We start from the raw sequence: 105,661 nt of genomic DNA, 5'->3' as shown, positions 1-105,661 counted from the left end.
AGCAACTGCTTCCATGGAACTGGACACCGCCGACCATCGACGCTCAAGCGGCGTGACCAGCGGCCTTCACCGTATGCTTACAACTTAACCGTCGTAAACGCTAATGGAGTTCTAATGGTCGAGGCCACGAGCTGATCGTGGAAGCTATCAAAATCGAAGTCGTAAGCATTCACGGGGCAGACGATGGATTCATGGGGTCTCGCAGCCGAAATCGCGTCAGGCGCGTCGATTGAGCGTGCAATAGTCCCACAAATAGGCGTTATGCTTGGAAAGCCGCTTATCAAGCACTTAGCTCATCTGCATGAGGTGCGGCCGTTCGACACCCTTGGAGGAAGTCCCATCCGCCCATCAAGGTTGCGCCACATTTTGGATGAGGGACGGTCGATAATCGTCGCGTCCTTGGCCGCATACTCCGCGGTGCTGAGGTGCGACCATCATGGACTGGCAGCGCGGCTGCCTCCGGATCGAAGGACAGCTCGACTAAACCCCCGAGACGGTATTTTCGCTGTAAAGAAGGGCGAGCGTCTCGCGAAATCCCAAGGCCTTAGTGCTTGTCCCGTCATTGTGCGAGAAACCGCATATGTACATCGTCAAGCGACTGCGATTTCGTAAGGATCGCCGAAATCCGAAGCACACGTCGCGCGGTTTGCCGAGCTTTTCGGCCGATAGTGGCAGCCGTTCACGTCAGCGCGGTCGGCCCCTCAATGTGATATTTCTTCGCCTCGGCCAACAGTCGGTTGGCCGAGCCGGCGGCCAAAGGAATTCCGGTCTCGATCCGTGCGTCTGCGATGGCAAAGCCACGCTCTCCAGGAAGCAGAACGTCATCGACACCCTCGGCCGGAGGAAGTGCCTTGATCGCATCTGCCAACCGCTCCACTTCGTCTATGCCGAACTAAATCCGACGAGATAGCCTCAATCTCATCTCTGACGGGGTTCATTTTTTCTGTCAGTCGGGCGCGTGCTTGCTGTTTATTGGTCGTTTGCCAAAATCCGAGGAAAGCGACTCCAGACTGCCGAAACGCACCGACCATCTTTCAAGTATAGGAAAAACAACCAGCTCGGCGCTGGTGGACAGCGATGATTTGGCGGCACGCTCCCTCCGCTTGATAGCACCTGAAACTACCCGCCTTGTGTCAGCACCCCAGCGAAAATTGTAGTGGGCTCCATCAGGATCGTGCGCCTGGCTCCACTAGCTAGCCATCGGGCGGCACGCAGCGAGACATGAAACTTATTCGGGGGAGCAATTAATCTCTGTGCTGTCTTGGGTTGGGACATTGCGAGTGCGAGCGCTGAAATTGGTCGGCATCCACCAGTTCGGCTCGTTGCCAAGCAACATCTGGAAAAAGCCAGCCGCGTATTCCGTATCGTTACTCGCATTCTCGCGGAAAGACCACCAGCTACGAAGATCATCAACCATCTCGCTGACATGGACGTCGATGTGAAACTCCTGGTCCATCGTCGCTGCGTATACCGTCAAACAAAACGTCGTTGCGACATATCCTTCAGGCCAAAACGCAGCTGCCGATGTCGGATCGACGCCGGCGGGGGCACATGCTGCCCTAATCGGCATGTCCGCTACGAGTTCGCGCAATACAAGAGAGGGTGCGAATCGAAAAAAGTCGTGTCGCTCGACCTTATCCTTTGGCTTCTGCCGATCGATGCTGTCCAGCCAACGAACGAATGCTCCAGCCAGCTTGATCTCGTCAACGCAAAAATCGCACTCCATCGCTTTGCCGCAAAAGTCGGCATGCGACCGAAAAGCTTCCTTGAACCAGCGTAGCTGCCTGACGGCCACTCTGAGCGGCTTGTTGGTTCCCGGAAGGTTGCGGATTGAGCGCGATAGATCAAACATGGTTGGCGCACCGTTCAAGAAGCGCGGCCAGCGCTGAGGTATCTTTCTTATGATATAAATCTAAGACCTTTTCTTGAAGAGCCAGCGCAAGCTCGGTTGCAGCGGGAATCATTGCCTCACGGTCGGGTTCATCTGGATCCGCCAGCATTGAGAGTAACCCTGCAAAAACTGCGACGACATTCGCTCCGGAACGCGTGACGGGGGATTGTTCGTCCAACTGGTCAATCGCTATCGACCCATCATCGGCCAGGTACAGTGTCAATTGGGCTGCCAGTTCGAAGACATCTTGAGAACGTGCAAGTTGCGCAAAGGCTCGACGGCCGGCACTTTGATTGGCCAGCGCTCTTTTGGCACCGATGCGACTCAATACGAGCTTCATCGTCTCATAATAGGTGACTGAAAACTCTTGCTCCGGCCTCGGAGAAGCAATGATCGCGCGCAGGCTTGTGGGGATTTTCGTCCTTTCGCCCAAGACGGAATGCGCAACATTGCAGACAAAATGATCAAGGTTGCGAGCCACAATCTCAACCTCGTTGAGAGCGGAAAGAGCTAGGCCAGATGCGGGCGCCGGGAGCCGACGGGGCGCAGTCGCTCGTACCGAGTCTCGCCCCTTTCGGAGGTTATAGCGCAATGCCCTCAACGCGTCTTTAAGCTGCGTTGTCTGTGGAGCGAATTCCTGCGACATCCCGACTGACCTCCTTGTCTCATTGCGCGTGTTCTAGGTCCGAGACATCATAACCCAACCCGCGCCTCGATGTCCTCTTTATAAATGTCCGAGTGGCATCATAATCTCGCACGCCAGCCTGGCTTCCCAGACCCGTCGCATTCAATGCGGACGACGCTTGGCCGAGTTCGACTGCATCTCGAGGCGACAGTCCCTTTATCAAACCGCTCGCGAATCCGCCGTTAAAGCAATCACCACATCCGCATGTGCACTTCACATCGACCTTGAACGCCGGCGAGTGGAACTCCAGGCCGGACTGGTCATGGTAATAGGCGCCCTCTGCTCCCAGGGTCAGAATGACGCATTTCGCGCCTCTGCCAAGAAGAAAATCCGCCAGCTCCTTGTTGTGGGTCATCCCAGAGAGCGCCCGGGCTTCCTCTTCAGAGGGAAGAAAGTAGTCCGTGTAGGGCAAAAGAGCTTCGACCTTAGGGAGATCGTCTGACGTTGAAGCGAAGACGTCGAGCGTTGTTGTCACACCGCGGCGACGCGCTTCAGCCATGAGTTCGGCCGTACGACCACAGTCATCCATCCGGTTCATCAGGCCGACTCCCCCCACATGCAGGATTTTGGTGTCGAGGACTCGATCTATTTCCGAATCTGATACGAAGAACGCATCGGTCGCACCGCGCTTGTGGAGTGCCGGTCGCTGACCGTTCGGCCGAGTCGTCACGATGGAGCAGGATGTTGTGTAGCCCTCGTAGCGCCGCATCATCGTCGTGTCTACGCCGAAAGACTGAAGCTTCATACGGACCCAGTCGCCCATGTCATCATAGCCCACTCCGCCGACCGCTTGTACCCGAAGCCCGTACTTGGCAGCTACAATCGCAGCGGATCCGGCCGCTCCGGATACGGCAAGCGTAAAGTCTTCCACGAAAAGCGTTTGCCCCTCTGGAGGGATTTCCGTGACAGGTCGGCAAAGAGCATCGAAAGTGTAAAAGCCGACGCAACTGAAATCAAAGGCCGCCGACATCATTGAACTCCGATCCTGTCGCCGTCACTGTCGAAGTAGTAGAGCCGGCTAGAATCGAACCCGATCGATATGGTGGAATCTATTTTTGCCCGGAAATCCCGGCCGGCTTTGATTTCAAAGGTCCTCTCTGGGGTGCGGACGGACAGGTAGGTGATGTCCCCGGTCGGCTCGACACCGTAAACGACGCCTTGGAGATTTTCGCCACCAACCACGCAATCCTCCGGCCGGAAACCGAGGGTAACTTGGCCGGACAGCTTAGCCGGGCAAGCGACCTTCACGCCGGGAGCCGAAAAAGCTCCACCTTGCGCCAATCCCGACACCAAGTTCATAGGGGGCGATCCGATGAACCCGGCTACGAACGTATTTGCCGGGTTCGAATAGATTTCATCGGGGGTGCCGATCTGCTGAATTACGCCCTTGTTCATGATGACGATCCGATCAGCAAGCGTCATTGCCTCGATCTGGTCGTGGGTCACGTACACCGTGGTCACCTTCAGGTCGCGCTGCATGTGCTTGATCTGGACACGCATGCTGGCACGAAGCTTTGCATCGAGGTTGGAAAGCGGCTCGTCCATGAGGAAGACTTGCGGCTGGCGAACAATAGCACGCGCGAGCGCAGCGCGCTGTCTCTGACCACCCGAAAGCGCGCCAGGCTTGCGTTCGAGAAACGGTCCGAGCTCAACCATATCCGCGGCCCGACGAACGAGGCCGTCATGCTTGTCCTTTGGAATGCGCCTCATTCTCAAGGGAAACCGAATGTTCTCATAGACCGACATGTTCGGGTACAGAGCATAGCCCTGGAAGACCATGGCAACGTCTCGATCTCGAGCATCGACTTCGTTCATAACGTTGCCGTCTATGCGAATCTCCCCCCCAGTAGGTTGTTCCAGACCGGCAATCATGCGCATGGTTGTTGTTTTGCCGCAGCCGGATGGCCCCAAGAGGACGAGAAACTCCTCGTCAGCGATATCGAGACTCACGTCTTTGACACCAAAGAAGGAGCCAAAGCTCTTCACGACATTCTTAAGTTCAATAGAGGCCATGGAATTATCCTTTCACAGCGCCCATCGTGAGGCCGCGCGAGAGATGCTTCTGGATCAAGATAACGAGGATCAAGATCGGAGCGAATGCGAGGAACGAGACGAGTGCAATTGCGTTGTAGATCACCCCGTCGGAGCCGCCTGTGAAGTTGGCGAGCGCAACGGACATCGTGTAGGCCTTTGAGGTCGATGCGATGAGGAGGGTGAAGAGAAATTCGTTGATTGCGAAGATTGAGGCGATCACCGCAGCCGTTATGATACCGGGAAGGCACGCCGGGATCATTATTTCCCAAAGAATGGTCAAATCTCCCGCGCCGTCGGTACGGGCAGCGTCTTCCAGTTCTTTTGGAATATCGAGCATGTAGCTGCGAATGATCCAAGTGACGAGGCTGAGGTTGATCGCCGCGTAAATGAGCATCAGAGCCCAAACGGAATCTAGCAAACCCATATTCTTGAACAGAAAGAAGATTGGCACCGCAACGATGGCCGGCGCCATCATCCGCGTCGACAGGATGTAAAAGCCAATGTCCTCTCGCCCGCGGAACTCATAACGAGCCAAGGCGAAGGCTGCCGGAATCGCCAAAATCAAATCAATCACGACCGAACCTGCGACCGCAACGACTGAGTTTCTAAGATAGGACGCTATCGGCCAGTCGCTGACGAGCAGGCGCCAGGCGTCCAAGCTCCAGGTGGGCCAGTAGATCGGCCTCGGCACAATGATTTCCGTTCTTGGCCTGAAGCCGATTGTCAGGAACCAAACAATGGGAACGAGACAAACGAGCGCCCATGCGACAAGGATGACGTAGCGAAGGAGGAGGCTCTCACCGCCGCTTTTTCGAATACTGGCCATGTCATGATTTCCCGGATTTGAATGCGCGCTTCACGACGGTTTGTGCGATTACGATCGTGAAGATCAGCATCAGCACCGATGCCGCGGACGCGTATCCGAAATTGAACATCCTGAAGCCCTGACGATAGATGAAGAAGCTCATCGTCTCCGTCGCACCGCCTGGTGTGCCTTGGGTCATGATGTATACGTTCGTGAACATTGTTGTGATGTCGATGCCGCGCAGCGTTACGGCAACCACGATGATAGGCTTCATCATCGGCAGTGAGATGTTCCAGAAAATGCTGCTCCAGCTTGCCCCGTCCAAGCGGGCCGCTTCCTCAATCTCCTCGTCCTGCCCCTGAAGGCCGCCGACAAAGATGATGAAAAGAAAGGGCGTCCACTGCCATACGTCCGCGACGATCAGTGTCAGTCTGGCGAGCCAGATGGACGCAAGCCAGTCGACATTGTTAGAGACCACTCCGATCGACATGAGGATATCGGAGATTACGCGGCCGTCATTGAACGCCAGCTTCCAGATGAATGCCACTGCCGAGGGCATGAACAGCATCGGCATCAGGAAAATGATCCGCCAGCCGCGGACAAACGGGTCGCGGTAACAGAAGAAGGCCACAGCCATCGCGATCACGGACTGCAGGGCGAGGGATATGCCGCCGATGATAGCGGTGTTCCCCAGAGCGGCCCAGAATTCGCGGTCTTGGATTATTCGCGTGTAGTTGCCGAGCCCGACCCAAGACCAGTTTACGAACTTGACTACAAAGAGGCTTTGGTACATCGCGAATAGGCCTGGATACAGGGTAATCGCGAGCAGGTAGGCTACAGCAGGTCCAACTAAGAGATACGGGAAGGCCTTCCTCGCCGTAGCCGAACGGGGACGAGGTCTAGCGGTTATCTTGATGGGGGAGGCGGCAAACGCCGCCTCCGTTTCAAGTTCTTGAGCGGAATGTGTCATCATCTTAGAATGGCAATGCCTTGCCTTTACCTACATAAAGCCCTGGCTCCGCATCCGCGTAAGCGATCGGGCCGTTTCCACCGGAAAAGCCATTCTTCTCCAGGATACTCTTCCAGGCCTTTTCCCCGTTCTCCAGGGCTTCCTTAGCTGAAATCTGACCGGTGACCGCCCGATTGATTTCATTCCCGAGTGCCTGCTCCATTTCGAACATCCCAGGAATGCGGGGTGCGCACCATGCGTGCTCCAGGCTGTCCGCCCAGACCTTCATGGGTTGGCTTACAGCCCGAAGACGTTCGTTTCCGAGGACGGAACGGTAGCCTGGAGCAACGCCATTCGCATTGGCTTCGTTCATCGCCATGATAGACGAAGTCGTGAGGAACGCGAGCATAAGGAACGCGCCCTCGGGATTTTGCGACGTGGCCGCAACACAGGAGGTCGAACCGGCAATGTTCGGCGGGGCGAATACACCGCCCGAAATCCGCGGCTCGTAGATCGTAACGAAGTCATCGACGATCTTCGACTGATCAGGCCGCATGGCTTGCGTGCCGCTGTCCTGCCAGCTGATGTTTGTTGCAACCTGGCCACCAAGCCAGGCGGCACGGTTTTCACCCCAGCCTGCACCGGAAACGCCTTCGATGGCATTTTTCTGAAGAGCCATGATGATATCCATAGCTTTCATTCCGGCATCGCTTGTGAGTTGCGGATTCCATTGGCTATCAAACAGGGAAAGACCGGCTTGTGCCGCGATATGCTCCCATGTGTAAGTTGCCCAGAAACCACGGGCCGCCATTAAGCCCACGCCGGCCACGCCACCACCGAGCTTGTTTGCTTCGGCAGTGATGCGAATGAGTTCGTCGTAGCTCGGTACCGATTGAGCTCGATCAATGGGTCCGCCAAGTATCTTCTCAATGATCGACTTTCGCAGGTGCACCATCTGAACGTCGCAGTCGAACGGAATGCCGACAAGCTTGCCGCCGACGTAGCCGTAGTTCAGACGGTAGGTGTCATAGAAGTCGTCGAGTGGTAGTTTCCATTTCTCTGCGTATTCGCTGAGATCGGCGAGAAATCCTGGCCCCGCAAAGTCTCCAAGCCAGGGCGAGAAGAACTGCAGAGCATCGAAGGAGGCGTTGCCGGAAATGAACTCCGAAACCGCCTTATCGTAGAAGCTATCGTCCGGGATGGGAACCAGTTCGACCGTGATGCCCGACAGCTGTTCAAAGGGCTTAAGCCCCTCGGCCGCAGACTCCTGGTCGGCAGCGCCTACAGCAAACCTGACTGTCTTTCCGCTCTGCTCCGAGCGAACTTTTTCCCAGTCTACCGTACGAATCCAGTCCTTCGCCGGATCCCACAGTGGATCATCAGACATTTTGTAGAGCTTGCGGTAGTCCTCGCGGACATAGTCTTTCACGGAAATCTTGTCCAAAACGGATTGAACATCTGGAAGACCCGATTGCGCAAACGCGGGCAGCCTGAGGGCCGTGGCGGCGCCTGCAGCAAGCCCGAAAGCTGCGGAATGCCTCAGGAATCCGCGGCGGGATACGCCCGAACTTAAAACTGTCATGTTGTACTCCTCCCAATCTGAATAAATCAGCTGAATGCCAATGGAGGCAAGTAGGTCTGGCGCGGCCTCCACTCCGCTCCGGTAGCTCTCGTTCGTTTTCAGAGGCGAACAATTGCTATTACAAAATACAATGTGTTCATGATAGGCGCCTGTCAACCATTTTTTTGGCAGTTCGTTTGCGCGAAATGCGAACATAGTCAATTTTCAAAACATATTTGTGCGCTGCAGCGATTGTTTAGGGAGCAATCGAACCGATCTATCCACTGGGTGATAAATCTTGTACAGGACAGGAAATTCAAAACTCGGCGACGCCGCGGTCGTTTGCGGAAGATCGGTGAACCCCTCACGGCGTTATCCGCCCTAATTTCGAAACATCCGGAAGGAAGCTAAATGCAGACCACGCCTCCAGTTGTCATGGTTCAGACTGAGTCTGAAAGGCTGCGGGCGCGAGTGGCGTGGCTTTATCACATAGAGAATTACACGCAGAACGACATTGCTGCTCACCTGGGCATAAATCGCGTCATGGTCGTAAGGCTTCTTGCGGAAGCACGCCGCCGTAACGAGGTCCGTGTTACTATATCTTCGGCGCTTTCCGAAATGATCGCTCTTGAAAGGGAGCTAGAGGTAACCTTCGGGATAAAACAAGCAATTGTCGCACCCTTCGCAGATGCTGAAGGTGATCCGACCAAGGTGATTGCAGCAGCAGCGGGAGCGCTAATCACAGGAATAATGCATTCCGGCATGATCGTCGGTGTGGGTTGGGGGCGCACCCTCTACAACACATTGCCATTTATTGCCGGGGCCGCACTTGATGACTTCCGCGTCGTGTCGCTGCTCGGCGGCATTTCTGCCGCCCGTCGCTTTAATCCCGCAGAGTTCGCTTGGCAGTTCGCAGAGCTGTTTAAGGGAGAGGGCTTCCTTGTCACGGCGCCCGCTGTCGTCGACAGCCCGGAGACAAAACATGCGTTGCTGGAGAGATGCGGCCTTGCCGCTATCTTTGAGATGGCAGATAAGCTGGACGTCGCACTTCTCTCAGTCGGGGGCATCTCTGCGCTAACCACAAGCTATCGCACCGGATATCTGAGTGAAGCGGATCGGCGCTCATTGATAGACGCCGGCGCGGTTGGAGATATTCTTTACAACTTCATTGACAAGGACGGGAATGTCATTGACCACGAAGTCAACGCTCGGGTTATCTCGGTCAATCTCGACCGTCTGAGGCGCACGCCCGAACGCATCCTGATCTCGGGCGGGCCGGAAAAGCTGGAGGCGCTTCGGGCGTCTCTTGTTACGATCAAGCCGACCACTTTTGTGACCGACGAACAGACCGCGACCGCGCTGCTCAATTCAACAGCTGAACGCCCTTAGCGAGCGTAGACGCCAATAATTAACGGCGCGAGGCGCGAGCCGCTTCGGTAGCTGTAGTTCCGCGTGCAATCAAAGTTTGTCCGAGTGTTCATCGTGGAGATAAAAGTTCTCTCCACGCACCAAAACCCACGAAATTTCGCCTAATGCAGCAGCGATAAAGAACATACGTGTTGACGAAATAACAAATGTACACTACCAATCATCCCGAGTGAATTTGGGAGGAATGGAATGCCCATCAACGTTGCGCCAACCGGGCTCGCACGCGATCTGCTGCGTCGAGAGACCGACGGAAAACCTATTCGTATTGGCCTTATTGGCAGCGGGGAGATGGGGACCGACATCGTCACCCGCGTCGCACACATGACTGGAATCACGATCGGGGCAATCTGCGATCTCAACCTCGCCCGCGCCCGCGAAGCCGTCGATATCGCTTACCAGGCTGATGGCCATCATCGTGAAGCCGCAACCGCGGATCAGCTCAACTCTGTGATTGAGGACGGGAAGATTGCCGTCACGGCCGATTCCGCCAATATCCTGAATAGCGGACTGATCGATGTCGTGATCGATGCCACTGGTGTCCCCGCCGTGGGCGCGGAAATCGGTCTGGCGGCCATGGAGCATGGCAAGCACCTCGTGATGATGAACGTGGAAGCGGACGTCACGATTGGTGCATATCTCAAAAGCGAGGCCGAGCGGCTCGGAGTTACTTACTCCCTGGGTGCCGGAGACGAGCCATCATCTTGTATCGAATTGATCGAGTTTGTTTCAGCGATGGGACATCCAATCGTTGCGGCAGGCAAAGGCAAAAATAACCCCTTGAACATCGACGCGGTCCCCGACCAGTACGCCGAGGAAGCGGCTCGCCGAAACATGAACGTCCGCATGCTTGTCGAATTCGTGGACGGCTCGAAAACGATGGTGGAAATGGCCGCCATTGCAAACGCCACGGGTCTTGTGCCGGATAAACCTGGCATGCACGGGCCGGCGGCCACGCTTGACCAGTTGTCAACGGTACTCGTGCCTGAAAAGGACGGCGGCGTGCTGACGAAGGTCGGGGTCGTCGACTATTCGATTGGAAAGGGTGTTGCCCCTGGTGTGTTCGTTGTTGCCGACATGTCCCATCCGCGAATCTCGGAGCGCATGGAAGATCTGAAGATGGGGAAGGGGCCGTATTTCACCTTCCACCGGCCGTATCATCTGACCTCATTGGAAGTGCCGCTCACCTGCGCCCGTGTCGTTCTTTACGGAAAGCCGGACATGGTCCCTCTGTCTACGCCTGTCGCCGAGGTGTGTGCAGTGGCCAAGAAGGATCTTCAGCCCGGCGAAAAGCTCGATGCAATCGGCGAGTACTGCTATCGCGCATGGATCATGACTGCGCCTGAAGCTCGAAGTGCCTCTGCTATTCCGTGCGGCATGCTGCAAGGAGGCAAGGTCACCGCGCCGATCAAGAAGGGCGAACTGATTACTTACCGCAATGCATCGGTGGCGGAAGGCTCTCGTCTTGCAGCCTTGCGCGCAAAGCAAGACGCTCTGGTTTACGGCAGGGAGGCATAAATGGCGAATTCAGCAAGAGCGATGAAGAGTGCCGAGACCAGCAATCTTCCCTTCATCTACAGACAATATACGCGCGAGCAGTTGCTGGACGCTCTTCGGAAGATGCACCTCATCCGCCAGTTCGAGGAAGGCGCTGAGGAAAGCTACACGCGTGGTCTCATCCACGGAACGATGCATCTGTCGATTGGCCAGGAAGCAAGCGCCATGGGCGTTTGCCTCCCGCTGACGCAACAGGATCAGATCACCTCGACCCATCGTGGCCACGGGCACTGCATTGCCAAGGGCGCTGACGTCAAACGCATGTTTGCAGAATTCTTCGGTAAAACGACTGGCTATTGCGCCGGCCGCGGCGGTTCCATGCATATTGCAGACGTCACGACCGGCAATCTCGGCGCAAACGGAATCGTCGGGGGCGGCTTGCCTATCGCCGTTGGTGCCGCGCTGACATCCAAGCGGCTCAAGACCGGAAAAGTCGTCGTCTGCTTCTTTGGTGACGGCGCAAACAACGAAGGTGCCTTCCACGAAGCCTTGAACATGGCTTCCGTTTGGAAGCTGCCCGTAATCTTTGTTTGCGAGAATAACGGCTACGGCATGTCGACCTCGACCGCGCGCTCGACGGCAGTTGCCAATATCGCCGACCGCGCCAGTGCCTACAGCATGCCGGGGGTAATCGTTGACGGCAACGTGCTCTCCGAGGTGGCGGAAGCCACGCACAACGCCGTCGAACGTGCGAAGGGCGGAGAAGGACCATCGCTCATCGAGTGCAAGACCTATCGTTACCGCGGTCACTCCAAAAGCGACCGAAACCGCTACCGCACCAAAGACGAAATCGACGACTGGATGAGCAATCGGGATCCTATCGTCCGGTTCGAAGCGCAACTGAAGGAATTCGGTTTTGCCAATGACGCAGAGCTCGATGGAATCCGGCAGTCGGTTCGCGATGAGATCGCAGCAGGTATCGAATTCGCAAAAGCAAGTCCCGCGCCTGACGTGTCTGAGTTGTCTGAGAATGTTTATACGGAGCAGGCATAAATGGACATGAGTGTTCGAGAACTCAGCTACTCCCAGGCTATCCAGGAAGCCATGGCAATTGCGATGGAAGCGGACGAGCGTGTCATTCTGATGGGCGAAGACATCGGCGTTTATGGTGGCGCGTTTCAGGTAACCGGCGATCTCATCGACAGGTTCGGCCCGGATCGCGTGATGGACACCCCCATTTCCGAGCTTGGCGGCGCAGGCGTCGCGGTTGGTGCCGCGATGACCGGACTGAGACCGATTTTCGAGTTTCAGTTCTCTGATTTCGCGGCGCTGGCGATGGAGCAAATTGTCAATCAGGCAGCCAAAATACGCTACATGCTCGGCGGAGAAGTGTCAGTGCCGGTTGTTATGCGGTTTCCAGCCGGCTCTGGCACAGGGGCGGCCGCCCAACATAGCCAGAGCCTGGAGGCGTGGTTGGGACATGTGCCGGGCTTGAAGGTTATCCAGCCTGCGACACCATACGATGTCAAAGGGATGCTGCTTGCCGCTGTCGCCGATCCAGACCCGGTCATGATCTTTGAGCACAAGCTTCTGTACAAAATGAAGGGTCCAGTTCCTGAAGGTCATTATACGGTCCCTCTCGACAAGGCGGAAATTCGTCGACACGGCAAGGATCTGAGCATCGTCGCGACGTCGATCATGGTCCATAAGTCACTCGATGCAGCCGAACGGCTCGCCGCCGAAGGCATTGATGTCGAAGTGATCGATCTTCGTTCGGTGCGGCCGATCGACAGGGCGACCGTGATTGCAAGTGTGAAGAAGACGACGAGGCTCCTCTGCGTCTATGAGGGCGTCAAGACGCTTGGTGTCGGTGCAGAAATAAGTGCGATGATCGCCGAAAGCGACGCGTTCGACTATCTGGATGCACCGATTGTCCGGCTTGGGGGCTCCGAAACGCCTATTCCGTATAATCCGGAGCTTGAGAAGGCTGCCGTTCCGCAAGTCCCAGACATTATCGATGCAGCGCGGGATCTTGTGAGGGGAGCGCGATAGTATGGCAACAGAAATCATCCTTCCGAAGGTCGACATGGATATGGCGACCGGCAAGATCTCGAAGTGGTATTTCAAGGAAGGTGACCGCGTCGGGAAGGGCGACGTCCTGTTCGAGATCGAAACCGACAAGGCGGCAATGGAAATAGACTCCCCCGCAACAGGCATTCTTCGAAACGTCACTGGCGAAGAAGGCATTGATATCGCGGTGGGGTCAGCAGTCGCTTGGGTTTACGAGGAGGGCGAGGAATATCAGGCCGCCCCTGAGCTGTCTCCTCCCACCGCTTCTGGGACGGTGGAGGCTTCCGACGCGACCACCGCCAATCCGGTCGCACAAAACCATAATGTGTCAGCTGATGCCGGAAGCGCAATCAGGGCTACGCCTTTGGCAAGGCGTCTGGCTCGAGAAGGCGGCATCGATTTGGGTTCCGTGGCCGGGACCGGCCCATATGGAAGGATCGTCAGCGCTGATGTTTCGAAGGCTCGCGTTGCTGAGGCGACGGTTGCTCTGCCAGCGCCTACCGGTGCTGAAAATATTGGCCAACAAGGTTCTTCTGACGGCTCTCTGAAGCTGTTCCCCGAAGGCACGTTCGATCTGCAACCTCATACACCCATGCGAAGGACGATCGCCCGGCGATTGCTGGAAGCAAAGACAACTATTCCGCATTTTTATCTCTCGGTTGATTGCCATATCGATGCCTTGCTCAAGTTGCGAACCGAGCTGAACGAGTCGGCGCCAGTGGCGGATGGCACGCCGAAATATAAGTTGTCGGTTAATGACATGGTCATCAAGGCCTATGCGCTGGCCCTCGGATCAACGCCCGACGCGAACGTGTCTTGGACGGAAGAGAACCTCTTGCGCCACCATTCCGTTGACGTAGGAGTTGCCGTCTCCGTGGCAGGCGGACTGATCACGCCGATCATCCGGCATGCGGAATCCAAGACGCTTTCAACGATCTCCAATGAGATGAAGGATCTGGCTGCACGCGCCAGATCAGGGAAATTGAAGCCGGTCGAGTATCAGGGTGGCACAGGAGCGATATCGAACCTCGGGATGTTCGGGGTCAAGGAATTCGCAGCAATCATCAATCCTCCCCATTCAACAATCCTGGCTGTCGGCTCTGGGGAGAAAAGGCCCGTCGTCAACGCTCATGGCGATTTATCGAGCGCGACCGTAATGACTGTGACGTTGTCAACCGATCATCGTGCGGTGGATGGCGCTCTTGGCGCAGAGCTGATTGGAAAATTCCGAACGCTCATCGAAAACCCGATGAGCATGCTGATCTAGTTTCCTCCCAGCCTCGGGGGATCTTGCTACGACACGAACACGTCGTGACGGATCCCCCAATCTTTTCAAGGAAAACAGATGTCCTACGACGTCATCATCATCGGCTCGGGTCCCGGCGGCTATGTCGCCGCCATCCGTGCCAGCCAGCTCGGCCTCAAGACCGCGATCGTCGAACGCGAGCATATGGGCGGCATCTGCTTGAACTGGGGCTGCATACCCACAAAGGCGCTGCTGCGCTCGGCCGAGGTGCTCGACCACGCCAATCACTTCAAGGATTTCGGCCTCGTTCTCGTGGGCACGGTCAAGCCGGATGCCAAGGCCGTCGTCGGCCGCTCGCGCGCCGTCTCCGCCCGACTGAATGCCGGCGTCGGCTTCCTGATGAAGAAGAACAAGATCGACATCATCTGGGGCGAAGCGAAGATCACCAAGCCCGGCGAGATCGTTGTCGGCAAGTCGTCGAAGCCCGTTGTCGAACCGCAGCATCCGCTGCCGAAGAACGTCAAGAGCGGCGAAGGCACCTATACCGCCAAGCATATCATCATCGCCACCGGCGCCCGTCCGCGCGCGCTGCCTGGCATCGAGCCGGATGGCAAGCTGATCTGGACCTATTTCGAGGCGCTGAAGCCGGATGTTTTGCCGAAGTCGCTGATCGTCATGGGCTCGGGCGCGATCGGCATCGAATTCGCCAGCTTCTACCGCTCGATGGGCGTCGACGTGACCGTCGTCGAAGTCATGCCGACCATCATGCCGGTCGAGGATGCCGAAATAACCGCAATCGCCCGCAAGCAGCTTGAAAAGCGCGGCCTCAAGATCTTCACCAGCGCCAAGGTCACGAAGGTCGAGAAGGGCGCCGGCAGCGTCACCGCCCATGTCGAGACGGCTGATGGCAAGGTGCAGCAGATCACTGCCGACCGGCTGATTTCGGCCGTCGGCGTTCAGGGCAATATCGAGAATCTCGGCCTCGAGGCGCTCGGCGTCAAGACGGACCGCGGCTGCGTCGTCATCGACGGCTACGGCAAGACCAATGTCGCCGGCATCTATGCGATCGGCGATGTCGCCGGCCCACCGATGCTGGCGCACAAGGCAGAGCATGAGGGCGTCGTCTGCGTCGAAAAGATCGCCGGCCTGCCGAACGTCCATCCCACAGACAAGGGCAAGGTCCCGGGCTGCACCTATTGCAATCCGCAGGTCGCCTCTGTCGGCATCACCGAAGCGAAAGCCAAAGAGCTGGGCCGCGACATCCGCGTCGGCCGCTTCTCCTTCGCCGCGAACGGCAAGGCGATCGCGCTCGGCGAAGACCAGGGCATGGTGAAGGTGATCTTCGACAAGAAGACCGGTGAACTGCTCGGCGCCCACATGGTCGGCGCCGAAGTCACCGAGCTCATTCAGGGCTTCGTCGTGGCGATGAACCTCGAGACGACCGAGGAAGAGCTGATGCACACGATCTTCCCGCATCCGACCGTGTCCGAAACGATGAAGGAAGCGGTGCTCGATGCTTACGGCCGTGTGCTGAACGCTTGAGTTGCCGGACGAGAGTTAGCTTCACCTCGTGACGAAATGTACAGGCGGCGTTTGCGAATACCCCGGGGAAAGAGAATTCAGATGGCAAGGATAACCCTCAGGCAGTTGCTGGATCACGCGGCGGAGGAGGGATACGGCGTTCCCGTCTTCAATATCAACAACATGGAACAGGCGCTCGCCATCATGGAAGCCGCGGATGCGGCCCGCGCGCCTGTCATCATGCAGGCATCGCGTGGTGCGCGCGCCTATGCCCATGACATCATGCTCAAGCACATGATGGACGCGGTCGTCGAAATCTACCCGCATATCCCGGTTTGCGTCCATCTCGACCACGGCAACGATCCGGCCAGCTGCATGACGGCTATCCAGGCGGGCTTTACCTCCGTGATGATGGATGGCTCGCTGAAAGCGGATGCGAAGACACCCGCCGACTGGGACTACAATGTCGGCGTGACCAAAAGAGTGACCGAGATGGCGCATCTCGGCGGCATTTCCGTCGAAGGCGAGCTCGGTGTGCTTGGCTCTCTGGAGACGGGCATGGGAGAGGCCGAAGACGGGCACGGCGCCGAAGGCAAACTGTCTCATGACCAGCTGCTGACGAACCCGGACGAGGCGGCGAAATTCGTGCGCGAGACGCAGGTCGATGCACTTGCGATCGCCATGGGCACCTCGCACGGCGCTTACAAATTCACGCGCAAGCCAGATGGTTCGGTGCTGGCGATGAATGTCATCGAAGAGATCCACCGCAGGCTGCCAAACACGCATCTCGTCATGCACGGCTCGTCGTCAGTTCCAATAGAGCTGCAGGAGATCATCAACAAATATGGCGGTCGGATGGAACCCACGTGGGGCGTGCCCATCGAGGAAATTCAGCGCGGCATCAAGAATGGCGTTCGCAAGGTGAATATCGACACTGATGGCCGGATGGCCATGACCGGGCAGATCCGCCGGATCCTGCAGGAAGATCCGAGCGAATTCGATCCCCGCAAATACCTGAAGCCAGCAATGGCCGCGCTGACCAAGCTTTGCAAGGAGCGCTTCGAGCAGTTCGGCACTGCCGGCATGGCGGAGCGGATTACACCCCTTCCGGTCTCGGTGATGGCTAAGCGTTATGCCTCCGGGTCGCTCGATCCAATTTTCACTTAGATCGGAATGGAACATTTGCCTCGATGAACTGCAACTAGTTTAATTCAGATGGCAAATGTCCGCTCGCTTACTTTCCTGTCGTGAACATATAGATCAATTTGTGACAGTTTGTAAGACAGAAAGGTAAATTTAAGCTATTCCTGTCAGAGTGTCGGCACGGAGACCAACTGCTTTGGGGGGCAAAATGGACAGGATGCTTGCACGGTTCAGAATACAGACGAAGGTCGTGATACTGGTTCTGCCGCTGCTGATGACGATCATTGCGGTAGGCGCCACGGGACTTTATGCAACGGGGGTTCTGGAAGCGCGATTAAACGTGTCCAATGACGTGGTCCGGCTCCTGTCGGGATTTAAGGGTGTTTACGCCGGCATTACAACATTTCTTCGCGAGCCAAATGATGCGACATTCACGCATGCCTCCGACATAACTACAGCACAGATCAGCGAAATCGACCGTACGGTCGAAGAAATTCCGGACGCCCAGGATGTTGCCGAATTACGGAAGGCGCAGGAAGCTACGCGAACGATCCTGTCACACGTCAACGAGATATGGAGAATTCGACAGGACTGAATTCCCTCCAGCTGGAACTTGGCAAGCACGCTTTCAAGATCGTGGCCCAAGCCACTCAGCTTGATAACAAACGAAAGTCGAGGCTTTCCGAGACGCTGGCCCTTCAATCCATTCTGAACGACTGCGAAGATCTTGAGATTCAACTGCGGTCGATGGATGGCTGGTCTCTTCGTCCTGAAGGAGCATCTGTGCGAGCATCCTTAGAAAACCTTGCACGCAAACTGTCAAAATCTGACCGTCTTCTCAATTCATTCGGTGTGCGGGACGGGACGCGCTTAGCTGACCGAGTTTTGGCGCTCCCGAAACGAAGTGGGAATCAGGAAACCGGGGACCAGGCTGAGGAATTAGCCATTGCAAACGACTTGGCTGGTCTAACGAAAGGATTGCGGACGCAGAGTGTGGCAGCCGTCGATCACGCAGCCACCGATCTGAACAGCTCCCGCGACGGGTCGCTCGACGCCGACAAGGTGACGAAAAAGCTCCGGTCGATTGTAAGCAACAGCAGCGATGTGAAAATTGCTCTTGCCAGCATTCTGGGCGAACCGACTGAGGATAAGGTGAAGAGCGTAGAGCGAGCCCTGTTCGTCTATACCGCCGAGGTAAGCTTGGTGACTGAGTTGGCCGCGATTGATCCCTACTTCGGCGAGATCCCCGGAAAGGTTAAGGCGATCGCCGACGACTTGCGCGAAAGTGCCACCGGACTGGAAGCCAATCGCGCCGCTTCCGAGGAGCAGTACCGTTACGCGACTGACAAAATCAACGAGATCTGGGGACAAATGGATGCATTTGCGGACTCTCAACGGCAGATGGCATCGACTGAGCGGTCGCTGGCGAACTCTGTCTCACTCACATCGATGGCTGTTGGATTGCTGATCGCAATAGCATCGGGCGTTGCACTGGTCATCACGCTTAAGCGGCCGATCGGTTCAATTACTGACGTTATGCGTCGTTTGGCTGCTGGTTCGTTGGACATTGCAATTGGCGGAGATCGGCGAAAAGATGAGATCGGAGAGATGGCGCGTGCACTTGCAGTGTTCAAGGAAAACGCTGCTCAGAAGATTGCCATGCAGGCGCGTACGGAAGAGCTTCATCGGATGGCAGAGTCGGAGCGGGACACAAACGAACGCGAACGAGCTTCGACTCAGAAAAACATCGAATTTGCGGTAACGTCGCTTGCGGACGGTCTTAAAAATATGGCGAGCAGAGATCTGCGGAAAACTATCGAGGTCTCGTTTGCCGGGGATCTGGATACACTCAGACGAGACTTCAACAGCACCATCAGCGACCTGAGTTCGACTATGCTGGACGTCCGAGCGACGTCAGCCGAAATTCACACCAATGGCCGGCTCCTCGCGGAAGTCTCCGAAGAACTTTCCCGCAGAAATGAACAGCAAGCGGGCTCGATCGAACAAACTGCGACAGCAATCGAAAAGATCACCATAACCGTTGCGGAAGCCTCGGAGCGCGCAGCAAGTGCCGCTGAGATCGTGCAGCGGGTCAAGCTGGAAGCAGATGGCTCACTTGTTGTCGTGGGACATGCCATCGGCGCAATGTCCCGTATCAAGGAAGCGTCCGATCGCATAACGAGTATCGTCAGCGTGATCGACGGTATTGCATTCCAGACAAATCTGCTTGCGTTGAACGCGGGAGTTGAGGCCGCCCGCGCTGGAGAAGCAGGGAAGGGATTTGCTGTCGTCGCGCATGAAGTCAGAGAGCTTGCCCAACGCGCCGCTTTGGCGGCGAAAGAAATCGGAGCTCTTATTCATCATTCTACGAGCGAGGTGGACGCGGGGGTAAACTTTGTTGAACAAACGGGCCACGCCCTGGATGATATCGCGCTGAAGATTGGCGATGTTTCCCGGGATGTTGGCCAGTTGGCTCTGTCAAGTCAAAGCCAGGCAAAAAGCCTCAACGACATCAACGACGCCGTTAGCACTATGGAAAGAGTGACGCAACTCAACGCCACTATGGCCGAGGAGGCAGGCGCAGCCACTCGCCGCCTTGCGGAGCAAGTCGACGACCTCGTCCAGCTGGTAGATTCCTTTGCACTGAATGAAACGCCATTTGTTCATACTGAGAGGGCCGCCTAGACCCAGATCGGCCAGCCTTTTCGCGGCTCACCCACAACCTAGCGCACACCAGATGAGGATACTTTTCCCGTTGAAAATCAATGAAAATATGAAATTCTCGGCCTTCCTTTTCGATTTGGATGGGACGCTTCTGACGTCCATAGCAGCCGCCGAGCGAGTTTGGGGCGCTTGGGCGCAACGCCAAGGCCTGGATCCAATCACGTTCCTGCCGACAATGCATGGACAAAGAGCGATCGACACTATTCGTCGGCTGAAGCTTCCCGGGCTGGACCCGGAGATCGAGGCTGCAAGGATTACCAAAGCAGAGATCGAGGACGTTCAGGGGGTCGTTGCGATTGCGGGAGCCGCAGAGTTCTTAGCTGCACTTCCCGTTGATCGGTGGGCGATTGTCACATCTGCGTCAAAGAAGCTCGCTCAAAGCCGACTTGAAGCCGCTGGGCTAGTCAAACCGCACGTTATCGTCACCGGGGACGATGTCGCAGTAGGCAAACCGGACCCTCAGTGTTTTCTCCTCGGCGCAAAGCGGCTGGGATTTCGGGCTGCAAATTGTCTTGTCTTTGAGGATGTTGAGGCGGGAGTCAAAGCCGGACGCGCGGCAGGCGCCGATGTGATCGTCGTTACGGCTGCCGGTCACGATCTCGATCTGCCCAACACCCAAACAATAGACGACTACACCAACATCGTCCCGGTGGTTTCGGCGGAGGGCCTGCTGTCCATCAAACGTCGTACAGGCTAAGTTTGGCGCTTCCGCAAGGCGATTTGCCAAAATAGTACTACAAAAAGCGTCATGCGATCTGCTCGAAGGCTGAAGAAGTGACATTGAACTCCCAGCCTCCTCCCGAACCCATCGGCGGCCATCGGCGGCAGCCACTTTCTCTGGGCATCGCCGACTCGGCTTCTACCGGACATTCTGTTGGCGTCGGTCGTCGCGGACCGCGGCGCAACTGAGCGCGATTTTGGTCAAGAAGGAATGGACACTTTCGCCACTTGAAAGGACCTACCTTCGGTGGATTTCTCGAGGCAGGACCGTCGCCGAAATCGCTTTGATTGAGGGCAAAAGCATCGCCGATATCGAGAGCTTCCTGGAAAGTGTGTAGGTCGGGTTGAAGGCAAAATCGATAAAGGAGATGCTTCAAAGTTCATGAAGGTCGATGTCCTGGGGTTGGGCATGCTGACCTGCATGGCAAAAGCATTCAAGCTGATTGAGGAGCATAAGGCGAAACGATCGATCTGGCCAATATCGAGCAGGAAGAATCTGCGACCTATGCGATGATCCTCAAGGCCGACACGCTCGGCACCTTCCAGATCGAAAGCCGGGCTCAGATGGCGATGTTGCCGCGGCTGAAACCGCGGACCTTCTACGATCTCGTCATCCAGGTAGCGATCGTCCGGCCCGGGCCAATTCAGGGCGACAGGGTGCAACCGTACTTGCGCCGTCGTGAAGGCAAGGAACCGGTCGTCTATCCGATGCCCGAACTGGAAGCGGTGCTTGGAAAGACACTCGGCATGCCTCTCTTCCAGAAGTCGGCCATGAAGGTGGCTAGACATGTGGCGGCGCGCGAGCGTTCCGGCAGCATCGGTGGTCGAACTGGCTGAAGCCGATGCTTTTCTGCCATCGCTCGAACTTCAACGTCGCGGTGCGCTGTGGGCGATCAAAGCTTTGCGCGATGAGCCACTGCCACTCTTTGTTGCTGCGGCCGAGCGCGAGATGAAGACGATCGCTGAGCAGCAAGAGCCCGACGTCAAACTCCGGCAGATGACAGATGAGCACAACGTCATCCAGGACTACAGCCATACCGGCCTGACCCTGCGCGAGCACCCGATCGCGTTCCTATGCAAGGACCTTGCCGCTCGAAGCCTGGTCACCTGCGGAGAAGCCATGTCGGCTCGAGATGGTCGTTGGTTGATGACCGCGGGCCTCGTTCTCGTCCGTCAAATGCCCGGATCGGCAAAAGGTGTCATGTTCCTGACGATCGAGGATGAGACTGGTCGGGCGACCGTCGTTGTCTGGCCGAAGCTCTTCGAGCGGCGCCGGCGCGCGTCGTGCTCGGATCGAGCATGATGGCGATCAACGACCGCATTCAACGGGAAGGGGAGGTCGTGCACCTCATCGCCCAGTTACTGTTTGATCTGTCCGGCGACCCGTCCGCCTTAGCGGATCGCGATGGGGCGTTCAAGCTGCCGACGGGTCGCGGTGACGAGTTTGCTCACGGTGGACCGGGCGGCCAGGATTCGCGGGATCGGCGCCGGCGGTCAAGCCGAGGGATATTTTCATTCTGGACCTTCACATCGATACGCTGAAGGTGAAGAGCCGAAATTTTCACTAAGGAATCCAGTGACAGCTCTCTTCGATGGAGAATGCGGCGGTTCGAATCCCACCTCTTCCGCCGGGCCTGCCGATTGACCTCTATGGCCCGATATTGCCGCCGATTGCCGCTCGACACCAAGCGGCATAGCGAACCGCCAATTCTACGCTACAGCCCGATATGATCGGACTTGATCGCAGCGGCGCGCCTTGGCCAGCCGTAGATCTGCGAGTGTGCAGGCGATCGAGGGCTGAATCGGGAACAGCGACCGGTCCGACCACCAAGTCAAGGCGTCTCCTGGCTCATCAAGCGAAAGACCAAACCAGCCTGATCGTCTGATTTTCGCGTTACCTCTCCGGACTCCGCAGCGAACCTTCCTTCGTGAAGCCTGACAGGCGAGCACTCCAAACAACGGAAAGGAACGCATCCATGACAAGAGTAGCAGGTGTCGTCGTGTTCAAGGCCAAGGCTGGCCTTGGCGAGGAAGCAGCAAAAAGAATTGCGGCAGCACTGCCGGCGGTCGAGACGGAAGCGGGTACGACGCTGTGGCTCGTCCTGCATTCGAACACCGACGCGGATAAAATCTTCCTCGTGGACCTGTTCGATAGCGAAGGAAGCCTGAACGCCCATATGTCCGGCAATGCCGCGAGCCAGATCTTCGCGACTGTCCCCGAACTGCTGGCCGCCGAACCCGAGTTGCATCCGAGTGCGGTGATCGCGTCGAAGCCGGCGGCTTGAGCGAGACGCGATCCTTGGATCAGGGGATCCGTTGGCTTGAACCGTTGGGGCTGTCGGTCAGTGGAATGTAGTCGCTGATAGCCGGAAGCGGCTGCTCAATGTCCCGCCAGATCCGTCGAATCGCTGAAGAACGCCTGACAAAAATTCCTCCGAAGCAGAGTTACCTCGGAGGACATCACAACGAACCACCTTACAGGCGCGCCAAAACAGCCGCCATCCCGCCAGCCCCAACGAATGCGCTGGCTTAACTTTCAGGAGAACCAATATGTCCGATCGTCTGATGTCCACGCTGGTGGCCGGTGCCTTTGCCGCCGCCTTCGGCACGCTTGCCATCGCTCCCGCCAATGCGCAGGATTTCTCAGCGCAGCAGAAGAAAATTCAGGCCGACAACACCGTCAAGGTGAAGTCCGGCAAGGTCGAGCCCTGCTTCGGCGTCGCGCTCAAGGGCCAGAACGATTGCTATGCCGGCGCCGGCACGACCTGCGCGGGCACCAGCACCGCCGACTACCAGGGCAACGCCTTCAAGCTCGAACCGACCGGAACCTGCACGGGCATCTCGACGCCAAATGGCGCGGGCAGCCTGAAGCCTAAGGTCTGATCGGTCACTTGGCCGGGCCTTCGCGGCCCGGCCCTTTTCTCCACCGTCGATCAAGGTGAACGTGATGCAGAAAGCCGTTTCCAGGAAATCTCAGAATGCAATGCCGAAGCGGGCTGGTGTCGGCCTGAAAGCCGAGCATTACCGGACGGTCATGGAGACGTCGCCCGACATCGGTTTCTTCGAGGTGCATGCGGAGAACTACATGGGTGCCGGTGGTCCGCCGCATCGCTATCTTTCGGCAATCCGTGAAGGTTATCCGCTATCGCTGCACGGGGTCGGACTGTCGATCGGTGCGCACCGTCCCCTAGACGAGGACCATCTGGCGCGCCTGAAGCATTTGATCGATCGTTATTCCCCCGCCTTGTTCTCGGAGCACCTCGCATGGTCGAGCCACGAAGCCGGCTTCCTGAATGACCTGCTTCCTCTGCCTTACACGAACGAAACCCTTTCACGCGTCGTCGAGCACGTCGATCAGGTGCAGGAGATCCTGGGGCGTCAGATGCTTCTGGAGAACCCCTCCACCTATCTGGCTTTCACCGAGAGCGCGTGGGGCGAGACCGACTTCATCGCCGAGATTGTGCGCAGGACGGGCTGCGGTCTTCTGCTGGACGTCAACAATGTTCACGTCGCCTGCATCAATCAGGACTGGAACCCGATTGCCTATCTCGACGCCTATCCGCTTTCTCATGTCCAGGAGATCCATCTCGCCGGCTTCGCGCCCGATGCCGACGAAGAGGGCCGTCCCCTGCTGATCGATGCGCATGACCGGCCGGTCGAAGAGATCGTCTGGGGTCTGTTCGCTCATACGATCGAGCGCATCGGCCCGGTTCCGACCCTGATCGAATGGGACGCCAACGTGCCCGATTGGCCGACGCTGAAGGCCGAGGCGGAGCGCGCGGAACTGATCATGTCTGACATTGACCGCCTGCAGCGGCAGGCACTTGTCCTCGCTCGCGCATACTAGATCCGGAGAATGATCACATGCCGGCACGAAGAATTGCCATCTATTACGCGTGGAGCCGGCCGGACGAAACCGGGGCACCGCTCGACGTTATCGAGAATCGCTTTCCCGCTCTCTTCGAGAGCCGCCGCATGCTGTATCCCCGTTTCGAGGAATTGAGCGATCCGTCGCGCTTCGATCACTGGTTGGCGATGCCACCCTTTGGAGTTCGACTGCGGGCAGCGTCGACAGCCTCAAGGCCTTCTGGAGTAACATCGTTCAGCGTGCCCATCGGGGGGATTATCCATGATCGATCCGGCTGAAATTCAGGCGTTTTCCTGTGAGGGCCCCGAGCAAGACCGCTGCATGCACGGGTTTGCCGACCGGCAGGCCGACTTCGCCCAGGCGATCCTTGACCCGCACATGCCGGCCCCGGCGGGACTTGTCGGCCCCGACGGGCGTCCGAGCGAGAAGCGCTTCGCCGTATACCGCAACAATGTCGTTGTCGGGCTGATCGAGACCCTGAAGGCCGCTTATCCAGTTGTCCACCGTCTGGTTGGTGATGAATTCTTTTCGGTCATGGCCCGCCTCTATGTGATGGCGGAACCGCCACTCTCACCGATCATGCTCGACTACGGCGCCAGTTTTCCGGCCTTCATCGTGTGTTTCGAACCCGCCGCCGTGCTTCCGTATCTCTCCGACGCCGCACGTCTTGAGCGCGCGTGGGTGGAAGCCTATCACGCTGCCGAGGCATCGCCGTTACCGCCATCCGCACTGGCCCATGTGCCGCCGCGCGACGTTCCGGCACTGCGGCTCAATTTGCATCCGTCTGTCCGCATTGTCAGATCGGCTTTCCCGATCGTGGCTATCTGGCAGGCGAATATCGGCGGCGAGGACACTGGAAACCTCGATCTCGGGGAGGATGGAGATGACGCGCTCGTCGCTCGCCCCGAGGCAGATGTCGAAGTCCGACGGTTGCCGACAGGCGCCGCAGCCTTCATGGAAGCACTCCAAGCGGGTTTGCCGATTGTTGGTGCCGTTAAAGAAGGACTGCTCGTCAATCCGGGTTTCGATCTCGCGAGCACCCTTCGAGGCGTGATCGAGGCAAACGTGATCGTGGGCTATGAACTGCAGCCCGCCCGGTCGGTGGAGGCTGCATGAGCTTACTGTACACATTGTCGCGCAAGTCCGTTTCGATCGTCACTCGTGTGCTTCTCGGAATAGAAACGGTCGCGTGGCATGTCGCACCTCCGACGATGAGGATTGCCCTCGCGCTTCCCTTCTTCCGCTCCGGCCTGACGCGGTGGGACGGCTTCCTGTCGCTCTCGCCTGGAACGCTGTTTCTGTTCGAGGAGCAGTTCAAGCTGCATATCTTCGGTGGAGAATACGCGCTTCCCGTGCCGGATCAGTTGGCCCTCATGACCGCGATTGCCGAGATCGTGCTGCCCGCCTTACTGCTCGCCGGCCTCGGAACACGCTTCGCCGCGCTCGGATTGCTGGTCATGACTGGCGTGATCCAGTTGGTGTTCCCGGACGGTTGGAGCAACTTCCACCTCTATTGGGCAGCATTGGCCGTCGGCATCGTGGCCATCGGTCCCGGTGTTATCTCGCTCGACCATTGGATCGGTAGGAGTGTCACGCGATCCGACTGGCGGGGAGTAAAGTGATGCTGTACGTTAGCATCGATATGAGTGTCGGGGGTGAGCGTTCGCTAGTGCCTCAAATCTTCCGGAGCTGTCGTGATGCAGGATGACGGGCGACGGCGTCTGACACTGGTGGCTTCGGACGGCGAGGCGACCAGCGGTAAAGCGAGGGGTATCCTGGATTCGAAGGCCGGTGCATCGCGCGATCTCGACTGGACGATCCTGATGGCGCGGGCGCAGGACGGCGACAACTTCGCCTATCTACGTCTGCTCCAGGAGATCACACCCTATCTCAGGTCACTGGTCAGGCGATGGCACAAGGACCATTGGGACATCGAAGATACAGTGCAGGACATCTTGCTCACCCTCCATTCGATCCGGCACACCTACGATCCTTCACGGCCGTTCGGTCCGTGGCTGGTCGGCATCGCCAACCGCCGCGCGATAGACCGGCTGCGTCGACGTGGCCGACAGGAGCTGCGCGAGGCGCCGCTCACCGCCGAACATGAGGCAACCGCTGCGGCGTCCGAACACAACGATGATGTGCTCGACAAGCATCGCCTGAACGAGGCTCTCGGCGGCCTGCCGCCGATCCAAAGGACGGCTGTCGACCTCCTCAAGCTGAAGGAAATGTCGCTGAAGGAAGCCTCCGATGCGACAGGATTGTCCATCGCGTCGCTGAAAATGGCGACCCATCGGGCACTCCGCAATTTGCGGACCTTGCTCTCGGATCGGAGGGACTCATAATGGACACGTCTGATCTGATCCGCTCCCTCGCCACCAACGCCCCGCCGGTCCGACGCCTTCGTCCACCGCTGATCCGCGCCGTTGGATGGCTCCTGCTTGCCGCCGCGATCATGGGCCTTATGACGGTCAGTCACGGCGTGCGGCCGCAATTCGCCGAGCGAATGCAGGATGCGGTGTTCGCCATCAACATGATCTCGTCGCTTATGACGGGCGTTCTTGCGACAATCGCCACTTTCTTCGTCAGTCTGCCGGACCGGTCTCGCTGGTGGCTTCTTTTGCCCACCCCGCCGCTCGCCGTCTGGCTGTCGACGATCGGCTATCAGTGCTTCGCAGGCTGGGTGCCTGTGCCGCCAGGCGCAATCACCGTTGAGGCCGCATCCAGTTGCCTCGCGACGCTTGTGCTGACCAGCCTGCCACTGTCGCTGCTGATGCTGGCGATGCTGCGCTACACGGCGGCACTCCGGCCCACATCGGTCATTCTGATGGGAAGCCTTGCCGTTTCCGCGATCACCGCGACAGCCCTGTCGATGTTCCATCCGCTCGACGCCACCGCAATGGTTCTCGGGTGGAACCTCGGTACGGCGGTTCTATTCCTCGCTGGCGCCGCGATCTTCAGCCGGAAGGTGTCGAACACGGCACGTGGGAAGAGAGATTGAGTGACGGCGATTGCTCCCATTGCTTGGGAAGCTAAACGTCGCTGACGAAGGGTCGAGGTGAGGAGGGAAATCGCAAAATTCCCCGCGGCTTCCGAGTTCTTCACGGCCAACTGCACTTCAGGATCGGGCTCGGCGTTGCCTGGAACAGGGGAGATTCGACCGCTTCGCGCGATGGCATCATCGAGATTGCATGGTTTTGGCAAGGCAGAGGAGAGGACGGGCACCGAGGACGCCGCCCAAGCGGAACAGCTTGCCGGAACAACGGTCGCCTTACACAGCGGATGATTGGCGCTCCCGCTCGTAAGCCGCTGGTCTCTCTCGCCTCGCTCTCTGAAATTACACGAGCTCCGGCGAGATCCGCTGAAGGGCTGGCGACAAGCAGTCTTTCGCTTTCGCTGAGGATCAGGATACAAAACCTCCAGCTGCAACCAATGCTTCCACTGTATCGACATCATGCAGTGCCGAGGGGCCGATATCGACCTCTAGAACCGGCACATTGGAAGCTCGAATGATATTTCGTGCTCCCAGGTCGCCTTTAAGCCTTGTGACCTCGCCGAAGAGAGACCTGGGAAGGATCACAGGATTCCCGCGAACGTTCCCGTAGGTCGCGACGATAATCGATCGACCACCTTGAGCAACGAAAGCCTCAATAAGCAAGTCTATACCAGCCGTTGAAACCGACGGCATGTCGGCCAACATGACCAGTATTCCTTGGGCAGATTGAGTTTGGGGCGTTGTCATCCCGGTTATCAAAGAACTCGACATTCCGCTGACGAAATCGGGGTTGTGCGAAATGCTGATTGGAAGACCGGAGAGAGCCGAAATCAACTCGGGGGCTCGAAAACCGACAATGACAGTAACGGAATGGGCCATGCTTTCACAAGCGCGTACGGCACTCCGTCTGACGAGTGGAATACCATCGAACAACGCCAGGAGTTTGCTATCTGTATCGGTCCCAAAGCGACTTGCCAGTCCTGCGGCGAGCAGTACAACAGCCACTTTTGAAGGGTCCGCAATCCTTTCCATATAGCCTCCTAGATTAAAGGCGCAATCTCATTCACCACGACCATATCATTGACGACACATTCATACTAAATCCACGCCGATTTACCACGCTTCGTACGGCGCAGGAAGCTTTCAATATTAGACCTGATGCGCTATGTATCTTGTGATCTGCCACCCATTTCGAGTTCGCCGCCTCGTCGCTATCCCATTGAACAAGATTACAAAGATGCCCATGAACACTGCGTCCTCATTCGAGGCTGAAAAACCCTTACTGATGCAGCGGCAATCATCGGTTCGTCGAACAATGGAAATTGTTTTCGAGACCTGGAACTTCTTGATTCTTCGAGAAGCTTATTTTGGTGTGCGCCGGTTCGACAAATTTCAGCAGCGTTTGGGGATTCCACGGCAGACGCTTTCCTCTCGACTGTCCAGCTTTGTGGCAAATGAAATCCTGAGCACCGGAAAACGGCCGAACGAGCCGGGGCAACAGTATTTTCTAACCGTCCGAGGGAAGGATCTTTTCCCGACGATGCTGTCGCTCATGGAGTTCGGCGACAAGTGGTTGACGGGCGGTAACGAACCCCCACTAAAACTGATTCATAAGAGTTGTGGGTGTGAATGCCATCCCATTACGGTCTGCTGCGAATGTCTCGAACCCTTCACCGCCAAAGAGGTTGCGCCACGCGACGGGCCAGGCGCGGGTTTTGCTCCGGTCGAAGCGCGCCCGACGTCCCGCAGGAGCGCGGATTCGACACTTTTGGAAAGGGTGCGGCCGTGTTCGGTTGCGCGGACGCTTGGGATCATCGGCGACCGTTGGAGCTTCCTCATTCTAAGAGAAGGCTGGTTCGGAGTTCGCCGGTTCGAGGAAATGCGCGAGAATCTTGGAATTGCGACCAACATTCTTGCGGACCGCCTCGCCCGGCTCGTACAAGCAGGCGTATTACGCAAAGTTCCCTATAACGCAGGCGACCGCTTCGAGTATCGCTTTACGGAAATGGGCCTCGATCTCTACAAGCCCATGCTCGTCATGATGGCCTGGGGAGACAGGTGGCTCGCAGACGGCAAGCCACCGATGCGGCTTCGTCATAAGACCTGCGGGCAGGATTTCTCCGCCATCGTGGTTTGCTCCGAGTGCAAGAAGCCTATTTCCTCCAAGGACACCGACTATATCCTGAGGTACCCGTTTGACCTTTGATGGGTTTGTCGTCCCATAAGGCAGTTACAAAAGGCGGTGCTCAAGGTCAATCAGACCTCTCTGGAGATAGCCTCTTCTGGCGAAGCATTTGGAAAACGCGTTCCGGGGTAACTGGCAGCGTTTCCACCGACACGTCGAGGTGAGAAAGCGCGTCTGAGACGGCATTTGCAATCGCCGCGGGCGCGCCAATCGTGCCGCCTTCGCCCATCCCACGGAAGCCACCAATATTGTTCGGCAGATCTGCTTCAATGTGAACGATACCGATGTTGGGAATGCTGCTGGCGACCGGGACGAGATAGTCCGCAAAGCTTGCGGCAACTGCTTGTCCCTGGTCGTCATGGACGATTTCCTCAAGCAACGCAGCACCGATACCTTGGGCTACGGCGCCGTGGATCTGTCCGTCCACGATCATCGGATTGATGATCTTGCCGCAATCTTCAGCCACGACATAGCGCAGAATCTTCACGCCGTAGGTTTCCGGGTCGACCTCGATCATCGCAAGATGCGTCGAGGAGGAGGTTGTCCCCAGATAGGGATCGTAGGTCTCGGAAGCCGTCAGATCCTCACGTTTGTCTCTCGGAATCCGCCCCATCTGTGTATAGACCGCAGAGGCGACTTCCTTAAGTGTCATGGTCAGATTTGAATGCCGGCTTGAAACAATGCCATCGTGGAGATCGAGATCCTCGACACTCTGCTCCATCAGGTAGGCAGCAGCGCGCAAGATCTTAGCTTTCACAGTGCGAGCCGCAAGCGTGGCGGCGCCGCCGCCCAACACCGCCGAGCGGCTGGCATAGGTGCCACTGGACATGGGAACGAGAGAACTATCTCCATGCTTGATCTCTATATCCTCAAGCTTGCAGCCGAGCTCGTCAACGATGACCTGCGCCAAAGTGGTCTCGAGCCCTTGTCCATGCGAGGAGATGCCGAATGCCGCTGTGATCGCGCCGGTGGCGTCGATCTCGATCTTTGAGGTTTCCGTTCCCGTGTTGATCGGCATTCCCGGCGCCACCGAGATGCGCGAGCCGATACCGGTCAACTCGGCATAACTCGCCAGACCAATTCCAATCCATCGGCTGTCTTTCCTGGCTTTGTCCCTTTCGCGCACCAGGGCGGGATAATCCACATGATCGCAGGCTCCTTGGAGACATTCCTGGAAGGCGGACTTGTCCCAGATAATGCCGGAAGCCGTGCGATAGGGAAACTCTTCGCTCCGAACAAGGTTCTTCCGACGGAACTCGACCGGATCCATGCCCAGTTTGCGGGCCGCCATCTCGATCAGCCTCTCCATCGCGAAGGTCGACGACGGGCGGCCAACACCACGATAAGGGCCCGTTGGTGGTTTTGGCGTAAGGACACCGCGGATCCTGCCTCGGTAATGCTCCATCCGATAGGGCCCGGGCAGGAAGCTGACGACTTGAACCGTCTCGAGGGCCGCGGTCCACGGATAAATCGAGTAGGCACCGACGTCGCCGATCACGTCCGCGCGCAGGCCGATCAGCATGCCGTCCTTCGTGACAGCCAGTTCCGCCTCGATCAGTTCGTCGAAGGCCTGACTGGTCGCGGAAAGATCTTCCAGCCGATCGCTGACGAACTTGATCGGGCGCTTCAGTTTTCGCGCCAGCGCGCAGACAAGGATTTCTTCGCCGTAGAGTGACCCCTTGCCGCCGAAACTGCCCCCCACATCGGGGGCGATGACGCGCATGCGCGTCCCTGGGAGGTCGAGGCAGCCCGAGAGCACATCGCGGATGACGCCTGGAATATTGGAGGACGTGTAGAGGGTTAGCGACTGTCTCCGGCTGTCCCACTCGGCGAGATAGGACCGGTTCTCCATGGCAGCGGCGGTCTTTCGCGTCATCCGGAACTTGCCTTTCACGGTGACGGCTGCGTCCTGGAATGCTGCGTCGACGTCGCCACGCTTGAACTCGCGGCGGATGATCGTGTTGGTGCCGGCCTCCTCATGCAGGAGGGGTGCATCGTCCTTGACCGCATCGACCTGTCGGATAGCGAAGGGGAGCGGCTCGTACTCGATAGTGATCTGTTCAAGCGCGTCTTCCGCCGCGTACCGGCTTTCGGCCACAATGGCGACGACCGGCTCGCCTACATATCGAACTTTGCCGCGCGCGAGCGGCCATATGGGGGTGGCGTAGTAGCCAGGCATGCGTGAGGTCGGAATGGCCGGTTTGATCTCGCCTTCCAGATCGCTCGCGTCATAGATCGCGACGACCCCGGGTATCGAGAACGCATCGCCGACATCGATGCCGAGGATACGAGCGTGTGGCTGGTCGGAGCGCCGCAATGCCACATGCAACATTCCGGCCGGCGCCATGTCATCGACATACTGACCAACACCCGTCAGAAGACGAGGATCCTCGGTGCGCCTGATCCGCTTGCCAACAAGTTTGGGCCGCAGTTCGACGGATTGGTCATGATGGCTCATTGGTAGAACTCCGTGCCTTTTCGCAATCCTTGCCATTGCTCGTCGTCGTGGCCGGAGATGATGGTGGCTCCCCGCGCCCGGAGAGCTTTCAGATTAGCGAGTGCCTCCGCAGCGAGTTCAACGTTCCACGTATTCTTCGGGGCGACACCGGAATCGATGTTCGTCTGGAATGGCGCAGCATCCGAAGCAAGTATGAACGCACCATCCATTGCAAGATCGACACGTGCGACCGTCGTTCCGGGGGTATGACCCGGCATGGGCAGCAAGACTATGCGGCCGTCGCCAAACACATCATGCTCGGCATTGAAGGTCTGAAATCCCTGGGGCTGCTCCCACTCTTTGCGGAGATAGCCAAGGTTTTCTGCACCATCTGCCTTTGCCGCCTGCGTCTCCGCCTCATGGCACAGGATCGTCGCGCGCCGAAAGTATGCGTTGCAACCGCAATGATCGGGATGAAGATGTGAACAGATCACGACGTCTATGTCCTCGGGGTCGATGGCCAGGGTTTTCAGCTGACGCACGACGGTCTGCTCAGGTGAAAAGATCGGCGTCATAACCTTACTCAACCCACCCCATCGCGCGACCGGATCAATTGCGGCCTCCGGACTGCATCCGCTATCAAACAGGACGTTGCCCTGGGAATGACGCATCAAGGTGGCGTGAACTGGCAACTCGATCGTTTCTTCCTTCGCCGCGCCGGATACGTAGATTGACCGGCGCATACGCAGCCGGCCGCCTTCAAGAAAGTGCATCTTCATCTGAGGGGTCCTCTCTCGATGGCCAGTTCGCGAACTGCGTTGACGATGTTTTCATAGCCCGTGCAGCGACAGATGTTTCCCGACAGCGCTTCGCGGATTTCCTCATCGGTTTCCAGCGGATGGTGGCGAATGAGATCAGTGATCGCCATGATGAAACCGGGAGTGCAGAAGCCGCATTGCAGGCCGTGATGCTGGCGAAAGGCTTCTTGAACGCTACCGAGCTTATCGATGCTTCCCTGGCCTTCGATCGTTTCGATCTCCATCCCTTCTGCCTGCACCACCAGGGTCAGGCAGGAGCGCGCGCTACGCCCGTCGAGAATGACGGTGCAGGCACCACAAACGCCGTGTTCGCATCCGACATGGGTCCCGGTCAGACCAAGCTCCTCGCGGATGAAGTCACTCAGCAGCATACGTGCTTCGATCGTGCGCGTCATAGACAGCCCGTTTACGCTGACGGTGATCGTTTTCTCACTCATTTGCTCAATGCCTTTCGTGGTTCGCGCGGCTCCAGGCGGCGCGAATAGCCCGTTTGGCGAGGACGCCCGACAGATGTCTGCGGTAATCTGCAGATGCGTGGATATCCGTATTGGGGGTCAGGATTGCAGCCAGGCGATCCACCACCTTGTCGAGAACCGGCTCGGACACATCCGTCCCCTCGACGATGTGCTCAATCTCTTCAAGCCGTAGCGGGGTTTCACCAACCCCCATCATCCCGACCCGCACGTCAGACGCCCTGCCGCCGACACAACGCAGTGTTGTGCCAAAACAGGCAAGCGCGAAGTCCCCGTGACGCCTTGCAAACTCTTCAAAACCCCATCCGGCATCCGGTCTCATCGCGTCGAGTTCAACGCCGACGACAAATTCATCCGGTTCCATCGAATTGACCAGCGATCCGACAAAAAAGTCGGCTGCTGGTATCTCGCGTCTACCGCGCACAGAGTAGGCAATGATTGTGCCGTCAAGAAATCGTGTCATCATCGGCATCTCGGTCGCCGGATCGGCATGCGCGACGCTGCCGCAGAAGGTGCCCCGGTTGCGCACCGTCATATGTGCGACGTGGTGCATCGCTTCATGTACGATTGGCAAGTGCGCGCGGATAATGGCATCGGTTGCGGTCATGTGGTGACGAACCGTAGCGCCAATCTTCACCCGATCGTTGTGCAGTTCGATCCGGTCAAGGCCAGCGACCCGGTTGATGTCTATCAGAATAGTGGGCTTCACCAGTCGAAAATTGATCATCGGCATCAGGCTCTGGCCACCGGCGATGATCTTGCCATCTCCCTCGGCCGCGGCAAGTGCCGCGGCAACCGCGTCGATCGTGGTGGGCGCGATGTAGTCGAACTGCGCGGGCTTCATGGCGTCTGCGACCCGGCCTGCAAAACGAGCGTCCTCTGCATGTTTGTTCCTCCCGCATCGCACTTCTCTGCGACGATCTAATTTTGACTTGCATTATTAGACTTAAGATAGGAATGTCAAGCAATGTGATTTCGCCGCCAAAGGCGGCAGCACCCAACGCTCAGGTGAGGAGACGTACGCATGGAAATGTCAGGCAAGCAGTTAATTCCCGCGGCCCGGGAGGACGTATGGGCTGCACTCAACGACGCTGACGTGCTTCGCGTTTGCATCCCCGGATGTCAGGAACTGAAGAAATCTTCCGATACTGAAATGTCCGCCGTCGCAGTTATGAAGGTCGGCCCGATAAAGGCGCGTTTCCAAGGCGCGGTGACGCTCTCGGACCTTGATCCTCCTAACGGGTACAAGATTACGGGTGAGGGGCAGGGCGGTGTCGCAGGTTTCGCAAAGGGCGTTGCCACGGTGAAACTGGAGCCGTCTGAGAACGGAACCTTACTCCTTTACACCGTCGATGCGCAGATCGGTGGCAAGCTGTCGCAACTCGGTGGCAGGTTGATTGATGTTACCGCAAAGCAGATGGCCGGCCAATTTTTCAAGCGGTTTGCTGAAGAGATCCAGGCGCGGCAGACCGCCGCATCTGGCGCAGACCTGCCGACCTCACCCGCACCCGATAGCGCCTCCCAAAAAGATAGAGTGTCGATGGCCGCCGCAGATCGCGCGCCGTTACAGTCAGGTTCTAGCGCATGGCCATCGCCGGCGGCCTCCCGAGCCGGTCCTTCGATACCGATCCTGGCGCTTGTTGTTTTCGTTTCCGTACTGGCAGCATTATGGGCGGTCTATGGCGGCCTGCTTCCAAGCCTTCTGCCGGCAGGCGGTGACCGCGGACGGATGTCTCCGGATGTGGCAAGCGCGGTGCAATTGATTATGGCTGCGGCGATTGGCTACCTCTTTGGTGCCCGATCTCGACAACGATAACCGCACTTCTTACGGAAAGAGCCGGAACTGTCGTTCCGGCTTTTTTAATTTAACTTGCATAAGAAGACTTCCTTGTCACGCCTTCCGACGATCGAGGAAGAGTTTCAGCTCTCCAAAAACGCCACGCCTGAACATCATTACGCAGGTGACGAAAAACAGGCCGATGATGAAGGTGATAGGAAGGCCGGTGGTCGACAGATAGTGCTCCAGCCCGACGACCAGCGTTGAACCTACGATTGGACCGATCAGCGTTCCCATGCCGCCAAGGAGCGTCATCAGTATGACTTCCCCCGACATGTGCCACGTGACATCAACCAACGATGCAAGCTGGAAGGCGATTGCCTTCATTGCGCCGGCAAAGCCGGACAGTGCAGCAGACAGGGTAAAGGCGATCAGCTTGTAACGGTCTGGCTTAAGGCCAAGGGAAGTCACGCGAGTTTCGTTTTCGCGGATTGCTGAAAGGGTGTGGCCGAAAGGCGAATTGACCGCCCGCCAGATGATCACGAGGCCGATGACCGTACCGCCGAGCGCGGTGTAGTACATGGCCGTGATGTTTCGCAAGTCGATCATGCCGAGCAGGTTGCCGCGTGGCACGGCCTGAATGCCGTCCTCCCCCCCGGTAAACGGCATCTGCACAGCCATAAAGTAGACGAGTTGTGCAAGGGCGAGCGTGATCATCGCAAAGTAAATGCCGTGGCGCCGGATGGACAGAGCGCCGAACACTAGGCCAAGCACGGCCGCAAATGCGGTTCCGGAAAGCACGGCCAGTTCGAAGGGCAAGTGCCAGACTTTTGCGGCATGAGCCGCGATATAGGCGCCGCCACCGAAAAATGCCGCGTGGCCAAAGGAGAGTAAACCTGCGTAGCCGAGCGCCAGATTGAATGCCGCTGCGAAAAGCACGAAGCACAGAATCTTGATCAGGAATAGCGGATACGTCACCAGCGGGGCGACAAGCAGGATCGCAGCGACCGCGACCAAGAAGAGAAAACATGTTGGTCTAGCAAATCCGCGTGCGGCAGCGGGACTGGACATAGTGCTACCGTTCATCGTCATGCCTCGCGATTAAACAGGCCTGCCGGCCGGATGAGAATTACCAGCACCATGACCACGAAGACCGCGATCGAGGATGCTGCGGGATAGAACGTCTTGGTGAGTCCCTCGATTATTCCCAGGCCGAGAGCCGTCACGATGGCGCCGCCGATCGACCCCATTCCGCCGATAACGACCACCGCAAATACGACAATGATGATGCTGGAGCCCATTCCGGGGCTCACCTGATAAAGTGGCGCCGCAAGGGCGCCCGCAAAGCCTGCAAGTCCGACACAGAAAGCGTAGGTCAGTGTGAGCATCAAAGGCACATTGATTCCGAACGCTTGAACCAGCGCGGGGTTCTCAGTGGCAGCCCGCAGATAAGCGCCGAGCTTTGTGCGCTCTATGGCCAGCCATGTCAGGATGCAGATAACAAGCGAAATCGCGATGACCCATGCACGGTACATCGGCAGGAATATGAAGCCGAGATTGATGCCGCCGGTCAACGCCGCAGGAACCGGATAGGGTTTGCCTGCCGCCCCGAAAAGGTGACGGAACAGCCCTTCCAGCATCAGCGCTATGCCAAAGGTCAGGAGAAGGCTGTAGAGGTGATCCATCCGGTAGAGCCGCCTGAGCAACAGCCGCTCGACAACGATACCGACAATGGCGACCACGGTGGGAGCGGCAATCAGCGTTTCCCAATATCCAAGCCCGAAGCGGGAAAAAAGATACCAGGCAGCGAAGCCGCCAAGCATATAGAACGCACCGTGCGCAAAGTTGATTACGTTAAGCATGCCGAAGATGATCGCCAGACCAAGGCTCAACAGCGCGTAGAACGAGCCGTTTATCAAACCCAGCAGCAATTGGCCGAGAAGGACGGGCAGCGGCACCCCGAAAAAATCAGTCATCGGTTTTTCCCTGTTTTATGATCCCCGTCATCGTCACACCCCTAGATACCGGTTCAGCCGGTCCATGTTGGCGTCAAGCGCGGTATTGGAAATTTCGTCGACCACCTTGCCCTGATCGAGCACGAAGTGGCGGTCGGAAACGGACGCCGCGAAGCGCAGATTCTGTTCGACCAGAATGATTGTCATGCCGCGTTCCTTAAGAACGCGCAGCGCGGTCCCAATCTCCTCGATGATGACGGGGGCGATCCCCTCCGTTGGTTCGTCGAGAAGGATGAAATCGGCTCCAGTTCGCAAAACCCGGGCGATGGCCAGCATCTGCTGCTCGCCGCCTGAAAGGCGTGTCCCTTGCGTGCTGTCGCGCCCCTTGAGGTTCGGGAAAAGGGCGTAGATCTCCTCCACGCTCATTCCCTCCGGGTGCCAGGCGGGCGGAAACATGAGGTTTTCGATGACGTTCAGCCGCGAAAAGATTCCACGCTCCTCCGGGACGTAGCCGATGCCAAGGCGAGCGATTTTATGGGCCGGAACCTTCAGGAGGTCGGTGCCCTTATAGGTGCTCGCGCCGGTACGTTTTCCCACGACGCCCATGAGGCTCCGAAGTGTGGTCGTCTTACCGGCGCCATTGCGGCCGATCAGCGTCACGACCTCGCCCCTTCTGACATTGAAATTGACGCCATGCAGAACATGGCTCTCGCCGTACCAGGCTTCGAGGTTGCTGACGTTCAAGAGCGCGGGCTCAGCCATGGACGCCTCCCATATAAGCTTTGCGGACTTCCGAATTAGCCGACACCTCCCGATAGGTTCCTTCCGCAATGACCTCGCCACGGCGCAGCACCGTGATTGTGTCGGAGAGGTCTGCAACGACGCCGAGATTGTGCTCGACCATCAGTATGGTGCGGCCCTTTCCGGCGCGTCGGATCAAAGATGCCGTTCTGCCGATGTCTTCCGTTCCCATGCCAGCCATCGGTTCGTCGAGCAGCAAAACGTCCGGTTCGAGGGCGAGCGTGGTTGCCAGTTCAAGGGCGCGCTTGCGTCCGTAGGACAGTTCGCTCGCCTTCGTTCGCGCCTTTTCGGCAAGGCCGACGCTTTCGAGAAGCGCCAGCGCCTCCTCGTTAAAGCGCTTCAGGCACCGGTTGGACTTCCAGAACGAGAACGTCTCACGCTCGCGGGCCTGAAGCGCCACACGCACGTTTTCGTGGGCGCTCAGGTGCGCAAATACCGACGAAATCTGGAACGACCGGACGAGGCCAAGGCGCGCGATATCGGCGGGCGCCATGTGGGTAATGTCACGTCCCTTGAAGAAGATTTGCCCCGAGCTCGGGGAAAGGAACTTGGTCAGCAGGTTGAACAGCGTGCTCTTGCCGGCTCCATTGGGGCCGATCAGGGCATGAATCTGTCCTGGCCTGATTTGGATGTCGACATTGTTCACGGCAACGAAGCCGCCGAACGAGCGCGTCAAATTGCGCGCCTCGATTATGGGTGCGTTCTCCGGCACGAAGCCTCCCTACCTGCTCGATTTTCTCCTCCGGTGGCGTCGGGTGATGACCGCCACGTGCCTCTCCTCACAAAAGGCCGTTTCAGAAAAACATAGAAAGTCTAATAATGCAAGCTTGCGTATCTCTGAAAACTCTGTTTATCTTAGCCTTGCTCCCCGTGTTGGAGCAGCATTCTAACAGCGCTTATTCGATTACAAGTATGATAGCGCAAGTTTAATATCGGCGCTCGCGGAGGAGCTTCGGCGCCGGATCTGGGAGGATGGAATGATGAATCGTCTGCAAGTTTTACTGTCTTGCGCCGCGGCTATCGGCGCTATGAGTTTTCAGGTTCAGGCCCAGGATGCAGGGCCGATCCGGATTGGCGTCCTGACTGACGTCAGCGGTCAGTTTTCGCACGAGGCCGGCGATGGCGCCATTGCCGCCGTCAAGATGGCGGTCGAGGATTTTGGCGGAAAGGTCCTCGACCGTCCGTTGGAAGTCGTCGTCGCCGACCACCAGAATAAGCCGGAGGTGGCGGTCGCCACGGCGCGCGAATGGTATGGGTCGCAAGGCGTGACCATGATCAACAACCTGATCAATTCCGGCATAGCGCTGGCTGTCACGCAGGTGGCCAAAGACGAGAACAAGATCGCCATCGTCAATGGCTCCGGTTCATCGCGCTTGACGAACGACGGCTGCACGCCGAACAGCATCCACTACTCGTATGATACCTATGCGCTCGCCAATGGCACCGCGAACGAACTGATCCGGGAAGGCAAGAAGAATTGGTACTTCCTAACCGCCGACTACGCTTTTGGCCATGCGCTCGAGGCTGATGCGAGCCAGATTGTCAAGGCAAACGGCGGAACGGTTTCCGGCGCCGTCCGCTATCCGATTGAGACTGCCGACCACAGTGCCTTCATGCTGCAGGCGCAGGCATCGCCTGCCGATGTCGTGGCCCTGGCTGGTTCCGGTACGACCTTCGTGAACGCGGTTAAATCGGCCTCCGAATTCGGCCTTGCCTCGTCTGGCAAGACCGTTGCCGGCCTGCTCGTTTGGGACACGGACGTTCATTCGCTCGGTCTTGAAACCGCGCAGGGCATGATCCTGACGAACGCGTTCTACTGGGACCGCGACGATGAGACCCGCGCTTTTGCCAAGAAATTCGAGGCGCGCGTTGGTCGCCCGCCGCATATGGGTGACGCAGGGGATTATTCCTCGACCATGCACTACCTGCAAGCTGTCAAGGCCGCGGGCACGACGGACGCAAAGACGGTCATGAGCAAAATGAAGGAGACGCCGATCAACGACTTCTTCGCAAAGGGCGGCAAGATCCGCGAGGACGGCCGGATGGTGCATGACATGTACGTTTACCAGGTAAAGACGCCGGCCGAATCCAAGAGCGAATGGGACCTTTTGAAGCTTGTCACGACCATCCCCGGCGACAAGGCGTTCCGCCCGCTTTCCGAGAGCCAATGCCCTCTGGTCAAGAAGTGAACGAAATGGAGTGCCCGGCTTTCTTGCGCTAGGCACTCCCACCGCGATGGCATGGACCCGCTAGTCCGGGGTCAGCAGGGAAGAGAAGAGCGGAAATGAGTGATATTCTAGTGGAGAAATCCGACGGTATAGCCACCGTCACACTGAATCGGCCCATGCAGCGCAACGCTGTGACCTATTCGATGTGGTGCGAGCTTGCGGAGCTATTTCGTCAGTTTGACGGTGATACGGATATTCGCGCTATTCTGTTGATGGGTGCGGGAAGCGATTTTTCTGCCGGCGCTGATATCAGCGAGTTCGAGACGGTGCGGGGGGGCGTGGAGGAAAGCACACGCTACGAGGTCGCCGTCGATGCGGCGGGTGACGCCATCTACGAGGTCTCCAAGCCCACGGTTGCGGTTGTGCGCGGTTATTGCCTGGGCGGTGCTGCACATCTGGCCATGTCGTGCGATTTTCGCATCGCGGAAGAGAGTGCCACCTTCGGCATTCCCGCCGCCCGCCTGTCGATCGTCTATGGCGTCTCCGCGACCCGCAAACTGTTTTCGCTCGTCGGCGTCAGCGAGGCAAAACGAATTCTATACTCGGCAAGTCGATTCACCGCGCGCGACGCGCTTGCCACCGGTTTCATCGACCAGCTTGCAGCGGATGCGCACGCTGCGGCTCTGGAACGCGCCAATGCCATGGCCGCCAACGCTCCTCTAACGATCAGGGGTGCCAAGTTCATCCTCAACGGCTGTGCCCGGGGGGATCTCGACCTTGTCGAGGCGGAAACACTGATCGACAAGGCGAGTTCAAGTCACGACTACGCCGAAGGACGCAAGGCGTTTGGCGAGAAGCGCTCGCCGCGGTTCCTGGGTCGCTGAGGTATTTTCGCCCCGTTCACCAATTCGCCGCGAAGGCAAACATTCAAGTATCAAGGAGACTATGCAATGGAGACCAATCTCAAGGGCAAGGTGGCGTTGGTCACGGGCGGCGGCCGGGATGTCGGAGGCGATATCGCACACGCGCTCGCTGGCGAAGGCGCCATCGTCGCGGTGAACTACAGCCGTTCCAGGGATGAAGCCGAGGCCGTCGTCACATCAATCGAAGCCGGTGGTGGCAAGGCAAAGGCCTACCAGGCGGACATCAGCGACAATGCCCAGGTCAGGGCGATGGTCGCCGCCGTCAAGGCCGATTTCGGCACGGTCGACATTCTCGTCAACAATGCGGGCTATGTGAAGTACCAACGGTTCGTAGACTCGACCCCACAAGACTGGAAGCAGCAGATCGACGTGTGCCTTTACGGTGCGATCAATTGTTGTCATGAAGTGGCACCGCTGATGATCGCGCAGAACTCCGGGCGCATTATCAATCTCGTCGGCGACAGTTCCCGCATCGGCGAAGCCAACCTTGCGCTTGCCGCCGCGGCGCGGGGTGGCACGATTGCGCTCGGCAAGTCGCTTGCCCGTGAATTCGGTCGCAACAACGTCACCGTCAATACGGTCTCGCTCGGCCTGATCGAGACCTCGCATTCGGACCCGGAATTCCTCGAGAAAAACCGCGAGAAGATCGTCAAAGCCTACCCGTTGCGCCGCATCGGCAGGCCGGACGATATCGCCCCCATGGTCACCTTCCTTGCTTCGGAAGCATCGTCCTGGGTGACCGGGCAGGTGATCAGTGTGAACGGCGGCTTTTGCATGGTCTAACGGGAGGATTGGGAGGAGCCAAGATGATACATTACGATCTGATCGCGCCCGTCGGAGAAATACTTCAGCGGAATGTGCGCCTGTATCCAGAAAAAATGGCGTTCGAGGACAGCATGCGGTCGGTTTCCTATCCGCAGCTCGATGCGGAGACGGGGGCTCTGGCTTCCCGCCTCGTCGCTGGCGGACTTAGGAAGGGACAGGCTGTTGCGGTCTTCCTGCCGAACTCCGTCAGCTGGGTGGTCGCCTGCCTCGCCGTCGTGCGCGCCGGCGGCGTTTGCGTCCCGGTAAGCATCGAATCTACCCAGGCCGAGCTTGAGTACCGTATCACCGACGCCGCATGTACGATGGTCGTTGCCCTGCCGGAGAAGCGCTCGATGGCGGAGGCAGTCTTGTCGCAGCTCGATCGGCCCGTCTTTGTGATCGAGGCGGACCCGGCTTCCGGATTGTTTGAGATGGAGCCGCCGCATTCCTCCGCTTTCGAGGACGATCTGGATGTAGATCGTCCGGCCTATATTGTATATACGTCGGGAACGACCGGGCAGCCGAAGGGCGTGCTTTTATCGACGCGATCCATGCTGTGGGTCACGGCCGCCTGCTGGGCGCCCATCGCGGGAATGAACGAGAACGATGTCGTCCTTAATACGCTCCCGCTCTATCATTCCTATGCGCTGAACATCGCGGTCCTCTCCATCATAGCGACCGGTGCCAGCGAGTACATCATGGAGAAATTCTCCACCAGGCAAGCGACTGAACTGCTGCGGTCGGGACGCTTCACGTTTATGCCCGGCGTGCCGACCGTGTTCCACTATTTCCTCTCAGCATGCCAGACAAGCGGCGAGAAACTGCTGTCGTCGGTGAGGCTTTGCGTGTCTGCAGGTGCCATCCTTCCAGGGACGCTGAACAACGACTTCGAGGAATTCTTCGGCGTCGCGCTCCTCGATGGTTACGGAATTACCGAGACTTCCACGATGGTAACCATGAATTGGCCCGGGCGCTGCCGCGTCTCTGGCTCCTGTGGCCTGCCACTTCCGGGCCTGACGGTCCGCCTGATCGATCCGAAAACTGGCCTGGACGTTCCGGTCGGAAGGGAGGGCGAGCTGATCTGCAAGGGGCCAAACCTCATGCAGGGCTATCACAACAAGCCACTGGAAACCCAGAAGGCCGTCGTCGACGGCTGGTACCGCACAGGCGATCTCGCCAAGTCCGATGCGAATGGCTTCCTGACTATCACTGGCCGCCTAAAGGAGTTGATCATTCGCGGTGGACAGAACATTGCGCCAGCCGAGGTCGAGGAGACGATCCTGCTTAATCACGCGATCATTGACTGCGCCGTCATCGGCATGCCGCATGCGATGTTGGGCGAGGTTCCGGTGGCTTGTGTGGTTCTAAAGGATGGCGAGGCATTCGATGAGGCGGCCCTTCTTACCCACTGCAAGGCGCGTCTGTCTGCCTACAAGGTTCCTGATCGCATCTACATCGTTGACGAGATACCTCGAACCGGATCCGGCAAGATCTTGCGCGTGAAGCTGCGCGATAGCCTGCCAGCTGCGTGAGGGAAGTGACACAGGAGAACGGCATGAACCCTTTCATATTCAACACGACCCCGCAGATCGTTTTCCGGACGGGCGCGGCCGCCGGCATCGGCGACATCGTCAAGAAGAAGCTGGGCGAGCGCATCCTGTTCGTGACCGACGCCGGTCTGCGCGGGCTCGGGCTTTGCGATCCGGCTCTGGCCTCGCTTGCAGCCTCGGGTATCGAGGTGACCGTGTTCGACAGTGTCGAAGCCGATCCGTCTCTTGCGACCGTGATGGCGGCATCGGACATGGCGAGGCCAACGGGTGTTACCGGCATTATCGGTTTCGGCGGCGGGTCTTCACTTGACGTTGCCAAGGTCGTGGCTCTTCTCTGTGGATCGGGCGAGAATATCGACGAGGCCTGGGGTGTCGGCAACGCGAAGGGGCCTCGCCTGCCGCTGGTGCTTGTGCCGACCACTGCTGGGACCGGATCTGAGGTCACATCAGTTTCGATCATCACCGTCGGCGGAGGCGAGAAGCGCGGGATATCGTCGCCGATCATCCTGCCCGATATCGCGATCCTTGATGCCGATCTGACGATCGGCCTTCCAGCCCATATCACGGCGGCTACCGGCATCGACGCCATGGTGCACGCGATCGAATCCTATGCCTCGAAAAGCGCCAACAACAATCCTTTGTCGAAGATGCTGGCGCGCCAAGCGCTTCAGCTGCTGGGCGCGAATATCGAGAAGGCCGTGTTCGACGGTCAAGACCGCGCCGCGCGCGGTGCGATGCTGCTTGGCTCGATGCTTGCCGGGCAGGCCTTCGCGAACTCCCCAGTCGCCGCCGTGCATGCGCTGGCTTATCCGATCGGTGGGACCTTCCATATCCCCCATGGCCTATCCAACGCATTGGTTCTTCCGCATGTTCTGCGGTTCAACGCACCCGATGCCGCATCGGTTTACGCGGAAATCGCCGCTGATGCCTTTCCGGATCTTGTGTCGGAACGGGAGGATGAGGGACGCTGCGCCGCCTTCATCGAGAGGCTCGCCGGACTGTCGGAAAAGCTCGGGCTTCAGTCACGGCTTCGCGACGTCGGCATCGGCGAGGAGCACCTTGCGGTCATGGCGCGCGACGCCATGAAGCAGACGCGCCTCCTCGTCAACAACCCCCGCGAGGTGAGCGAGAGGGATGCGCTCTCGATATATAGGGCGGCCTGGTAATGGCGAAGCGCGAAACTCCCTCACGACGATCTGATTACAAGGTGTTCCGCACGACCGGCCTACGCTGGTCGGACAACGACACCTACGGGCACATGAACAACGTGGTGCATTACACGCTCTTCGATACCGCGGTGAATGCCTTTCTCATCAAAAACGGCGTGCTCGACATCAAGGCTGGCACCGAGGTGTTTCTCGTTGTCGAGACCGGCTGCCGTTATCATGCCGAGATGACCTTTCCCGATCAGGTGACGGCAGGCATTCGGGTGGCGAGGCTAGGCAGTTCGTCGGTTCGCTACGAGATCGGCCTGTTCCGTAACGATGAAGACGTGGCCGCAGCCGAAGGTTTTTTCATCCATGTCAACGTCGATCGCCTGTCGCGCCGACCGGTTCCGTTCGGCGACAAGGCCAGGGCGCTGCTTGAGCCGCTTCTGGTCGAAGCATGACTTTTGTTTAACAAGGATAACCCCATGGCAGTTCCCACTCTCAAGGATCCATCGCTGCTGCGCAGCCAGTGCTTCATCGGCGGAGAATGGCGCGACGCCGACGACGGCAGGGTGATCGTTGTCACCAATCCCGCAGACGGTTCCGTTGTTGCAAACGTTCCCCGAATGGGGGCCGGTGAAACGCAGCGCGCCATCGAGAGCGCCCAACAAGCGCAGTCCGGATGGAAGGCGCTTTCCGGCAAGCAACGCGCTGCCGTCCTGCGGAAATGGTTCGAGCTTCTGATCGAGAACCAGGACGACCTTGCCGCCATCATGACGGCCGAGCAGGGCAAGCCGCTGCCTGAGGCCCGCGGCGAGATCGCCTATGCGGCATCGTACATCGAATGGTTTGGCGAAGAGGCCAAGCGTGTCTACGGCGACACTATTCCGGCTCCGACGTCCGACAAGCGCATCGTCGTCATCAAACAGCCGATCGGGGTTTGCGCGGCGATCACGCCATGGAATTTCCCGGCAGCGATGATCACTCGGAAAGTCGGGCCAGCTCTGGCGGCAGGCTGCACCATGATCATCAAGCCGGCGAGCCAGACGCCGCTTTCGGCGCTTGCTCTCTGCGTTCTGGCGGAACGTGCAGGCGTACCGAAGGGCGTGCTTTCCTGCGTGACGGGGTCGGCCGGTGACATCGGCGCCGAACTGACGTCCAACCCAGCCGTTCGCAAGCTCAGCTTCACCGGTTCGACGGAAATTGGCAAGGTGCTGATGGTCCAGTGCGCGGCAACCGTGAAGCGGACCTCGATGGAGCTTGGTGGAAACGCGCCCTTCATCGTGTTCGACGACGCCGACGTGGAAGCCGCCGTCAAAGGCGCGATCGCCTCGAAATACCGCAACGCCGGTCAGACTTGCGTCTGCGCCAACCGCTTCCTCGTCCAGAGCGGCATTTACGACACTTTCGTAGCCCAGTTATCGGACGCTGTATCCCAATTGAGCGTGGGGAATGGATTTGCGCCCGGTGTGCAGATCGGCCCGCTGATCGACGAGAAGGCGGTCGCAAAGGTCGAGGAGCTTGTTTCGGACGCCCTCAGCCACGGCGGCAGGGTGGTTGCGGGCGGCGGCCGGCATGCGCTTGGGCACAGCTTCTACCAGCCGACGGTGATCGCCGACGTCTCGCCAAAATCCCAAATTTTCGGCGAGGAGATTTTCGGGCCGGTTGCGCCGATCTTCCGTTTCGAAACCGAAAGCGAAGCAATCGAGCTTGCCAACAAAACTCAATTCGGGCTTGCCGCCTATTTCTACGGCCGTGACATTTCCAGGATCTGGCGGGTCGCAGAGGCGCTTGAGGCCGGCATCGTCGGCATCAACGAAGGGCTGATCTCGACCGAGGTCGCGCCGTTCGGTGGCGTGAAGGAAAGCGGAAACGGTCGCGAGGGGTCCAAGTACGGAATGGATGACTATCTCGAGATCAAATATCTGTGCATGGGAGTCTGAAGAATGACGAGACTTGTGTTCATTGGACCTCCCGGCGCTGGGAAAGGGACCCAGGCCGAACGGCTTATACGGGAGCGAGGCCTGTTGCACATCTCGACCGGTGATCTGCTTCGCGACGCGATCAAGGCACAAAGCGCACTCGGCGTTCAGGCGAAAGCCGCCGTCGATTCGGGCGGGCTCGTGCCGGACGAGGTGGTCATAGGTCTCGTGGAAGAAGGCCTTGAAATTGCTGCCGGCCGGGCTGGCTACATCCTCGATGGCTTTCCGCGGACAGTTGCACAAGCAAGCGCGCTAGAGGCATATCTTGCCGAGAAAAATCTGCCATTGGATCACGTCATACTCTTCGACATTCCTCTCGAGCTGCTTGAAGCTCGCATCAAGACGCGGGCGGAGCGGTTACGGGAGGCTGAAGGAAGCAGCCGCTCAGATGACAATGCGGACGTGCTGAGGCGAAGGGTAGGGGAGTTTATCCGCGCAACGGTGCAGTTGGGGCCCTTTTATGAGCAGCGCAGACTTCTGCGCCGGATCGACGCCAGGCAGGACGTCGAGGCGGTCGCTGCCGCAATTGCTTCAACGATAGGTGCCTAAAACATTTGGTTAGGAGGGCAAAGTGAACCATCGCTGGAGGAAGCCATGGCGGCACGCCGCCCCATGATCGACCCTGTCGTTCCCTCGGTAGGCCTCTCGACAGACGTGCCGGTTGAAATTTTGCGTTATGCTTGCGCCTCGGTTCAGGCGGGGATAGCGACCGCCCTGGTAACCTTGGTCGAGATCCGAGGCGGCTCGGCACGTCCGCTCGGCTCGCAAATGGTTGTTAGGGCCGATGGCCTCTACTGCGGCTTCGTTTCTGGCGGCTGTACAGAGAGCGCCGTTGCAGCAGAAGCATTGGAGGCCTTGCAAAACGGGCAGGATCGCTTCCTGCGGCTGGGCGAAGGGTCGCGGCTTTTTGATATTGTTCTTCCGTGCGGCGGAGGGATCAATCTCGCGATCCACCGGCTGCAGAGCGCCAGAGAATTGGAGGACGTGATCTGTGAACTCGAGCTAAGACGGGGAACAGCTCTCAGATATAGTCCCGCCTCGGAGCGACTATCCGTCGACCGGCGGCTCCATGTTGCGTCGCAGTGGGACGGTGAGGATTTCGTCATCGCCTACCAACCGACCACTAGACTGCTCGTTTGTGGCCGTTCGATCGAAGCGACTGCAACTGCAGATGTCGCGCGCGCCGCCGGCATCGACATCCATCTCGTCGACGGGCAGATGACGGCCAGTTCTTTAAAGTCGTTGATCGACCCTTTCACTGCCGTCGCATTGCTCTATCACGATCTGGAGCGGGAGATACCGCTCTTGCGGCTCGCGCTCGACAGCCGGCCTTTTTATATCGGCGCTTTGGGAAGCCTACGCACGCACGGTAGGCGGATCATGGCTTTGGCGGACTACGGCTACAGTGAGGCCGATATTGACCGGATCAAGGCTCCGATCGGAATTTTCGGCAAAGCCAAGAGTGCGTCTTCTCTGGCGTTGTCAATTGTCGCAGACGTCGTTGCGGTCAGAATGTCTGCTAAATTTTTAAACCTATAAGGTAAGCGGCGGGCCGCCCGCACCTTCACCGAGATTATCGGTAGATTTGCTAATCGCCGCATGACCTGCTCTGGCATAGCGGCGCAAGCTGGCGTTGCGACTTCCACGAAAACGACTACTGTTTGGACAGCCAACCGCTCAACGGAGTATCCGACTAGATGAAGAAATTTCGGATCGGGTGATTGAACAACGGTGGCGAAATCGAGTGATCGTCGACTCCGTCGAAGTTTTAGCTGTTTGATCCCAGGCTTTGATGGGGCATCCTTTTCTTCCGAATCAAAGGATGCGCTATGGGCCAGGTTCTTCATGGGAGCGCCACGACGACAGAGGCAGTCCGTCGAGCGATACAACATAGTCAAGAGAGCCTGAGGACGCTTTCGAAGCGTTACGGAATCAATCAGAAGACCGTCGCCAAGTGGCGGAATCGGTCCTCGGTAGCGGACCTTCCGACCGGCCCGAAAGAGCCGAGATCGACGGTGCTCTCCATCGAGGAGGAGGCCGTTATCGTTGCCTTTCGCCGGTATGCGCTGCTGCCGCTCGATGACTGCCTCTATGCACTGCAGCCGACAATCACGCATCTTACGCGGTCTTCGCTGCATCGTTGCCTGCAGCGTCACGGCATCGGCCGCTTGCCGGATGTCGACGGCGACAGGCCGGCGAAGAAGAAGTTCAAGAGCTACCCGATCGGCTACTTCCACATCGACATTGCCGAGGTGCGCACCGAGCGAGGCAAGCTATATATGTTCGTTGCCATCGATCGCACCTCAAAGTTTGCCTTCGTCGAACTGCACGAGAAGGCCACCACCGCCATCTCGCGCGAGTTTCTCCTACGCTTGATTGCAGCCGTCCCCTACAAGATCCACACCGTGCTCACCGATAACGGGATCCAGTTCACTACGCCCGGCGCTGGAGGGCCCGCTGTGCCGCTGATCAAAGAAGCGATCGCCAATGGCGAACGTTTCTGGGCCCATGCCTTCGAATACACCTGCGCCACCAATGATATCGAGCACCGTACCACCAAGGTAAAGCATCCATGGACCAACGGCCAGGTTGAGAGAATGAACCGAACCATCAAGGATGCCACCGCCAGACGCTTTTACTATGAAAGCCACGATCAACTGCGCCAGCATCTTGCCGACTTCGTCGCCGCTTACAATTTCGGCCGCAGGCTCAAGACCCTCAACGGCCTCACACCATACGAGTTCATCTGCAAGGCATGGGCTTCACAGCCCGAACGCTTTACCCTCGATCCGCTCCAGCAAATGCCGGGACTAAACAACTAGCTTATTTGAAAGCGGCAAGACTTCATGAGGCTCGTGGTCTGCTCAAGTCCGCAGATATTGGAATCGCCGCCGTCGCACATGCCGTCGGATACAAGGGTACTTCACAATTCAGTCGCGAGTTCCACCCGTACTTCGGGCGCACGGCACAAAGCGAACAGAAGCTTTTGCAGGAAGCCCAGAGCAACTTGGACCTGGTCTAGGCAGCATCGCGTTTCGGCCCGTTGGCTGCGAACCTGCTTTTTCTGTGATCCAGTTGAGGTTGGCGCAGCCTGATGGTCTCGATTAGTTTAGTTAGAATACGGCTGCCCCGACTCCGAAACCGGCGATGGTTGAGATGCCGCAACCTGTTCGCGCATCAATCGGCCCCCAGCCGTCATCGATGCCGGCGATAGCCCAGGCGAGAGCGGCTCCCACCGCATCCAAAAGAACCGTGGCCGCAGCAAAACCGCTTAAATAGGCAACGCCGCCTAAATTGCCATTCATCTCCTCTCCAAGCATTTGGCCGTGAAGTAGTGCGAAGACGCCGGCGAAGCTCATCGTAGCGTTCACCGGGATTTTGATATTGAAAGCGACGATCGCTCCAAACAGGACGAGCGACAGACTGGCACCGCTTCCTATAAACGGTAAGGCGCCGGCAACTCCGATTCTGCTACCTAGAAACATGATGACGATGAAGGCCCCCGGCAAAAGCCAAACCGCGCGTCCGCCAAGCCGAAATGAGAATAGGCCCACAAGCAGCATCGCAATTGTGTGGTCGAACTTGGATGGCAAATAATTGAAACCGCTCAAAAAACCGGCAAGATCTCCGATCCCATCTTGCGCAAAGGCAGACATCGTCAATGCGATGGCTGAAGCGGAAATAAGCGTGCGCATCATCAGATGGCTTTTGACGAGGGTCTTCAAACCGGGCGCACTCCTAAACGTCGCGCAGTCACTTGACCGCTCCTCCCAGCGCAAATCCCGCTTTGAACTGGCGTGACATGCCCAGGAACAGAATGATGACAGGTAACGAATAGACGATCGAATAAGCCGCTATGACGCCGTAGTCGATCGAGTTCGATCCCATGAACCCAAAAAGATGCACGGGTGCGGGTTGGTCGGCGAGACTGTTGATGAGGACGACCGGCAAAAGGAAGTTGCCCCAAGCATTCACAAAGCCGAAGATTGCCGCCGACGCCAGGCCGGGTTTCGTCAGTGGCAAAATCACTCGAAACAGGATCTGCAGGGTGTTGGCTTGCTCAAGCGCTGCCGCTTCTTCCAATTCCGGCGGTACGGCGTCGATGAAATTCTTCAACTGATAGATCTGGAAAGGGATCGCCGTCACGCCCAGCAACACGCCCGTTGGTATAATGGACAGCCAACCCAGTGTGGCGAACATTTTGTAGACCGGCACGATCAATATCGAGATCGGGACGCCCGAGAGAAAGAGGATCGTGAGCAAGATCGGGTTTTTGAAGGGGATGTTGTGCTTGGAGAAGACGTATGCCGCAACGAAGGCTGCCGCGGTCCCGATGACCGTCGCGATGACCGAAAGCAGCAAGCTGTTGCCGAATGCCGAGAGATTTTCAAGCTGTACGGCAACCCAGTAATGCTCCGCAGTTAGGTCAGGGACCCTTAGCTGGTTTGTCGCGCTATGATCGACCGAGGCAAGAACCATCCAAAGCATCGGTAAGGAAAAAAATGCCGCCAGCACGAGAGCTGTGGAATTGCCGACAATCCTCTCGGTGGTGATCTTCCTGGGCCGGTTCCGCTTCAACCCCTGCAGGGACGGCATCGGATCGACGTGAACTGTCTGCATCGAAGTCGCCTTCTTACTTTGGATCATTATTTACGGGCTCATCTTGCCGGCGGGTCTTGGTGGCCCAGACGAACATGCCCCCCAGCAAGGCGGAAAGCAGCACCATGACATTGCCCAGGAGGGCGGCGTAGCCCAGGTTATGGAATTTGAAGCCCTGTTGGTATGTATAGACCGGGAGGATGTTAGTATCATTCCCCGGCCCGCCCCCGGTCATCAGATAGATCAGAGTGAAATTGCCGAAGGTCATCAGCATCATCAAGAGTGCACAGGTAACGATCGTCGGTTTCAGCAGTGGAAGCGTTATTCTCAGGAGCGACTGGAACGGCGTGCAGCCTTCGAGTTGTGCCGCCTCCATCAAGTCTCCCGGTATGTTGCGAAGCGCGGCCGAGAACATTGTCATGGCAAGTCCTGCCAATGACCAGGCGTTGGCTGTAGAAACGACCAGCATGGCGTTTTGATATAGAATATCGAGCCGGGAATTGCCCACCATGATTGCGATCAAGCCGGACTGCGTGCTCGTCGCCAGCCACAGAAAAGCGATCGTTGTTGGGGGTAGTGTCCAGGCCAAAATCGCGGCAGCACTAGCGATCCACCGAACCGGCGCAATGCAATTCTGCAGGGCAAGTGCCAAAACTAGCCCGAGCAGGGTCGTCGCCATGGCACCCGAGCCGACGACAAAAACAACCGTCAGCCACAGAGACTTGTAAAAGACCGCGTCGCCCAGCAGAAACGCAACATTGGTGAAGCCGGTAAAACGGTAGTTGATGGCATGGATGCCAATCAACTGAAGGTTCGTGAAGCCGAGATAAATCGCATAGATCACCGGCCCTAGGAAAAACGCGCCGAGAAGCACTGCCGCCGGCGAAAGAAGGACGAAAGACATCGGGTTCACACGCGGCTGATCAAGTCGCGTGTGTCTGGCTGCATCCGAGCTTGCGGCGTTCTGAGGGCCAGTTTGATGAACTGGCCCTCTGACGGCGCTTAAGGCGCGCTTTGATGTCAAGGCAGGGTCTCCAAGTTCTCTTCGCCCACTTGTGTTGCCATGTAGGATCGAAGAATGTTGACACCTTCATCGATCGTGGTTTCCGGCTTCAGCACCATTGCCTGGGTGGCCTGTTGGAACGCGTTGCCCCAAATCGGGAACTCAGCCTGTGATGGCATGCTCCGCGAGCTTGAGCTCAATTCAGCAAACGATTTCTGAAAAGGTTCCTGTGTCAGCGAAAGATAAGACTTGTCGGTTTTCAGCGATGCTGTCGCGGGAACCACAGGAACCCAAGCGGCGATGTTCAGCAGATTTTCCCTCGCCTGCATGATTTCCATCGCGGACCAGGCCAGCTTGGGGTCGGAAGGGTCCTTGGACATCGACAACACGACGCCATTGAAACTCGCCCCGATGCCGGGTTGCTGACCTTCAGCCGTCGGAATTTCGCTGAAACCGATCGTCTTTTCCTTATCGTCCCAGCAAGGCGCACAAATTTCCTTGCTCCAAAAAACCGGGATCCAGTTGCCGGCGAAGGTAATCCCGAATTTGTGATCATGGAGCGCCTCGGCTGGATGTGTCGCCCCATTGGGGTCCATGATCTGCGAAGTGGGCGCAAGAAGGCCTTCAGAGGCAGCCGTCCTGTAGAAGTTCAGGACTTCGCGGATGCCCTTGCTGTCGACCACCCATTTTTTTGTTTCCTGGTCGTAGATCGTCGGATTGCTAGAGGCTGAAAGAAGCAAGCCGGGTCCTGCGACGACGCCGAACGTTCCCTGCGCCGTTCCAGTGATCACGTAGAGGGGCGAAGCATCCGGCGATGTCTTCTTGATCGCACGGGCACCATCCAGAATGTCCTTCCAGGATTTGGGCTTCCAATCCTTCGGCAGCCCGGCTTTCTCCGTCAGTGTCCGATCAAATAAGATGCCATAGGTGTTTATCCCCTGGGCCACCGAATAGATCTTGCCGTCGTATTTTCCAGACGCTTGTACGGGGGCGGGCGTGTCCTTCCACCAAGGCGCGTCCGCGACCTTGTCGTCAAGCGGGGAAAGAAGGTCGCTGGCTGCAAACTGACCAACGTTGATGTCGAAATATTGGACGATGTCCGGTTTGGTGTCGGGCGAATTGTAAAGGAGGCTCAGTTTCGTGATGAAGTCATCATAGGTTCCCGGGACGGGGATCAACTCCATTGTATCGCCGGGATGCTTCTTCTCGAATTCTGTCTTGATGTTGTCGAACCACTTTTTAGCAAGCTTGGGATCAGCAAAGGTCCAGTTCAAACTGAACGCGACCTTCACTGTGGCAGCCTGGACGCCTTCGACAGAGGCTGTTGCGAGGCCGGTCATAGCGAGCACGGTTGGAAACGCGATATTGCGCAGTGTTCGGCCAAGTGACTTGACGATTATCGACCGACGTGGAGTAGACTGATCCACCGTCGCCACATAACCGGACTGTTTATTTTCTTTCCCATAGAATTTGCTTTCATTTCGGGCATTGAGCATCAACTTTATCTCCCAGTTTAGATTGCGTTCCACTCAGTTATTTTATTGGCCGACGTCGCCTTTCAGGCTTTTGCCTGTCCCCTCATCGAAGAAATGCAGGTCTGAGGGATCAAAGACCAATTCGACCGCGTCCCCTCGCTTTACAGGAGCAAAGCTTGGAAATTTGGAGTTCACTTCCGTTCCCTCGACATCGACGAGGACAAACGTGTCGGACCCAGTCGTTTCGAGGGACGTTACAATTCCGCTGATTTTTTCAGTGCATCGTGAAGGCGCATCCTTCACCCATTGAAGTTCATCCGGCCGGACGCCTAGCTCGATCTTTTGCGGCAACAGATCCGTAGCGAAATGGCCGCTCCCCATCGAAAAGGAGGTACCGAAGCACCGCACATTGACCCGGTCGCCTTCGGCGTGCACGGTCGCCGGCAGGATATTCATTCTGGGCGATCCGATAAACATGCCGACAACCTTGTTGGCCGGCGCTCGGTAAAGCTCTGCTGGCGTAGCAACTTGCAAAATGCGACCGTGATCGAAAACGGCAATACGATGGCCCATCGTCATCGCCTCCACCTGGTCATGGGTGACATAGACGGTCGTCACACCCAGCTGACGCTGCAAGTCGGCGATTTCGGTCCGCATGTGCGTTCTTAGGCTCGCATCGAGGTTCGATAGCGGCTCATCGAGCAGGAAAATACGCGGCCGGCGGATCATCGACCGCGCGAGAGCGACACGTTGGCGCTGCCCTCCCGAGAGCTCACTTGGAAAGCGGCTCAAGAGCGGCTCAAGTCCGACAAGCTTGGCCACGCCTTCAACACTGGCGGCGATTTCCGCTTTGTTCTCGTGCCTTATTTGCGGCCCAAACGCAAGATTCTGGCGGACCGTCATATGCGGGTAGAGCGCGTAGCTTTGAAACACCATTGAAATGTTGCGACGCCCAGGCGGCGTCAGCGTGATGTCATCACGACCGAGCAGAATCTTCCCGTAGGTTGGCGTGTCCAGCCCGGCCAGCATCCTTAGGGTCGTCGTCTTGCCGCAGCCAGATGGACCGACGAAGACCATGAACTCGCCATCCTTGATCTCAAGGTTGAGGTCTTCGATTGCGACGTGCGTACCGAATTGCTTCCAGACATTTGTGAAAGTGACCGAAGTCATGCTCTCTCCTTCAGAGGGTCGATTTTCTGGTGATCCTGACTACCGGTAGGCATCGTCGCCTCCGTCGCGCTTGAGGGGCATGGCCCGCAAGATCGCGTAAAGCGCAAGACCCAACTTTCTCGCCCTTGTTCCCTTTGTCGTTAGCTCAAGTGAACACTATGATCCAGAGCGCTGTCAAGAGGATCATGTGATCCAATTTAACGATTTGGCGATTGTTGGTGGAGCACGTAGCCGCTCTGCTCTTCTTTGGGTCTCAATTTCTTCATCCCTGCCGCCGAGGGCGCGCGGGCTTGTGGCTGCTTATTGTCGCGTCCAAAGCCGAGCTGCTGCGTGCAGGTCATGCGCGAAAAGACATTCTGGATCACATGATCCTATTGACACGCACAAGGATCATGTGTTCACTGTGGACGATGATCAATCGAGGGGCCTAGGTAGGAGGCATCCTCCAGCATGGGTCCGACGCATTTCATCTTAGCAAAGCACAGAAGTACCCAGCGGATTAACAGCCCTGGCGCGTTTCTGCGGCAACCACCGCGATTTCTCGACGGGGCGCTATTCGCCATGAGTTACCGCGCTATGCGACCGATGAAGCGTCACCTTGTGATGCCAGACAGCAAAAGGAAGCGAAATGATCGAGCCAAAATTTCGGGTATTGCACACGATGGTGCGCGTCAAAGACCTCGACAAGTCGATAGACTTTTACACACGGCTGCTTGGCATGAAGCTGCTGCGCCGTCTGGAATATCCCGATGGGAAGTTCACTATCGCCTTTGTCGGTTACGGTCCCGAGGAGACCCATGCCGTTCTAGAGCTCACCCATAACTGGGAGCAGGAAACTGCCTATGAGCTTGGCAATGGCTATGGCCACATCGCGCTCGGTGTCAGGAACATTTATGACGTCTGCAACGAGCTTGCGGCAAATGGCGCCAAGATTCCACGACCGGCCGGCCCAATGAAGCACGGAACGACAGTGCTCGCCTTCGTGGAAGATCCGGATGGCTACAAGATTGAACTGATCGATCTCGACACATTGAGCTGACATTGGTCGGTAAGACCAAGCAAAACCTAGCATCAAGATGCAATCGCCGAGCGCGGAGGATTATTGGCATGACTACAAACAATGAGACAGGAATTATCCTCGTTGCCCCCCATCGTTTCCCAAACGTCGACCGCGAACGCGCGCTCGCCGAACGCATGGGGCGTGAGATTGTCGTAGCGGATGACCAAGCGTCATTCCGCAGTCGCATGGCTGAGGCCGAAATCGTCATGGTCACGCCCTATGCCAAGATGACGGCAGAGGAATTTGGATTGCTGCAGCGTTGCAAGGCAGTCGTGCGATATGGCGTCGGCTATGACAACATCGACGTCGCGGCCGCCAACAAAGTCGGGGTACCCGTGACAATCGTGCCGGACACAGCTTCCGAAGAAGTTGCCTCTCACGCCCTGGCCATGGGTTTGGCGCTCGCGCGGCGTATTCCCCAGGGGCACGCGGCGATCGGGGCGGGTCAGTGGGCTGGGACAATTGGTCTCGATACGCCCAAACTTTCGAACCTTCAGGTTGGCATTGTCGGTACTGGCCGGATCGGGCGGTTAGTTGCCACGTGGTGGGCGGCGATCGGCGCCAAAGTGCATGCCTTCGATCCAATCTCGACATTCGAGGGCGTTACAGCCGCCTCGCTGAAGCAGGTGCTTGAAGAGTCGGATGTCGTCTCGTTGCATTTGCCGCTGACAGATGAGACGCGTCACTTGATTTCCGACGAAGTCCTCAAGCGCATGCGGCGCAATGCGGTAATCGTGAATGTCTCCCGAGGGGGGTTGATCGACGAGGAGGCACTGGCTGCGGCCCTTACCGCCGGAACGATCGCCGGTGCAGGTCTCGACACTTTTGCGCATGAACCGCTTCCGGCAGCCCATCCACTACGCGAAGCACCCAATACGCTGTTCACCCCCCACGTCGCGTGGCGTTCCACGACGTCACTGGGTGCGCTCCAAGAGCAGGCCGTCGAGAGGGCGCGCCGCGCGCTGCAAGGAGAACCTCTTCCAGATCTTGTCACGCGATGACGGGTTGAAAACGCCAACGGCCCTGCTCTTGGAGCGCAGACAGGCGCACGAACCGGACCAGCGGTAAGGATAGGAAGAGGATGCACAATCTCGAATGCGCGCTTTTGGAACTGCCCCAGGACCTGGTAACTCGGGATCAGGATATCCTGTCGTCCTACCTCACCGACTTTCGCCGGCAATACACGGGACGAACGCCTGCTTTGCTGCGCCCGCGCAACACGGCCGATGTCCAGACGATCGTCCGTGTTTGTGCAAAGCATGGTGTCGCCATCGTGCCGCAGGGTGGGAATACCAGCTACTGCGCCGCCGCCACCCCAAGCGATGATGGCGACGAGTTGCTGATCAGTTTGGAGAGGATGACGAGGTTGCGTGATCTCGACAATGAGAACCTCTCCGTGACCGTCGATGCGGGAATTATACTTGCAGACTTGCAGCGCGCCGCCGACGAAGCCGGCCTGATGTTGCCCCTCGCCCTCGGTTCACAACAATCGTGTCGTATCGGTGGCAACTTGTCGACCAATGCGGGTGGGATCAATGTTTTGCGACATGGAATGACGCGAGAGCTGGTCCTTGGATTGGAAGCGGTATTGCCCGATGGCTCGCTCTACAGTGAGTTGGCTCCGCTGCGCAAAAATAACTCGGGATACGATGTCAAACAGCTCTTCATCGGTGCGGAAGGGACGCTAGGCGTCATTACGGGAGTCAGTCTGAAGCTCGTGAGAAAGCCCCGCGAGACAGTCACGGCGTTCTTGGCAATCAGGGATATCGCCTCCCTTGCGTCAATTCTGAGTGCCGCTCAAGTCCAAACCGGGGAAGCGATCACCTCGTTCGAATACATTTCACGCACGTCACTGAATCTCCTTTTCAACGCCAAAAACAATCTGCGTCATCCCCTGCAGCAAGAAAGCGAGCACTACGTCATTCTGGAGGCGACAACCGTGTCGCCTGTCTTGAATTTTGAGGACTGTATGAGCGCGCTTCTCGGCGAACTCTATGAAGCCGGCTTGATCGTTGATGCGACGATCGCGGCCAGCCAGCAGCAAAGAGCCGCCTTATGGTATCTGCGTGAGAACATACCCGAGGCGGAGGTTCATCACGGCGGTTCCATTAAACACGACATCGCGGTACGAACCTCCAGGGTGGCGGATTTCGTCGAGGCCGCGTCTCGTCTTGTTCAGGACAGGTGGTCGGGCTCCATCCTGTCGATCTACGGTCACGTCGGTGACGGCAACGTCCATTTCAATATTGTCGCGCCGCCTGGGGCGGATAAGGGTGATTTCCGGAAAAGAGTTGAAGAGGAAATCTCTCCCGAAATCTACCGTCTGGTCTTTGAGATGGGCGGGACATTCAGCGCCGAGTATGGCATTGGGCGCGTGAAACTCGACCTCCTTCTCCGCTACGGTGCTGAGGGCAAGCTTGAGATGATGCGGCGCATCAAGTCGGCAATCGATCCAAATGGGCTTTTCAATCCTGGGAAAGTGCTCCCTTGGGCGCTTAACCCGTTCATCGACAGACGAGGTTCAGGTGCGGATCGTGTCTGAAAACTCGCGACTGGGCGCTCACCCGTGAGCGATGTGGCGGACCGCTTCTGGCTGGCGTCGAGCCCACCTGTCATCGCGGCGCGTGCTTACGCCGGAGCGTTAGGGCAGGCGGGTTTCACCGGTGCTGCAGTCGAATTCGGAGCCATGATCGTCGCGACGCCCGAAAAGGCGGCGCTGACACCTCATCCAAGATCCATTCTAAACGTTGGGGCAGAGCACCGCTTTTCGGTGACATCGCGAGGGCAGAAATGCCAAGCCTACAGCGGCTCCGGTACGTCCAGATAGACGGACCCTCGTTCTTGAACCCGCTCGACTGTTTCCATGATTTCGTCATAGTCCGGCGTCTCGTAAAGAGCTTCCTGGCCCGGATATCGCAGCTTTCCAGTGACGGCCTCGTCGAGAAAATAAGCACCCGCAATCAGAAAGCTGATGACATAAAAGTCGTCGCTGCCAAGCGCGCGGATGGCCTCTAAAGGGTTCGGTGGCGAATCCTCTGGCAGACGGGCCAGCGCCCTGAAGAAAGAGGGAGCCATGTCGTCGCGTTCTTTCAAAGCGCGGGGCAACAAGCGTTCGAAGATGCCCACTTCACTTGCCGACGGCATTGCATGATCACGATCCTTAGGGATCAGTGCATCCGCAACCCATTCGATCTTGGATTGCAAGAGATGGATGTCATCGGTTGTCATGGCTCAATATCCAACCTTTCGTGCTTCAACAGTTTGGCTCACCGGTTGTGAACGCCGGTTTGCAATGATGGCCTCCGAGTTTCGCAATGCGAGTGCGGTCACGGTCCCCGTCGGATTGACCGCACCCGATGTTGGCATGACGCTACCGTCCATGACGAAAACGTTGGCAACGTCGTGCGACCGGCCAAACCGGTCGACGACTGAATCGGTCGCGTCATTGCCCATACGCACCGTCCCAAGAATATGCCAGCCTGTTTCCCGCATCGGAGGCGTTGACGAGACTTCGTAAGCGCCTGCTTCCTTCATAGATTCTGTCGCGCGCAGCACGTTGTAGTCCAATAGGTCCAATGTGTTCTGCGAGGATTTATATTTCACCTTGACCGCTGGCATGCCTTCGGCGTCGGTGACGTTCGGATCAAGCACAACCATGTTTTCTTCGCTTGGCAAATCTTCGGCCATGATTCCCCAGTATGCGGAGCGGCCAAACCGTTTTCTAACCGTTTCGTGGAAATTTTCGCCCCAGACATTCCCACCGCTCCCCCACGGCCAACTACCCACCGTCGCCAGCGGACCGCCCATTCCCATAAGTTGCCACTTAGCGCCGCGGTAGAAGTTGGTATCCTTGCGGGTCTCGGCGAATTCTAGTGAATATGCGCGTTGCCCGTATGGGCCCTGCCAATTCTCGAAGAAATCGTCGAAAAGCCCCGTGACTGTCCCATAGGGATGCATCATGAGTCTCTTTCCGACCATGCCAGACGAGTTGCCCAAACCGTGCGGGTGCTGAGTGGACGCAGAGTTCAACAGCAGCCGCGGGGTACCTATTCCATTCGCGGAGACGATCACCAGACGACCTGGTTGAAAATGTGTGGTTCCGCTCTCGCGATCGATATAAGTAACGCCGGTCGCGAGCCCATCGGACCCGGTTTCGACGCGCAGCACGCGAGCGTTCTGAACAAGCTTCACCCCGAGCTTTATACATACGGGCCAGTGCGTGCGATCTACCGATGCCTTGGCGCCGTCGAAACAGCCCCAGGCACATGCACCGCGGCGAACACAAGGATGCAGGCCGTTGTGCTTGACTGTCGCAATCGAATTGCTGCCGGGCCACCAATGCCAGCCAAGGCGATCATGGGCTGCAGAAAGCTTGCGGTCGATTGCAGTCATCGGAAATGGGGGCAGGGGAATGTCAAAGCCCGGCGGGTAGGCTGGGTCGCCACCGACGCCTGAGACCGCAAAATCTTGTTCAACGCGGGCATAAAATGGTTCGAGTTCGGCATAGCTTAGAGGCCAATCGTCAGCAATTCCGTCCACGGTTCGGACCCGGAAGTCACTGGGCTTCAATCGATGCCAAGCAGCTGTATAAATAACCGAACTTCCGCCAACGCCGTTCCACATCAATGGCTCGATCTCTGAATCCGCCACATCGATCGGATAGTCGGAAGGGTCCTTGCGACGATTTGGGTTCGTCGCGAAATATTGATTTTTCGTAAGCTCGAATTCGAGTCCAGAGTGGCGGAGTTTGGTGTAGTCGGGGTAACTGCCCTGTTCCAGACAGACAACCGACATACCTTCTTCCGCCAATCGTTTTGCGGCGACGGCGCCAGACGGGCCAGCGCCTACAATCACAACGTCATAAACCGCCGCCTGGCCTTCATTGGTCATCTTATCCACTCCTGGTAAAGCTTTCGGTTGCTGTTCGAGCGGCGATTGGAGATCTCCGTAGCCAACCGCAAGACCACCCCTTCGGGGTTGTGCCAATGGGGCCGCCCACCTCTCACCTCATGGCTAGGATCTGGCGTCGAAGAACTATCCTTCGAACTCCTCTTATGCAGTCAACATCATGATCCAATAATATGTCAAGTGGATCAACTGATCCAAATGAAAGATTCTGATCTGTCGCCTTCCTGGAGACGAGGATTCGCTCGTCTCTTTTTGAGTACGCGTTGGCAATGGTCGCGTTGGCATGAACCAAACAAACATGGATCACATGATCCTGTTGACAGAACTTTGGATCATAGTGTTTAGTGCAGCAAGCTCAAGTGTGGATGGAGAACACTATGAAACTCGATCAGGTGCGCAGCAACGAACCGGCTTTGGCGTCCAGCAACGGGTCCAAGGCCGCCTATCTGCGTGAACGCAAAGTCGTTCCGGGAGGCTCGATGCGCGCTGCATCATGGTTTCAGCCTCATCCGCCATACGCCGGTCGTGGCGAGGGGTGCTGGGTCATCGACCTGGATGAGCGCCGGCTGCTCGATTGTGCAAACAACTTTTTCTCGCTTATTCATGGCCACGCCTATGAACCCGTTCTGGACGCAGTCCGTCAGGCAATGACGAAGGGGACGGCCTTCGGAATGCCGACAGAGAGCGAAATCATTCTCGCTGAAGCTCTCGCGGCTCGGAGCCCGCGAATGGAACAAACCCGCTTCTGCAACTCGGGCACCGAGGCAGTGCTTGCCGCAATCAAGGGGGCGCGGGGTCTGACGGGGCGCCAGAGAATTGCCAAGTTTGAGGGTTGCTACCATGGTGCCTATGATTGGATCGAAGTCAGTCTTGATCCAACGCCGGCCAACTGGGATGACGAGAACGGCAATCCTGCATCTGTCCGCTGCAATGAAGGCACGCCCGACAGTGTGTTGAACGAAGTGGTCGTGCTTCCTTATGATGATCCTCAGCGCTGCGCCGACATCCTGCGCCGGGAGGGGCCAACACTTGCTGCGGTCATCGTCGATCCGCATGCCTCGCGCGCCGGCACGGTTCCAATGTCGCGAGAGACGACGTCGGCAATTCAGGAAGCGTGCCGTCGCGACGGCATCATCCTCATCGCCGACGAAGTGATCAGCTTTCGCCTCACCTATGAGGGAGCGTCTCCACTGTTCGGTCTCGAACCGGATTTGATCACCACGGCGAAGATCATAGGCGGTGGCTTGCCAATTGGAGCGGTCTCTGGGCGGGCAGACCTGATGGCAGTCTTTGATCATTCTAGCGGCAAGCCAAAAGTGTCCATGGGCGGTACGTTCAGCGCCAACCCCCTGAGTATGGCTGCCGGGCTCGTCTCGCTCGAGCACTATTCAAGGCAAGAGGTCGAGCGGCTCAACGCACTCGGCGAGACATTACGCCAAAAGATTCGCAAAGGAATCGCGGACGCTGGCGTTGCTGCAACGGTGACTGGATTGGGTTCACTTTTCCGCCTCCACGTCGGCCCGGGGCCCGTTACTGGCTATCGAAGCGCATTTCCGAGCCCCGAAACTGCGAAGCTTATCCGCAAGATCCAACTGGCAATGCTGGAAGAGAACATCCTTCTAACTCCCAACTGCTCCGGTGCACTCTCGACGCCTATGACAGAGGTCGAGGTGTCCTTCATAGCCGATAAGCTGGTCAACGTCGTCACTCGGGAACTCGGTGCTCAGTAGGACAACCGGACCTATGATCTGTGCAACAGTCTCGGACAACAAATATAACTGAGGGTGAACCAAAGATGAGTGAACAGCCGATGTTAATTGCACCTTACCGCGTCGGAGTTGATATTGGCGGTACATTTACCGACCTCGTCGTGGTTGATTCCGTGGGGGCCGTGCGCGCATTTAAGGCTCCCTCGGTTCCATCCGATCCGACCGAAGGTGTTCTTTCCGCAATTCGGCTGGCGGCGTCGGCCTTGTCGACGGACATCGAGACGTTCCTATCGAACACGGAACTTTTCGTGCACGGTTCGACCATCGCAACCAATACGCTGCTGGAAAAAAAGGGGGCGAAGGTCGGCCTGTTGGTAACCGACGGCTTTCGCGACTCGCTAGAAATCCGCCGTTCGATGCGTGAATTCGTCTGGGATCACCGGAAACCGTTTCCCGAAGTGCTGGTCCCTCGCTACCTTCGGCTGCCGGTCGTTGAACGCCTGGAACAGGATGGGTCCGTCAGAATACCCTTCGATCCAGGCTCGGTTGCAGCTGCAGTACGTGTTTTCAAGGAAGAAGGAGTGGAAGCGATTGCCATTTGTTTCCTCCATTCCTATGCCAACCCCGCTCATGAGAGGGCCGCGAAAGCTGAGCTCAAAAAACTGCTCCCCGACGTCTGGGTGACGACGTCGTCTGAGATTGCACCAACGATCGGCGAATATGAGCGTACGTCCACGACCGTCGTCAACGCTTACGTCGCGCGGCGGGTTGTTCCCTATCTTGAGAGCCTTTCAAATCGCTTGTCGTCGCTCGGCCTTAAACGCAAGCTTTTGATGATCCAGTCGAATGGCGGAGCGATATCCATCGACGAAATAGGCCATGCGCCCGCAAGCCTGGTGTTGTCCGGACCTGCTGCTGGTGTTGGCTCGCTCAAGTTCTTCGGCCAAGACACCGGATCGGAACGGCTTATGTCGATCGAAGTCGGTGGAACGAGCTGCGATGTCACGCTCATGGAACACGGAATGGTGTCAATGACCGACCAGATCGTGGTCGATGGCTATCACCTGAACATACCATCCGTCGATATTCACACTGTCGGCGCGGGCGGCGGCACGATCGCCTCGGTCGATGGCGCAGGCTTGTTAAAAGCTGGGCCGGAAGGCGCGGGCTCAACTCCAGGCCCAGCAGCCTATGGTCGCGGCGGTAGCCGCCCGACCGTGACGGATGCACAACTCGTGCTCGGAAGACTGAAACCCGGCCCCTATGCCGGCGGGGTCATCACACTGAGCCTAGAAAAAGCTGTCGACGCCATTGAGACGCATGTCGCAAAGCCTCTCGGCCTCAGTGTCCCCGATGCCGCAGCCGGCATCATCCAACTCGTCGAACAGAATATCCTTCACGCGGTCGAGCAGGCTTCGCTCGAGAAGGGATACAATCCGCGCGCATTTACCCTCGTCGCTTGTGGCGGTGCGGGACCTCTGCATGGCCCATCGACTGCGCGTCTACTTGGGTGCTCCAGCCTCTATATCCCGCGACTGGCAGGAGTGTTCTGCGCATTCGGAATGTGTAACTCAGACCTGCGTCACGACTACGTGAAAAGTTGGCTCAACGATCTCGACGTTGCCAAGAGCTCGGGACCCGATGTTCTCGAAGCAGCCTTCGTCAAAATGCAGGGCGAGGCGCTCGAGGTCCTGACGCGTGAAGGTTTCACCGGCGATAAAGCGGTCCTCAAGCGCGGGTACGACCTTCGCTATTTTGGTCAGCAATGGACTATTCCGGTCGAATGCTCGGCAACAGATGCGGCAACCATCCGGGGAGCATTCGAGCAGGTTTACCAGCGGCTTTTCGGCTACGTACAGCCAGCAGGTTCGATCGAGATCGTAAACCTTCGACTGGCTGCGATCGGCAAGCTGGACGCCTTGCAGATTGCCGTGGCGGGGGCCGTTGTATCGGATCCAGTCCCAACCTCGCGCCGGCCTGTATGGATCGACAGGCAATCGGGGTTCGTCGACACACCCGTTTACGATGGAACAGTCTTGACCGCAGGCCAGCGACTGGTCGGTCCTGCCATCATCGAGGAAGCAACCACCACCCTCATCTTGGGCTCCGGTGACAAGCTGACGATGACCGACGCAGGTAATTACCATGTTGATATTCTGGAGGATGTAGCTGCATGAAAAGCACAGCCTTCCCGAATTCAGCTTGCCCGTCGCGGGATACTGTTGGCTGCAGGCCGGTCGCTCAGCGCAGCGGACTGCATTTTGCAAGAGTTGACGAGGTCAAACCATGAGCACAGTCATGTCTTCCGAGTACGATCCGGTTCTCATCGCAATTCTGCAACGGCAGTTGGACCACATCAGCCTGCAGATGGGCACCATCATGACCCGAACCGCACGCAGTCCGATCTTCAGCCAGAGCCATGATTTCTCCTGCTTCCTCAGCAATGCGGATGGAGAGACGATTGCTCAGGCGGACGGCCTGCCGATCCATTCCGGGAGCGGTGGATTTGCCGTTCGTGCTGTCTTGCGGGACTTTTCCGGGCGGATCGACCCCGAAGATGTTTTCATTTTGAGCGATCCATATGCCGCTGGCGGCAACCACCTGCCGGACTGGACGCTTATTCGCCCGGTTTTCGTGGATGGGGAGATGGTCGGCTTTTGTAGCAACCGCGCTCATCAGTCCGATATCGGCGGCGGCGCCGCGGGGACCTACAATGCCAAGGCAACGGAGATCTTCCATGAGGGGATTCGCCTGCCGGTTCTCAAACTGATCGAGAAAGGGCATCTGAGAGACGACCTGTGGCGGATGTTACTCCTCAACTCGCGCTGCCCCGACCTTCTGGAAGGTGACCTTGGCGCGATGATCGGCTCAACACGCATAGGCGGACAACGTTTGGCCGACGTCATTGCCCAACTCGGTGTGAAGAAGGGCCGCGCCTATCTCGACGCACTTCTCGACTATGGCGAGCGGCGTATGCGTCAGGCGATCGCGGAACTTCCAAACGGTGTCTGGCACGCGTCCGACTTCAGCGATACCGACTGCTTTGACCTCGTCGATATCGAAACCCGGATTACGATGACGATCGACGACGACACGATCACGTTCGATTTCACAGGGACGTCGCCGCAGATTAAAGGCTTCAAGAACAGCGGTATCGCTAACACCCATTCCGCTGTCTACTGCGCCCTGTCGGCCTTCCTTGACCCTGCCATTCCCCACAACGAAGGCACCTATCGTTGCGTCAAGATCATTGCGCCGGAGGGATCGGTCGTGAATGCATTGCCGCCGGCGCCGATGACGATGAACACGGTCTTTCCAGCCATCGACATTATGAATGCTTGTTGGGGCGCATTGGCCCAGGCCGATCCCGAACGCGCCTGCGCCGGTTGGGGCAAATCGGTGTTCGGTATTTCCTCCGGCAAGAAGCCAGATGGAAACGTCTTTGTCCTCTATCACTGGCACGGTAGTTCCGGTGGTGGCGCAGTTAAGGGCCGAGACGGTTTCCCCACTTCCAGCCATCAGATGACGCTCGGCGGGATGTTCATCCCGAACGTTGAGACGTACGAACAGTCCTATCCGATCCGCGTTCATCGTTACGAGATGCGGAGTGATACCGGCGGCGCCGGCGAATATCGCGGCGGAACTGGCGTCGACTACGTTGTTGACGTTCTGGCGGGCGGCGAGCATTTGCTGCGAGGAGAAGGCGCGCGCAAGAAGACTGCAGCAGGTGTGAATGGCGGGCATTGGGGCGAGAAAGGATCCATCAGGGCTTTCGATCTGGAAACGGGCGATGAACTTTACTGCCCTCCCTATGGCGTCGAAGCGGTCAAGCCCTTCCATTTGGTGATCGAGGCGACTGCCGGCGGTGGTTGGGGCCATCCGCATCGCCGCGATCCCGCATTGGTGCTCCGTGATGTGCGCGATGGTATCGTTTCATATCAGGCGGCAAAGGATATCTACGGTGTCGAAATCTCTGCCGATGGAAAATCTATTCTTTCGACCGAGGCCAGACAACAGTCAGCGTGATCGACCGCGTTGTGAAACGAACTGCCGTACCATCAGCAAGGAGAACCAATATGGCTAAGAAACGCGCGAAGGATATTCTTCGGGAGTATCATGACGCTTGGTCAAGCGGCGATGTGGAAAAGGGATGCAGCTATTACGGCGACAATCTTGTCGTCCATATGGGAGGCAAGCACCCTGTTCTGTCCCGTGATTTCCATGGTGTAAAAGGTTTCATTGAGGGTTGGGTTAACAAGGTTGCTGACTATACCGACAAGTGGATCGTCGGAGGCGAGGCGGGACATGACGAGCTGATCTGCGAGTCTGATGACGCCATTGTCATCATGGTACACGAGATTTGGACCCGTGGTGATAGAGAAGTCCGCACCGACCGCATAGCGGCCTACCGTTTTGAAAACGAGCAGATCGTCGAATGCTGGTTCTGCGACATGCGCCAGGCGGAAGTCGACGCCTTCTTTTCAGGCATCCAATGACGATAAGACAGGATTGAGAGCGCTCTGGTGATGTTCCGAGCGTTCTTATGCAGCTCAAGCAGATTAGGGATTGTGCAATGCCCGATTTCATCGTGGTGGGGGGAGGATCAGCTGGATGCGCCATAGCAGGCCGGCTGAGCGAGAATCCCGATGTGACCGTAACGCTGTTTGAGGCAGGTCCTCGCGACAGCAACATTTGGATTCGTTTTCCGGTCACATTCTATAAGTCGTTCAAAAGCAATCTTCTCAATTGGTACAAGGTCGAGAAACTCAAGCATCAGAACGACACGGAGCCGAAAGTCGGGCAGGCGCGCGTTCTTGGCGGAGGAAGCTCTCTTAACGCGATGATTTACATGCGCGGTGCGCCTTCGGATTTCGATCGCTGGGTCGACCACGGTGCGGATGGATGGGGGTATAAGGATGTCCTGCCGTATTTTCGCAAGGCCGAGAACAACGAAGTCTATTCCAATGACGTCCATGGTCAGGACGGTCCGCTCAGCGTCTCGAACCAACAGTATACGCTGCCGCTGACCAAGGCCTGGGTGAAAGCCTGCCAGGAGGCGGGGATTCCCTATAATCCCGACTTCAATTCAGGCCAATTGCAGGGAGCCGGACTTTATCAGTTGACGACGAAGAATGGCCGCCGGTGCAGCTCTGCTGACGCTTATCTCGGTCCGGCGCGCAAGCGTCGCAACCTCACTATCGTGACCGACAAGCAGGTAACAAAGATCACTATTGAGAATGGCCGCGCGGTCGGCGTTCAATATGTTGAAAATGGTCGCCTCCAGACGATGCGCGCCGACCGTGAGGTCGTCATCTCATCTGGTGCTGTCGGGTCTCCCAGACTTCTCATGCTGTCGGGGATTGGACCTGCCGCGGAACTGCAGAACGCCGGCGTTCAGGTTGTCCACCATCTGCCAGGCGTTGGACAAAACCTGCAGGACCATACCGATTGTTTCATGATCTATAATCTGAAATCGGACACGAGCTATGACAAATATAAAAAGCTGAGGTGGCAGATCGCTGCCGCGGCTCAATACGCGCTCTTCGGATCCGGGCCCATTACCTCGAACATCTGCGAGGGTGGCGCATTCTGGTGGGGCGACAAATCGGATCCGACCCCGGACCTTCAATATCACTTTCTCGCCGGTGCCGGCATCGAAGAAGGTGTCGAAACGACGGAAAGCGGTAATGGATGTACGTTGAACGTTTATGCCTGCCGGCCGAAATCACGTGGGCGGATCGCTCTGCGCTCGGCGGACCCGAATGTGCCGCCGCTCGTCGACCCCAACTATCTCAGTGATCCATACGACGTTGATCGCATTATCGATGGCATAAAACTTGGACAGGAGATCATGGAGCAGCCGGCGATGAAGAAATTCGTCGCAGGGTCCCATTTGCCCTCGAAGCCGCTTCGGACACGCGCGGAACTCGAGACCTTCGTGAGAACATACACTCAGGGAGCATACCATCTCAGTGGCGCCTGCAAGATCGGCACGGATCCGATGGCAGTGGTTGATCCGCAGTTGCGGGTTCATGGCATCGATGGTCTTCGGGTGGCGGATACATCCGTCATGCCATTTGTGTCATCGAGCAACCTGAACGCTCCAGCCATTATGATTGGGGAACGCGCGGCTGACTTCATCAAAGGAAACAGGATCTGAGCCTCGGATCTGCTTCCTCGGCTATGGACATCGTCTGTATTACAGCCGTCCGGAGGCCATCAAACTTCGAACACAAAGCACCGATGTGGTGCGGGAGGAACAATGAAACTCGTTAGTTTTGAATCGGCCGGTTGTTGGAACGCAGGCCTGTTGATAGACACATCGATCTTTGACATCAGCGCGCTTCTGCACGGTAGCGGTTCGAAGCCGGTACTGTCAGTTCGTCAGTTGCTGGCCGATTATGGCGATAAACTTCCCGAGCTGGCAGCACAGCTTGGGGCGGCGGTCAAAAGCAATCCTGGCGCTCGCGCTGGCTCTCTCGACGAACTGCGGCTCGGCCCGCCCATTACCGACCCCCAGAAAATCCTTTGCATTGGCCTCAATTACAACGACCATGTTGCTGAAACGGGCAGAGCGTTGCCTACACATCCTGACATTTTTGCGAAGTTCGCAAGCTCTCTCATCGGACCGTTCGACAAGATCGCTTGCTCCAAGATCACTGACAATCTCGACTTTGAAGGCGAGCTCGCGATTGTGATCGGCAAGGAGTGCCGCTCGGTCACGGCTGAGCAAGCCCTTGATTTCGTTGCCGGGATCACCGTCCTCAATGACGTCACGGCACGCGACCTCCAGTATCGTGGAACGCAATGGCTTGCAGGCAAGGCCGTTGACGGCTCCACGCCTGTCGGCCCGGCAATTGTAACTCTGGACGAAATTGAAGATATCCAAAATCTTGATATCCGCACCAGGGTTAATGGGCAGCAGGTTCAATCCTCCAATACGCATCTGATGATCTTCCCGATCCGACAGCTGGTGAGTTATATCTCCTATTTTCTCTCTCTAGCTCCCGGAGACATCATCACGACCGGCACACCGCAAGGTATCGGAGCCAAACGTCAGCCGCCGATGTGGCTGAAGCCTGGCGATACGGTCGAAGTTGAACTTGAGAAAGTCGGCGTATTGCGTAACGTAGTAAGCTGACGAACATCTGGTTGCGGTGAGTTGACGACTGATCCATATATCCGCGGGCAGGCAACGCACCTGAGGTGATCTTCGCAATTCGTGAAGTATCTAACCTCTCGCAACGGGGCCCAAGATAGGAAGTGTCGACAGAAGGCGCCGCAACCACGGCTGTTCGAGAGAGGATACATGACAAGGCCAGAATTGATTGAGCAGATCAAATCGATTTGCGTTGACCTCTCCGGGCAGATGGTAGACGGGGCTCATTATGTCATCAACAATGCCGATGAAATTCCGTTTTACTCGATGCGAGAAATCGCGCGACGAGCCAACGTACAGCCCGTCAATCTTGTTCGCCTCGCTCAGAAGCTGGGGCTGAACGGGTATAAGGATCTGCGACAGCAGTTCATCGATACGACACCGGAACGGCCCCAGCGGGATCGTTTGTCATTGCATCGCAATGAGGCGAGTGCCCGCACGCTTATCGCCGAAATGGGCAAAAGTTCAGGGCTGAAAGCCTTCGTCGACTCTTTTTTTGAGACGGAACAGGCCGTCGTCACCCAGGCAAGAGCGCATCTGTCGGAGGAACAGCTTGAGAAAGCCGTTGAACTGCTCGCGCATGCTCCGAAAGTTTATGTGATGGGCCGGCGGACCGCCTTTAGCCCTGCCTACACGCTCGCTTACACGCTCCAGAAGGCTCGACCCAACATTGTCCTTCTGGATGGCCCAGGCGGAGCTCCGGAGGGTGCGTTGGATGATATCAGACCCGGAGACGCGTTCGTTGCTGTGACCTTTGCGCCATTTAACCGCCTTGTGCACAGGATGGCCGAAAAGGCAGCACTTTCCGGAGCGACGCTAATGGCGATTACTGACAGCTTTGCTGCGCCCATCAGCAAGCTGGCTGGTTCTTTACATTTTGTCGCCCAATCGTCTGGACGGGCATTTCCAGAATCCACGCTGGGGGCAATAGCAATCGTCAATATCCTGGCGGCGTTGACGATCAGCAGGCTAGGGGAGGTCGCGGAACACCGAATCCGCGACAACGAACGCTTTCTGGTTAATTCCGGCGAATATCTTCTTTCGGGAACCGCGAAGACCTCACGGCGCAAAAAGGTCGCCGAAGCTTAGGGACTCGCTGGCGGCCGGCTCTCCCAGATCATGTTTGACGTCGACAACGATGGAGGCAAGGACAGGCTGATCATCGCTGGTGTTCCTGCGTGTGGTCGGCGGAAGAGGCGGCGCTCGACCCGAATGGTATGGATCATATGATCCTCTTGACAAAAAATTGGATCATATGCAATTTAATAGTGCTGTAGGCAGATCGGACGGATCGATCGCCTGCCATCTTTCGCGGAGTACGGTAGATTTCATTAGGCCGTTGATCTGAAACGACGCTGCCGGCTCCCACGGTTGACAACCGCAATGCTGCTAATGAGGAGATAAGTTTCATGAAAATTCTCGTCCCAGTCAAACGGGTTGTCGACTACAACGTGAAGATCCGGGTGAAGCCGGATGGCACGGGTGTCGAGCTTGCCAATGTGAAGATGTCGATGAACCCGTTCGACGAGATCTCGGTGGAAGAGGCGTTGCGGCTGAAGGAAGCCGGCAAGGCCGAGGAAGTGGTCGTCGTTTCGATCGGTCCAGCCAAGGCCGAGGAGACGCTGCGCACCGCACTTGCCATGGGCGCCGACCGGGCGATCCTGGTCGAGACCGACGATCAAGTCGAGCCGCTCACTGTCGCCAAGATCCTCAAGGCTGTGGCCGATGCCGAACAGCCCGGCCTGATCATCGTCGGCAAGCAGGCGATCGATGACGACAGCAACCAGACCGGCCAGATGCTGGCAGCACTGATGGGAACGGCCCAGGCCACTTTCGCCTCGAAGATCGAGATCGGTGACGGCAAGGCGCAGGTGACCCGTGAAGTCGATGGCGGCCTGCAGACGATCGAGATCAAGCTGCCGGCGGTCGTCACCACGGATCTGCGCTTGAACGAACCGCGTTATGCCTCGCTGCCGAATATCATGAAGGCGAAGAAGAAGCCGCTCGACAAGAAGAGCCCTGTTGATTTCGGCATCTCGACCACGCCGCGCCTCAAGGTCTTGAAGACCGAGGAGCCGTCGGGCCGCAAGGCCGGCGTCAAGGTCAAATCGGTCGCCGAACTCATCGACAAGCTCAAAAACGAAGCCGGCGTGCTGTAATCAGGTTGGAACAGGAACCATCATCATGACCATTCTTCTTCTGGCTGACCACGACAATCAAAGCCTGTCCGACCAGACCGCCAAGACGCTGACGGCCGCAACCAAGATCGGCGGCGACGTGCATGTGCTGGTCGCCGGCAAGGCTGCCAAACCCGCTGCCGATGCCGCGGCAAAGCTCTCCGGCGTCTCCAAGGTGCTGCTCGCCGAAAGCGACGAACTGGCCAATAATCTGGCCGAACCGCTGGCCGACCTGATCGTCTCGCTGGCGGGAAGCTACGACACGATCATCTCGGCCGCCACCTCGGTCGGCAAGAACGTGCTGCCGCGGGTGGCAGCCCTGCTCGATGTCGCCCAGGTCTCGGAGATCATCGAGGTGATCTCTGCTGACACCTTCAAACGGCCGATCTATGCCGGCAATGCCATCCAGACGGTGCAGGCGACCGATGCCAAAAAGGTGATCACCGTGCGCACCGCATCCTTTGCCTCTTCGCCGGAAGGTGGTTCGGCCACCGTCGAGGCGATCCCGGCGGTTTCCGATCCGGGGCTGTCGACCTTCGTCAGGGACGCGCTGTCGGCCTCCGACCGTCCGGAGCTGACCTCTGCCAAGATCATCATCTCCGGCGGCCGCGCACTCGGCTCTGCCGAGAAGTTCAGGGAGGTCATCCTGCCGCTTGCCGACAAGCTCGGTGCCGCCGTCGGTGCATCCCGTGCGGCTGTCGACGCCGGTTATGCCCCCAACGACTGGCAGGTCGGCCAGACCGGCAAGGTGGTGGCGCCGCAGCTCTATATCGCCTGCGGCATTTCAGGCGCCATCCAGCATCTGGCCGGCATGAAGGATTCGAAGGTCATCGTCGCCATCAACAAGGACGAGGAGGCGCCGATCTTCCAGGTCGCCGACTACGGACTGGTCGCCGATCTCTTCGACGCCCTACCGGAACTCGAAAAGCAGATCGAGTAACGTTTCATGCTTTCACCATCCCCACAACGTCTTGATCGATCATCCGATCTGCTGTGATCGAGAAGACAGCCACTCATCCGTCGGATAGTGCTGGCGCACTCATTCCAAAACGCCCGGCGCCACTGAAACAATTTCTCGATCTCGTAGGCAACGCCATGATTTCGGCAGAAGCGCTCCTCTGCGAGCTCGCTCCACTGCAGGCAGAGTCTTCCAACGACTGCTTCGACCCTCGCCAATGTCGATGAGCGGAGATGACCTTGCGCCCGACTTGAAGGCGTCTCTCCAAATCTAGTTAAAGTCGCTCGGCAAGCGCCGTGACGATTTCGGCGTGCTGGCGGCGTCCCTATACGACTTGCAGCCTTGGCTTCGGTGGTCGGTTGGCAAGACTGGCCCCTTCGCAAGCCGCAATTTCGAAAAGTCCCATTCTCACTCTGTCGTCGCCGGGCCAGGCGGCATCGAGGAGCGTGGTGATCTTCAGATCGGTCTCACGCATATGGGACCATACGGCGCTTTCCGGATCATATTTCCCACAAACCTCGGTCCTATTTTTTCCTGGCGCCTGGTGAATTTTGTGGCGAAGAGAATGGTTGGAGAGAGGTTGCGGTCGCGCCGGTTCTCCACTCCGAGCAAAGGCGAGTGGGTGGCATTTCGATGCACGAGAACACCCTTGCTTCTGGTCTGGTGCAATCTGGACTGAATTCGAAAGAAAGTCATCGCTCATCAGCCAGGATACTCGCGAGAGCATGGAATTTGACGTGGGGATCGTCGGCGCAGATCCGGCCGGCCTGTCGGCGGCGATCCGCCTGAAGCAGGTCAATCCCGATCTAACCGTCGTTCGTGCTCGAGAAGGGTGCCGAAGTCGGAGCGCATATCCTGTCCGGCGCCGTGGTCGATCCGATCGGCATCGACCGGTTGCTGCCTGGCTGGCGTGAAGATCCATCCCTTCAAGACCGAAATGACGGAGGATCAATTCCTGTTCCTCGGACCCGCCGGGTCTCGCCTGGTAACGTTTGTCGCTGGCTCGCCACCAAGGCGGAAGAGCTTGGCGTGGAAACGCTGTCTGCTCTTGCGGAAACGGAAGCGCCAGCGGCACTCCGAAGAAGATTGGCGGCCGGGGCCGCCAACTGATTGTAGCATCCGGCTCTCAATGAGCGGTGTGTGATCTGCCAAGCCGCGCATATATTTCTGGCTTGGCCACCTTGAAGTATTGAGCAAGCGCCACTCCAACGAACTGTACGCCAAGCACGCTGTACAGCAGCCAGACGTGCTCGCCGGGTGCTCCGCCGACAAGCACTTCGAAGTTCGCTGCAATCAACACTGACAGCCAGATGAAGGCGATGGAGGAGATGAGCGGGCACAGGCACGACTTGAGGAAGCTGATCCCTTCCTGACGGCGTCCAATCCGCACATACCAATAAAGCGATGACAGGTTGACGATGGTCATCAGCACGATAATGCCCGCAGAAGCGACTGAGGCCAGGCGGCCGAACAGCAGATCGGGATTGGCCCCGCCGACAATGAACGGCATCAGGATCACCGCCGTCATAATGGATGTCGTAATTGACGACATGTAGGGCGAGGAATGTTTGCCATGCACCTTGTTCAGAAACTTCGGCAGCGCGCCGTCCGTGCCGAGGTTGAAGAGGTAGCGCGACAGAACGTTCTGCGTCGACAGGCACGATGCAAAGGACGAGCAAAGCACAAGCACCGAAATCACCGTGTTGAAGCGGGGATTGACGAATTTGCCGAAGGCGGAGGGAAACATCCCGGCCGGATCGTTCGTGGCGACCTCAGCGGCGTTGGCACCATAAGCAATGATCAGGGCATAAGTCGCGAATGTATAGAGCGCGCCCATGAAAATCACGCTGCCATAGGTGGCACGCGGAATGGTCACATCCGGGTCGCGCAGTTCATCGCGGTACAATGCGGTCGCCTCGAAGCCCAGAAACATCATGATGGCAAACAGGAAGGCAAAAACCGGGTTGTTGCTCCACAGGTTGGCGGGCAGAAGCGGCGCGCTGGCGGGCAGGCTGCCGTCACTGCCAATCAGGACGCTGACGGAGAAAACGAGGACTACGGTGATCTCCAGCATCATCACGAAGCTCAGCACTTTTGCCGACAGCTCGATGTGGAGATAGCCGAGAACCCCGATCGCGACCCAGGCAAAGAACGAATAGAAATACCAGGGCAAGGCGCTGCCGTTCATCTGCGTCATCAGATTAGCAAAGGATACGCCGAAGAACGAAATGACCCCTGCGAGCAACAGGAAGTAGCAGACGGCGGCCAGAAGCCCGGAGCCAAGGCCCATCGACTTTCCGATGCCGTAGCTGATGAAGGCATAGAAGTCCCCCGGCCGCTTCACGATGCTGTTGAGCGTGACAAACCCGACTGAAAAGATCAGCAGCAGCAATCCCGCACCGATATAGGCGACGGGCGTTCCCACGCCGCCGAAAATAACGGAAAAGGGAACATATCCGGCCACCACGGTGAGCGGTGCCGAAAAGGCCAGAACGGTTAAAGCGAGGCTTACTGAACCCATGTTTCCAGCCAAACGGGTGCTGCCTCCAGTTGTGCTGGACGGAGGCGTGTCCAAGGCTGCGGTTTGATGTGTATTCATTTGTTCCCTCTTTCCACTAATTATTAGCGTTTTTCATCTCGGTCCAGAAGACAAACTCTCTCCGGAGCTCGTCGCCTGCCCCGCCATGGCCCAATCCGGTACCGCTGTGGAAAAGTTCTATTGTTCCATGTCTGGGGGTTCCGAGAGCGTATTAGCTCTTTCCACGACGGAATGTGTCAATGTGAGACATTGGCGGGCATGGACATTTGGACGGGACCAACGAAGCCCGTCAGACGAAACCACCGGCTGCGGGGCGAAGCGGATTTCAATTCCAAGGGTGATCGAGTGATTGAGCGCCACGCGCTGAAAGCTGAGCCACTACGGCGAAGGTTTCGCAGCTAGGGGAACGCACCAGCAAGAGTCCATCGAACGCCCCTCGGCCAGTGTGGTTATTGTGAACGGTCTCAATGGCAGCGAGCTTCGCCCCTCGTTGAAGAGGGGCTGGCTCGTAAGGATCCCGATCGGAAAGGGTTACCTTGGGGACGTGACTCATTCTACGTTCTAGCGCTCATGAAAGCGGCGCTTTCGTTTGATAGGTCTGGATCGGCTGTCGGCGTCTGCGGACTAAACCCGGATGTGACGATAGTCTTTCGATCTGGACGCGTGCCTCACATTGAGACAGTTCCGCAAGCTGTAGCTGGCATAGCTTATTTGGAAATGTCGAAAGGTCCACAAGCACTGTACGGATGCATCAGTCTGGGAACAAAAAGATCGAGACACGATTTGCGTGGCTTGCCGGGAGCGAAGATAAGATGATCGACCTCGCGGCAGAGGTGAGTGCCGCTCAAGGTGCGCCTGCCGCAGTCCGGGCAACTAACTTTCAGATTGCAGGCGAACACGGATGCAAGTGTTCTGAAATAGCCTTCATCACGCCCATGAGATCGGCAATTGGGATTGGCTTTATTTTTGATCACCGCGACATCGAACATCATAATGCTGATGATCGCGCTACCGATCCTCGCCTGGGATCTTCTGGGCTGGCCGTTTGGTCACAACGATCAGTTAGCACCCATTTGCAGGACAGGCGGTGCCTCTCCTGCATGATATAAATCTCACACCAGATATCAGGAGAAAAACATGTCGGAGAAAAGCTCCGGGATTATTCTCGTCTCGCCTCATCAATTCCCGGATGTCGCCCGCGAACAGGAACTCGCCAAGATCGTCGGCATGGAGATGGTGGTAGCCAAAGACCAGACAGAGTTTAGCTCCCTCATGCCGCGTGCGCGTATCGTAATGGTTACTCCTTACGGCAAGGTGAGGGCGGAGGAGATTGCGCGCCTAAGCGACTGTGCAGCAATCGTGCGCTATGGAATAGGCTACGACAATATCGATGTCCTGGCAGCAAAGGCGGCAGGGGTTCCGGTCTCTATCGTCCCGGATGCTTCAACCGAAGAGGTAGCCTCCCACGCATTCGCAATGGGACTCGCGCTTGCACGGCGCATACAGCAAGGGTACGCAGCTATCCTGGCGGGCGCGTGGGCCGGCAAGATCGGATATGACGCCCCCAAGCTGACCAGGCTCAAGATCGGAATACTTGGCATGGGACGGATCGGGCGGATGACCGCCAATTGGTGGAAAGCCGTGGGATCGGAAGTTACGGCCTATGATCCTTTCGTCGATTTCGAGGAAGTAGCGCAAGGCACGGTTGAAGAGATTGTCAAGACCTCGGATGTTCTGTCGCTACACCTGCCGTTGACCGACGAGACGCGTAACATCGTCGACGCTGCTGCTCTGAGGACCATGAAACGCTCCTCGGTGATCGTCAATGTCTCAAGGGGGGGGTGATCGATGAGACGGCGCTGGCGCAGGCTTTGGTTGCGGGCGAAGTTGCTGGGGCAGCGCTCGACGTCTTCACGCAAGAACCCCTGCCTGCCGACAGCCCATTGCGGCAGGCGCCGAACCTGATCTTGACCCCTCATATCGCCTGGCGCTCGGATGCTTCGGTTGGGGCGCTGCAGAGCGGGGCAGTCGAGCGTGCTCGTTTGGCACTGGTCGGCGAAGCGCTGCCTGATCGTGTTGCTTGAGGCAGTGAGAGTGGGATCGGAGGCCTCGCCCTCTGATCCCGTCGATTGCAGATCGCCGATTGGCTTTCTGTCTCGGTTCGAAGTAACAAATTTGACATAATTTCGGTACCGCCGTTTATTCTGATATCGTTTTGACCAATTCCAGTGCCATGATCATGCGATAAAAAAAGCCCAAGGGGCGAAGAGGGAACGCAGGATGAACTTTGAAGGGACTTTACGCGAGGCTGCTATCAGCCATTCCGCATCAAACAGCGGAATGATTGCCTTGACTAACCGCAAGGCCATCGTCGCTCTCCGGGAGAGATTCTGTTCAGATCCTGAGAAAGTAGATCTCTCCTACCTTCGCCCGGTTATCGCTCGGTCCTGGCGGCGCAGCATCCTTTGCGATGTCCGCCCGGACAGTCAACTGCGCTGCAGAGTCATCGAACCGGCGCCTGATCAAGCTTTTCTGCAGATCGCAGACCCTGTCGTGACACGACTTCAGCAATTGTGCGAGGATGTCGGTGGCTTAGTGTGCCTCACCGATGCTGCCGGCACCATCTGGCGGACGGCTGGCTCGCGTGAGGTGATGTCTTGGGCTGACAGGCTGTTTCCGGTGTCAGGCGGATCCATGTCTGAGGACGTTGTCGGCACCAATTCCGAGGGAACCGCGATTGAAGAAGGAGCCGCCGTCCAGGTTTGGGGACCCGAACACTTCCACGAATCGCTCTCCGGCATCTATTGCACCTCCGTCCCGATCAGGGACCCTATCCGTCGCAACATCCGCGGCGTTATCAGTCTAACTCTGCCTGAAAGCATTGCGCTTACGGTGGATTCGCGCTCGATCCTTATGACCGTTCAAAGTGCGGCCGCTGAGATCACGCAACAGATCCTAGCCAATGCCGCTCTGCCGGAACAGGCGTTGTTGACCGAGTATCTTCGCGAAACACGCAAGCGTGGAACAGATGCGGTTGTGGCCATCGGTGGCGATATGACCATCGCCAGCAAGGAGGCTAAACGCATTTTGAGCGAAGCAGACTATGCCGTTCTTTCGGCTTACTCAAAAGAGACCGAGCATTTCTGCCAGCCCGCCGAACATAGGTTTCGTTGCTCGTCGGGGAAATTGCTTCAGCTTCAGATCAGGCCGGTTTTTTTCGGTGACGCTGTCAGGGGAACGACCATTCGCATCCGCGAAGGTCGTGAGCCGACGACAAATCTGATGGCCGCATGCCCCACCGGCGACGCAACCTTCCCCCGGCTTCATGGCAAGAACCTCCAATTTCGGCTGGCTTTGCAACAGCTTGTTACCGCAGCTGCCCATAAGCTGTGCGTCCACATCATCGGCGAGGCGGGGGTAGGTAAAATAGAAGCGGCCAAGGCGTATGCTGACATCTTGGCGCGGAGGGAGGATATACGTTCATTCACCGGCGTTCGCGATGATGACCTCCAGCAGGTCTATGCCGCTCTTGCCACGCCGCCCGCTCGGGTTTGCCATGTCTTCTGCCATGTCGACCGGGCCCATCCCGAGGCATTGACGGCCCTGCAGACACTCTGGCCCCGTCAGGCTGGGGCAGTATTGGCGCTGACCTCTGCCTCCATTACTGACGACATGATGCCGCTCCTAAATCATCTGGAATGCGTCGAGGTCAAGATGCCCGCGTTGAACGTCCGACGAGACGATATTCCGGGTTTGGTCAATCTGTTCATTCAAGAATGCAATCCTGCCGGTTCCGCTACAGCGAAGCTGCTTGATCTGCTTTCCAGTTCGGAACTCCCCGGCAATGTCGGGCAACTGCGCGACATCATTCGCACCGCCGTCAGCAATGCCAGCGGCAACAGGATCGATGTGAAAGACCTGAGTGAGTTTCATAAGAAAAGTCTGATGCGAAATAGGCTGAGCAGGCTTCAGCAAGCGGAACTGAAGTTGATCCGTGAGGCAATCCTGGAGGCTGACGGTAACCGCGCAAAGGCGGCAAAGCTTTTGAGGATCGGGCGCTCGACTCTCTACAGAAAAATTGATTCCTACACCGTTCGCGGATTTGACGTCTGACGTCTGTTCCCTGCCTCCGCTTGACGCATGCTATCGAAGCGAGGGTGGTTCATGCTGGCACAGTCGACGTTGCTAAACTCCTGCTATCCAGACCCTTGCAGCGCTCGCGCTTATAGCCTTCCTTCGGGTTGTGGCTAAGTTCGTCGCGGCATCTTCGCACAGTTAGATTCAGTTGGGACGGATGATATGCAGACTCGACACTTTGCCTATGTAAAGGCGAATTGGCACAGCAAGATCGTCAACCGATCGCTTGAGGGCTTTCTGAGCCGTGTCTCCGCCGAAGAGGTGGAAGTCTTTGATGTGCCCGGCGCCTTTGAAATGCCGCTCATGGCGCGCGATCTCGCAAAAACGGGGAAATATGACGCGGTCGTCGCTGCGGCACTTGTCGTCGATGGCGGAATCTACCGGCATGAATTTGTTGCGCAGGCCGTGGTAGACGGATTGATGAGGGCAGGGCTCGAAACCGGTGTTCCCATCTTGTCGGTTTCTCTCACACCCCACCACTTTCATGAGGGCTCGCATCATGAGGCCGTTTTCTATGAACATTTCTTCACGAAGGGGGCGGAGGCGGCTGACGCCGCTCTTTTGATCACGCGCACCCGATCCGAAGCCCTGCGCTGAAAAACAAAGCGCCCAAGGTTTGACCCTGGGCGCTTTTCCAATCGGACAACGAGCCGGTATTTACTGGGCCGTATAGCCGCCGTCTGCAAGCAGATTTGCTCCCGTTACATAGCTCGCTTCGTCGCTTGCAAGAAATAGCACGCATTTGCTGATTTCCTCGGAACGCGCGCCACGGCCCATTGGTGTAGCGGCCGCGAAGGCGCGATTGGATTCCTCCCCCTCTTCCTCCGCCATAGCGGTCATGACAAGGCCGGGCGAGATTGCGTTCACACGGATATTGTCTTTGACATATTCCAAGGCGGCCGCACGCGTCATCATCAGCACTGCGCCTTTTGATGCCTGATAAGAGAAGGAACCTGCGCCACCTACGATGCCGTTGATCGAGCAGGTGTTTACAATGGCGCCGCCGCCGGACCGTTTCATCGCCGGGGCAACATGCTTGATCCCCAGAAACACGCCCTGCTGATTGATCTCGGTGAGCTTTTGCCAGTCACGCAAAGCTTCCTGGTCAGCAGCCTTCATCGAACCCACGATCCCGGCATTGTTGAGCAGGATATCGACCCGGCCCCAGCGACGCTCGGCCTCGGCGAGCACTTCGACCCATTCCTCTTCCGAGGCGACGTTCAGGTGCTTGTAGTGAACGTCATACCCCTTGTCGCGCAGTTCCTCTGCGACAGCTTCGCCTGCTTCATCCAGCACATCCGTTATCAGAACGCGTGCCCCCTCTTGCGCGAAAAGACGGGCATGAGCCTCGCCTTGCCCACGGGCGCCGCCGGTGATGATGGTGACCTTGTCATTAACTCGTTTCATAGTGGCTCCCCTTTTAGGTCCGTCGCTGCCGGTCCGGCAGCAGTTCTCGACTGAGATTTGCACCCTGTGGCAAGGGTGCAAATCATTTTTGATGCCTCTCAGCCCTTGAACCCTTCAGGGCGCGGCATTTCGGCGAACGGCTCGGTTTTGTGTTTGATATCGCGGATACGCGGAAGTACCTCAGTTCCCAGAAGTTCGAAGTGACGGCGATACCGCTCGGGTTGGTCAAGGTAATCGAAGGTGAAGGTGATCACCGTTCCAAAGCCGCCCGAAGCATCAAGGTCGCGCTGAAGCTTCTTGACCACCGTCTCAGGCGAGCCTACCAGCCATTTCTCACGAGCAAGATACTCGATTGGAACATTCTCGGCCTTGGTTACACCGAGTTCGGGCACCATGACCGGAATGAAGCCGCCGCGTTCATAGCCGGGCAGCATCCATTCGCGATACGCCTGCCCCATCGCGCCATTTACTGCGAGATCGATGGCCTCTTCATCTGTATCGGCCACGAGAATGTTGTGGGCAACGCGCCACTGGTTGCGATCGGGAATCCTGCCAGCTTTCTCGGCTGCTTCTGCATAGCAATACCAGTGCCCGCCAAGATACTCCCGGCCGACATTGAAGCTCAGCGGAATGGCGCCCAATTGACCTGCCTCGCTAAGGGTTTTCGAATTTGGGCTCAACCCGGCCATGGCGAAGGGGGGGTACGGTTTCTGCACGAATTCCATGAAGGGCCCCTGCTGAACCGGATCATAGTCCGGGATTTCGAAGCTCCAGAACTTGCCCTGATACTTGAGCGGACCCTTTTTATCCCAAATGAGATGCATGATCTCAAGCGCCTCAGTCATGCGCTCCTTGGGGTTGTCGTTGCCGTGGATCTTGTGGTCGGTCGGATATCCGCCGGCGCCGATACCGATCATCAGACGCCCGCCGGTCATGACGTCAAGCTGCATCAAACGATGCGCCAGGGCCATCGGATTGTGGTTTCCAGGAATATTCGCTCCTGTTCCCAGACGGATGCGTTTGGTCTGGACGGCTGCTGCAGCAAGGTAGAGTTCGGGGCTGGCGACGGGCTCCCAGCGCATAGTGCTGTGTTCAGCGACCCAGACCTCCGAAAGACCGAACTCATCCGCCCAGCGAATGCACTGCATATCCCATTCGAACCCCTTGTGCAGGTCGGTTTGCGGCGCCCGAAAAGGAACAAGGAACAGGCCGATATCCATGGTATTCTCCTAAATGTTCTCAAAAGTTAGAGCCGGCACAGCAAGACAGAGATCGTTTGCGGCGCAGGCGGTTTCTGGATTTTGGGGGGTCAGCGGACAGTGTTGCGCAGTAGTCCTACGCCTGCAACCTCGACCTCGACGACATCGCCGGAGTTGAGCCAGAGTGGAGGGGTGTGCTTGGCTCCTATCCCTTCGGGCGTGCCCGTGGTGATTATGTCGCCGGAGTTCAGGGTCAGGAAACCCGAGATGTAGGACACGAGCCTTGCGAGATTGAAAATCTGATAGCGCGTGTTCGAGGATTGAAGCGTTACGCCGTTGACGCGGGTGCAGATGTCAAGTGCATAGACATCCTCGATCTCATCCAGGGTCACAAGAGCCGGACCGCAGGGGGTGGACCCATCCAAAGCCTTGCCCGCAAGCCATTGCGTTCCGCGATATTGCAGATCACGCGCCGTGATGTCGTTTAGGACCATCAGGCCCGCGACGTGGTCCAGCGCATCCTCTTCGTTCACCTTCGTGGCGCTGCGGCCAATCACAAGCGCAAGCTCGCCTTCGAAATCGAGATTATCGGTCATATCAGAGCAGCGGATGTCGTCCTTCGGCCCGATCAGGGTCGAGGCGAATTTGGCGAAGATGTCGGGATACTCCGGCAACTTTCGCCCGGTTTCCGCGACATGGTCGGCATAGTTCAGACCAATGCACAGAACCTTTTGCGGATCGGGGATAACAGGCCCGAGGCGAACGGCATCGAGTTTGCCAACGGGGGCGATAGCGGCACTTTCGATCACTTTGGAAAGTTTGGCTGAAATCGCCGGCAGTTCGCTTCCCGAGCGCTCCAGAAAGCAGCGAAGCCCCGCAACCTCTGTCTCGCCCGCGGCGGCAAGAAGCTGGTTGAGGTCGGAGACCTCATCGCCGACGAGAATCCCTCCGAGTAGGATGGTGTCGTGGTGATAGCTGACATATTTCATGGAGAGGTATCCTCTTCAAACCGTCGCGACAGAGACCACGGCGTCGGCGAGACGCTCGGCGATATCGGCGACAACCGCGTCCGACATGGCAGAGCTGAGCGAGGCCAGATTTGCCGGCGACAGCAGCACACCGCGTTCATATGCGGCCCACCACAACTTGCGCTGAGTGGTGATGTCATAGGAGCCGTTGTCGGGGAACGGACGCAGAAGCGATCCGTCGCCGCGGACGTGCCAGCCGACAGTTGCGATACGCGTGCCGATCGCGTCGCGCGCCTCCGCACCTTGGCGGTTCATGCGAGCGATGACGTCGGGCGTCAAAAGGCACAGCGCCACCGTGCCGGCCGCCATACTGACCGGGTTTCCCGAGAAGGTGCCTGCCTGAGGGATCGACTCCGACCTCGTGGGATCAAGAAGGCGCATCAGCGGCTCGATCCCCACCATAGCTCCGACGGGGAAACCTCCCCCGATGAGCTTGCCGGTCGTCAGAAGATCGGGCTTCACTCCATAGGTGCCGATGTAGCCGCCGTGGTGAAGGCGAAGACTGATCACCTCATCGACGATCAAAACGATGCCGTGGCGGCTGGCCAGCGCCCGGGCAGTTTCGACATAATCCTTGGTCAAGGCAGTCAGACCCGCACGATTGGGCAAAAGGTCGATAACGATCGCCGCGAAGCCCGTAGGATTTTCCTCGACGGTCTGTTTCAGTCCCTCCGTGTCGTTCAAATCGACCAGAAAAACGTCGTTGGTCACGCCCTTAGGGATCCCGCGGCGTTCCTTCTCGTTGCCAGTGCTCAATGCGATATCCGAAGACCCGTGATAGCCCGCACGTGTCATCAGCACAGCACCGCGCCCGGTTGCGGCGCGCGCCAGGCGGATCGCGGTCATCACCGCCTCGCTACCCGAGTTCGAATAGCGCACCTGATCCAGATCCGGAAAGCGCGACAACAGCGCTTCTGCATGAGCCCACTCGTAGGCATTGGGTATGCCCCAGCAATTGCCGGTAGAGATCGCCTGGACGGCGGCCTCGGTGATTTCTGGATGAGCCACGCCATGGATCAACGTGGTGAAATTGTTGTTCGCATCGATCAGTTCACGGCCATGATTGTCGGTCAGCGTGCAGCCGCTGCCCTTGACCGCATAGGTAGGCGTTGCGCCGGTGAAATAGGTCGAACGCCCGAAGCCGCCGGGAAGCAGGGGAAAGCCGCGCGGACCGAATTTCGCCTGCGGATCATCTGCCCAAGGGGCTTGCATATTGAAGGTGATAGTCATTTGGAGTTTCAGCCTTTGCCTGTCCGGTTAGTACGACCGCGATGGGCGGCAAGGATGTCACCGTAAAAGCACTTCAAACTGTGTCGGTTTGATACAGCGCGGCATCAACGAAGGCGCTCTTTGGCAGCACCAGACTGGTGTTCCATACTGGTACAGTCCACGACCCGGCATGGTGGCCATATTGCAGCCAGTCCCACATCGACAGGTTTTACGGTGATGAACAATACAGCAGAACGCCAGCGGGAAGCGCCCACAAGCCGGGAAATCTTCATCGAAGCAATGGCGCGCATCCCTGGCCCAATCGCCATCATAACGACCGGAGCGGGAGAAAGGCGCAAAGGCCTGACTGCCTCGGCACTCTGCAGCCTTTCAGCCGATCACCCATCGGTCATCGTTTGCGTCAACAAGACTGCCTCGGCCTATGATGCCATCGTTTCCGAGGGACGCTTCGGTATGAATATCGTCGGGAAGTGGCAGAAGGAGATCGCAAAAATCTTTGCCCAGAAAGGTATTGATCGCTTTTCAAAGGGCACTTGGTATCAAAGCCGTAATGACGTTCCCCTGCTTGCTGGCGCGCCCGTTGCCTTAGCCTGCAATCTCGTCGAGGTCGTCGACGGCTTTAGTCATTCCATCCTTATAGGTGCGGTCGACGGTGTTTCCCTGGAGGATGAAACTTCCGCCCAATCATCAATAGTCTGGCTGAACCGTTCGTTCTGCCCGGTCTCGTGAGCGTAGCTAAAGCCACAATCGGCATCAGCGCCAAAATCCGTTCGCGCGCGTTTCAGATTGAGACAGAAGCGGCACGTCCGGCGCATGCTGGATGGCCAGTGTGGGGGCGGCAATCGTCACCTTTTTCAAGACATCCCGAAAATTACGGAGTATACAATGACCTCTAAAGCAGCCTTAGAGCATGCCGAGTTCGCGGCAGCGATCGAGGCGCGCCGCACTCAGCCGCCGGCCATCATGCCGCATGTGGTCAGCGGCGCGGACTATTTCGAGGGCGAGCTGCTGCTGCGAGAAAATCCCAGCGACACGGCCTGGACTGTGAGCGGATGCCACGATGCGCCGACGGATCTCGTCGAAAAGGCGGTCGCAGATGCAAAGAGAGCCCAACGCGGCTGGGCTGCGCTGAGCCTCGCCGATCGACTGGAGCACGTCGCCAAGGCGATCCCTTTCGTTCAAGCGCGGACCAGTGAATGGGCGGTGCGCGTCGCGCTCGAAACCGCAAAGCCGCGCGGTGCAGCACTTGCAGAAGGCGGTGAGGTGCTAGAGCTTCTTCGATCCTATATCCGGTACGCTTCTGCGCCTGGTGCTTTTGAAGATGAACGCTTTCCCGATCCCAGCGGCTGCTCCAGCGTCTCTATACTGCGCCCCTATGGCGTTTTTGGTGTCATCTCTCCGTTCAACTATCCGATCGTTCAGGCCGCCAGTGCCGCTATCGCCGCTTTGATCGCAGGCAATGGCGTGGTGATCAAGACGTCACATCTTGGACCCTGGTCGGGCCATGCTGTCTATGAAATGTGCAAGGCCATGGATCTTCCGGTCGGGCTCGTCAATATCGTGCATGGAGAGGACAAACCGGGCAAAGCACTGGTCGCCGGTGGCGTCGACGGTGTGTCCTTCACCGGATCTGTGCGCGTGGGCATGGCAATCATCAACTATATGAATTCCGGAGCCTATCCCCGTCCGGTTATCGCAGAAATGGGCGGTAAGAATCCAGTCATCGTCACCGATGACGCTGACCTTGAAGCGGCCGCCGCGGGGATCGTTTTCTCGGCCTTCGATCTGTCGGGACAAAAGTGCAGCGCACTTTCGCGCGTACTCGTGACCCCCGGCGCACATGACCGCCTTGTCGAGCGGGTCGTCGAAAAAGCATCGGCGATTGCCGTGGGCGCTCCCGAGATCGATGGATCCTATTCGGGTGCCTTGATCGACAAGGAGGCCTTTGCCCGCTTCAATGCCATCGTCGCGCAAGCAAAGACCGAAGGTTTTGTCGTTTCGGGAGGCGAAACGTTCGATCCCAAGGGTTACTTCGTGAAGCCCGCCGTGGTTTCCGGGCTTTCCGCAGCTCACGAACTGGCTATCAGGGAGCATTTCGCCCCCTTTCTTGCGATCTGCAAGGTAGCCTCTTTCGAGGAGGCGCTGGAGGTCGCGAATGCCAGTGACATGGGTCTGACAGCAGGCCTCTACACGGCATCTCCTGACGAGGCGAAAAACTTCCTTGCTGAGATTGAGGCGGGCTGCGTCAACGTCAACATCGCGGGGCATGCGACTACGGGCTGGTGGCCCGGGCCACAGACGTTCGGCGGCTGGAAAGCGAGCGGCTCCACCGGAAAACATGCGCTTGGAAAGTGGTATATCGCACAATTTGCGCGCCAGCAGGCTCGCAAGGTTCCTGCTGAGCTCAGCTACCTGGTCATCTGATCTGCAGCTGATGCCAAGGCAAGTGCCGATCTGAGCTGAGCAAAGAGCCTCGACGAGATAAACGACGCCGTAAGCACCATGGAAAGAGTGACCCAGCTGAACGCCGCAATGGCCGAGGAGGCAGGGCGACCCGCCGGCTTGCGGAACACGTAGACGACCTCGTTCAAATGGTAGGGTCGTTTGCGCTGAATGAATCGGCATTGATTCACGTCGAGAGGGCAGCCTAGCCTTGGGTCGGTTGTCTCATTGGCGATTCGCCCCACGGCTCAGCGCAACGAAATAAGGATACTCGCTTTGATTCTTGATTCAAATAAGCAGTTCTCGGCCTTTCTTTTCTATAGGGGTGGAACTCTTCTGACTTCCATAGCTGCTGCCGAGCGAGTGTGGAGTGCCTGGGCCTAATGCCAGGGCATGGAGCGCCCAAATGGGGGCAAACCCGCCCACAACGAAATGCAGTATGGTTGCGCTTAAGACGACAGCAAAGTTCCATAAATACCCTTTATGCCAGCAGCACTTAAACAAGGGATCGACGGTTCGATTCCCTTCAAGGCGTGGGACTTGTACCGACGACCTTGCTTGTTTCAAATGCTTTAGTAATCAGACATGGCTGGTAGCGTTCGCTTACTTCACAATGCGATAGGCGATATGCCGAGCGAGCGGCGTGTCAAGCATGCTGGTCGGCTCAAGCGTGATCTGATTGGGTATCGTGTCGAACAGCCGAGTCCCAGCACCAAAGAGCACCGGCACGATATGCAACTCGATTTCGTCGACAACCCCGCCGGCCAGTGCTTGGCGAAAGACGTCGGCTCCACCCATGAGGCTCACATCCTTGCCTCCGGCCGCCGACTTCGCCTGCTTCACCGCGTCGGGAATTGAACCAGCCGCGTGATAGATTCCAGTGCTGTGCGAGGCGAGTAAAGGCCGGTGGGTGACGACGAAAAGCGGCAGCTTTAACGGCCCCGTCGGCCCGTTCTCGTCCCAGTATGGGATCGAGTCGTCATAGCATTTGCGCCCGCAGATCACGGCGCCAACATTGCTGGTGAGGCGCTGCACATATGCATCGCCCTCTGCACCGCCGTTGAAGAACCATCCGTGAAGAAATTCGCCGTTCTTGCCGAGCGGTTCCTCCCTGGTCTGGCTTCCTGCGGTAATAAAGCCGTCGAGCGACATGCTGATATTGAAAGCGACCTTGGTCATGTGCGTTCTCCGTGACCGGTTGAGGTTACGCCTTCAAGACGTATGAGTGTCGGTCAAATCTACATCTGGAGCAACGAATAACTCGTCGCGGCCTTTTGATGCGTCCGAACTCCTCGGCCATTTCGGGCTTACGGCGTTGATCCGGATGCTGCGGGTCGAGGCTAAGAGCGGCGGAGCGGACGGGGCCATCGACTTCGCCGTTTGCGACCGGGAAGCCGGTCGCTGCTAGGGTCGGATCGTCGAAGAGGTAATCCGACATAGGGCGCACCTTCGTCCGAGATCAGCGGATGGTCCTGCGAGGTGATGCGAACAGTTAAAAGAACCGCAGCGGTGTCCCCCCACGCCTTTGGCCCATCGCAAGTACCGGCTGTAGAGCGTCTTCTTCGGTCCATAATCGGCCGGCGCGTCGATTTGCCAGCGATATGCGTCGGCGTCGTACCCATGAAACCTTCAAAAGTGCAGGTGGGCCGGTTCCTATCTCATCAACTGCATGACTGTGGAATGGCTGATCCGCGCGATGACACTGAGACGAGGGTAGCCGCTTAGCTCGGCTTTAGTGCGCGAGGTCGCCCCGGATCTACCCATTAAATTATTCGCCGAACAGGATTGCGCCATAGTCCGTGGCGCCGTGCAGGATATGGACGATGATCACCTTCGCGTTCTCGACGCGGTAGAAGATCAGATAGTTGCCATGAACGCGTCGGCGGATACCATGGTGCTCGTAGCGGGGAACGAGGGCGAAACCGTTGGGGCTGTCGACGAGGTCTTCGCAATTGCTGCGGAGCTCCCGGACGAATGAAAGGGCGCGGCGTGGATTGTCCCATGCGATGTAATCGGCAATCTGCTCAAGATCGTTCTCCGCCTCGTCGGAAAATTCAAGGATCATGCCGATTTTTCGGCCTGATCAGCCATCACACTGTACTTTGCCTCGAGCCGGTCGAAGACATCGCTCGCTGGCTTAGTCCGGCCCGCCTCGGCATCGGCAATGCCGCGCGTGATGGAAGCATCCAGTGCGGCAAGCCGGGTCTCCCGGTCCTGAACCAGTCGAACACCTTCGCGGAGGACTTCGCTTTTCGAGCCATAGCGACCTGTGTCGACAAGCTGCTGGATATAGGTTTCGAGCTGCTTTCCCAGATCGGCACTAATCATTCTGCTCTCCATCGGTTTTGATGGAGACAAGATATGTCGTTTATCAACTATTATCAAGCGTGATCGTTCTCTCTCTCTCTCTCTCTCTCTCTCTCTCTCTCTCTCTCTCTCTCTCTCTCTCTCTCTCTCTCTCTCTCTCTCTCTCTCTCTCTCTCTCTCTCTCTCTCTCTCTCTCTCTCTCTCTCTCTCTCTCTCTCTCTCTCTCTCTCTCTCTCTCTCTCTCTCTCTCTCTCTCTCTCTCTCTCTCTCTCTCTCTCTCTCTCTCTCTCTCTCTCTCTCTCTCTCTCTCTCTCTCTCTCTCTCTCTCTCTCTCTCTCTCTCTCTCTCTCTCTCTCTCTCTCTCTCTCTCTCTCTCTCTCTCTCTCTCTCTCTCTCTCTCTCTCTCTCTCTCTCTCTCTCTCTCTCTCTCTCTCTCTCTCTCTCTCTCTCTCTCTCTCTCTCTCTCTCTCTCTCTCTCTCTCTCTCTCTCTCTCTCTCTCTCTCTCTCTCTCTCTCTCTCTCTCTCTCTCTCTCTCTCTCTCTCTCTCTCTCTCTCTCTCTCTCTCTCTCTCTCTCTCTCTCTCTCTCTCTCTCTCTCTCTCTCTCTCTCTCTCTCTCTCTCTCTCTCTCTCTCTCTCTCTCTCTCTCTCTCTCTCTCTCTCTCTCTCTCTCTCTCTCTCTCTCTCTCTCTCTCTCTCTCTCTCTCTCTCTCTCCCTCCTGCTGTCCGCGCCGGCCATTGCTAACTCAGCAATCTGGCTGAAGCACCTTGACCGCAGGACCATCGCTCCATCGGCAAAAACAACGCAGGCGTCCTCATCGGTCCGGTTTGGGCGGCATCAAATTGCCGAACTCCATCGGAAAAGGAAATATGATCGTCGAGGTCTTTTCGCCGGCGATGACGTTCAATGTACTCAAATAACGAAGTTGCATGGCCTCGGGTTGCCTGGCGAGGATTTCGGCTGCTTCAAGCAGTTTGGCTGCAGCCTGCTGTTCGCCTTCGGCATTGATGATCTTGGCGCGCCGCTCGCGCTCGGCTTCCGCCTGACGGGCAATTGCGCGGATCATCGATTCGTTGATGTCGACATGTTTGATCTCCACATTGGCGACCTTGATGCCCCAGGCATCCGTCTGGGCGTCGAGGATTTCCTGAATGTCGATGTTGAGCTTGTCGCGTTCTGCCAGCATCTCGTCGAGGTCATGTTTGCCGAGCACCGAGCGCAGTGTGGTCTGGGCGAGCTGGCTCGTCGCCATCATGAAGTCCTCGACCTGGATCGTCGACCTCTCGGGATCGACGACCCTGAAATAGATCACCGCGCTGACGCGGACCGAAACATTGTCATGCGAAATGACATCCTGGCCGGGCACGTCGAGCACCCGCGTGCGCAGGTCGACCCGCATCATCTGTTGGACATAGGGGACGAGCAGGATCAAGCCGGGCCCCTTGACACCGGTGAAACGGCCAAGCGTGAAAACCACGCCGCGTTCGTATTCGCGCAGGATCTTGATCGCAGATGCGACGACGACGAGCAGAATAAAGATGATCACAAGATAGAAGGCGAGATCTGCAAACATGCCCATGACTTTTCCTCCTGCATTCTGAAGGCCGTCAGGCCTCCTGCGAACTGCGGACCACTTCGAGCGTCAACCCATCCCGGCCGGTCACTTTCACACGGTCGCCGGCGGCAAGCGGCTCAGTTGAAATGGCCTTCCAGCGTTCGCCATGAGCGATGACGAAGCCCGAGATGCCCGTCCAGCTGTCGACCTTGCCTGAAATTCCGATCATCTGCTCGCCGCCGGTGACGACATCGTGCCAGCGCGAGATGAAGGCGAGACGGGCAATGACAAGGCTAAGAGCGAGGCAGGCGACGGCGATTGCGCCAAGCACCGACGAGGAAACCTTAAGCCCGGGTATGTCCGTGTCAAACAAGATGGTAGCGCCGAGCACCAGTGCGATGCCGCCGCCGACGCCGAGTGCGCCGAAGGACGGCGAATGCGCCTCGGCCACCGTCAGACCCACGCCGAGAATAATCAGCCCGAGGCCCGCAAAACTCACCGGCAGCAAGGCCAAAGCATAGAGACCAAGCAGCAGGCAGATGCCGCCGATCGTTCCCGGCACCAGCGTCCCGGGCGTCAGAAACTCAAAGATCAGGCCGTAGATACCGACCATCATCAAGATCAGCGCGATGTTCGGATCGGTGATCACCGAAAGCAGGCGGGTTCGCCAGTCTGGTTCAAGTTCCTGGACGATGAGACCCGATGTTTCGAGCCGGACATCCGTTTGACCGACCCGCACGACCCGGCCCTGCGCCTGTGCGAGGAGATCGTTTATATCGGCCGCCACGAAATCTATGACCTTCTCACGCAGAGCTGCGGCGGAGGAAAGGCTCGCGGCCTCGCGCACGGCGCGCTCCGCCCAGTCGGCGTTGCGATTGCGCAGTTCCGCAAGACCGCGGATATAGGCCACCGCATCGTTGATCGCCTTCGCCTCGCCGGCATCGCGCGGCACTTGCCGCTGCTTGCCGGTCGTATCAGGGCTGTCGTTTCGGTCACCATCGGATGGTCGGCCGCCAAGTGCGATCGGCGTCGCCGCACCCAGATTGGTGCCTGGTGCCATTGCCGCGATATGGCTTGCGTAAAGAATATAGGTGCCGGCGCTGGCGGCTCGTGCTCCGCTGGGTGCAACGAAACTCGCGACCGGTATCGAGGAGGCAAGGATCGCACGAATGATGTCGCGCATCGACGTGTCGAGACCGCCGGGCGTGTCGATCTGCAGGACAACCAGGCTGGCGCCACGTTCATTGGCCCGTTGAAGGCCGCGTCTTACATAGTCGGCCGTCGCCGGGCCAATCGCCCCGTTCATCTTCAGGACTATGGCGACACGCTCAGCTTCAGATGCGGGCGTCGCCAGGCCCAAAGCCGAGAACAACGTCAGCAGCAAAGCAAGGATTGACGGCATCCACCGCCAAAGCTCCAAACGCCACACAATCGTCCGCCGGACTCTCATATTCTGAAATATATGGCAGAACTGCGAAACGGTAAGAGACAAGTCTTTTCTCTGCGCCAGTCAAGCGCGGCTAGAAACATTGCAAGCGTCCCCCGCAGCACAATCCCATCCGCATGTGATCAGTTCGAGCGCTGCGACAGAGCAGGTCTCGGACCTCCGAGGGTTCGCCGATAGCGAAAAGCCGCTCGGCGGTTAGAGCCGAGCACGATCGCGCAGGACATGATTGAACCGATGGACGCCGAAGGTGTTGAACGCTTCTATATCCTCAGCCATGACCTTGGTGGCCCGGCCTCCGTCGCGCCGGCCTATTTGGCAGGTGACAGGGCAATCTCCCATTTCGTTCTTCGGGCTTCCGCGTTTTGTCAATCAGTTATAGGTAAAGCCAACTCGCTTATGAGATTGTCGATCATCCACCTCCCACCCTGCCCGGGCGGCCGTGATCGCTTAAAAGCAATTGACAGGGGTATTGGCTTCCACCCATCCGGTGAATTCTCAACTTCGGTCCGAGGTCTCCGGAGGCGTCCTGTTTTCAAATCCTCTTCGACGAGATGGACTGGCATCAACCCCCACCCGAGGCCAGCACGCAGGAATTCCTGTTTCGAGCCCAGGTCGGCCACCCGCCAGACCTTCTGCGAAAACACCCCGAAAGATCGCCCAGTTGATCGAGAAGTCTTGTCTGATATTATAAGCTGGTTGTGCTGAGTTAACGCCGAATGCGTGATCGGCTCTCGTTCCATTGAGAGAGGATGGCTACTTCCGACGACGAGACACATGGGTATGTCGCAAAGCGGTGTCGTCACGAATTCAGAGGGCGCGTCGGGCAAGGTGCCAATGACCGCAAACGAAGCCTGGCTGTCCCAGACGGTTTGCAACGTCGATCCGAGCGACTCCGAATATACCGAGAGAGTGGTATGGGGAAATTCCCGCCTGAACCTGTCTATGACGGCTGTCAGTCTCGATGTTGGCAGCATCACATCCACCGCGAACGCAAGTTCCGCTTCTATGTGACCCTGAAAGTTCGCCGCCTTGGCTCTGAACGCATCGGCTGCATCGAGCGCAGCCTTAGCGTCCGGCAACAATGCCCTGCCATGTTCAGTCAGTTCGGTGCGCCTACCATTCTTCCGGAATAGGGCATAACCAAGTTGGGACTCCGTGGCTATGACGGCCTCGCTGACCGCCGACTGCGCCTTGCCGAGGAAGCGTCCGGCCGCTGAAAGGCCTCCCTGCTCCGCTACGGCGACAAATGCCCTTAGGCGCTCAAGCGAAACGTCTTTCATAACAGCCCCATCGGAAAGTCCGATAAAACATATCGAGTTTCATCGGCTTCTCAAGCGACCTCTTGATGCTTATTCGAAATGAACAGCAGCGCCGATAGCAATGGAGACATCAATGCCAGACTCTACACCAATTGAGATCGCCAAGACGTTTTTCGGCCACTGGAATGCCAATCGCGTCGACGAGGCCTTGGCAATGCTCGCTTCCGACGTTGTCTACGACAACGTCCCGCTCCCTAATATCGTCGGCGCTGACGCCGTCGCGAAGTTCCACAAGGAGTTCGGCATCGGTACCGCATTCACCTTGGATTGGCAGGTGAAAGCGATCGCGGCAGACGGCAACGTCGTCCTGAACGAACGTGTTGACATCTTTCGTCACCAGAGTGGTGGTACCATTACGCTCCCCGTCATGGGGACCATCACGGTGGTTGACGGGAAGATTACCGTGTGGCGCGATTATTTCGACGCAGGTGATTTCGACCGGCAGCTGTCGCAGATCAAACACTAAGCAGCAGAGCCAAGTCCATAAACACATCACCCTCCGCCGGGCCTCTCCAGCCCCGGGGCGCAGCCGTGCGCCCTCGCGCATCGCTAGGACAACACGAATGACCCCTCCGATATAGCTCGCCGTGATGTGCTAACGCTGATGGCCGCTGGAGTCGCCGTTAGCGGCCTGCCGCAACTGGCAGCAGCGACTTCGGCCGCGAAGGGCGTTTCCAAATCACAGAAGGCGTCTCCGCAAAACGCCGTTTGGAATCACGACCAGGTGGCTCTGCTGATCATTGACTATCAGCCCGAGATGTTCGCCGCGATCCTTCGGGAAAAAGACCTCACAAAGGACTTTCGCGCTCTACGCAAGAAACAGCCCGGCTGTAGATGCGACGCTACGCAGCGCCGTTAAACCGATGCCGCTTACGTTGAAGCTCACGTCCAGACTTCCTGGTTGTGAGAAGCTCCGATGTAGTCTCCATGGAGAAACTTCCATCGCTCGTCCATGGAAAGAAGATCACAGATTAGGACGGCGAGGGCAACGTCGGGCCGGAACAGCGGTTACGCAACAGCTCGGGCGCGCGCTGGATTTCGTCGATGATCACCCGGTCAAGACCGCGGACGAATCCGGCGGGATCGGACTGCGCAGCGGCGAGGGCCGTCTGGTCGTCCAGCGTGATGTAGCGGCGGCTCTCCTCATCCATCTTTCGCACGAGCGTGGTTTTGCCCGCCCGGCGAGGCCCGACGATCATCGTCGACAGAAGAAAAATTCGTCGCCCGATCCCTGCTAGCGAGCGAAAGCTCTCGCCTTCTTGGGGGCCGAGATACCGCTTTCCCGCTCAAGTTTTTTGCGAGCCAGCTTGCGGACACGCCTGATACCTTCGGCTTTTTCACGAGCACGTTTTTCGGAGGGTTTTTCAAAACGCTCCCGAAGTCTGGCCTCCCGGAAAACGCCCTCGCGCTGCAACTTCTTTTTCAAAAAACGGAGCGCTTGCTCAACGTTATTGTCACGTACCATAACTTGCATTCTAAACTCCCAAGGTCACTGACGCGCGCCTCATTAGATCTATGCACATTGATGATCAAGACTTGGAAGACAGTTTGTCTAGATTCTCTGTCGCAACCGCTTTCAAGAGCACGGTCGCAAATGGCTAGAGTAAGCTCTGCCCGCGATTGGCGGGTCAGAAGTTCATATCCTCTCAAGAGCTGGGTTTTGTCAGGCCGCTGCGCATGAGAAACGCCAACGGTGATTGGTCTCGTTGCGTAAGTTTCGGATGCAAGATCACAACCGAATCCGCCGGGATTTTCCTCTGACCTGAGAGTCCCCCTTCAGTTTTCGGGGATCAGGGCATGAACGTCCATTACAATCGCAGCTCCTGTCGGCGCGGCTGGCGGGTCTCATAAACCATATACTTGGATCGTTCGATACCGGCAGGCGCGGAACGTTGAAAGCGGCCACGATAGTGGTTAGGGCTCACTCCAATCGTTCGCGCAAAGGCGCGGCGCATCGCATTGACGTCGCTAAAGCCGCACATGGCGGCGATCTTCTGCAGCGGCTGGGCGGTATCTTCCAACAGACGGCGGGCAGCGTCGGTTCGCGCCGCCGTGACGAAATCCGCCGGCGTCATGCCGAGCTCGCGGCGGAACACCCGGGCGAAATTGCGTTTGCTCATGCCGATCTTCTGAGCCAGATCATCGACGGCGAGCGGAGCGTCGAGGTTTGCCAGCACATATTCCTGCGCCTTCTGGATCAGCGTCGTTTCCGACATCTGGCCGACGAGATGGGCGCTGAACTGCGATTGTCCGCCCGGACGCTTCATGAACATCACCATGTAGCGGGCAACGATCATCGCGACGTCGCGCCCGTGATCCTCTTCGACCAGCGAGAGCGCCAGATCGATGCCCGATGTGACGCCCGCAGCCGTTATGAGTGCACCGTCGCGAATATAGATCGCATCGGGATCGAGATCGATCGCCGGAAAGTCTCTGGCGAACTTGCCGGCACATTCCCAATGCGTCGTTACCTTTTTTCCGTCGAGCAGCCCCGCAGCCGCCAGCAGGAACACGCCGGTACAGATCGACCCGAAGCGCCGGACCGTCGGCACCCGCCGCTGCAGCCACGCGATAACCTCGGGATCGATCGTCTGGAACGACGGATCGCCAGCGACAAGCAGCGTGTCGATCGGCTCGTCCGGGTCGAAGATCGTCCGGTCGGCGAGGAACCGGAGTTTGCCCGTTCCGTTGACGGACGCCGCTCCTGTCGACATGATCTGTATGTCGTATGCATCCGTGTCGCCAAGCCTTCGGGCGGCTTCCCAGAAGACTTCGGCGGGACCGACGATATCCAGAGACTGGACCCCGGGCGGGGAAAGAATAACAACGCGCATTGCCTTGACCCCTGTTGCGATGCGGATCCGGAAACGCCCGCATGTTCAATCCATGCAATTAGCCTGCCAGCTTACGAAAGGCTGCGGCGGATCTGCCGGCTGTCGAGATGAAAATTCCGCTGTGCCGGTGCCTCGCCGGCCTCGATCCTCTGCCGGGCGGCACTGAGCAAGGCGGGGGCGTTACGCCTGGCGAAGGCGAGGCATTCGTCCGGCGAAGGCCTGGCGCCGAGCAATGTCCGCAGCGCAAGCCGGTGGACGAAACAGTGGCCGCCGTTGCCGGCGTCAAACTGCAGCGCGTCGATATCCTCGCGCCATGTCAGGTGCAACTCTTCCACCCTATGCCTCGAAACGCCGGAAGAACGTGCCCGTCAGCGATCCGAGCAGCGCCCAGAAGACGAGGCTGGTCATGGCTGCGGCGGCGATAAACTGATGTTCGAGCGCCTCCGGAGCCAGCGCATGCCGGCCCTCTGGCGCGGCTGGCGCACCGATCACATGCGGGGCCGCGATCAGCACGATGGCGGCGACCGCCGTCCATGGCTTCCTATGAAAGGCGATCAGGGCAAGGCCGCAAGCCGTCGCGGCCGCCGTCGCTATCCACCAGACCTGCCGGTCGACAAGCGGCGCGGATGGCGTGCCCGGCAGTTCGGGCGGCAATCCCAGCATCGGCGCGATCATCACGCAGGCAAAGCCCGCCAGTCCCCACATCAGCCCTTCGCGCCAGCCGAGGGCCTTGCCGCGCATCGAGATCAGCCCGGTCAGCGCCAGCGCATAGCCGATGGCAGTGAGAATATTGGCGGCCAGCGTGAAGGCCGTCCGCTCGACGCCGTCGGCCGGCTCCCAACCTCCCTCTTCATGGTCATGAGTGGCCATCGCCGCATGATCGTGCCCGGCGGGAATAGCGGCTGCGGCGCCTGCCGCCGGCAGTGCCTCACCCGCTTTCTCGTAGACTTCAGCCTTGGCGATGAGCTGGCTCGTGCAGAAGAACTGGACGGCCGTGACAGCGGTTCCGACGATACTGCCGACGAGCACCGCGGTGAAGACGATCGAGCGAAACAGCGACATTGTCATTCTCCTCTCAGTGGCACGGAAACGCGTTGGCGTGGCGCGTGTCATGCGCAGCATTGTGGACGATTTCGATATGCGAGAAGCCGACAAAGCCGACGATCATGAGGCCAAGGCAGGCGGCAATCGCCGACTGAAGCATCCTCGTGGCGGAAGCGGTGGCAACAGGTGCCGAGGATGAGACGATATAGGGCGTGGACATCGGAAAACCTTTCGACATGGCGCCTTTGGCGCCGATAACATGTTGACTGAAGGGCCAGCGCATAACCCCGAAAATCGGAATCGATTTCGGAAAGGATCATGCGCCAATTCAAAGTGATAGAACGTCCTTGGCGCGTCCTGCGGGACGCGCGGCGCTCTATGGTGATCAGGCCGCGAAGGCGGCCTTGATCTCGTCTGCGTCGATGACGCCGGATTTCGCCACGGCCTTTTCGAGGGCGGCCAGGAACTGGTCATAATAATTCCAGGAGGATCGATCGACTGGATGGGCCGCTTCCCAGGCGCTGATCGTGCTGATCAGCTCGTCGCGGAAGTCGTCCCATTCGAAGAAGCCGTCCTTGGCGAGCGCAAGCGCCATGCCGAAGGCCTTTCGCTCCCACTCGCTGCCGAAGCAGAGCGAGCCGTTCGCCCGCGGCGGGTTGTCGGTGCTGCCCATCATCTCGGTGACGGCGAAATGCTCGAATTGCGTCAGCATGTCCCCTCCTCACGCTGCCCTGGCGACGGCGACACCCATCATCGCTTCGGGCGTGACCAGGGCCTCGAGTTCCGCTTCGGAAAGCCCGTCCGTGCCGGCCGGGCGTACCGGCACGACGAACCAGCGGATCTGGGCGCTGGAATCCCAGACCTTGATCTCGACCGCATCGGGAACCGCCAGCCCGAACTCCGTCAGCACGGCGCGCGGCTCGCGGGCGGCACGGCTGCGGAAGGTCGGGTCCTTGTACCAGTAGGGCGGCAGGCCGAGCACCGGCCACGGATAGCAGGAGCAAAGCGTGCAGATGATGAGGTTATGGACATGGGGGGCGTTGGCCACCGCGCGCATGTGTTCGCCCTCGGCACCCGCCATGCCCTCGGGCAACTGAAGTTCGGCGATGGCCTTCGGCGTGTCGGCGACGAGCCTGTCCTTGAACGCCGGGTCGACCCAGGCGCGCGCGACGATCTTGGCGCCGTTGAACGGCCCCATCTTTGTCTCGAAGAAATCGAGGACTGTATCGACGGTTTTGTCGGTGATCACGCCCTTTTTGATCAGCAGGGCTTCCAGGGCTTTGACGCGGGCGGCGCTGTAGGCTTCCCGGTCCTGGCGATAGTGAAAACGGTCCATCATTGTTGTGGCTCCTTGACTGGAATGGCGGCGACTGGTGTGCGTCTCAGGCGGCCTTGGAGGCTTCGCCGGCTTCCGGTGCCTCGACATAGTGGGCGTAGAGATCGGCATAGAGGCTGAAATTCTTCTCGGCATTATCGGGCCAGAGGTCCCTCGGTTCGAAGCGAACGCAGTAGACCGGCATCGCCGCGCCGACGCCGTCGGGGCCGGTGTCGCAGAGATAGGTGTAAGCCCCGTCATAGACGGTCTCGATCGTTCCGAACTTGTTGCGGAGGAAACCGGGCAGCCTCGTATGCTCGACGGTCGGCACATCGCGGATCGCCACCGTATCGCCGACCTTGAATTCGAAGGTCACGCCGACGTCGCGCTTGGGGCTGTCGCCTTCGACTAGATATTGCACGACGCGCCGGTCGATCGCCTCATCGCCGGCCTCGTGCAGCGGCTTCGACGGCTCGTTGTAATATTCCTCCGTCAGCGCATCGAGCTCTTCTGCGGTGATATAGCCGTTGTCGATGAAGTATCCCGATATTCCGCCGAGCCACTTCTCGTAATAGCGAAACCTGAAATAATCGAACGGATTGAGGGACTCCGCCCCTTTCCTGAGGTCCGCCCAGGTCCAGATGGTCTTGAACGTCGATGGCGTCTCGGGAAGCGGAAGCTGCGGCGACAGCGCCATCATCGCCGTATGGATGCCGAAGATCCTGGTTTCCCAGACTTCGACGAAAACGCGCGTTTCGGTGCTCACGGGCCCCAGCCCCTCAAGGCCGCCAAGATAATGCTGAAGTTTCATGGGATCGTTCCTTTATGGTGAATGGTGACGATGACGCTCAGGCGGTCGCAGATTTCTTGCCGGCCAGAAGCTGGGTTCCGATTTCCGAGAGCAGGCCGAAGACGCCGCCGAGCAGCATCGCGGCCATGGCGACGAGGGTCGGATGATTGAGACCTGAGGTGACGATCGTCGTGTCCGTCGCCGCGCTGGTGCCGACGAGAGAGGCGAAGCCGAAGACGATCGCCGGCGGAAAGTTCAAGATCGGGATGGCCGAGGCCAGGATCATTGCTGAGGTGCCGGCGCCGACCAGGATCGCCGCAAAGATCGGGTGGGCCGGGCCATACTGGATGATCAGCAGCGTGATCGAGGCGATGCCGATGCCGGTCCAGTTGGAAACGATCGATTTGACCAGCCCCTGGTTTCCGCCGCCGCAGGCGAAGAACGACGCCCAGGCGATGAAGGTGACCCACACGGGAACGGGAAATATCGTCGCGGTGATATAGGTGTCGATGGCGCCGAGCACACCGAGGCTGATCATTGCGGCAACGAGCGGGGGCATGGGTCTGTCTCCTTGTTGAGGGGTTGGGCGGATGCGCATCAGGATGCCAGCGCGCGCTGCTGGCTGAGGCAGCTCATGAAGCCGTCTCGAAGCATCGCGTCGTCGAGGTTCCTGCCGATGAAGACGATTTCGTTGAGCCGCTTTTCCGATGGCCCCCAGGCCTTTCCGGGGCGTCCTTCAAGCGTCATGTGCACGCCGTGAAAGACATAGCGGCGCTGCTCGCCGTGGAGATTCAGCACGCCCTTCATGCGGAAGAGGTCCGTGCCGATCTCCTGAGCCAGGCGATTGAGCCAGACGTTCAGCGCCGCTGGATCGAGCGGGCCGAAGTCCTGGATCGCCACGCAACCGATGCTCTGGTCGTGCTCGTGTTCATGGTCCTTGAGAATATCGGGGTCGATAGACAGGATGTTCTTGAGGTCGAAGGCGCCGACGTCGAGCACCGCGGAGAGCTCGACCTTGCAATCCCTCGTCCGGATGATCCGGGCAAGCGGATTGATCCCGCGCAATTGCTGCTCGGTGGCGGCAAGGTCCTCGGCGCTCTCCAGGTCGATCTTGTTGAGCAGCAGCACGTCGGCAAAGCTGATCTGCTCCCTCGCCTCGTCCTGAGAGAGCTGTTGCTTCATATGGCGGGCATCGACGACGGTCACGATCGCATCAAGCTGCAGCCGCCTGGCGAGCGTTTCGTCGAGCAGGAAGGACTGGATAACCGGCGCCGGATCGGCAAGACCCGAAGTCTCGATGATGATGCGGTCGATTGGCCGTCCGGAGCGCAGCAGTTCGCCGATCGCGGCGATGAGATCGCCCCTGACAGTGCAGCAGATGCAGCCATTGTTCAGCTCGATGACCTCGTCCGCCGTCGGCACCACGAGCTTTCCATCGATGCCGACCTCCCCATATTCGTTGACGATCACCGCTACGCTCTCGTTTTCGATTGAGGTGAGCAGGTGATTGAGAAGCGTGGTCTTGCCGGTCCCGAGAAACCCGGTCAGAATTGTCGTCGCAAGCTTTGCCATGCCTCATCCCCTTGCCGTCCGAGCACGCCTCCGCCGTCTCGGCCAAATGACCGGGCTGAAAAGGCGGCTCCGCTGCTGTTTGCTGGTCTGATTACGCCGGAAGCGCCGATCAGACGAGGAGAATTACACTTGCAATACCGTCACGAGGCAAGAGACCTGATGTTTCATATTCGGCCAAATAAACCGCAGATTCTGCCAAAATGATGAGCTTTTTGATTTTTGATTAAAAACTGATCATACCGTCTAATTATTGATCTTATTGCCCCTTTCCCGATCATTGACAGGATGGGCATGAAAAACAGTCTGGTTTGCGCAGCTTTGGCGAGGGACGCCATGCGCAAGTTGGCTTTTCGAGGGCATTCTATTGTCGCCGGCGAAAGTGGTGCCGCTAGGGGTGGTCGGGTGACAGCGGATGGGCACCGAGCCGTTGGCGACTGCTTTGCGTTCCTGGAGGTTCTGGCGGGGAATTGGGCCGGCGCTGAGCATGCCACATTCGCTAAACTCCATGAAGCCAGTCAGCCCAGCGGCGCGATGAACAGAACTCAAGCGGTCGGGATATGGGTTCTGAATGGTGCCCTAAGGGCTTGACGGAGCGGCATTTCTCACAATAGCTTAGCCCTATTCACCAGGGGGGTCCCGCCAAGGGGCTGAGATACTGCTGGTCGGATCGGCTTTGGCCGCCCGAGGCGCAGTGACCCGTTGAACCTGATCCAGTTCATACTGGCGTAGGGACGGTGCGGGCGCTGCGGCAGCGAGGGCGGGTATCCGTCCTTCGGAATCCACGGCGTTTTTTCATCATTCCAACACTGGAACTGGGTCTCCAAACGTCAAAACTTGGAGCCTCGAACCATGAATATTGCAGCCACCAAACTCACTCCGGTCGTCACCACAGGTCCGCTTCCCGCCTCCGCGAAAGTCCTGAAAGCAGGCACCATTCATCCGGATATCCGCGTACCGATGCGTCAGATCGCACTGCACCCGACCTCTGGCGAACCGCCAGTCACTGTCTACGATTCTTCCGGTCCCTACACCGCAGAAGGTGCCGAAATCCGCATCGATGCAGGCCTGCCACGCCTGCGCGAAAGCTGGGTTCTTGCTCGCGGTGATGTTGAATCCTACGGGGGCCGCATCCTCAGGCCGGAGGATAACGGCTTTGTTTCAGGCGACAGGCTGACGCCGGAATTCCCCGTTCGCAGCCAGCCTTTCAAGGCGAAGGCGGGGAGGGCCGTTACCCAGCTCGCTTATGCGCGGGCCGGCATCGTCACGCCGGAAATGGAATTCATCGCCATTCGCGAAAACCTCGGCCGACAGGCGGCCAAGGAAGCTCTCATCCGCGACGGCGAAAGTTTTGGGGCCCATATCCCGGATTTCGTGACACCGGATTTCGTCCGTCGGGAAGTCGCGGAAGGCCGAGCGATCATTCCCGCCAATATCAACCATCCAGAATCCGAACCGATGATCATCGGCCGGAACTTCCTGGTGAAGATCAATGCCAATATCGGCAATTCGGCTGTCACCTCGTCCATGGCGGAAGAAGTGGAAAAGATGGTCTGGGCGATCCGCTGGGGTGCCGACACGGTCATGGACCTGTCGACCGGCCGAAACATCCACAATATCCGCGAATGGATCATCCGCAATTCGCCGGTGCCGATCGGTACCGTGCCGCTCTACCAGGCACTCGAAAAGGTGAACGGCATTGCCGAGGACCTCACCTGGGAGGTTTATCGCGATACGCTGATCGAACAGGCCGAGCAGGGCGTCGACTATTTCACCATCCATGCCGGCGTGCGGCTCGCCTATATCCCGCTGACCGTCAATCGCGTCACCGGCATCGTTTCCCGCGGCGGCTCGATCATGGCCAAGTGGTGTCTGCACCACCACAGGGAGAGTTTTCTTTACGAGCATTTCGAGGAGATCTGCGACATTTGCCGCGCTTACGACGTTTCCTTCTCGCTCGGTGATGGCCTGCGCCCGGGATCGATCGCTGATGCCAACGATGCGGCGCAGTTCGCAGAACTGGAAACGCTCGGCGAGTTAACGAAAATCGCCTGGGCGAAGGATTGCCAGGTGATGATCGAAGGTCCCGGCCATGTGCCGATGCACAAGATCAAGGAAAACATGGACAAGCAGCTCGCGGTTTGCGGCGAGGCGCCTTTTTATACGCTCGGACCGCTAACCACCGATATCGCGCCGGGCTATGACCACCTCACGTCCGGCATCGGGGCTGCGATGATCGGCTGGTTCGGCACCGCCATGCTCTGCTACGTGACGCCCAAGGAACATCTCGGCCTGCCGGACCGCAACGACGTCAAGGTGGGCGTCATCACCTATAAGATCGCGGCACATGCCGCCGATCTCGCCAAGGGCCATCCGGCGGCGCGGGTGCGCGACGATGCGTTGTCGCGCGCCCGTTTCGAGTTCCGATGGGAGGACCAGTTCAACCTCTCGCTCGATCCGGAAACCGCGCGTTCCTTCCACGACGAAACGCTGCCGAAGGAGGCGCATAAGGTGGCGCATTTCTGCTCCATGTGTGGCCCGAAATTCTGCTCGATGCGGATTTCGCACGATATCCGCGCCGAAGCGCAGAGGGAGGGGTTGCAAGCCATGGCCGCCAAATACCGCGATGGCGGCGATCTTTACATGCCGGTCGAAAACCTTCCGGGTAACGCATAATGTCTACCTTTCTCGTCAAAGGGGCCGGCGTTGCCGGCCTCGCGATGGCCCATGAGCTCGTCAGGCGGGGCTTTTCGGTCGAGGTGATCGAAAAAGCCGGCGCGGCGGGACTTGGCGCCTCGCATTTTGCTGGGGGAATGCTCGCGCCCTATTGCGAACGGGAGGCGGCCGAAGAGATTGTCCTGACATTGGGCCTGGGCGCGGCCGGATGGTGGGAGGAGGCCGTGCCCGGCGAGGTTCGTCGCCGCGGTACTCTGGTCGTGGCGCAGCCGCGTGACCTTCCGGATCTCGTCCGGTTTGCGGCGCGCACGACCGGTCATGTCTGGATCGATCGCAAGGGTGTGACCGACCTCGAACCTGCACTTGCCGGCCGCTTCGAAAAGGCTCTTTTCTTCCAGCAGGAAGCGCATCTCGATCCACGCCGCGCACTGGCCAGACTAGCCGGCAGGCTCCGCGAGCGTGGCGTCGTCTTCCATTTCGGCGGACACGAGCCGCAAGACCGGCGATTTGCCGGCGTGCTCGACTGCACCGGGCCAGCGGCGATACCGCGACTTTCCGGCATGCGCGGCGTGCGAGGCGAAATGCTCTATCTGGAAACTGCGGATGTGACGCTTTCCAGGCCGATCAGGATGCTGCATCCACGCCATCCGATCTATATCGTGCCCCGCGACGATCACCGTTTCATGGTCGGGGCGACGATGATCGAGGCCGAAGATGACGGACCGATTACCGCCCGTTCGCTCATGGAATTCCTGAACGCGGCCTATACGCTGCATCCGGCGTTTGGCGAGGCACGCGTTGTCGAGACCGGGACTGGCATACGTCCGGCGTTTGCCAACAACATTCCGCAAGTAATCGAAACAGAGGAGGGGCTCGCCATCGCCGGCATGCATCGGCATGGCTTCCTGTTGGCCCCCGCCTTGGCTGTGCGGGCCGCCGATATTCTCCTCGCGCGACATTCACGTCTGAAAGGCTAACCCCATGAAACTGATCATCAATGGCGAAACCCAGGTCTGCGAGGCCGTAACCCTGGCCGAACTTCTTCATGTTCTGGAATACGAGGGCGACTGGTTGGCAACCGCCGTCAACGGAGATCTCGTGCATCGCGAGGACCGAGCCGATCACCGGCTGGACGATGGTGACCGTATCGAAATCCTGTCCCCGATGCAGGGAGGTTGATCCATGCTTTCTCTTTATGATGCTGCACTGTCTTCGCGGCTTCTGCTCGGTACCGCGCGTTATCCTTCGCCGGCCGTCCTAGCCGAGGCGGTGAGCCGGTCCGGCGCGGAGATTGTCACGGTCTCGCTTCGCCGCGAAACGGCCGGCGGAAAGACGGGGGGAGCCTTCTTCGAATTCATCCGCCAGCTCGCGGTGCACGTCCTGCCCAACACCGCGGGATGTCACAGTGCGTCGGAGGCGATCCTGACCGCCAAGATGGCGCGCGAAGTATTTGGTACCGACTGGATCAAGCTCGAGGTGATCGGCCATCACGACAGTCTCCAGCCGGATGTGTTCGAACTGGTCGAAGCCGCACGCATTCTTTGTTCGGAAGGGTTTTGCGTATTTCCCTATACGACGGACGATCTGGTGGTCGGTGAAAAACTGGTCTCCGTCGGATGTCGGGTCTTGATGCCCTGGTGCGCGCCGATCGGTTCTGCGGCCGGTCCGCGCAACCCTTCCGCGCTCAAGGCAATGCGGAGCGCCTTTCCGGACATCCCGCTGATCGTGGATGCGGGGATCGGGAGGCCGTCGCATGCGGCAACGGTGATGGAATTCGGCTACGACGCGATGCTGCTCAATACCGCGGTCGCCGTCGCAGGCGATCCGCCTGCCATGGCCGAGGCGTTTGGCAAGGCGATCGAGGCCGGAAGGCTCGCTTATCTTTCCGGCATGCTGGAGCCGCGCGACATGGCGGTACCGTCCACCCCGGTTGTCGGAAAGGGCGTTTTCGCATGAGGCTCGATCCCTTCTATCTCATCGTCGACAGTTCCGAATGGATCGAACGTCTCGTGCCGCTGGGCGTCAAACTGGTGCAACTGCGCGTGAAGGATCGCCCGGACGAGATCCTGCGCCAGGAAATCCGTCGTACCAAGGCCGTTTGCGCAGCGGCGAATTGCCAGCTGGTTGTCAACGACTACTGGAAACTGGCGATCGACGAGGGATGCGATTTCATCCATCTGGGCCAGGAGGATCTGGTGGAAGCCGACCTTGATGCTATTCGCAGAGCCGGCCTCAAACTCGGTCTTTCCACACATGACGAGACGGAGCTCGAAACGGCGTTGGCTGCGAAACCTGACTATGTGGCGCTCGGCCCGATCTATCCCACCGTTCTCAAGCAGATGAAATGGGCGCCGCAAGGTCTGGAACGGATCACGGATTGGAAGAAGCGTGTCGCACCCTTGCCGCTGGTGGCCATCGGAGGCTTGAATGTGGACAGGCTACAGGGCGTA

98 protein-coding genes, 5 pseudogenes and 1 riboswitch (1 of these 104 running past the window's edge) are annotated in these 105,661 nt (G+C 58.1%); of the genes and pseudogenes, 57 read left to right on the top strand and 46 right to left on the bottom strand.

What is annotated here, in order from left to right:
- Positions 1 to 679: 679 nt before the first annotated feature.
- The 8 genes from BS629_RS20385 to BS629_RS20350 all read right to left on the bottom strand — a co-directional run bounded on the left by BS629_RS20385 (position 680) and on the right by BS629_RS20350 (position 8,141).
- Positions 680 to 868, bottom strand: a complete 189-nt coding sequence (locus BS629_RS20385; RefSeq protein ID WP_077988421.1) for a hypothetical protein — start codon at positions 866 to 868, stop codon at positions 680 to 682.
- Between the two features lie 360 nt (positions 869 to 1,228).
- The gene (locus BS629_RS20380) at positions 1,229 to 1,852 is read right to left on the bottom strand and encodes a hypothetical protein (RefSeq protein WP_077988420.1); all 624 of its coding nucleotides are present in this window, start codon (positions 1,850 to 1,852) and stop codon (positions 1,229 to 1,231) included.
- Entirely contained in the window at positions 1,845 to 2,372 is a 528-nt protein-coding gene (locus BS629_RS20375) for a hypothetical protein (RefSeq protein WP_131604732.1), read from the bottom strand. Before BS629_RS20375 ends, BS629_RS20380 begins: the two co-directional genes overlap by 8 nt.
- A 184-nt stretch (positions 2,373 to 2,556) precedes the next feature.
- Entirely contained in the window at positions 2,557 to 3,546 is a 990-nt protein-coding gene (locus tag BS629_RS20370; protein ID WP_077988418.1) for a carbohydrate kinase family protein, read from the bottom strand.
- Positions 3,546 to 4,589, bottom strand: coding sequence for an ABC transporter ATP-binding protein (locus BS629_RS20365; RefSeq protein WP_077988417.1), 1,044 nt, complete (start codon positions 4,587 to 4,589; stop codon positions 3,546 to 3,548). The genes BS629_RS20370 and BS629_RS20365 overlap by 1 nt, the downstream gene beginning before the upstream one ends.
- Positions 4,590 to 4,593: 4 nt before the next feature.
- The gene (locus BS629_RS20360) at positions 4,594 to 5,436 is read right to left on the bottom strand and encodes a carbohydrate ABC transporter permease (protein ID WP_027687010.1); all 843 of its coding nucleotides are present in this window, start codon (positions 5,434 to 5,436) and stop codon (positions 4,594 to 4,596) included.
- 1 nt (position 5,437) lies between these two features.
- A complete protein-coding gene (locus tag BS629_RS20355) occupies positions 5,438 to 6,385 on the bottom strand; it encodes a carbohydrate ABC transporter permease (protein ID WP_077988427.1) in 948 nt (315 codons plus the stop codon).
- Positions 6,386 to 6,389: 4 nt separating this feature from the next.
- Positions 6,390 to 8,141 carry an ABC transporter substrate-binding protein gene (locus BS629_RS20350; protein ID WP_245315096.1) on the bottom strand — a complete coding sequence of 584 codons (1,752 nt, stop codon included), beginning with the start codon at positions 8,139 to 8,141 and terminating at the stop codon, positions 6,390 to 6,392.
- Positions 8,142 to 8,336: 195 nt separating this feature from the next.
- Between BS629_RS20350 and BS629_RS20345 the strand changes: the two genes are divergently transcribed.
- The 19 genes and pseudogenes from BS629_RS20345 to BS629_RS20255 all read left to right on the top strand — a co-directional run bounded on the left by BS629_RS20345 (position 8,337) and on the right by BS629_RS20255 (position 27,140).
- The gene (locus tag BS629_RS20345; RefSeq protein ID WP_077988415.1) at positions 8,337 to 9,314 is read left to right on the top strand and encodes a sugar-binding transcriptional regulator; all 978 of its coding nucleotides are present in this window, start codon (positions 8,337 to 8,339) and stop codon (positions 9,312 to 9,314) included.
- A gap of 228 nt (positions 9,315 to 9,542) precedes the next feature.
- A complete protein-coding gene (locus tag BS629_RS20340) occupies positions 9,543 to 10,868 on the top strand; it encodes an NAD(P)H-dependent oxidoreductase (protein WP_077988414.1) in 1,326 nt (441 codons plus the stop codon).
- Positions 10,869 to 11,900, top strand: coding sequence for a thiamine pyrophosphate-dependent dehydrogenase E1 component subunit alpha (locus BS629_RS20335; protein WP_077988413.1), 1,032 nt, complete (start codon positions 10,869 to 10,871; stop codon positions 11,898 to 11,900). It begins immediately after the preceding gene.
- Entirely contained in the window at positions 11,901 to 12,899 is a 999-nt protein-coding gene (locus tag BS629_RS20330) for an alpha-ketoacid dehydrogenase subunit beta (protein ID WP_077988412.1), read from the top strand.
- Between the two features lies 1 nt (position 12,900).
- Positions 12,901 to 14,184 (top strand): pyruvate dehydrogenase complex dihydrolipoamide acetyltransferase, encoded by a 1,284-nt coding sequence (locus BS629_RS20325; RefSeq protein ID WP_077988411.1) that lies wholly within the window; start codon positions 12,901 to 12,903, stop codon positions 14,182 to 14,184.
- 78 nt (positions 14,185 to 14,262) lie between these two features.
- A complete protein-coding gene (gene lpdA, locus BS629_RS20320; RefSeq protein WP_077988410.1) occupies positions 14,263 to 15,705 on the top strand; it encodes a dihydrolipoyl dehydrogenase in 1,443 nt (480 codons plus the stop codon).
- 81 nt (positions 15,706 to 15,786) lie between these two features.
- Positions 15,787 to 16,851, top strand: a complete 1,065-nt coding sequence (gene fba, locus BS629_RS20315; RefSeq protein ID WP_077988409.1) for a class II fructose-bisphosphate aldolase — start codon at positions 15,787 to 15,789, stop codon at positions 16,849 to 16,851.
- A gap of 184 nt (positions 16,852 to 17,035) precedes the next feature.
- A complete protein-coding gene (locus BS629_RS20310) occupies positions 17,036 to 17,422 on the top strand; it encodes a hypothetical protein (protein ID WP_077988408.1) in 387 nt (128 codons plus the stop codon).
- The gene (locus BS629_RS20305; RefSeq protein WP_077988407.1) at positions 17,401 to 19,512 is read left to right on the top strand and encodes a methyl-accepting chemotaxis protein; all 2,112 of its coding nucleotides are present in this window, start codon (positions 17,401 to 17,403) and stop codon (positions 19,510 to 19,512) included. Before BS629_RS20310 ends, BS629_RS20305 begins: the two co-directional genes overlap by 22 nt.
- An 88-nt stretch (positions 19,513 to 19,600) precedes the next feature.
- Positions 19,601 to 20,248, top strand: a complete 648-nt coding sequence (locus BS629_RS20300; RefSeq protein ID WP_165505595.1) for an HAD-IA family hydrolase — start codon at positions 19,601 to 19,603, stop codon at positions 20,246 to 20,248.
- A gap of 366 nt (positions 20,249 to 20,614) precedes the next feature.
- Positions 20,615 to 21,839, top strand: a pseudogene (locus tag BS629_RS20295) (hypothetical protein); the annotation flags it as partial.
- A 408-nt stretch (positions 21,840 to 22,247) separates the two neighbouring features.
- Complete coding sequence (locus BS629_RS20290; protein ID WP_077988405.1) at positions 22,248 to 22,556, top strand: putative quinol monooxygenase; 309 nt, start codon at positions 22,248 to 22,250, stop codon at positions 22,554 to 22,556.
- Positions 22,557 to 22,821: 265 nt separating this feature from the next.
- Positions 22,822 to 23,154, top strand: a complete 333-nt coding sequence (locus tag BS629_RS20285; RefSeq protein ID WP_077988404.1) for a BufA1 family periplasmic bufferin-type metallophore — start codon at positions 22,822 to 22,824, stop codon at positions 23,152 to 23,154.
- A gap of 100 nt (positions 23,155 to 23,254) precedes the next feature.
- A complete protein-coding gene (gene bufB, locus BS629_RS20280) occupies positions 23,255 to 24,118 on the top strand; it encodes an MNIO family bufferin maturase (protein ID WP_376766319.1) in 864 nt (287 codons plus the stop codon).
- Positions 24,119 to 24,135: 17 nt separating this feature from the next.
- On the top strand, positions 24,136 to 24,417 hold the full coding sequence (locus BS629_RS20275; RefSeq protein ID WP_077988402.1) for a hypothetical protein: 282 nt from the start codon (positions 24,136 to 24,138) through the stop codon (positions 24,415 to 24,417).
- Positions 24,401 to 25,255 (top strand): HvfC/BufC N-terminal domain-containing protein, encoded by an 855-nt coding sequence (locus BS629_RS20270; protein ID WP_245315095.1) that lies wholly within the window; start codon positions 24,401 to 24,403, stop codon positions 25,253 to 25,255. The genes BS629_RS20275 and BS629_RS20270 overlap by 17 nt, the downstream gene beginning before the upstream one ends.
- Positions 25,252 to 25,761 (top strand): DoxX family protein, encoded by a 510-nt coding sequence (locus tag BS629_RS20265; protein WP_034510186.1) that lies wholly within the window; start codon positions 25,252 to 25,254, stop codon positions 25,759 to 25,761. The genes BS629_RS20270 and BS629_RS20265 overlap by 4 nt, the downstream gene beginning before the upstream one ends.
- A 75-nt stretch (positions 25,762 to 25,836) precedes the next feature.
- Positions 25,837 to 26,484, top strand: a complete 648-nt coding sequence (locus BS629_RS20260) for a sigma-70 family RNA polymerase sigma factor (RefSeq protein ID WP_077988401.1) — start codon at positions 25,837 to 25,839, stop codon at positions 26,482 to 26,484.
- Positions 26,484 to 27,140, top strand: coding sequence for an NrsF family protein (locus tag BS629_RS20255; RefSeq protein WP_183610743.1), 657 nt, complete (start codon positions 26,484 to 26,486; stop codon positions 27,138 to 27,140). The genes BS629_RS20260 and BS629_RS20255 overlap by 1 nt, the downstream gene beginning before the upstream one ends.
- A 402-nt stretch (positions 27,141 to 27,542) precedes the next feature.
- Here the strand turns inward: BS629_RS20255 and BS629_RS20250 are convergent, their stop codons facing one another.
- Complete coding sequence (locus tag BS629_RS20250) at positions 27,543 to 28,166, bottom strand: nucleotidyltransferase family protein (RefSeq protein WP_077988399.1); 624 nt, start codon at positions 28,164 to 28,166, stop codon at positions 27,543 to 27,545.
- A gap of 211 nt (positions 28,167 to 28,377) precedes the next feature.
- Here BS629_RS20250 and BS629_RS20245 point away from each other — a divergent pair, with 211 nt between their 5' ends.
- A complete protein-coding gene (locus BS629_RS20245; protein ID WP_245315094.1) occupies positions 28,378 to 29,340 on the top strand; it encodes a winged helix-turn-helix transcriptional regulator in 963 nt (320 codons plus the stop codon).
- Between the two features lie 46 nt (positions 29,341 to 29,386).
- Here the strand turns inward: BS629_RS20245 and BS629_RS20240 are convergent, their stop codons facing one another.
- The 4 genes from BS629_RS20240 to BS629_RS20225 are packed head-to-tail and all read right to left on the bottom strand — an operon-like array spanning position 29,387 to position 33,891.
- The gene (locus tag BS629_RS20240) at positions 29,387 to 31,777 is read right to left on the bottom strand and encodes a xanthine dehydrogenase family protein molybdopterin-binding subunit (protein WP_077988398.1); all 2,391 of its coding nucleotides are present in this window, start codon (positions 31,775 to 31,777) and stop codon (positions 29,387 to 29,389) included.
- On the bottom strand, positions 31,774 to 32,535 hold the full coding sequence (locus BS629_RS20235) for an N-acyl homoserine lactonase family protein (protein ID WP_077988397.1): 762 nt from the start codon (positions 32,533 to 32,535) through the stop codon (positions 31,774 to 31,776). Before BS629_RS20235 ends, BS629_RS20240 begins: the two co-directional genes overlap by 4 nt.
- Positions 32,532 to 33,011, bottom strand: coding sequence for a (2Fe-2S)-binding protein (locus BS629_RS20230; protein ID WP_077988396.1), 480 nt, complete (start codon positions 33,009 to 33,011; stop codon positions 32,532 to 32,534). Before BS629_RS20230 ends, BS629_RS20235 begins: the two co-directional genes overlap by 4 nt.
- A 4-nt stretch (positions 33,012 to 33,015) precedes the next feature.
- Positions 33,016 to 33,891 carry an FAD binding domain-containing protein gene (locus BS629_RS20225; protein WP_077988395.1) on the bottom strand — a complete coding sequence of 292 codons (876 nt, stop codon included), beginning with the start codon at positions 33,889 to 33,891 and terminating at the stop codon, positions 33,016 to 33,018.
- A gap of 180 nt (positions 33,892 to 34,071) precedes the next feature.
- On the opposite strand from BS629_RS20225, the gene BS629_RS20220 reads away from it, so the two are divergent.
- Positions 34,072 to 34,863, top strand: a complete 792-nt coding sequence (locus BS629_RS20220; protein ID WP_077988394.1) for an SRPBCC family protein — start codon at positions 34,072 to 34,074, stop codon at positions 34,861 to 34,863.
- A gap of 75 nt (positions 34,864 to 34,938) precedes the next feature.
- On the opposite strand, the gene BS629_RS20215 is transcribed toward BS629_RS20220, so the two are convergent.
- From BS629_RS20215 to BS629_RS20200, 4 genes are read right to left on the bottom strand one after another with little or no spacing between them, the layout of a single operon-like run.
- Positions 34,939 to 35,895: a branched-chain amino acid ABC transporter permease gene (locus tag BS629_RS20215; protein WP_245315098.1), complete on the bottom strand. Its 957-nt coding sequence runs from the start codon at positions 35,893 to 35,895 to the stop codon at positions 34,939 to 34,941.
- Between the two features lie 17 nt (positions 35,896 to 35,912).
- Complete coding sequence (locus tag BS629_RS20210; RefSeq protein WP_077988392.1) at positions 35,913 to 36,800, bottom strand: branched-chain amino acid ABC transporter permease; 888 nt, start codon at positions 36,798 to 36,800, stop codon at positions 35,913 to 35,915.
- 33 nt (positions 36,801 to 36,833) lie between these two features.
- Positions 36,834 to 37,541 carry an ABC transporter ATP-binding protein gene (locus BS629_RS20205; protein ID WP_077988391.1) on the bottom strand — a complete coding sequence of 236 codons (708 nt, stop codon included), beginning with the start codon at positions 37,539 to 37,541 and terminating at the stop codon, positions 36,834 to 36,836.
- Entirely contained in the window at positions 37,534 to 38,292 is a 759-nt protein-coding gene (locus BS629_RS20200) for an ABC transporter ATP-binding protein (protein ID WP_077988390.1), read from the bottom strand. The genes BS629_RS20205 and BS629_RS20200 overlap by 8 nt, the downstream gene beginning before the upstream one ends.
- 265 nt (positions 38,293 to 38,557) lie before the next feature.
- On the opposite strand from BS629_RS20200, the gene BS629_RS20195 reads away from it, so the two are divergent.
- The 11 genes from BS629_RS20195 to BS629_RS20145 all read left to right on the top strand — a co-directional run bounded on the left by BS629_RS20195 (position 38,558) and on the right by BS629_RS20145 (position 49,177).
- Positions 38,558 to 39,769 carry an ABC transporter substrate-binding protein gene (locus BS629_RS20195; protein WP_094231071.1) on the top strand — a complete coding sequence of 404 codons (1,212 nt, stop codon included), beginning with the start codon at positions 38,558 to 38,560 and terminating at the stop codon, positions 39,767 to 39,769.
- Between the two features lie 110 nt (positions 39,770 to 39,879).
- Positions 39,880 to 40,632, top strand: coding sequence for an enoyl-CoA hydratase-related protein (locus BS629_RS20190; protein WP_312860770.1), 753 nt, complete (start codon positions 39,880 to 39,882; stop codon positions 40,630 to 40,632).
- Between the two features lie 66 nt (positions 40,633 to 40,698).
- On the top strand, positions 40,699 to 41,454 hold the full coding sequence (locus BS629_RS20185) for an SDR family NAD(P)-dependent oxidoreductase (RefSeq protein WP_077988388.1): 756 nt from the start codon (positions 40,699 to 40,701) through the stop codon (positions 41,452 to 41,454).
- Positions 41,455 to 41,477: 23 nt separating this feature from the next.
- Positions 41,478 to 43,007, top strand: a complete 1,530-nt coding sequence (locus BS629_RS20180; RefSeq protein ID WP_077988387.1) for a class I adenylate-forming enzyme family protein — start codon at positions 41,478 to 41,480, stop codon at positions 43,005 to 43,007.
- A gap of 23 nt (positions 43,008 to 43,030) precedes the next feature.
- Entirely contained in the window at positions 43,031 to 44,191 is a 1,161-nt protein-coding gene (locus BS629_RS20175; protein WP_077988386.1) for an iron-containing alcohol dehydrogenase, read from the top strand.
- Entirely contained in the window at positions 44,191 to 44,634 is a 444-nt protein-coding gene (locus BS629_RS20170) for an acyl-CoA thioesterase (protein ID WP_077988385.1), read from the top strand. The genes BS629_RS20175 and BS629_RS20170 overlap by 1 nt, the downstream gene beginning before the upstream one ends.
- Positions 44,635 to 44,658: 24 nt before the next feature.
- Complete coding sequence (locus BS629_RS20165) at positions 44,659 to 46,116, top strand: NAD-dependent succinate-semialdehyde dehydrogenase (RefSeq protein ID WP_077988384.1); 1,458 nt, start codon at positions 44,659 to 44,661, stop codon at positions 46,114 to 46,116.
- Positions 46,117 to 46,119: 3 nt separating this feature from the next.
- The gene (locus tag BS629_RS20160; RefSeq protein WP_077988383.1) at positions 46,120 to 46,704 is read left to right on the top strand and encodes an adenylate kinase; all 585 of its coding nucleotides are present in this window, start codon (positions 46,120 to 46,122) and stop codon (positions 46,702 to 46,704) included.
- A gap of 45 nt (positions 46,705 to 46,749) precedes the next feature.
- The gene (locus BS629_RS20155; RefSeq protein ID WP_077988382.1) at positions 46,750 to 47,694 is read left to right on the top strand and encodes an XdhC family protein; all 945 of its coding nucleotides are present in this window, start codon (positions 46,750 to 46,752) and stop codon (positions 47,692 to 47,694) included.
- Positions 47,695 to 47,984: 290 nt separating this feature from the next.
- Complete coding sequence (locus BS629_RS20150) at positions 47,985 to 48,977, top strand: IS481 family transposase (protein WP_077988381.1); 993 nt, start codon at positions 47,985 to 47,987, stop codon at positions 48,975 to 48,977.
- On the top strand, positions 48,911 to 49,177 hold the full coding sequence (locus tag BS629_RS20145) for a helix-turn-helix domain-containing protein (RefSeq protein WP_245315093.1): 267 nt from the start codon (positions 48,911 to 48,913) through the stop codon (positions 49,175 to 49,177). The genes BS629_RS20150 and BS629_RS20145 overlap by 67 nt, the downstream gene beginning before the upstream one ends.
- A 91-nt stretch (positions 49,178 to 49,268) precedes the next feature.
- Here BS629_RS20145 and BS629_RS20140 read toward each other — a convergent pair whose 3' ends face one another.
- Genes BS629_RS20140 through BS629_RS20120 form a run of 5 tightly spaced genes read right to left on the bottom strand, consistent with a single transcriptional unit; the run spans position 49,269 to position 54,402 of the window.
- Positions 49,269 to 49,880 carry a HupE/UreJ family protein gene (locus BS629_RS20140; RefSeq protein WP_077988380.1) on the bottom strand — a complete coding sequence of 204 codons (612 nt, stop codon included), beginning with the start codon at positions 49,878 to 49,880 and terminating at the stop codon, positions 49,269 to 49,271.
- A 28-nt stretch (positions 49,881 to 49,908) separates the two neighbouring features.
- On the bottom strand, positions 49,909 to 50,751 hold the full coding sequence (locus BS629_RS20135) for a carbohydrate ABC transporter permease (RefSeq protein ID WP_245315092.1): 843 nt from the start codon (positions 50,749 to 50,751) through the stop codon (positions 49,909 to 49,911).
- A 37-nt stretch (positions 50,752 to 50,788) separates the two neighbouring features.
- Positions 50,789 to 51,778, bottom strand: a complete 990-nt coding sequence (locus BS629_RS20130; RefSeq protein ID WP_077988378.1) for a carbohydrate ABC transporter permease — start codon at positions 51,776 to 51,778, stop codon at positions 50,789 to 50,791.
- Entirely contained in the window at positions 51,775 to 53,253 is a 1,479-nt protein-coding gene (locus BS629_RS20125; RefSeq protein ID WP_077988377.1) for an ABC transporter substrate-binding protein, read from the bottom strand. Before BS629_RS20125 ends, BS629_RS20130 begins: the two co-directional genes overlap by 4 nt.
- 42 nt (positions 53,254 to 53,295) lie before the next feature.
- Entirely contained in the window at positions 53,296 to 54,402 is a 1,107-nt protein-coding gene (locus BS629_RS20120; RefSeq protein WP_077988376.1) for an ABC transporter ATP-binding protein, read from the bottom strand.
- Between the two features lie 628 nt (positions 54,403 to 55,030).
- Between BS629_RS20120 and gloA the strand changes: the two genes are divergently transcribed.
- From gloA to BS629_RS20105, 3 genes are all read left to right on the top strand, one after another.
- Positions 55,031 to 55,441: a lactoylglutathione lyase gene (gene gloA, locus BS629_RS20115; protein WP_077988375.1), complete on the top strand. Its 411-nt coding sequence runs from the start codon at positions 55,031 to 55,033 to the stop codon at positions 55,439 to 55,441.
- Positions 55,442 to 55,509: 68 nt separating this feature from the next.
- A complete protein-coding gene (locus BS629_RS20110; protein ID WP_077988374.1) occupies positions 55,510 to 56,463 on the top strand; it encodes a C-terminal binding protein in 954 nt (317 codons plus the stop codon).
- Positions 56,464 to 56,543: 80 nt separating this feature from the next.
- Entirely contained in the window at positions 56,544 to 58,004 is a 1,461-nt protein-coding gene (locus BS629_RS20105; protein WP_077988373.1) for an FAD-binding oxidoreductase, read from the top strand.
- Positions 58,005 to 58,261: 257 nt separating this feature from the next.
- Here the strand turns inward: BS629_RS20105 and BS629_RS20100 are convergent, their stop codons facing one another.
- The gene (locus BS629_RS20100) at positions 58,262 to 58,690 is read right to left on the bottom strand and encodes a hypothetical protein (RefSeq protein ID WP_077988372.1); all 429 of its coding nucleotides are present in this window, start codon (positions 58,688 to 58,690) and stop codon (positions 58,262 to 58,264) included.
- A 3-nt stretch (positions 58,691 to 58,693) separates the two neighbouring features.
- Positions 58,694 to 60,352 carry a GMC family oxidoreductase gene (locus BS629_RS20095; RefSeq protein WP_077988371.1) on the bottom strand — a complete coding sequence of 553 codons (1,659 nt, stop codon included), beginning with the start codon at positions 60,350 to 60,352 and terminating at the stop codon, positions 58,694 to 58,696.
- A gap of 395 nt (positions 60,353 to 60,747) precedes the next feature.
- Here BS629_RS20095 and BS629_RS20090 point away from each other — a divergent pair, with 395 nt between their 5' ends.
- The 11 genes and pseudogenes from BS629_RS20090 to BS629_RS20040 all read left to right on the top strand — a co-directional run.
- On the top strand, positions 60,748 to 62,100 hold the full coding sequence (locus BS629_RS20090) for an aspartate aminotransferase family protein (protein WP_077988370.1): 1,353 nt from the start codon (positions 60,748 to 60,750) through the stop codon (positions 62,098 to 62,100).
- A 65-nt stretch (positions 62,101 to 62,165) separates the two neighbouring features.
- Positions 62,166 to 64,256: a hydantoinase/oxoprolinase family protein gene (locus BS629_RS20085; RefSeq protein ID WP_245315091.1), complete on the top strand. Its 2,091-nt coding sequence runs from the start codon at positions 62,166 to 62,168 to the stop codon at positions 64,254 to 64,256.
- Between the two features lie 109 nt (positions 64,257 to 64,365).
- On the top strand, positions 64,366 to 66,105 hold the full coding sequence (locus BS629_RS20080; RefSeq protein ID WP_077988368.1) for a hydantoinase B/oxoprolinase family protein: 1,740 nt from the start codon (positions 64,366 to 64,368) through the stop codon (positions 66,103 to 66,105).
- Between the two features lie 50 nt (positions 66,106 to 66,155).
- Positions 66,156 to 66,575 carry a nuclear transport factor 2 family protein gene (locus BS629_RS20075; RefSeq protein ID WP_077988367.1) on the top strand — a complete coding sequence of 140 codons (420 nt, stop codon included), beginning with the start codon at positions 66,156 to 66,158 and terminating at the stop codon, positions 66,573 to 66,575.
- A gap of 77 nt (positions 66,576 to 66,652) precedes the next feature.
- Positions 66,653 to 68,239 carry a GMC family oxidoreductase gene (locus tag BS629_RS20070; protein WP_077988423.1) on the top strand — a complete coding sequence of 529 codons (1,587 nt, stop codon included), beginning with the start codon at positions 66,653 to 66,655 and terminating at the stop codon, positions 68,237 to 68,239.
- A gap of 102 nt (positions 68,240 to 68,341) precedes the next feature.
- The gene (locus tag BS629_RS20065; protein ID WP_077988366.1) at positions 68,342 to 69,220 is read left to right on the top strand and encodes a fumarylacetoacetate hydrolase family protein; all 879 of its coding nucleotides are present in this window, start codon (positions 68,342 to 68,344) and stop codon (positions 69,218 to 69,220) included.
- A 168-nt stretch (positions 69,221 to 69,388) separates the two neighbouring features.
- Positions 69,389 to 70,327 carry a MurR/RpiR family transcriptional regulator gene (locus tag BS629_RS20060; RefSeq protein ID WP_077988365.1) on the top strand — a complete coding sequence of 313 codons (939 nt, stop codon included), beginning with the start codon at positions 69,389 to 69,391 and terminating at the stop codon, positions 70,325 to 70,327.
- A gap of 320 nt (positions 70,328 to 70,647) precedes the next feature.
- Positions 70,648 to 71,397, top strand: a complete 750-nt coding sequence (locus BS629_RS20055) for an electron transfer flavoprotein subunit beta/FixA family protein (protein WP_077988364.1) — start codon at positions 70,648 to 70,650, stop codon at positions 71,395 to 71,397.
- A gap of 25 nt (positions 71,398 to 71,422) precedes the next feature.
- On the top strand, positions 71,423 to 72,355 hold the full coding sequence (locus tag BS629_RS20050; protein WP_077988363.1) for an electron transfer flavoprotein subunit alpha/FixB family protein: 933 nt from the start codon (positions 71,423 to 71,425) through the stop codon (positions 72,353 to 72,355).
- A gap of 325 nt (positions 72,356 to 72,680) precedes the next feature.
- Positions 72,681 to 73,052 (top strand): annotated as a pseudogene (locus tag BS629_RS40555) (dimethylsulfonioproprionate lyase family protein); the annotation flags it as partial.
- Between the two features lie 46 nt (positions 73,053 to 73,098).
- Positions 73,099 to 73,435, top strand: a pseudogene (locus tag BS629_RS20040) (NAD(P)/FAD-dependent oxidoreductase); the annotation flags it as partial.
- A 64-nt stretch (positions 73,436 to 73,499) separates the two neighbouring features.
- Here BS629_RS20040 and BS629_RS20035 read toward each other — a convergent pair.
- Complete coding sequence (locus BS629_RS20035; protein ID WP_077988361.1) at positions 73,500 to 74,972, bottom strand: APC family permease; 1,473 nt, start codon at positions 74,970 to 74,972, stop codon at positions 73,500 to 73,502.
- Between the two features lie 1,077 nt (positions 74,973 to 76,049).
- On the opposite strand from BS629_RS20035, the pseudogene BS629_RS20025 reads away from it, so the two are divergent.
- The 3 genes and pseudogenes from BS629_RS20025 to BS629_RS20015 all read left to right on the top strand — a co-directional run bounded on the left by BS629_RS20025 (position 76,050) and on the right by BS629_RS20015 (position 79,646).
- A pseudogene (locus BS629_RS20025) lies at positions 76,050 to 76,996 on the top strand (C-terminal binding protein).
- A gap of 196 nt (positions 76,997 to 77,192) precedes the next feature.
- Complete coding sequence (locus BS629_RS20020) at positions 77,193 to 79,025, top strand: sigma-54-dependent Fis family transcriptional regulator (RefSeq protein WP_077988359.1); 1,833 nt, start codon at positions 77,193 to 77,195, stop codon at positions 79,023 to 79,025.
- A 186-nt stretch (positions 79,026 to 79,211) separates the two neighbouring features.
- Positions 79,212 to 79,646 carry a 6,7-dimethyl-8-ribityllumazine synthase gene (locus BS629_RS20015; RefSeq protein ID WP_077988358.1) on the top strand — a complete coding sequence of 145 codons (435 nt, stop codon included), beginning with the start codon at positions 79,212 to 79,214 and terminating at the stop codon, positions 79,644 to 79,646.
- A gap of 60 nt (positions 79,647 to 79,706) precedes the next feature.
- Here BS629_RS20015 and BS629_RS20010 read toward each other — a convergent pair whose 3' ends face one another.
- The 4 genes from BS629_RS20010 to BS629_RS19995 form a co-directional block, all read right to left on the bottom strand.
- Complete coding sequence (locus BS629_RS20010; RefSeq protein ID WP_198943673.1) at positions 79,707 to 80,519, bottom strand: SDR family NAD(P)-dependent oxidoreductase; 813 nt, start codon at positions 80,517 to 80,519, stop codon at positions 79,707 to 79,709.
- A 35-nt stretch (positions 80,520 to 80,554) separates the two neighbouring features.
- Complete coding sequence (locus tag BS629_RS20005) at positions 80,555 to 81,676, bottom strand: LLM class flavin-dependent oxidoreductase (protein WP_077988356.1); 1,122 nt, start codon at positions 81,674 to 81,676, stop codon at positions 80,555 to 80,557.
- Between the two features lie 89 nt (positions 81,677 to 81,765).
- The gene (locus BS629_RS20000) at positions 81,766 to 82,644 is read right to left on the bottom strand and encodes a fumarylacetoacetate hydrolase family protein (RefSeq protein WP_077988355.1); all 879 of its coding nucleotides are present in this window, start codon (positions 82,642 to 82,644) and stop codon (positions 81,766 to 81,768) included.
- 15 nt (positions 82,645 to 82,659) lie between these two features.
- On the bottom strand, positions 82,660 to 83,913 hold the full coding sequence (locus BS629_RS19995) for an aspartate aminotransferase family protein (RefSeq protein WP_077988354.1): 1,254 nt from the start codon (positions 83,911 to 83,913) through the stop codon (positions 82,660 to 82,662).
- Between the two features lie 216 nt (positions 83,914 to 84,129).
- Here BS629_RS19995 and BS629_RS19990 point away from each other — a divergent pair, with 216 nt between their 5' ends.
- Both BS629_RS19990 and BS629_RS19985 read left to right on the top strand, forming a co-directional pair.
- Positions 84,130 to 84,642 (top strand): flavin reductase family protein, encoded by a 513-nt coding sequence (locus tag BS629_RS19990; RefSeq protein ID WP_077988353.1) that lies wholly within the window; start codon positions 84,130 to 84,132, stop codon positions 84,640 to 84,642.
- An 84-nt stretch (positions 84,643 to 84,726) separates the two neighbouring features.
- A complete protein-coding gene (locus BS629_RS19985; RefSeq protein WP_077988352.1) occupies positions 84,727 to 86,337 on the top strand; it encodes an aldehyde dehydrogenase family protein in 1,611 nt (536 codons plus the stop codon).
- Between the two features lie 621 nt (positions 86,338 to 86,958).
- On the opposite strand, the gene BS629_RS19980 is transcribed toward BS629_RS19985, so the two are convergent.
- The 6 genes from BS629_RS19980 to BS629_RS19955 all read right to left on the bottom strand — a co-directional run bounded on the left by BS629_RS19980 (position 86,959) and on the right by BS629_RS19955 (position 92,944).
- Entirely contained in the window at positions 86,959 to 87,534 is a 576-nt protein-coding gene (locus tag BS629_RS19980) for a dihydrofolate reductase family protein (RefSeq protein WP_018245371.1), read from the bottom strand.
- A gap of 589 nt (positions 87,535 to 88,123) precedes the next feature.
- A complete protein-coding gene (locus tag BS629_RS19975) occupies positions 88,124 to 88,420 on the bottom strand; it encodes a type II toxin-antitoxin system RelE/ParE family toxin (protein WP_018245370.1) in 297 nt (98 codons plus the stop codon).
- Positions 88,417 to 88,683, bottom strand: coding sequence for a type II toxin-antitoxin system ParD family antitoxin (locus BS629_RS19970; protein ID WP_018245369.1), 267 nt, complete (start codon positions 88,681 to 88,683; stop codon positions 88,417 to 88,419). Before BS629_RS19970 ends, BS629_RS19975 begins: the two co-directional genes overlap by 4 nt.
- Positions 88,684 to 89,476: 793 nt before the next feature.
- Positions 89,477 to 90,241 carry a slipin family protein gene (locus BS629_RS19965; protein ID WP_018245368.1) on the bottom strand — a complete coding sequence of 255 codons (765 nt, stop codon included), beginning with the start codon at positions 90,239 to 90,241 and terminating at the stop codon, positions 89,477 to 89,479.
- A gap of 28 nt (positions 90,242 to 90,269) precedes the next feature.
- The gene (locus tag BS629_RS19960) at positions 90,270 to 91,619 is read right to left on the bottom strand and encodes an NfeD family protein (protein ID WP_018245367.1); all 1,350 of its coding nucleotides are present in this window, start codon (positions 91,617 to 91,619) and stop codon (positions 90,270 to 90,272) included.
- Between the two features lie 410 nt (positions 91,620 to 92,029).
- Positions 92,030 to 92,944 (bottom strand): LysR family transcriptional regulator, encoded by a 915-nt coding sequence (locus tag BS629_RS19955; protein WP_018245366.1) that lies wholly within the window; start codon positions 92,942 to 92,944, stop codon positions 92,030 to 92,032.
- A gap of 112 nt (positions 92,945 to 93,056) precedes the next feature.
- Here BS629_RS19955 and BS629_RS19950 point away from each other — a divergent pair, with 112 nt between their 5' ends.
- A complete protein-coding gene (locus BS629_RS19950; RefSeq protein ID WP_018245365.1) occupies positions 93,057 to 93,449 on the top strand; it encodes a limonene-1,2-epoxide hydrolase family protein in 393 nt (130 codons plus the stop codon).
- 547 nt (positions 93,450 to 93,996) lie between these two features.
- Here the strand turns inward: BS629_RS19950 and BS629_RS19940 are convergent.
- The 11 genes and pseudogenes from BS629_RS19940 to BS629_RS19890 form a co-directional block, all read right to left on the bottom strand.
- Positions 93,997 to 94,182, bottom strand: a pseudogene (locus BS629_RS19940) (AAA family ATPase); the annotation flags it as partial.
- A gap of 35 nt (positions 94,183 to 94,217) precedes the next feature.
- Complete coding sequence (gene rpsU, locus BS629_RS19935) at positions 94,218 to 94,457, bottom strand: 30S ribosomal protein S21 (protein WP_018245362.1); 240 nt, start codon at positions 94,455 to 94,457, stop codon at positions 94,218 to 94,220.
- A gap of 334 nt (positions 94,458 to 94,791) precedes the next feature.
- Positions 94,792 to 95,817 (bottom strand): GlxA family transcriptional regulator, encoded by a 1,026-nt coding sequence (locus BS629_RS19930; RefSeq protein WP_018245361.1) that lies wholly within the window; start codon positions 95,815 to 95,817, stop codon positions 94,792 to 94,794.
- 71 nt (positions 95,818 to 95,888) lie between these two features.
- On the bottom strand, positions 95,889 to 96,152 hold the full coding sequence (locus tag BS629_RS19925) for a hypothetical protein (RefSeq protein ID WP_032981250.1): 264 nt from the start codon (positions 96,150 to 96,152) through the stop codon (positions 95,889 to 95,891).
- 1 nt (position 96,153) lies between these two features.
- Positions 96,154 to 96,879: a CbtA family protein gene (locus BS629_RS19920; protein ID WP_018245359.1), complete on the bottom strand. Its 726-nt coding sequence runs from the start codon at positions 96,877 to 96,879 to the stop codon at positions 96,154 to 96,156.
- 13 nt (positions 96,880 to 96,892) lie between these two features.
- Entirely contained in the window at positions 96,893 to 97,081 is a 189-nt protein-coding gene (locus BS629_RS39865; RefSeq protein WP_026188663.1) for a CbtB domain-containing protein, read from the bottom strand.
- Between the two features lie 165 nt (positions 97,082 to 97,246).
- Positions 97,247 to 97,573, bottom strand: a complete 327-nt coding sequence (locus BS629_RS19910) for a nitrile hydratase accessory protein (RefSeq protein ID WP_018245357.1) — start codon at positions 97,571 to 97,573, stop codon at positions 97,247 to 97,249.
- A 9-nt stretch (positions 97,574 to 97,582) separates the two neighbouring features.
- Positions 97,583 to 98,200, bottom strand: coding sequence for a nitrile hydratase subunit alpha (gene nthA / locus BS629_RS19905; protein ID WP_077988351.1), 618 nt, complete (start codon positions 98,198 to 98,200; stop codon positions 97,583 to 97,585).
- A 43-nt stretch (positions 98,201 to 98,243) separates the two neighbouring features.
- Positions 98,244 to 98,987: a nitrile hydratase subunit beta gene (gene nthB / locus BS629_RS19900; RefSeq protein ID WP_018245355.1), complete on the bottom strand. Its 744-nt coding sequence runs from the start codon at positions 98,985 to 98,987 to the stop codon at positions 98,244 to 98,246.
- Between the two features lie 37 nt (positions 98,988 to 99,024).
- Positions 99,025 to 99,525, bottom strand: a complete 501-nt coding sequence (locus tag BS629_RS19895) for a DUF1097 domain-containing protein (protein WP_018245354.1) — start codon at positions 99,523 to 99,525, stop codon at positions 99,025 to 99,027.
- 38 nt (positions 99,526 to 99,563) lie between these two features.
- The gene (locus BS629_RS19890; protein WP_018245353.1) at positions 99,564 to 100,538 is read right to left on the bottom strand and encodes a CobW family GTP-binding protein; all 975 of its coding nucleotides are present in this window, start codon (positions 100,536 to 100,538) and stop codon (positions 99,564 to 99,566) included.
- 617 nt (positions 100,539 to 101,155) lie between these two features.
- A riboswitch (TPP riboswitch) is annotated at positions 101,156 to 101,288 on the top strand.
- A gap of 99 nt (positions 101,289 to 101,387) precedes the next feature.
- Between BS629_RS19890 and thiC the strand changes: the two genes are divergently transcribed.
- The 5 genes in view from thiC to BS629_RS19860 are tightly spaced (at most 4 nt apart) and all read left to right on the top strand, a layout consistent with a single transcriptional unit that may run on beyond the window.
- Complete coding sequence (thiC, locus tag BS629_RS19880; protein WP_018245351.1) at positions 101,388 to 103,211, top strand: phosphomethylpyrimidine synthase ThiC; 1,824 nt, start codon at positions 101,388 to 101,390, stop codon at positions 103,209 to 103,211.
- Complete coding sequence (thiO, locus tag BS629_RS19875) at positions 103,211 to 104,188, top strand: glycine oxidase ThiO (RefSeq protein WP_018245350.1); 978 nt, start codon at positions 103,211 to 103,213, stop codon at positions 104,186 to 104,188. The genes thiC and thiO overlap by 1 nt, the downstream gene beginning before the upstream one ends.
- Before the next feature lie 4 nt (positions 104,189 to 104,192).
- Positions 104,193 to 104,390, top strand: coding sequence for a sulfur carrier protein ThiS (thiS, locus tag BS629_RS19870; RefSeq protein ID WP_018245349.1), 198 nt, complete (start codon positions 104,193 to 104,195; stop codon positions 104,388 to 104,390).
- A gap of 3 nt (positions 104,391 to 104,393) precedes the next feature.
- Entirely contained in the window at positions 104,394 to 105,167 is a 774-nt protein-coding gene (locus BS629_RS19865; protein ID WP_018245348.1) for a thiazole synthase, read from the top strand.
- Positions 105,164 to 105,661, top strand: partial view of a thiamine phosphate synthase gene (locus BS629_RS19860; protein WP_018245347.1) — the 5' portion only. It continues 111 nt past the right edge of the window; the window shows 498 of its 609 coding nt (coding positions 1–498); its start codon is at positions 105,164 to 105,166; its stop codon lies off the right edge, out of view. The genes BS629_RS19865 and BS629_RS19860 overlap by 4 nt, the downstream gene beginning before the upstream one ends.

Origin of the sequence: Rhizobium leguminosarum bv. viciae USDA 2370 (genome assembly GCF_002008365.1) — a bacterium.
Classification (GTDB): Bacteria; Pseudomonadota; Alphaproteobacteria; order Rhizobiales; family Rhizobiaceae; genus Rhizobium; species Rhizobium leguminosarum.
This window is presented reverse-complemented; position numbering and strand designations above follow the sequence as displayed.

What these genes read in the sequence shown, in the direction of transcription:
- BS629_RS20380 (WP_077988420.1), bottom strand. Translation starts at nt 1,852, where the DNA reads ATGTTTGATCTATCGCGCTCAATCCGCAACCTTCCGGGAACCAACAAG.
- BS629_RS20370 (WP_077988418.1), bottom strand. Translation starts at nt 3,546, where the DNA reads ATGTCGGCGGCCTTTGATTTCAGTTGCGTCGGCTTTTACACTTTCGAT.
- BS629_RS20365 (WP_077988417.1), bottom strand. Translation starts at nt 4,589, where the DNA reads ATGGCCTCTATTGAACTTAAGAATGTCGTGAAGAGCTTTGGCTCCTTC.
- BS629_RS20360 (WP_027687010.1), bottom strand. Translation starts at nt 5,436, where the DNA reads ATGGCCAGTATTCGAAAAAGCGGCGGTGAGAGCCTCCTCCTTCGCTAC.
- BS629_RS20355 (WP_077988427.1), bottom strand. Translation starts at nt 6,385, where the DNA reads ATGACACATTCCGCTCAAGAACTTGAAACGGAGGCGGCGTTTGCCGCC.
- BS629_RS20350 (WP_245315096.1), bottom strand. Translation starts at nt 8,141, where the DNA reads ATGTTCGCATTTCGCGCAAACGAACTGCCAAAAAAATGGTTGACAGGC.
- BS629_RS20345 (WP_077988415.1), top strand. Translation starts at nt 8,337, where the DNA reads ATGCAGACCACGCCTCCAGTTGTCATGGTTCAGACTGAGTCTGAAAGG.
- BS629_RS20340 (WP_077988414.1), top strand. Translation starts at nt 9,543, where the DNA reads ATGCCCATCAACGTTGCGCCAACCGGGCTCGCACGCGATCTGCTGCGT.
- BS629_RS20335 (WP_077988413.1), top strand. Translation starts at nt 10,869, where the DNA reads ATGGCGAATTCAGCAAGAGCGATGAAGAGTGCCGAGACCAGCAATCTT.
- BS629_RS20330 (WP_077988412.1), top strand. Translation starts at nt 11,901, where the DNA reads ATGGACATGAGTGTTCGAGAACTCAGCTACTCCCAGGCTATCCAGGAA.
- BS629_RS20325 (WP_077988411.1), top strand. Translation starts at nt 12,901, where the DNA reads ATGGCAACAGAAATCATCCTTCCGAAGGTCGACATGGATATGGCGACC.
- lpdA (WP_077988410.1), top strand. Translation starts at nt 14,263, where the DNA reads ATGTCCTACGACGTCATCATCATCGGCTCGGGTCCCGGCGGCTATGTC.
- fba (WP_077988409.1), top strand. Translation starts at nt 15,787, where the DNA reads ATGGCAAGGATAACCCTCAGGCAGTTGCTGGATCACGCGGCGGAGGAG.
- BS629_RS20310 (WP_077988408.1), top strand. Translation starts at nt 17,036, where the DNA reads ATGGACAGGATGCTTGCACGGTTCAGAATACAGACGAAGGTCGTGATA.
- BS629_RS20305 (WP_077988407.1), top strand. Translation starts at nt 17,401, where the DNA reads ATGGAGAATTCGACAGGACTGAATTCCCTCCAGCTGGAACTTGGCAAG.
- BS629_RS20300 (WP_165505595.1), top strand. Translation starts at nt 19,601, where the DNA reads ATGAAATTCTCGGCCTTCCTTTTCGATTTGGATGGGACGCTTCTGACG.
- BS629_RS20290 (WP_077988405.1), top strand. Translation starts at nt 22,248, where the DNA reads ATGACAAGAGTAGCAGGTGTCGTCGTGTTCAAGGCCAAGGCTGGCCTT.
- BS629_RS20285 (WP_077988404.1), top strand. Translation starts at nt 22,822, where the DNA reads ATGTCCGATCGTCTGATGTCCACGCTGGTGGCCGGTGCCTTTGCCGCC.
- bufB (WP_376766319.1), top strand. Translation starts at nt 23,255, where the DNA reads ATGCCGAAGCGGGCTGGTGTCGGCCTGAAAGCCGAGCATTACCGGACG.
- BS629_RS20275 (WP_077988402.1), top strand. Translation starts at nt 24,136, where the DNA reads ATGCCGGCACGAAGAATTGCCATCTATTACGCGTGGAGCCGGCCGGAC.
- BS629_RS20270 (WP_245315095.1), top strand. Translation starts at nt 24,401, where the DNA reads ATGATCGATCCGGCTGAAATTCAGGCGTTTTCCTGTGAGGGCCCCGAG.
- BS629_RS20265 (WP_034510186.1), top strand. Translation starts at nt 25,252, where the DNA reads ATGAGCTTACTGTACACATTGTCGCGCAAGTCCGTTTCGATCGTCACT.
- BS629_RS20260 (WP_077988401.1), top strand. Translation starts at nt 25,837, where the DNA reads ATGCAGGATGACGGGCGACGGCGTCTGACACTGGTGGCTTCGGACGGC.
- BS629_RS20255 (WP_183610743.1), top strand. Translation starts at nt 26,484, where the DNA reads ATGGACACGTCTGATCTGATCCGCTCCCTCGCCACCAACGCCCCGCCG.
- BS629_RS20250 (WP_077988399.1), bottom strand. Translation starts at nt 28,166, where the DNA reads ATGGAAAGGATTGCGGACCCTTCAAAAGTGGCTGTTGTACTGCTCGCC.
- BS629_RS20245 (WP_245315094.1), top strand. Translation starts at nt 28,378, where the DNA reads ATGAACACTGCGTCCTCATTCGAGGCTGAAAAACCCTTACTGATGCAG.
- BS629_RS20240 (WP_077988398.1), bottom strand. Translation starts at nt 31,777, where the DNA reads ATGAGCCATCATGACCAATCCGTCGAACTGCGGCCCAAACTTGTTGGC.
- BS629_RS20235 (WP_077988397.1), bottom strand. Translation starts at nt 32,535, where the DNA reads ATGAAGATGCACTTTCTTGAAGGCGGCCGGCTGCGTATGCGCCGGTCA.
- BS629_RS20230 (WP_077988396.1), bottom strand. Translation starts at nt 33,011, where the DNA reads ATGAGTGAGAAAACGATCACCGTCAGCGTAAACGGGCTGTCTATGACG.
- BS629_RS20225 (WP_077988395.1), bottom strand. Translation starts at nt 33,891, where the DNA reads ATGAAGCCCGCGCAGTTCGACTACATCGCGCCCACCACGATCGACGCG.
- BS629_RS20220 (WP_077988394.1), top strand. Translation starts at nt 34,072, where the DNA reads ATGGAAATGTCAGGCAAGCAGTTAATTCCCGCGGCCCGGGAGGACGTA.
- BS629_RS20215 (WP_245315098.1), bottom strand. Translation starts at nt 35,895, where the DNA reads ATGTCCAGTCCCGCTGCCGCACGCGGATTTGCTAGACCAACATGTTTT.
- BS629_RS20210 (WP_077988392.1), bottom strand. Translation starts at nt 36,800, where the DNA reads ATGACTGATTTTTTCGGGGTGCCGCTGCCCGTCCTTCTCGGCCAATTG.
- BS629_RS20205 (WP_077988391.1), bottom strand. Translation starts at nt 37,541, where the DNA reads ATGGCTGAGCCCGCGCTCTTGAACGTCAGCAACCTCGAAGCCTGGTAC.
- BS629_RS20195 (WP_094231071.1), top strand. Translation starts at nt 38,558, where the DNA reads ATGATGAATCGTCTGCAAGTTTTACTGTCTTGCGCCGCGGCTATCGGC.
- BS629_RS20185 (WP_077988388.1), top strand. Translation starts at nt 40,699, where the DNA reads ATGGAGACCAATCTCAAGGGCAAGGTGGCGTTGGTCACGGGCGGCGGC.
- BS629_RS20180 (WP_077988387.1), top strand. Translation starts at nt 41,478, where the DNA reads ATGATACATTACGATCTGATCGCGCCCGTCGGAGAAATACTTCAGCGG.
- BS629_RS20175 (WP_077988386.1), top strand. Translation starts at nt 43,031, where the DNA reads ATGAACCCTTTCATATTCAACACGACCCCGCAGATCGTTTTCCGGACG.
- BS629_RS20170 (WP_077988385.1), top strand. Translation starts at nt 44,191, where the DNA reads ATGGCGAAGCGCGAAACTCCCTCACGACGATCTGATTACAAGGTGTTC.
- BS629_RS20165 (WP_077988384.1), top strand. Translation starts at nt 44,659, where the DNA reads ATGGCAGTTCCCACTCTCAAGGATCCATCGCTGCTGCGCAGCCAGTGC.
- BS629_RS20160 (WP_077988383.1), top strand. Translation starts at nt 46,120, where the DNA reads ATGACGAGACTTGTGTTCATTGGACCTCCCGGCGCTGGGAAAGGGACC.
- BS629_RS20155 (WP_077988382.1), top strand. Translation starts at nt 46,750, where the DNA reads ATGGCGGCACGCCGCCCCATGATCGACCCTGTCGTTCCCTCGGTAGGC.
- BS629_RS20150 (WP_077988381.1), top strand. Translation starts at nt 47,985, where the DNA reads ATGGGCCAGGTTCTTCATGGGAGCGCCACGACGACAGAGGCAGTCCGT.
- BS629_RS20145 (WP_245315093.1), top strand. Translation starts at nt 48,911, where the DNA reads ATGGGCTTCACAGCCCGAACGCTTTACCCTCGATCCGCTCCAGCAAAT.
- BS629_RS20135 (WP_245315092.1), bottom strand. Translation starts at nt 50,751, where the DNA reads ATGCCGTCCCTGCAGGGGTTGAAGCGGAACCGGCCCAGGAAGATCACC.
- BS629_RS20125 (WP_077988377.1), bottom strand. Translation starts at nt 53,253, where the DNA reads ATGCTCAATGCCCGAAATGAAAGCAAATTCTATGGGAAAGAAAATAAA.
- BS629_RS20120 (WP_077988376.1), bottom strand. Translation starts at nt 54,402, where the DNA reads ATGACTTCGGTCACTTTCACAAATGTCTGGAAGCAATTCGGTACGCAC.
- gloA (WP_077988375.1), top strand. Translation starts at nt 55,031, where the DNA reads ATGATCGAGCCAAAATTTCGGGTATTGCACACGATGGTGCGCGTCAAA.
- BS629_RS20110 (WP_077988374.1), top strand. Translation starts at nt 55,510, where the DNA reads ATGACTACAAACAATGAGACAGGAATTATCCTCGTTGCCCCCCATCGT.
- BS629_RS20105 (WP_077988373.1), top strand. Translation starts at nt 56,544, where the DNA reads ATGCACAATCTCGAATGCGCGCTTTTGGAACTGCCCCAGGACCTGGTA.
- BS629_RS20100 (WP_077988372.1), bottom strand. Translation starts at nt 58,690, where the DNA reads ATGACAACCGATGACATCCATCTCTTGCAATCCAAGATCGAATGGGTT.
- BS629_RS20095 (WP_077988371.1), bottom strand. Translation starts at nt 60,352, where the DNA reads ATGACCAATGAAGGCCAGGCGGCGGTTTATGACGTTGTGATTGTAGGC.
- BS629_RS20090 (WP_077988370.1), top strand. Translation starts at nt 60,748, where the DNA reads ATGAAACTCGATCAGGTGCGCAGCAACGAACCGGCTTTGGCGTCCAGC.
- BS629_RS20085 (WP_245315091.1), top strand. Translation starts at nt 62,166, where the DNA reads ATGAGTGAACAGCCGATGTTAATTGCACCTTACCGCGTCGGAGTTGAT.
- BS629_RS20080 (WP_077988368.1), top strand. Translation starts at nt 64,366, where the DNA reads ATGAGCACAGTCATGTCTTCCGAGTACGATCCGGTTCTCATCGCAATT.
- BS629_RS20075 (WP_077988367.1), top strand. Translation starts at nt 66,156, where the DNA reads ATGGCTAAGAAACGCGCGAAGGATATTCTTCGGGAGTATCATGACGCT.
- BS629_RS20070 (WP_077988423.1), top strand. Translation starts at nt 66,653, where the DNA reads ATGCCCGATTTCATCGTGGTGGGGGGAGGATCAGCTGGATGCGCCATA.
- BS629_RS20065 (WP_077988366.1), top strand. Translation starts at nt 68,342, where the DNA reads ATGAAACTCGTTAGTTTTGAATCGGCCGGTTGTTGGAACGCAGGCCTG.
- BS629_RS20060 (WP_077988365.1), top strand. Translation starts at nt 69,389, where the DNA reads ATGACAAGGCCAGAATTGATTGAGCAGATCAAATCGATTTGCGTTGAC.
- BS629_RS20055 (WP_077988364.1), top strand. Translation starts at nt 70,648, where the DNA reads ATGAAAATTCTCGTCCCAGTCAAACGGGTTGTCGACTACAACGTGAAG.
- BS629_RS20050 (WP_077988363.1), top strand. Translation starts at nt 71,423, where the DNA reads ATGACCATTCTTCTTCTGGCTGACCACGACAATCAAAGCCTGTCCGAC.
- BS629_RS20035 (WP_077988361.1), bottom strand. Translation starts at nt 74,972, where the DNA reads ATGAATACACATCAAACCGCAGCCTTGGACACGCCTCCGTCCAGCACA.
- BS629_RS20020 (WP_077988359.1), top strand. Translation starts at nt 77,193, where the DNA reads ATGAACTTTGAAGGGACTTTACGCGAGGCTGCTATCAGCCATTCCGCA.
- BS629_RS20015 (WP_077988358.1), top strand. Translation starts at nt 79,212, where the DNA reads ATGCAGACTCGACACTTTGCCTATGTAAAGGCGAATTGGCACAGCAAG.
- BS629_RS20005 (WP_077988356.1), bottom strand. Translation starts at nt 81,676, where the DNA reads ATGGATATCGGCCTGTTCCTTGTTCCTTTTCGGGCGCCGCAAACCGAC.
- BS629_RS20000 (WP_077988355.1), bottom strand. Translation starts at nt 82,644, where the DNA reads ATGAAATATGTCAGCTATCACCACGACACCATCCTACTCGGAGGGATT.
- BS629_RS19995 (WP_077988354.1), bottom strand. Translation starts at nt 83,913, where the DNA reads ATGACTATCACCTTCAATATGCAAGCCCCTTGGGCAGATGATCCGCAG.
- BS629_RS19990 (WP_077988353.1), top strand. Translation starts at nt 84,130, where the DNA reads ATGAACAATACAGCAGAACGCCAGCGGGAAGCGCCCACAAGCCGGGAA.
- BS629_RS19985 (WP_077988352.1), top strand. Translation starts at nt 84,727, where the DNA reads ATGCTGGATGGCCAGTGTGGGGGCGGCAATCGTCACCTTTTTCAAGAC.
- BS629_RS19980 (WP_018245371.1), bottom strand. Translation starts at nt 87,534, where the DNA reads ATGACCAAGGTCGCTTTCAATATCAGCATGTCGCTCGACGGCTTTATT.
- BS629_RS19975 (WP_018245370.1), bottom strand. Translation starts at nt 88,420, where the DNA reads ATGATCCTTGAATTTTCCGACGAGGCGGAGAACGATCTTGAGCAGATT.
- BS629_RS19970 (WP_018245369.1), bottom strand. Translation starts at nt 88,683, where the DNA reads ATGATTAGTGCCGATCTGGGAAAGCAGCTCGAAACCTATATCCAGCAG.
- BS629_RS19965 (WP_018245368.1), bottom strand. Translation starts at nt 90,241, where the DNA reads ATGGGCATGTTTGCAGATCTCGCCTTCTATCTTGTGATCATCTTTATT.
- BS629_RS19960 (WP_018245367.1), bottom strand. Translation starts at nt 91,619, where the DNA reads ATGCCGTCAATCCTTGCTTTGCTGCTGACGTTGTTCTCGGCTTTGGGC.
- BS629_RS19955 (WP_018245366.1), bottom strand. Translation starts at nt 92,944, where the DNA reads ATGAAAGACGTTTCGCTTGAGCGCCTAAGGGCATTTGTCGCCGTAGCG.
- BS629_RS19950 (WP_018245365.1), top strand. Translation starts at nt 93,057, where the DNA reads ATGCCAGACTCTACACCAATTGAGATCGCCAAGACGTTTTTCGGCCAC.
- rpsU (WP_018245362.1), bottom strand. Translation starts at nt 94,457, where the DNA reads ATGCAAGTTATGGTACGTGACAATAACGTTGAGCAAGCGCTCCGTTTT.
- BS629_RS19930 (WP_018245361.1), bottom strand. Translation starts at nt 95,817, where the DNA reads ATGCGCGTTGTTATTCTTTCCCCGCCCGGGGTCCAGTCTCTGGATATC.
- BS629_RS19920 (WP_018245359.1), bottom strand. Translation starts at nt 96,879, where the DNA reads ATGTCGCTGTTTCGCTCGATCGTCTTCACCGCGGTGCTCGTCGGCAGT.
- BS629_RS39865 (WP_026188663.1), bottom strand. Translation starts at nt 97,081, where the DNA reads ATGTCCACGCCCTATATCGTCTCATCCTCGGCACCTGTTGCCACCGCT.
- BS629_RS19910 (WP_018245357.1), bottom strand. Translation starts at nt 97,573, where the DNA reads ATGCTGACGCAATTCGAGCATTTCGCCGTCACCGAGATGATGGGCAGC.
- nthA (WP_077988351.1), bottom strand. Translation starts at nt 98,200, where the DNA reads ATGATGGACCGTTTTCACTATCGCCAGGACCGGGAAGCCTACAGCGCC.
- nthB (WP_018245355.1), bottom strand. Translation starts at nt 98,987, where the DNA reads ATGAAACTTCAGCATTATCTTGGCGGCCTTGAGGGGCTGGGGCCCGTG.
- BS629_RS19895 (WP_018245354.1), bottom strand. Translation starts at nt 99,525, where the DNA reads ATGCCCCCGCTCGTTGCCGCAATGATCAGCCTCGGTGTGCTCGGCGCC.
- BS629_RS19890 (WP_018245353.1), bottom strand. Translation starts at nt 100,538, where the DNA reads ATGGCAAAGCTTGCGACGACAATTCTGACCGGGTTTCTCGGGACCGGC.
- thiC (WP_018245351.1), top strand. Translation starts at nt 101,388, where the DNA reads ATGAATATTGCAGCCACCAAACTCACTCCGGTCGTCACCACAGGTCCG.
- thiO (WP_018245350.1), top strand. Translation starts at nt 103,211, where the DNA reads ATGTCTACCTTTCTCGTCAAAGGGGCCGGCGTTGCCGGCCTCGCGATG.
- thiS (WP_018245349.1), top strand. Translation starts at nt 104,193, where the DNA reads ATGAAACTGATCATCAATGGCGAAACCCAGGTCTGCGAGGCCGTAACC.
- BS629_RS19865 (WP_018245348.1), top strand. Translation starts at nt 104,394, where the DNA reads ATGCTTTCTCTTTATGATGCTGCACTGTCTTCGCGGCTTCTGCTCGGT.